Origin of the sequence: Agrobacterium larrymoorei, assembly GCF_013322225.1 — a bacterium.
In the GTDB taxonomy this organism is placed as follows: Bacteria; Pseudomonadota; Alphaproteobacteria; order Rhizobiales; family Rhizobiaceae; genus Agrobacterium; species Agrobacterium larrymoorei_A.
On record NZ_JAAMFB010000003.1, the window covers coordinates 1 to 112,882 of the forward strand.

The window sequence follows — 112,882 nt, forward strand, 5'->3', positions numbered from 1 at the left end:
TCCCAATCCTCGGACGGTCGCCTGTCGCCGGGACTGCGGGCTGTGAAGGGCCCGCAGTCCCGCACCGACAATAACCTCAGAACAACAAACAATCCTCGGCCTTGTGCCGAGGATCTGCCAACGTCAACAAAATCAATCGGTTGCAGATCCTTGGGACAAGCCCGAGGATAACGGAGGTGGTAGTTGGCATCTCTCTCATTCAAGACTAAACAGCCCAGTTGTTCGGGTCTTAGCCTACACAGTTAAACCAAGCCACGCAGGCCTGATCCGAGTTGGGTCAGATCACACCTTCGATCATTCGACCGTGTTTTACAGCCCCAATCCCTCAAACAATGCTGTCGAAAGATACCGTTCGGCAAAGGACGGGATGATTACCACGATTGTCTTGCCGGCGCTCTCTTCTCGCGCGCCGACCTTGATGGCGGCAGCGAGGGCCGCGCCGGAGGAGATACCAACCGGGACGCCTTCCAGCCGGGCTATCAGACGCGCGGTTTCGAAAGCCTCGTCATTGGTCGTCGTGACGATTTCGTCGTAGATTTTGGTGTCGAGAATGGCGGGCGCAAAACCCGCGCCGATGCCCTGAATCTTATGCGGGCCGGGATTGCCACCTGACAGAACAGGGCTGTCGGCGGGCTCCACGGCCACCACCTTAAGTTCGGGCTTGCGGCTCTTCAACACTTGGCCGACGCCGGTGATGGTTCCACCGGTGCCGATGCCGGACACGAAAATATCGACCGCGCCGTCCGTGTCGTTCCAGATTTCCTCTGCCGTCGTCTTGCGATGGATTTCCGGGTTGGCAGGATTTTCGAACTGCTGTGGGATGATTGCATCGGGCAGCGTGTCGGCCAGTTCATGCGCCTTGGCAATCGCGCCCTTCATGCCCTTGGGGCCTTCCGTCAGAACCAGTTCCGCACCGAGCAACGCCAGCATCTTGCGACGCTCCACCGACATGGTTTCCGGCATGGTTAGGATCAACTTGTAAGCCTTGGCCGCCGCTGCGAAGGCAAGCGCAATGCCCGTATTGCCCGATGTCGGCTCGACCAGCGTTGTCTTCCCCGGCGCGATCTTGCCCTGCGCTTCGAGAGACTCGATCATCGCGACGCCGATGCGGTCCTTTACCGAGGCAATCGGGTTGAAGAATTCCAGCTTGGCCAGAAGTGTCGCCTTCACTCCTTTTTCTGCCGCCAGCTTGTCGAGGCGTACCAGTGGCGTATCGCCGATGGTTTCGGTGATGGAGGAATAGATGCGTCCGCGTCCGGGTTTTCTGGCTTCAGACATGCTGTGTTCTCCTGCTAATGCCCGCAAAACTTTGGCGCAGGATAGGGCGATGCACGTCGAGAAGCCAGAGAACGAATATGCTTATATTGAGCAGTTCTTAGGACGGATTGCTCAATATAAAGTCGTATCGAGGGGATTATTTTCAGCTCGTGCGGGTGGCGATCATTGCTGCTGTTCCAGCGAGAATTCCTGCGGCGGTACGGTTGAGGATCGTCAGAGCGCTTGGTCGCTTGAGCAGCGTGCGGGCCTTCGAAGCCAACAGAATGTAGGGAAGTAGCACCGCCATCAGCACGGCAAACGTGACGCCAAGCAGAACTACATATTCGGAGGTGCCGATCATGCGGATATCGATCAATGTTGGAACCAGCGCGACATAGAAAAGCATCGTCTTGGGGTTTCCGAGCGTGATGAACAGGCCGGAAAGAAAGGACATTCCGATGCTGGTGCTTTTCTTCGCCTGCAAATCCTGCGGCAGAAGCCCAGCCGTCCAAAGCTTCCAGGCGATGTAGAGCAGATAGGCAGCGCCCGCGAATTTCAGTACCATGAAGGCTTCCTGAAAGGTCTGCGCCACGAAGGCGAGGCCGAGTACGACCGCCGTCAGGTAGACCATGTCGCCAAGCACCAGACCGAGCCCCATGAAGAAGGTTTGGCGGAAACCAGAACCCAGCGCGCGTGCAACGATGGCAGTCATGCCAGGGCCAGGAATGGCGGCGGCGATGAACAATGCAGTCGCATAGGCGAGAATGGTCGTAATCGTCATGAAGATGCCCCCGGCGTGTTTCCCTTGGCATACTCCAAAACGGCATGCGTCACAACGTTGTGATCACACGCCTGTCGATCCGAAACCGCCTGCGCCACGTTCCGTTTCGGAAAACTCTTTCGCTTCCGTAATCGTTACCTGCGTCACGGGCGCAATGACCATTTGGGCGATGCGCATACCGCGTTCTATAACGAAATCGGCATCACCGAGATTGGCGAGAATGACCTTCACCTCACCGCGATAATCGCTGTCCACCGTGCCGGGTGAGTTGAGGCAGGTGATGCCGTTTTTGATGGCGAGACCCGAGCGTGGCCGGATTTGTGCCTCGTAGCCGAAGGGCACCTCGAAGATGAAGCCGGTCGGCACCAGAGCGCGCGCGCCGGGCTTCAGCACCATCGGCTCATTTGGCGAAACGGCTGCGCGTAGGTCCATGCCCGCGGCACCTGAGGTCTCATAGGAAGGCAGTTCGATGCCCTCCCCGTGGGGAAGGCGGATGAGTTTCAGGGCGGGTGAAAGGGTGTTTTGCGTGTTCATGCGGCATTAGTTTGCCCTTGCACCGCCAAGGTCAATTGCAAATGCGGGCTCAAAACGTTAGATAGCCCGCAATTCCACAGGATTTCAGAGAATGGCCGAAACACTTGCCGAGGCGGTCTCCCGCCGCCGCACCTTTGCTATTATCGCGCACCCGGACGCGGGTAAGACGACACTGACCGAAAAGCTGCTGCTGTTCGGCGGAGCTATCCAGCTTGCCGGTGAAGTGAAGGCCAAGAAGGACCGCATCCAGACCCGTTCGGACTGGATGAAGATCGAGCGCGAGCGCGGCATCTCGGTCGTGACCTCGGTCATGACCTTCGAATATAATGATCGCGTCTTCAATATTCTCGATACGCCCGGTCACGAAGACTTCGCCGACGATACCTACCGCACGCTGACGGCGGTGGACGCGGCGATCATGGTCATCGACGCCGCCAAGGGTATCGAGCCGCGAACGCTGAAGCTGTTCGAAGTCTGCCGCATGCGCGATATTCCCATCATCACCTTCATCAACAAGATGGACCGCGAAAGCCGCGACGCTTTCGAAATTCTGGATGAGGTAGAAGAGAAGCTTGCGCTCGATACCGCGCCGATCACCTGGCCGGTCGGCCGCTCCAAGACATTCTGCGGTGCCTATAATCTGGCGGAAAACACTTTTCGCGGCAACGACACGCAGGTCGATGGTTTGCCCGTCAACGGGCCGCAGGCCGTTGCAGACCGCCTGCCGGAAAACGAGCGCGATGCCTTCATCGAAGAAACGGAACTGGCAATGGAAGCCTGCCGTCCGTTCGATCGTCAGGCTTTTCTCGAAGGCCACATGACGCCGGTCTTCTTCGGATCGGCCTTAAGAAACTTCGGTGTGCGCGATCTCATCAACGCGCTGGGTGATTTCGCGCCGCCTCCGCGCGATCAGGTAGCGGATATTCGCACCGTGCATGCGGCTGAAGAAAAGATGACGGCCTTCGTCTTCAAGATTCAGGCGAATATGGACCCGAACCACCGTGACCGCATCGCTTTCGCGCGCATCTGCTCCGGCAAGCTGGAGCGTGGCATGAAGGCGCGGCTGGCCAGAACCGGCAAGCAGATGGGCCTCACCGCTCCGCAATTCTTCTTCGCCTCCCAGCGCCAGTTGGCGGACACCGCCTATGCGGGTGACGTGGTCGGCATTCCCAACCACGGAACACTCCGTATCGGCGATACGCTGACCGAAGGCGAAAACCTCGTCTTCCAGGGCGTACCGAACTTCTCGCCGGAAATTCTGCGCCGCGTGCGCCTGGAAGATGCGATGAAGGCGAAAAAACTGAAGGAAGCTCTTCAGCAGATGGCTGAAGAAGGCGTCGTGCAGCTCTTCTCGCCGGAAGATGGCTCTCCGGCCATCGTCGGCGTCGTCGGCGCGCTCCAGCTGGATGTACTGAAGGAAAGGCTGATGGGTGAGTACGGCCTGCCGGTTTCCTTCGAAATGTCGCGCTTCTCTGTCTGCCGCTGGATTTCTTCGGATCAGCCAGTGGAGTTCGAGAAGTTCCTAAACGTCAAGCGCGGCGATATCGCCCGCGATCTGGATGGCGATCCCGTGTTTCTGGCGCAGGATGCCTTCTCGCTTCGTTACGAAGCAGAGCGTTTCCCGGCCATCAAGATGGTTGCCATCAAGGAATATCACGTCGCCAAGGCGGCGTGATAAACCGCAATACGCTGAGGCGATTGCACTTTGTATGCCAAGGGCTTGCAGCAGCGAAAACAAAGTCGCTGCCACAAGATTTCCGATGCGCGCATCTTTTCCGAAAACCGCTTCACACTTTTCGGGATGCGCTATAGTTTCCCAGCCAAACGGGAAACTGGTCCAGCATCATGGCTCTTTCAGGCAAGCATATTCTTCTCATCATTTCCGGCGGCATCGCAGCTTATAAGAGCCTCGATCTCATTCGCCGCCTGAGAGAGCGTGGCGCAAAGGTGACGCCGGTGATGACGAAGGGTGCGCAGGAATTCGTCACGCCGCTGGCTGTCGGAGCGCTTTCCGCAACCCATGTCTTCACCGAGCTTTTCTCTCGACAGGATGAGCAGGATGTCGGCCATATAAGGCTGGCGCGCGATTGCGATCTGGTGCTGGTGGCGCCCGCTACTGCGGACCTTATGGCGAAAATGGCGCATGGTCTGGCGGATGACCTCGCCTCTACTGTTTTGCTGGCCACTGATCGCAAGGTGCTGGTGGCACCGGCCATGAACCCGAAAATGTGGGAGGCCAAGGCGACGCAGCGCAACATTGCGACGTTGAAAGAAGACGGTATTGTCTTCATCGGACCCATGGCTGGCGAGATGGCTGAGAAAAACGAGGCAGGTGTTGGCCGCATGGCCGAACCATTGCAGATCGTCGAAGCTGTCGAAAGGCTGCTGGATAACACTGCAAAACCATTGAGGGGCAAAACGGCGATCGTTACGTCCGGCCCCACCCACGAGCCGATTGATCCTGTGCGATATATCGCCAACCGTTCATCCGGTCGGCAGGGCCACGCTATCGCTGACGCGCTGGCAAAACTCGGTGCGGAGGTCACCCTCGTTTCGGGGCCGGTCTCCATCCCCGATCCGGCAGGTGTCAAGACGATCCATGTCGAACGCGCTGAGGAAATGCGCGACGCCGTGCTGGCTAAGCTTCCAGCGGATATTGCAGTCTTTGTCGCTGCGGTCGCAGATTGGCGGGTCGCGAGTTCTGCCGATCAAAAGATCAAGAAGCAGGCGGGAGATGCGCCGCCTGCGCTACAATTGACGGAAAACCCGGATATTCTGAAAACCGTTGGCCATCACGAGAAGCGGCCAACGCTCGTTGTCGGTTTTGCGGCGGAAACGCAGAATATCGAACAAAACGGACGTAGCAAGCTGGAGCGCAAGGGGGCGGATTTTATCATAGCTAACGATGTATCTTCTGAGACCGGCATCATGGGCGGGGAGAACAATCAGGTGAAGGTTATATCCAGGTCTGGCGTTGAAGCCTGGCCGGAGATGTCGAAGGCGCAGGTTGCTGAACGGCTGGCGACTTTGATTGCGGAGAAGCTGGCATGAGCCTTTTTGAGCGTGAAACCTTCGACAAGATTCTCGGTGCGTGGCCCGGCGTCACTTTCGTGGACCAGTGGGATTCTCACGTCGCAAAGGTTGGCGACAAGGTTTTCGCCGTGCTGGGCGAGCGGGACAACTGGCGGCTTGTTGTCAAATGCTCGGAAGAGAGCTTTGAAATTCTAACCTCGCTGGAGGGCATCGCGCAGGCGCCTTATTTTGCCAAGCGCAAGTGGATCTCTATTGCCGATCATTCCCCGCTGGAGAGTGAGGAAGTGGAGCATTATGTCCACCGCTCCTACGAGCTTGTGGCAGCAGGGCTAACGAAGAAGCTGCGGACTGAACTGGGTATCATGCTCAATTGATTCGATGTTTAAGCCGTCTCCGTCATGGCAGGCTTGTCCAGCGTATCTGCTAACGATCAGCATAATCGACGTGATCAGGTCCTCGGGACAAACCCTAGGATAGCGGGTTACTCATGCACTTCGTGAGGAGCACGCGTTTACGGGTATTTATGCCCCTACCTGAGCGATCCAGTCGTTGAGATTGTAGTAATTCGTAACGCGCGCCACCTTGCCGTCCTTCAGTTCGAAAAACGCGCCAGCGGGCAGAACGTATGTCTGGCCATTGGCCTCCGGCAGTCCTTCATCGGTAACGAGATATTGACCGTTGACGATAAACTCGGCAGAGCCGCGCTTGCCGTCCTCGCTGCCCATGATCACCGTGTCCGTCAGGTTCTCTTTATAGCAGCGGTTCATGTGCTCCATGAACGTCGCGAAAGCCGCCTTGCCAGACTGCCTTTCACCCTGATTGATGTCATGCACAACGTCTTCACTCAAAAGCGCCAGAAAGGCGTCCATATCCTGGGCGTTGAAGGCATCGTAATAGGCGCGGATGGTTTCTGTGGCGGACATGGCATTCTCCGTTCAAGGCTTGCACAGGGTTTCCATGACGGTATAACCAACGAAAACCACCGTGAAAATGCCCATGACCGTCGAAATCCATTCCCTTTCCGGCATAGATGCCACACCCTTTTTAGATGATCTGGCGCGCCTGCGCATCACGGTCTTTCGTGCCTTCCCCTATCTCTATGACGGTTCGTCGGATTACGAACACAAGTATCTCGCGACCTACGCACAAGCGAAAGGTGCCGTCTTCGTGCTGGCGCTGGATGGCGGAAAAGTCGTGGGTATGTCCACAGGTATGCCGATGGCCGCAGAAACCGACGAGGTAAAACAGCCGTTCCTCGCAGCAGGCTACGATACCGACAAGTTATTCTACTTTGGCGAAAGCGTGCTTCTGCCGGATTATCGCGGCCACGGTATTGGTGTGCGGTTTTTCGAAGAGCGTGAGACCTACGCGGCGCGTCTTGGAGGCTTCAATTGGTGCACGTTCTGCGCAGTTGAACGCCCCGCTGACCATCCACGCCGCCCCTCGGATTATGTGCCACTCAACGACTTCCGGATGAAGCGTGGCTACAAGCATCACCCGGAACTTCACACGACGTTCACGTGGCAGGATCTGGATGAGGACAAAGAGAGCGCCAAACCATTATCCTTCTGGATGAAAGGGATTTCCGCATGACCAGATTGGCCTCCACCCAATATGCCATCGAACTCATCGAGACCTGGGAGGATTATGCCCAGCACCTCTCGGCGTTGGTCCGCAGAGCAAAGGAAAGTGGAGCCGAATTGTTGCTGTTGCCGGAGTATTCGGCTTTGGCACTCACTGGCCAGTTGCCGCAAGACGTGCGGTCGGACCTGCACGGCTCCATCGAAGCCATGCAGACCCTTATCCCCACATGGGTAGAGCTTTGCGAGGAACTCGCGCGCCAGCACCAGATCATTTTTGCCCCCGGAAGCGCGCCGGTGAAGGATGCGGACGGCAAGTTCCGCAATCGCGCCTGGCTGTTTGGCCCGGACGGACTGATCGGGTATCAGGACAAGCTTATCATGACCCGCTTCGAGCGCGAGCAGTGGTTCATCGATGCGGGCGTGGAAGGGCTGAAAGCCTTCGAAACGAGCATCGGCAAAATAGGCATTCTCATCTGCTACGACAACGAATTTCCAATGCTCTCTCGCAAGCTGGCGGAGATGGGTGTGGAACTCGTTCTCGCTCCAAGCTGCACGGATACGCTTGCCGGCGCTTATCGGGTTCGGATCGGCGCTCAGGCGCGGGCTCTGGAAAACCAGTTCGGCGTGCTGGCATCCCCCACCGCGGGCGAAGCGCCATGGTCTCCTGCAGTCGATGAAAATCGCGGACGTGCCGCACTTTATGTACCCCCTGATTATGGCATGCCAGCCTCCGGTATCGTTGCGGAAAGCGAGAGCGATAACGTCATCGAGACGACGCTTCTCATTGTGGATATCGACCTTGCCGGTGTTGCGCGGCTGCGTACGGAAGGGCAGGTGGCGACGCGACGGGACTGGCCGGAACAGTTCACCGTCTGAAAAGGCCACATCGCGGGTTTTCGCGGCAATAGAACGGCTTCCATTTACGCACGAAACGCTCTATAGCGCGGGGCATGAGCACCAATTCGACCCGCACGCCACTCGACCATATCCGTAATTTCTCCATTGTCGCGCATATCGACCATGGCAAATCGACCCTTGCCGACCGGTTGATCCAGTCGACGGGCGGGCTTGCCGAGCGCGATATGTCGGAACAGGTGCTCGACAATATGGATATCGAGCGCGAGCGCGGTATCACCATCAAGGCACAGACCGTTCGGCTGCATTACAAGGCGAATAACGGCGAAACCTACGTGCTGAACCTCATCGACACGCCCGGCCACGTCGACTTCGCCTATGAAGTGTCGCGCTCGCTGTCGGCCTGCGAAGGTTCGCTGCTGGTGGTCGACGCGTCCCAGGGCGTGGAAGCGCAGACGCTTGCGAACGTTTACCAGGCCATCGACAACAATCACGAACTGGTCACGGTTCTCAACAAGATCGACCTGCCTGCCGCAGAGCCAGACCGTATCAAGGAACAGATCGAGGAAGTCATCGGCATCGATGCAAGCCAAGCGGTGCTGATTTCTGCCAAGACCGGTCTCGGCATTCCCGATGTGCTGGAAGCTATCGTGCACCAACTGCCAGCACCCAAGAGCGAGCTTGGCGAAAAGGGTCCGCTGAAGGCGCTGCTGGTCGATAGCTGGTACGACACCTATCTCGGCGTCATGGTTCTCGTCCGCGTTCTCGATGGCGTTCTGAGCAAGGGTCAGACCATCCGCATGATGGGTACGGACGCGAAATATCAGGTGGAGCGCGTTGGTGTTCTCACACCTAAGATGGTCGCTGTCGATAGCCTCGGTCCAGGCGAGATCGGTTTCATCACCGGCTCCATCAAGGAAGTGGCCGACACCCGCGTCGGCGATACCATTACCGAAGACAAGCGCCCGACCGCAAAGGCTCTGCCAGGTTTCAAGCCAGCGCAGCCCGTGGTCTTCTGCGGTTTATTCCCGGTCGATGCTGCCGATTTCGAAGACCTGCGCGCTGCGATGGGCAAGCTGCGCCTCAACGATGCGTCGTTCTCGTTCGAAATGGAGTCCTCGGCGGCTCTCGGCTTCGGTTTCCGCTGCGGCTTCCTTGGCCTGCTGCACCTCGAAATCATTCAGGAACGTCTCGAGCGTGAGTTCGATCTCGACCTCATCGCAACCGCTCCTTCGGTGGTCTACCAGCTAACGATGACCGACGGCTCCGAGCGTGAGCTGCACAATCCGGCTGACATGCCGGATGTGGTCAAGATCGCCGAAATCCGTGAACCATGGATCAAGGCGACGATCCTTACTCCGGATGATTATCTCGGCGGTATTCTGAAGCTTTGTCAGGATCGCCGTGGCGTTCAGACCGAGCTGACCTATGTCGGCAAGCGCGCCATGATTACCTATGAGCTGCCGCTCAACGAGGTCGTCTTCGATTTCTATGACCGCCTGAAGTCTATCTCCAAGGGCTATGCCTCCTTCGATTACCATCTGGACGGTTATCGCGAAGGCAATCTCGTGAAGATGTCGATCATGGTCAATGGCGAGCCGGTCGACGCGCTGTCCATGCTCGTGCACCGCATGGCTGCCGAAAAGCGTGGCCGCGACATGTGCGAAAAGTTGAAAGACCTCATTCCGCGCCACATGTTCAAGATTCCGATCCAGGCTGCAATCGGCTCGAACGTGATCGCACGCGAAACCATCTCTGCCATGCGTAAGGACGTTACTGCCAAGTGCTACGGCGGCGATGCCAGCCGTAAGCGCAAACTGCTGGACAAGCAGAAGGAAGGCAAGAAGCGCATGCGTCAGTTCGGCAAGGTGGACATTCCACAGGAAGCGTTCATCGCCGCTCTGAAGATGAAGGACGAGTAGGCTTTGCCTTTAGCGGCAATGCGTATATATTATGCGCATTGCTTCCAGAGGTAGCCATGCCGTCGTCAGCCAGAAAAGCCGCCAATCTTTCGCTCGATGGTGCTCTCGTCGAGCAGGCCAAAGAGCTGAAGATCAATATCTCACGCGCAGTGGAAGAGGGCATCAGCCACGCCATCAAGGCTGAGGCGGAGCGCGAGCGCTTGTGGTCGCTTGAGAATGCGGAGGCCATTTGGCAGTCCAACGAGTACGTTGAAAAGCATGGTCTTCCGTTGGCCCGGTACCGCACTTTCTGATGGCGAGATTCGACGTTTATCGACTGAAATCCGGTGGCTTGGTTCTCGACCTTCAATCATCCATTATCAATGGGCTTGATACATGCGTCGTTGCACCGTTCCTAAAGGTTGAAGAGTTTCCAAAGGCGATCTCAAGGCTTAACCCGAAGTTCTAAGTCGCAGGCGAACCAGTGGTGATGGTTAGCCATATGCTTGGCACCATTTCGATTCGTGAAATAGTGGAAACAGTTGGCAATCTTAAAGCACGTGACGATGAGATCGTTGCAGCGATAGATTTTCTGTTTCAAGGCTTCTGATCAGCTGACAAATAAAAACCGCCTGCCCGATTAGGGCAAGCGATTCTATTATCAGCAATATGTTAACGATTAGGGCTGCGTCGTCGTGCCGTTGGTGTTCGGCGAAGCCGGGGCAGCGTCGTTAGCTGGCGGCGTAGCCGGAGCCGTTGGCGTCATTGGTGCCGGGGCTGGAGCCTGATCGCTCACTGCGGGCGGCGTGGTTGACGAAGTTGTCGTCGGATCAGTGGTGGATGGGCTGCTCATCTGCATCCAGATGAAGCCACCTACCAGTAATACAACGATGATTGCTGCCCAAGGAGCCCAACCTGCAGACTTTCGGGATGCCTCGGGTGTGGTGCGAAGTTCTGGGCGATCCGGGCGAAGGTTCGGGTCGCGCGGCATGTTTGGATCAAAACTCATTGCGTTTCTCCTCTTCCTAATTCCTATGCCGAGAAAATGCACATCTGCGTGAATTGTTCCAAAATCGTATTTTTGCGCTTCCGAAGCGTTAAATTTCATTCACAGCCGCACTGATCGCACTGGACAAAATGGCAGCAAAATCAGGATGATCACACTGCGAAACATTGAACCGCATGAAGCGTGAGGCGGTTTGGGAGCCGCTAAAAACATTCCCCGGCGCCAGAACCATATTTTTAGTTAGCGCATGGCGCGCAACATTCGCGGCATCGACGTTCTGGGGGAGTTTGCACCATAAAAACAGCCCTGCCTGCGGCATCAGCCATGGTGAAACATCAATCGAGTTCAACTGGTTTGCGACCCGTACCCTTGCGCCAGACAGCCTCGCTTTCAGTCCTTCCATATGACGGCGGTAACTGCCATCTTTCAGAACGTTGAGCACCAATGCTTCGGCAAGTCTGTTTCCCGCAAAATTCGCCGCTATCTTCAGGTCGGTCAGCGGTTCGATCCAGTCCCGCCGTGCGACGATGTAGCCGCATCGCGCGGAGGCGGACAGGGTTTTTGAAAAGCTGCCGATCTGAACGACGCGATCCAGCCCGTCGAATGCGGCAAGACGTGGAGACCGTTCGTATTCGAAGTCGGCAAAGATATTGTCTTCGATGATCGTCAGTCCAGCGCGCTCCGCGAGCATGAGGATGCGGTGCGCCTTGACAGCCGAAAGCGTAGCCCCTGTCGGGTTGTGAACGGCTGAATTCGTGATGTAGAGCCGGGGTTCATGCTCTTTCAGGACCTGTTCGAAAAGTGCGACGTCTGGACCATCTGCCATATAAGGGACGCTGACGATCTTGACGCGGTGCGCCCGTAATAGTGCATGGAAGTTGAAATAGCATGGATCGTCCACAAGAACCGTTTGGCCGGGCTCCAGCAGAAAGCGGCAGAGAAGATCGATGGCCAGGGTGCCCGAATCGACCAGAAGTATTTGCTCCGCGCCAGTATGGACACCCTCGTCTGCCAGCCGTCTTGCGAGTAGCTGCCGAAGTGGCAAAAGCCCCAGCGGTGTACCGTAATCGGTCAGGATATCGGGGTCGGCACGAGACAGAAGGCGAAGTGCGCGGCGCAAGGCGTCTTCCGGCATCCAGGAGGGCGGCAGCCAGCCGCAACCGGGTTTCACCATGTCGTCCTGCGCTTCGAGCGCCAGCCGCGATACCCAGAAGGGATCAACGGCACGGTCCAGCTTCGGGGCAAGTTCGGCAAGGGATAGCGGTGCCAGCACACTTGTTACGTAAAAGCCGGAGCCGGGGCGGGAGCGGATAACGCCTTCAGCCACCAGTCTCTCATAGGCTTCAACCACCGTGGAAACCGACAGGTCCATGGTTTTGGCGATGGCGCGCACAGACGGCAACTTCGCTCCGGGCATCAGGCTTCGCGCGGCGATGCGCCTTCGAATTTCCGCGACCACGCTATCGATACGTGGCGCAGCGCTTTCTATTTTCTTAGGAACATAGTTCATCTGTACTGCCTATATGACCATAACAGTTTCGTCAAACTGTATACCACCGTCACTGGCGGCGCGAGTCCATGATTGGCATAGCTCCTCAGAAAAGGAGAATTGAAATGGACAGAATTTCCGCCGGCTGGCTCAGCGGCTTTTTGGGTGTGGTTATCTTCAGCGGTTCCTTGCCCGCAACACGTCTTGCGGTCTCGGGGTTCGATCCGCTTTTTCTGACATTCGCCAGAGCCGCGATCGCCGGTCTGATCGCTGCTGCGCTACTTGCGGCCTGTCGTCAGCCGCTGCCGGGAAAAAAGGACATTGTATCGTTGCTGGTCGTCGCGCTTGGCGTAGTGGTAGGGTTTCCATTGCTGACCGCGATTGCCCTGAAGCACGTCACCTCTGCCCACTCCACCGTCTTCATCGGCCTGCTGCCACTTGCGACGGCATTCTTTGCGGTGGTCAGGGGAGGGGAGCGCCCGCAAAAATCCTTCTGGTTTTTCTCCTGCCTTGGCAGCATGATGGTCGCGGGCTTTGCCCTGAGCCTTAGCGGAGAAGTCTCCTTGACGGGCGACCTGTTGATGCTCGCCGCCATCGTTGCCTGCGGTCTGGGCTACGGGGACGGGGCGACGCTCGCCCGCAAACTCGGCGGTTGGCAGGTCATTTGTTGGGCACTCGTCCTTTCCCTGCCGATCATGTTTCCGTTGGCACTGATCAGCGCGCCCGTGTCATGGGTCGATATCGCCATGCCCGCATGGGGTGGCCTCGTTTACGTGTCCCTGTTCAGTATGTTGATCGGCTTCGTCTTCTGGTATCGGGGTCTCGCCATGGGTGGGATCGCAACAGTCGGTCAGTTGCAACTGCTCCAGCCGTTCATGGGCCTGCTGCTCGCGGCCACCCTGCTGGGTGAAACCGTCAGCATCTCGATGCTCGTCGTTACGATTGGTGTCGTCGCCTGCGTTGCCGGTGCAAAGCGCGCTGAAAAGAGGGCGTAAATCCATCATTGAAACGGGCAAAGGCAGAAAGACTTCCGTCTCTCTGCCTTAACTGGCTTCAGAGCGAATGGGACGATCAGGTGCTGCCGGTAGCGCGGCTGATCCAGCGATGCCAGGCTTCTTCGCCGCCGTTGAAGACGTTAAGGTCGATCTTCCCATCCACGCCGTGCGAGAGGCCGGAGCCGGAATACTGCCAGAACAGCCATTTACGGTCCGGGTAGACTTTTGAGGGATGTTGGGCAACGGCGCGCAGCCAGAAAGGATAGTCCTTCAATTCGCCGGCAAGGTTATCCTTGTAGAAATCCGGCGCTGTATAGATGATCGGACGCTGGCCGTAGTGACGCTCCAGCCTGTCCATGAAAACCTGCATCTTCTCGAGCACCTGCGCGCGGGAGAGACGGAATCTGCAGCTTGATTCGCCGTTGTATTCCACGTCGATAACCGGCGGCAGCGCATCCGGATCCTTCGGAACGTTGCGAATGAACCAGTCTGCCTGATGGCTGGCCGGGCGGCACCAGTAGAAGAAGTGATATGCACCGCGACGAACACCCGCCGCCTTGGCGCGCGCCCAGTTCGTCTTGAACATCGGATCCAGATGGTCGCCGCCGTCGGTCGCTTTGATGAAGGCGAAGTTCGCACCGCGCGTCCTCAACCGATCCCAGTCTATATTGGCCTGCCAGCGGGAAACGTCTACGCCATGCACTTCGAAATGGCGTGGCTGAATCTTGCCAAAATTGATCGGCTTTGCGTCGGAAAAGGCTGAGCGATAAATGCGCGAGCGCGCTGCTGAACCGGCGCTGATCGCTGCACTGCCTGCCATGGCAAGTTGAACGGGACGATCCTGCGGGAGATTGATGCGCGCTTGTGGAAGGCTTGGTGCCGCTGCTTGCGGCACGGGAACATTCGGCCCGCCAACCTGCTTGTCGACCGCGGCAAATGCCGGGGACCCCGACGGCATCGGCCCGCCCCAAGCCAGAACGTCCTGATGTGGCGCGGTGCGAAGCGGTGCGGTGCCACCGTTCTGGCCGATGCTTGCCTGTGGAACGGGCGCAGAAGGCGTAACTGAACTCGTTACTTCCTTGGAAGGCATGCCCGCCATAAGGCTTTCCGGGCCGGAACTGGAGCTACAGCCCGAAATGGATAGGCAGGCGAGAACGAAGGCTGGCACTGTCGATCGACGCATTGAAAAACCGTACGCAATACAAGACGGCAGCCGCAATACGCGCCGCCAATGAAACCTCGAAAGGTTATGACTAACGGGAGATTATCAAAAAATGCTGAATCCAATCTTTACGGCTGAGATTTTCAGCTTCGCCAGCTTTCCTCATCACGTAAATATTATCGCGGCAACCTAGGGCTTTGTACGGCAACCTCTTCAAATCTCGAAATTCCCGGCAGCATTTCTAAAATTGTTTGTAAAGAAGAGTTTACAGGTATGGTTTTCACACGGTATTAGTTGCCAAACTTACTCCACTTTGATGATGGGCGCTAAACCTATGTCCTTGCGCCTGCCGATCAGAGTGCGTCTGGCGATTTTTGGTCGTCAGGCCTCATGCGAAAACCGGGAATATCACATGGCAGCCGAAATATCCGCCCTCTCGCAAAAGCTTGAAACGCCTTCGCGTAGCCGCCGTGGCCGCACTCTGGCTGCGCTCGCAATTGTGAGCGGGCTTTATGCGGTGAGCGCATCCGCGCAGACGACCGCGCCCGCCGATAGCACGCTGCCAGCAGCGCAGACGGCCGAGCCGCAGCAGGCGCCGGCAGCGAATCCTCCACAGGTCCTGCCTCCTGCCGCACCAGCTACTCAGGCTCAATCGGAAATGCCAGTGCAGCAGCCGGTCACCCCGCAGCCTGCGGCACAGTCCACTGAAACACCATCGTCGCAGCAGCCCGGACCGTCCGCGCCTGAGGCTGCACCCGCGACACAACCCGCCGCTGCCGCGCCTGCCGCTCCGTCTTCTGCAACAGACATCGCTCCTTCGGTGGCTCTGGATTCTGGCGAGCGTACCGATATTCCCCATGATCTCTCCCCTTGGGGAATGTTTATGGCCGCTGACTGGGTCGTGAAAAGCGTGATGATCGGTCTCGCGCTCGCGTCTCTCATTACATGGACGGTCTGGCTGGCAAAATCACTGGAATTGGCTGGCGCGCGTGTTCGTGCAGGCTCGACGCTCAAGATCATTCACAAGGCGAAGACACTCTCGGAAGCGACTCAGGCTGCGGAAAAGAAAGGCGGTCCAGCGGCACTCATGCTTCGCATGGCGACCCACGAGATGCAGCTTTCCGATGCCGTGGTAGATCATACCGATGGCGGCGGCATCAAGGAGCGTGTCACGTCGATCCTTTCGCGCATCGAAACCCATGCTGGACGGCGCATGTCGCGCGGCACCGGTATTTTGGCGACCATCGGTTCCGTTTCGCCTTTCGTCGGCCTCTTCGGCACGGTCTGGGGCATCATGAATTCCTTCATCAGCATCTCCGAATCGCAGACGACGAACCTTGCCATCGTTGCGCCCGGTATCGCCGAAGCGCTTTTGGCAACGGCCATTGGACTGGTGGCCGCTATTCCTGCCGTGGTGATCTATAACGTTTTTGCACGTTCAATCACCGGCTACCGCCATCTGCTTGCCGATGTTGCAGCAGGCGTGGAGCGTCTCGTCAGCCGCGATCTGGACTTCCGCCGCATTCCGCCCGGTAGCGCCAAACCGGCCGTATCGCTGGTAGGGCGGTGAACCATGGCTGGCGGTATTCGCGAAAATTACGGAGAAGAACTCTCCGAAAATCATGAAATCAACGTAACTCCCTTCATCGACGTGATGCTTGTTCTGTTGATCATCTTCATGGTTGCCGCACCTCTGGCGACAGTGGATGTCAATGTCGACCTGCCTGCCTCCACCGCAAAGCCTGCTGAGCGGCCCGATCAGCCGCTTTATCTGACGGTGAAGGACGACCTGACGCTCAATCTCGGAAACGACACTGTGGCGCGTGAGGCGCTTGCCGCGAGCCTGGATGCCCGCACGGGTGGCAAGAAAGATACCCGTATCTTCCTGCGCGCGGACAAGGCCGTCGACTACGGTCACTTCATGGAAATCATGAACATGCTGCGTGACAGCGGCTACCTCAAGATTGCGCTGGTTGGCCTGGAAGGTACGGCAGCTGTCAGCCAACCGGGTGCGGCTACGCCCACTTCGCAGCCGCAAGCACCAGCTGAAAACGGAGCTGTTCAATGACGCAAACCGCCTATCCTCAGTCCGGACGTTCCCGTTTGGGAGAAGTCGCGCTGTGGTCTACGGCGGCCTTGCTGATGCTGTCCGTGCATGCCGGAGCCGCCTACTATCTCATGCAGGACAAGGAAGAAGCGCTTGCAGATGGCGCGCCGCCAGCTGCAATTATGATCGAGCTTGCAGCCCTTCCCGAAGCGGTCAATACGGAAGAGACCGTTGAAGCCAATGACCAGATCGAAACCGAAGAGGTAAAAAGCGCGGTAACGCAGCCGGTAGACGAACCTTTGCCGGAAGAGCCGCAACCTGAGCCGATTCCAGAACCGGTAGCCGAGGAGCCGCCGCCCGAGCCGGAACCACCACAGGAAATTACCGAGCCGGTGCCGGAGGAACTTCCGCCGGAACCCGTGCAAGAAGTCGATCCGATGGAGCAGCAGCAGATGGCTGCGCTCGAAAATGTCGAGGTGCCACTACCCGTTATCCGCCCTCCGCCTGTAGAAAAGAAGGTCGAGAAGGAAAAGGAGCCGGAAACGAAGCGTGTGCGAAAACCCACTCGCGCGCAGCAGCAATCGGAGCAGCGAGATATTGCGAAGGCGGAGGCCACGCAGTCTGATCGTACCGCTGCCGCACGCAGTAATGCCGGGTCAGCGTCTTCATCTGTGTCGCCCGCTGACTGGGCCTCAAAGGTACGTAGCGCAGTTTCTCGCAGGGTAGCACGTGGAGTTGGAACTGCTGGCACAAGCGTAACAGTTGCCTTCACGGTCGCAGGAGACGGTTCCATTGGTCGCGTGAGTGTGCGTCGGTCGACGGGTGATGCAAAGGTCGATCAGAAGATTGTAGCATCGGTCGAGCGAGTATCAATGTCTGCTCCGCCGCCCGGCGCTCAGACGGTCTTTGAAGTGCCGATAGCGTTCAGTTCTCGACGGTAAACTGAACCATATCGGCTGAAAACCGGCTGATGGCATATTGTGTGGGTACGCCATCCATGTCTACGTTTAGCGCGTCGGTGACAAGCAGGATCGCGCCCGGCGAAAGCTCCAAATCGGAAAGGTCATCAGCATCCGCATGGCGTGCGGAAATGGTGGTCGAGGCGCGCACATAGTCGGAGACGCCTACGCTTTTTAGAGCGGCAGTAATTGAGCCGCTCTTCTGATAAGCCTCGACAATGCCTTCGAACCGCTCGGCCGGAAACCATGATGTGGAGCGAGAAACCGGTTTGCGATTGACCTTTCGTAAAGCCTCCATACGGATCAGCGCAGTTCCCGTCGGCAGCTTGAGTTTCTCGGCCAGAAATTCCGTCGCGGCCTCGACGGTATGGGAAAGCAGCAAACCCTCCATATCCTGCGCCTGATGGCTCAGACCTTCGGTAAAACGCGTGCGCTTCGAAATCGGAAAACTCAAACGGTCCTTGCGGGTGATGATCGTGCCACGCCCCTGAAGCGCCTGCACGATACCCTCGTCTGCAAGCGCGGCAATCGCGCTTCTTACAGTATGACGGTTGACGCCGAATTTTTCAGCGAGCTCCATTTCTGGAGATAGCATTCCGGTCTTGTCGTATTCTCCTGCGGCAATCGCCGTTCTGATCCGGTCGGCGATCTGCCGCCATAAAGCCACGCCGTTCTTCTTTCGCATATTCGTCGTCAGTGTCATGTCATACGCTTGTCATTCTCGAAGGTTACATCTACCTTATATTGTATGGTTGTCTATATCAATAGACATTTGAGGTTTCGCGATGATCGATCTCGTAGAAGAGCAGCAAGGACGCAAACGAGCCGCTGGTCTGCTTGCCCGCGCCACGGTGGCGGAGCTGCTTTCCTGTTGGAGTAGTCTGGATACAAAGCCGAATGTCGAGAAGGTGCGCGGGCCGGAAACGGGTCTGGTCATGGTGCGCGGCAAGATCGGTGGCGGCGGCTCGCCATTTAATCTTGGCGAGGCAACGGTTACGCGGGCAACGGTGAAGCTGTCCACTGGCACAATAGGCCATGCCCATGCCCTCGGTACGAGCCGGAGGCAAGCTTTTTACGCCGCGATACTCGATGCGCTCTGGCAGGAAGAGGCGACGCGTCCCCTCGTCGAAGAGCAGGTTTTGTCGCCTGTCGCGCGGCGCATGGCAGAGCAAAAGTCGCAGAAAATCAGGGAAACGGCAGCAACGCGCGTCGATTTCTTCACCATGGTCCGGGGAGACGACTGATGTCCATGAATGCAGCCGCTGTTGCTGGCGGATTTTCTGATGCGGTCTTTCAATCTCAACATGTCTTCAAAGCAGTGATGGATGGTATGGCGCGTCCCGGTACTCTGAAAACCATCGATATTCCCATTGAGCCACCCGCTCCGCTCAACATCGCCACCGGCGGCCTGTTGCTGACGCTTTGTGACCACGATACGCCGGTCTGGTTGAGCGCGCCTATTGCCAGATCGATGGTGGCGAGCTGGATCGGTTTTCACACCGGCGCGCCGCTTGCCGTAGATAAAGCGGAGGCCCGCTTCGCCGTCATCGAACTGGGGTGCGGCTTTTCCTCATTCGATATGTTTTCTCAAGGGACGCAGGAATACCCGGACCGTTCTACGACGCTGATCATAGAGGTGGCGGATTTCGATAGCGGTCGGGAGATGGTTCTCTCAGGCCCTGGTATTCGCGACATAGCCTCAATCCGCCCAAGCGGACTGCCCGATATTTTCGAGCGGCTGTGGAGCGAAAACCGTGCCGTCTTCCCACGCGGGGTCGATGCCATTCTCACTTGCGGAAACAGTTTCATTTGCCTTCCGCGTACAACGCGCATCGATGTGCAGGGGGAATAAACATGTATGTCGCCGTCAAGGGTGGCGAAGCCGCCATCTCCAATGCCCATCGCCTGCTGGCCGACCGTCGCCGGGGAGACCGAAGCGTGCCCGCGATGACGATTGCGCAGATCGTGCAGCAGTTGGGGCTAGCCGTGGACCGGGTTATGGCCGAAGCCTCGCTTTATGACCGCGCACTGGCGGGTCTCGCCGTCAAGCAATCGCGTGGCGACATGATCGAGGCGATCTTCCTCCTGCGCGCCTATCGCACCACTCTGCCTCGTTTTGGCTACTCGGTTCCTGTCGATACCGGAGATATGATGGTCGAGCGCCGTATCTCGGCAACCTACAAGGACTTGCCCGGGGGTCAACTTCTGGGGCCTACCTTCGATTATACCCATCGCTTGCTCGACCCCTCATTGCTCGAAGAAGAGGCCGTTGAGGAGCCCGCGCTTCGAGACGGTCATGCGGAACCTGCCATGCGCGTTTCCGACATTCTGGCACAGGAAGGCCTGATCGAAAGCGATGGCGAAATGGGCTCGGACCACATTGCCGGTGATTTGACACGCGAGCCGATGGAGTTTCCGATGCCTCGGGACTTGCGCTTGCAATCTCTGGCGCGCGGTGACGAAGGTTTTCTTCTCGCGCTCGCTTACTCAACTCAACGCGGCTATGGCCGCAATCACCCCTTCGTTGGAGAAATTCGCATCGGCGAAGTGGAGGTCGAACTGGATGTGCCTGAACTGGGCTTTGCTATTTCGATCGGTGATATCCAGGTCACCGAATGCCAGATGGTCAATCAGTTCAAGGGCTCCGCCAAAGCGCCGCCCCAGTTTACGCGTGGCTATGGCTTGGTTTTCGGGCAAAGCGAGCGCAAGGCAATGGCGATGTCTCTGGTAGACCGCGCTCTGCGAGCCGACGAATTCGGAGAAGATAGAACGTCGCCTGCGCAGGACGAAGAGTTCGTCATTTCCCACGCAGATAACGTGCAGGGTACAGGCTTCGTTGAGCACCTGAAATTACCGCACTACGTGGATTTTCAGGCTGAGCTTGGGCTGGTTAGAAAAATGCGCGCCGATTTCGAAAACGCGCAAGAGAAACCTGACGAATGGATCAATGATGCAGCAGAGTAAAACCTCAGCGGCTGCCGTGTTCGTTGAACCAGTACGCACAAAATACGCTGGACGCTGCAAATACAGTAAAGAACAGCACGATGAGAATTCCGATCTCCATGATCATGTACTCCTGACATCCGTTGTGACTTGTGGAAGGACAACGCACGATGCTTGAAGAAGTTTCATTCGAAGAAGAACTGTCCCAGGAAGGACTGGCGAGCTACAACTTCGCTTATCTTGATGAGCAAACCAAGCGGATGATCCGGCGGGCTATTCTCAAGGCCATTGCAATTCCCGGCTACCAGGTGCCCTTTGCTTCCCGCGAAATGCCCATGCCCTATGGTTGGGGTACTGGCGGCGTGCAGGTCACAGCCGCGATCCTCGGGCCAGCGGATGTGCTGAAAGTCATCGATCAGGGCGCTGACGATACCACAAACGCGGTGTCGATCCGGGCGTTCTTCCAAAAGGTCGCAAGCGTCGCGGTCACCACCCACACAAAGGATGCGACGATCATCCAGACGCGCCACCGCATCCCGGAGGAAACGCTGAGAGAGGGACAGGTGCTGGTCTATCAGGTACCGATCCCCGAACCCTTGCGTTTTCTAGAACCCCGCGAGACCGAGACGCGGGTGATGCACGCGCTGGAAGAATACGGTCTGATGCACGTGCGGCTCTATGAGGATATCGCCCACAACGGGCGCATCTCGCGCACTTACGCCTATCCGGTGAAGGTCGCGGATCGTTACGTAATGGACCCGTCTCCGACTCCGAAGTTCGATAATCCGAAAATGCATATGTCGGAAGCGCTGCAGCTGTTCGGTGCCGGTCGCGAAAAGCGCATCTATGCCGTTCCGCCCTTCACGCAGGTCGTCAGCCTTGATTTCGACGATCACCCCTTCGAAATCCAGACATTCGAAAAGCCGTGCGCGCTGTGCGGCGCAGACAATGTCTATCTCGACGAGGTGGTGTTGGACGACAAGGGCGGGCGAATGTTCGTCTGCTCGGACACGGATCATTGTGAAGACCGCCGCGCCGATGGTCATCGCGGCCAGATGCTCGCGGATGTGAAGGAGGCCGCCGAATGAGCGACGCACCGCTTCTGAAAGTCCGCGACGTTTCGAAATATTACGGAGACCGTGCCGGTTGCCGCGACGTTTCCTTTGAACTGTGGCCCGGCGAGGTGCTGGCCATCGTCGGCGAGTCCGGCTCCGGCAAGACGACATTGCTCAACTGCATCTCAACCCGGCTGATGCCGACGACGGGCAGCGTCGAATACCGCATGCGAGACGGCTCGATGCGCGATCTTTATCACATGAGCGAGGCCGAGCGCCGCCTCTTGATGCGCACCGACTGGGGTTTTGTCCACCAGAACCCGGCAGACGGGCTGCGCATGACGGTCTCTGCCGGTGCCAATGTCGGTGAGCGGCTGATGGCCATAGGCAATCGTCACTACGGCAATATTCGCCGGTCGGCCAGCGAATGGCTGGAGCGGGTGGAAATCGGCACGGATCGCATAGACGACGAACCCCGTGCTTTTTCCGGCGGCATGCGCCAGCGCCTGCAGATCGCTCGCAACCTCGTCACATCGCCCCGTCTTATCTTCATGGATGAGCCGACCGGCGGTCTCGACGTCTCGGTTCAGGCTCGCCTGCTCGATCTCGTTCGCGGCCTTGTCAACGATCTCGGCCTTTCGGTCGTCGTCGTCACGCATGATCTGGCCGTGGCGAGGTTGTTGTCCCACCGGATGATGGTGATGAAGGGTGGCAACGTCATCGAGCATGGCCTGACCGACCGCGTGCTGGACGATCCCCGCGAACCCTATACGCAGCTTCTCGTTTCCTCGATCTTGCAGGTCTAGCCGCGTGATTCCGAAAAGTGGCCTCCGGTTTTCGGACAAAATCACGCGCCAAAAGAAAGAACCAACTATGCCGACGCCTCTCGTTGTTTCCGAAGTCTTCAAAAGCTTCACCATGCATCTGCGCGATGGGATCGAACTGCCTGTCGTACGCGATGTGAGTTTCTCCGTGGCAGCGGGCGAGTGCGTGGTGCTGGGCGGGCCTTCAGGCATCGGCAAAAGCTCGATCCTGAAAATGCTGTACGGCAACTATGCGATCGATAGCGGCCAGATCCTCGTCAAGCACGCAGGCCAGTTGGTCGATATCGGCAGTGCGGCACCCAGGGCCATTCTGGAGGTGCGCCATCGCACCATCGGTTATGTCAGCCAGTTCCTGCGCACAGTTCCGCGTGTCGCGGCGATAGATGTTGTCGCAGAGCCGCTGCTCTCCCGGAAGGTGCCGGTAGACGAGGCACGAGCAAAGGCAGGCGAGCTTCTCGGCAAACTCAACCTGCCGAAAGAGCTATGGACGTTGCCGCCGGCCACTTTCTCCGGCGGCGAACAGCAGCGCGTTAACATCGCCCGTGGTTTCATTACCGATCACACAATTCTGCTGCTGGACGAGCCGACCGCCTCGCTGGATGCCGCCAATCGTCGTGTCGTGGTAGAACTGATCCGCCGCAAGAAAGAGGTAGGAACGGCGCTTCTTGGCATTTTCCACGATGAGGAAGTCCGCGAGGCTGTCGCGGATCGCATTCTTGACGTATCGACATTCTCCCCACGAAAGCTTGCAGCATGAGCGTAAAAGTCGGCATCGAACCTACCATCCACGAAACGGCAGATGTGCAGAATTCCCGGATCGGGTGCTATACCGAGATATCGGAACGCTGCCGCATTCAGGAGGTGGAGATGGGCGACTATTCCTACATCATGCAGGATGGCGCAGTCTGGTGCGCCACCATCGGTAAGTTCGTCAACATTGCCGCATCCGTGCGCATCAATGCCACCAATCATCCGATGCACCGGGCGACGCTACATCATTTCACCTACCGCGCCGCAAATTACTGGGATGATGCCGAGGACGAGACGGAGTTCTTTGAAGCCCGCCGTGCCAGGCGTGTCGTCATTGGACACGATGTCTGGATCGGCCACGGAGCAACCATTCTCCCCGGCGTGACGGTCGGCAACGGCGCGGTCATCGGCGCGGGGGCGGTGGTGTCCAAGGATGTTGCGCCCTACACAATCGTCGGCGGTGTTCCGGCCAGAATCATCAAGGAACGCTTCCCTGCCGATCTCGGTGAGCGCATGGATCGGCTTTCCTGGTGGGATTGGGATCACGCCCGGCTCCGCTCGGCACTTGATGATTTCCGGGCCATGGGTGCCGAGGCCTTCGTTGAAAAATATGGCGGCTAGTATAAGCGGATAATCGCTGTAATATTTTCTTCATCAAACTGACACTCGTACTTCATGCACCGCTGATACGCCGCTCCCAACGAATAATTTGGGTCTGGCATATGAGTTTTCACCTCAAACAAGTCACACGTCGCTTCGGCAATCACACCGCCGTCGATTCCGTGACTGTCGAGATCCTGCAAGGGCAGATGGTTGGCGTGATCGGCCGTTCAGGTGCTGGAAAATCCACGCTCCTGCGGATGATCAATCGTCTCGCCGACCCATCGTCCGGCTCCATCCATTTCGGTGATCTGGAGGTATCTTCCCTGCGCGGGGCGGCGTTGCGCAACTGGCAGCGCGATTGCGCCATGATCTTCCAGCAGTTCAACCTCGTGCCGCGTCTCGATGTGCTGACCAACGTCATGCTTGGTCGCCTCAATCATCGCTCCACGGTGCTGAGCCTGCTCGGTATTTTCTCGACCGAAGAGCGCCTTATGGCGATTTCCGCTCTGGAGCGCCTCGGCATCGAGCATGTCGCCATGCAGCCCGCCGGCACTCTGTCCGGTGGGCAGCAGCAGCGTGTCGCCATCGCCCGCGCGCTGATGCAGTCTCCGCGCATGCTTCTGGCCGACGAGCCGATTGCCTCGCTCGATCCGCTAAATGCCAAGATCGTCATGGACGCGCTTCGCGACATCAACGAGCGCGAAGGCATCACCGTCGTCACCAATCTCCATACGCTCGATACGGCGCGCAATTACTGCGAACGCATCATCGGCATGGCAGCAGGTCGCGTTGTTTTCGATGGTACGCCCGCCGAGTTGACCGCAAGTGCGGTCAAGGAAATCTATGGGACCGATCAGCAGGGCGCGGGCATCGACGAGACGATGACCTCGACCAGCATCAATATCGAAGGCGCGCGGCTATCCCACCGCCCTTCGCAACAATCTGCCGGTTCTGAACCGCATGCTCCACAGCCACTCAGCATGGCCGGGCTGTAAAGACCGCACAGTATCGATCCGCCCGCGTCAAGGGGACCCGTTTCAGACAGCAAAAACTCCGGCTTGCCGGAAAAACAGGAGAGAAATCCATGTTGAAGAAAGTTCTTCTTTCGGCAGTCGCCCTTGGCGTGCTTGCAACATCCGCACTCGCTCAGGACGTCAAGGTTCTGCGTATCGGCCTCGATGGTTCTGAAAACGCTTCCGACCAGCTGCGCAACGCGCAGTGCGTTGCCGATGGTCTGAAGGCTGCGACCGGCGTATCCGAAGTGCAGATTTTCCCGTCGCCAGACTATAACGGCGTCATTCAGGGTCTGCTCGGCGGCACCATCGATATCGCTTCGATGGGCGCGTCGTCCTACGCCAAGATCGCTCTTCAGGACCCCAAGGCCGTAGACCCGATCCTGACCTATACCGGCTCCGATGGTTCGAGCGGCTACTACTCCATCATGGTTGCCCGCAAGGATTCTGGCATCAAGACGCTGGCAGACGCCAAGGGCAAGAAGATCGGCTTCGCAGACCCTGACTCGACCTCCGGCTACCTCGTTCCGAACGTTGCCCTGCCAAAGGAAATCGGCGCGCCTGTGAAGGAATACTTCTCCGAAACCGGTTTCGGCGGCGGCCACGAGAACCTCGTTCTCGCCGTTCTCGACAAGAAGTTCGATGTCGGCACCACCTTCGGCTCCGGCGTTGGCAAGTGGGAAGATGGCTATACCGGCGGCAACCTCCACCAGATGGTCGCCAAGGGCAATCTCGACATGGATGATATCGTCGAAGTCTGGAAGTCGCCACTGATCCCGAACGGTCCGCTGATGGTTGCCAACAAGGTTGGCGATGCCATGAAACAGAAGGTCGAAGACTTCTTCCTCGAACTGCCGAAGAAGGATCTGGCCTGCTTCCAGGGCTTCACCCAGGGCCAGAACAAGGATTACATCAAGGTAGACGCATCCTTCTACCAGACCATCGTCGACGCCCGTAAGTCCGTTATCGGCGGCTGATCGGCAGCACTATCGACGGGACGGCGGTGTCATGATGACGCCGCCGTTTTTATGAGCAAGGAATGAGGGCAGTATGGCCAGCACGACAACGGCACCAAAGCAAAGCGGTTTGAGCGAAGCCTCGCAAACGATGATGCGTCACTACCGGCAGCAATTGATGACCCGTCGCATCTATACGGGCATCTCCATCGTCGTTTTTCTGGCCGTTCTCTTCGCCTCGCTGAACTATGCCAACAGCGCCAATTCCGGCAAGTTCTTCGAACGCCTGCCGTATTTCTTCGATTTCATGAAGACCTTCATGCCGGACAGCCCGCTGGAAATCGTTCGCGCCATGTTCGACCTGCCGTCGCCCTATGCGGATGGCTCGCTGAAATACAATTATGTTGCTGACCGGGTCTATGTGACCGATAATGTCTATATCGCGAATTTCTTCTACCAGCTGATCATCACGCTCAACATCGCGCTGGTCTCGACGCTGATCGGCACGGCCTTTGCCTTTGCTCTCTGCTTCTTCGCCTCCACCAATCTGGTTGGCGCAGGCGCCGTGCGTTTTGTGGTGCGCCGCGCCATGGAGTTGATGCGCGCTTTTCCGGAAATCGTAGTGGCCGGGCTTCTCACCGCCATCCTCTCGCTAGGACCGATTGCGGCCATCGTTGCGATCACCATTCATACGGTGGGCGCGCTTGGAAAACTGTTCTTCGAAGTGGTGGAGAACGCAGATATGAAGCCGGACGAAGGCTTGCGCGCCTCGGGTGCCAACTGGCTGGAGCGTGTGCGCTTCGCCATCGTGCCGCAGGTTCTGCCGAACTTCGTGTCCTACGCCCTGCTGCGTGCCGAGATCAACGTTCGCGCCTCGACCATCATCGGTGCGGTGGGCGGCGGTGGCATTGGTGAGGTTTTCCGCCTGTCCATCGGGCGCGATCACGCGGCAAAGACCTATGCAATCATCATCCTGCTTCTCATCACCATCATCGCCGTGGACCAGTTTTCCGGCTGGCTGCGCCGCAGGCTGATCGGCCAGCAGTCCTTCGAATTCGGCAGAGGAGCCGCGTAATGTCCTCCAGCTTTATCGTCAATGGCGCGGATCGCGAACGTCTCCTGGCTCAATACCCGCAAGTCTTTCAGCGTAGCTTCTTCCAGCGCTACGGGTTGCTGCTTGGGATCGGTGCCGTTTTGGCCTATCTCGTCATCTGCTTCTTCGCCTTCAATGTAGGCCCGGCCTTCATGCAGGGTCGCTGGGACCGCGCCTCGAGCTATATTCAGGACTGGTATTCCTGGCGCGCCCAACCGCGTCTTCGCTTTGCCGATGGCAAGGTGGAGCCGCAATGGTCGAGCCGCGGCCAGTATCCGGCCGGTGCGAATATCGACTGGCTGCAACCTCTGCCGGATGGCGGCTATAGCGTCATTTACGGCGACACTGCCAACCGCCTCGACGTCACCCCGGCGCAGGTCGATGTTTATGTAGACGGCATTTCCTATCCGGTTACGGTCAACGACGATGCAGCGACTGCTCCCGCAGGTGCGCCCGCCGAGATTCGGCAGGACGGCAACAAGGTTATCGTCGAATACGGCTTTGCCGGTCAGGCGGAAATCCGCACCAGTCAGGTCTATGTGCAGCGCCGCTTCCTAGGCTGGGCGAACTTTCTGTTCGATACGGATTCGAAATTCTGGGGCAAAAGCTACGGCGATCTGGCAGCCCTTGCGCTGTGGGGCGAACGGCTCGATCCCGCTCAATCCAACCTGTCCGCCATGAGCCAAGACTTCCTGAACAACAAGGTCTGGCAACACGCGGATATCCTCTCCAAGCTGTTGCAGACGCTGGTCATGGCCTTCGTCGGTACGCTGCTTGGAACTCTGCTGGCATTTCCCTTGGCCTTCATCGCAGCGCGCAACATCACCCGCAGCCGGGTGGCAAACTGGGGCATGAAGCGCGCCTTCGACTTCCTGCGCTCCATCGATATGCTGATTTGGGCGCTGTTCTTCACCCGCAGCTTCGGCCCGGGACCGATCCCAGGCATCGCCGCGATCTTCTTCACGGACACTGGCGCATTGGGCAAGGTCTATGCCGAAGCGCTGGAGAACGTGGATGACAAGCAGCGCGAAGGCGTGAAATCCGTGGGTGCATCGGCAGCCAACGTCAACCGCTACGGCGTCATTCCGCAGGTGCTTCCGGTCTTCGTATCACAGTCGCTCTATTTCTGGGAAAGCAACACGCGCTCCGCCACCATCATCGGTGCGGTCGGCGCTGGCGGTATCGGTCTCAAACTGCTGGAAGCCATGGGCACCAATCAGGACTGGGACAAGGTCGCATATATGGTGCTACTCATCCTCTTCGTGGTCTTCCTGTTCGATAATATGTCGAACGCCATCCGCTCGCGCCTCATCGGCAAGACCCATCACTAAATAAGCAGGATGGCGCGGGATTTTCGCCCGTGCCATCATCATTCTGTCACGGAAAAGGGCTACCCCGCACTTCTGATCTTGCGGGACGGGAACGACTCGCCTCAAATGCCGCCCTTACGGTTTCCATGACATTCGAAAGTGCGACCAGTGCGCTACGCCATCTATTTTACGCCCGCCGAAAACGATCCCTTGACTGAAAAGGCATCGCGATGGCTGGGGCGCAACGCTTTTTACGATGCCCGCCATGATGATCATGAGAATTACGCTGAGATCACCGCTGAGCCACGCCGTTACGGCTTTCACGCCACGCTGAAGGCGCCGTTCGAATTGTCGCATCATCATAGTGAGGCGGGTCTCGTTGCAGCACTTGAGGAGTTTGCAAAGACGCGGCAGACTTTCGACATACCCAACGCGGTCGTCGGCTCCCTTGGACCGTTCTTCGCCATAGTGCCGGACAGCACTCACCAGCCGCTCCAGGATTTCGCCGCCGATATCGTCGAATATTTTGAGCCGTTCCGTGCGCCGCTGTCCGAGAGCGATATCGCCCGTCGCCAACCGCAGAACCTGACGGAGAGCCAGCGCCAGAACTTGTCGCTATGGGGCTACCCGCATGTGATGGACGATTTTCGTTTCCATATGACGCTGACCGGGCCGGTTGAAGAAACTGATCAGCCCCGTATTGCAGATGTGCTGGCAGACGAGTTTTCCGCTTTCACCCGGCGTCCGCTCACCATTTCAGGCCTCGCCCTTTTCGTTGAGAAAGCTCGAGGCGAACCCTTTACCGTTCATACATGGCTGCCGCTCGCCGCAGCATCTGACACGAAAGAAGCACACGCATGACGGACCATGTTATCTCTAACGCGCGTGTCGTTCTTGAAGACGACATCATCCACGGCTCGGTACTCATCCGTGACGGCGTGATTGCCGATATCAGCGAAGGTGCATCGCGCACCGGTGATGATTTCGACGGCGATTATCTGATCCCAGGTCTCGTTGAACTCCACACCGATCATCTGGAGCAGCATTACTCGCCACGCCCCGGAGTGACATGGGATAAAACCGCCGCCATTCAGGCCCACGATGCGCAGGTGGCGTCGTCGGGCATCACCACCGTATTCGATTGCCTCCGTCTTGGTTCCGATGAGGATGGCGGTTTTCAGAAGGGCGAGATGCGCGGCATGGCGGACGCCATTGAAAAGGCGCAAGCCGAAGGCCGTCTTCGCGCCGATCACCTTCTGCACCTGCGCTGCGAGGTCGCCTCTGCCGATGTGCTTGAGCATTTCGAGGACTTCGAAAACGACCCACAGGTGCGCCTGATTTCGCTGATGGACCACTCTCCGGGCCAGCGTCAGTTTCAGACGATGGACCAGTACATCATGTTCTATCAGAAGAAGCGGGGCTTGAGCGACGAAGCCTTTAAGGCCTTCGTGGACCGCCGCGTCGGCGCTTCGCAGAAATATTCCGCCAAGCATCGCGACTATCTTTCCGCCCGCTCGGCAGAGCGCGGCATCACGGTTGCCAGCCACGATGATGCGACGGAAGCCCATGTGGACGAGGCCATCGGCCATGGCGTCAAACTGGCGGAATTTCCGACTAGCGTCGAAGCGGCCAAAGCGTCGCATGGTGCAGGCATGAGCGTTTTGATGGGCGCGCCGAATATCGTGCGCGGCAAGTCCCACTCCGGCAATATCGCCGCGCGTGATCTTGCCGAACTCGGTGTTCTCGACGTTCTGTCTTCGGACTACGTGCCGTTCAGCCTGCTTTATGCACCCTTCCTGCTGGCGGATCAGGTGGAGGGCATTACGCTGCCCAAGGCGCTTTCGATGGTGACTGCGACACCAGCCCGTACCGTCAGCCTCGATGATCGTGGCCGCATCGAAACCGGCCTTCGCGCCGATCTCGTGCGCGTGCATCGTGAAGAGGGTGTTCCCGTTGTGCGCGGCGTCTGGCGTCAGGGCAAGCGCGTGGCATGAGCGACACTGCCCCTCAAAGCCTGCGATCCCCTTCAGCCAGCCATGGCGTAATGGTCGTGGTGGTGGGGCCGAGTGGTGTCGGAAAGGACACGCTGATGGATTTTGCCGCAGCGCGCCTTTCCCACCATGACCGTATCCACTTCGTCCGCCGCGTCATCACCCGCAGCAGCGATGCTGGTGGTGAAAGCCATGATGGCGTGACTGACGAAGAATTCGACCGCCGCCTGAAGGCCGGGGACTTCAGCGTTTCATGGGAAGCGCATGGCCTGAAATACGGCATCCCGGCCACCGTCAATCGGAACCTCGGCCGCGGCGACGTTGTGATAGCAAACGGCTCGCGTTGGGCGCTGGCCCACTTCAAGACGGCCTTTCCGTCGCTCAAGGTTATCAACATCGTCGCCCGCCCGGAAATTCTGGCCGCGCGGCTGGAAAGCCGGGGGCGTGAAAGCCGGGACGAAATTCTAAGGCGGCTCCAGCGCAGCTCGTTGGAGGTCTGCGGCGACTTCGATGTGACGACCATCGATAATAGTGGCGCGCTTGAGGTGTCCGGCAGGGCGCTGGCGGATTTGCTGGAGGCTAAGATCAGCGGCTGACAACGGTAGGCCACACATCTCCGCCCTCATTCCTGTGACAAGCACAGGGATGAGGGAGGGTGAAGTTGCCTACCGATTGAAAATCGAAACCAGTATATTGGCGCGAAAATCGCGAGATTTTCTAAAGCGCCCGTATCTGCCCCAAAATATCGTCTTCGATAACAATGCCGTTCTCAATTGCCTGCTTTCGAATACCCTGACTCCGTCTCCCCGGAAGGCGGGCGTTTTCCTGTCCTTCGATCTCGCTCGCCATCAGTGCCAGACGCTGAGCGAAGACATTGTCGCCGGTAATCGTCGGGTCAATGGCGATGATGGTGTGGCCGAGCGATGGGGCCGTGCCGGTATCATCCAGAAGGGATGACGCCTGAAAGCCGAAGTTGCTGCCAGTCAGTCCCGCCGCCATGATCTCCACCATCAGCGACAGTGCCGCGCCCTTGGCATCTCCTGCCGGAACCATGGTGCCGTTGATCGCTTCGTTAGCGTCAGTCGTCGGTCGACCGTTTACATCGAGCGCCCAATCTGCCGGGATGGCGACACCCTTCTGGCGCGCCGCCATGATCTTGCCGCGCGCGACTTTCGACAAGGCAAGATCGATCACCAGCGGATCGGCACCGTCGATGGGTGCCGCAAACGCAATCGGGTTGGTTCCGTAAAGTGGCTTGATACCGCCCCAGGGGGCCATGGAGGCCGGGGCGTTTGCGACCATGAAGGCGACGAGGCCCTGCTCGGCGAAGCGCTCCACCGTCAGCGCCATGACGCCTGCATGATGCGAGCGACCGATGGCGGCCAGCGCTATGCCCTGTTCGCGGGCAAGGGGGATAAGCGCGTCGACCGCAAGATCGATAGCCGGATAAGCATATCCATGATTGGCGTCGATGGCGAGAACGGCGGGGCGTACCTTTGTGCAGGCAGGCTTGGCCGCGCCATTGATTTTCCCCACATGAAGTTGCGCCACATAGACCGGGATGCGACGAAAGCCGTGTCCGCTCTGTCCGCAGGCTTCCGCTGCCACTAGCGCCCGCGCCACGGAGCGGGCGATTTCCGGCAGAACGCCGTTTTTCTCGAAGATGGAAGAAACGAATTCTTCCGCCTGCTCTATGCTGAATTTCATGGAAACGATCTATACCGGAGAAGGCAGCGGAGGTGCCGCAAAAGGTCAGCCTTCGAACGCGTCGTCACGTTCGAAGGCTCTTTGTCTTGATCAGTGCGCGGCGGACATGTCGCCAAGGACTTCCTTGGAGGCCACGGTCGAATCCGCGTTCAGCTTGTAAACCATGGGAACGCCGGTCGCGAGGTTGAGCTTGAGGATTTCCTCCCTGCTCAGCTTATCGAGAACCATCACCAGCGAACGCAGCGAATTTCCATGTGCGGCCACCAGAACCTTTTCACCACGCAGCACGCGCGGCAGGATTTCCGTTAGGTAGTAAGGCCAGACGCGTGCGCCTGTGTCGCGCAGGCTCTCGCCGCCCGGAGGTGGAATGTCATAGGAACGGCGCCAGATGTGAACCTGTTCTTCGCCCCATTTTTCGCGGGCGTCGTCCTTGTTGAGGCCGGAAAGATCGCCGTAATCGCGCTCGTTCAGGGCCTCGTCCCGGATGGTCTCGAGATCCGGCTGGCCGACATTGTCGAGCACCATCTGGCAGGTGCGCTGTGCGCGGATCAGTGACGAGGTATAGGCGACGTCGAACTTGATGCCATAATCGGCAAGTGCCTTGCCACCCGCATTGGCTTCCTCAACGCCGAGATCGGTAAGGTCTGGGTCGCGCCAGCCGGTGAAGAGGTTCTTGAGGTTCCAGTCACTTTGGCCGTGACGAACGAGGACGAGGGTTCCGCTCATTTCAAAATCTCTCCAGAGTTGTTACTGCGTATCTGCCAGACCGAGAACGTCCAGCATGGAATAGAAACCGGGCTTCTTGTCGAAGGCCCAGAGGGCGGCAGCAATTGCGCCGCGCCCGAAGATCGAACGGTCCGCCGCATGGTGCGAAAAGGTGATCTGTTCGCCTTCACCGGCAAAGATCACCGAATGATCGCCAACGACCGAACCGCCGCGCAGCGTTGCGAAACCGATGGTGCCAGCCTCGCGCGCGCCGGTATGTCCGTCACGGACACGAACAGACGCCTCTGCCAGCGCCACGCCACGACCCTGCGCTGCAGCTTCGCCCAGAAGCAGGGCGGTGCCGGACGGCGCATCGACCTTGTGTTTATGATGCATTTCCAGGATCTCGATATCCCAGTTCTGCGGCCCAAGCGCCTTTGCCGCCTGCTTCGTCAAGACGCTGAGAAGGTTGACGCCGAGGCTCATATTGCCGGACTTCACCACGCGTGCATGGCGGGAGGCGGCTTGGAACTTTTCCTCATCGTCAACCGAGCAACCAGTGGTGCCGATGACGTGGACGATGCGGGCCTGCGCGGCGAGACCGGCGAATTCAATACTGCCAGCGGGCGATGTGAAATCGATGACGCCCTCCGCGTTGACGAAGGCTTCCAGCGCATCGCTGGTAATCGCGACGCCGTTTGGTCCAAGCCCTGCAATTTCACCCGCGTCGCGACCGATGAAGGGAGACCCTTCGCGTTCGATTGCGGCATGAAGCTGAACGCCGGGCGTTTCATGAATGAGCCTGATCAATGTTTGACCCATGCGGCCCGCAGCGCCGACCACCACCAGTTTCATGTCATTGCTGCTCATTCATCTCACCTGCGAAATTTATAGACCGCGAACGCCGGTCGCCTGAAGATTATTGAGGCGAGCGTAAAGACCATCTTCCTGCCGTGCAAGGGTCTCATGCGTGCCTTCTTCCACCACAAGACCCTCATTCATCACGACAATCTTGTCAGCCTTGACGACGGTCGAAAGGCGGTGGGCGATGACGATGACGGTACGTCCCATCATGGCGGTGTCCAGCGCCTTCTGTACCACCGCTTCGGATTCGGTATCCAGCGCCGAGGTTGCTTCATCGAGCAGAAGGATGGGTGCGTTCCGAACCAGAGCGCGTGCAATCGAAAGGCGCTGGCGCTGGCCGCCGGAAAGCGTCATGCCGTTTTCACCGACCGGCGTTTCATAACCCTGCGGCTGCGCCAGAATGAAGTCATGCGCGAAGGCAAGCTTTGCCGCCTCTTCGATTTCGGCATCTTTCGCGTCAGGGCGTCCATAACGAATGTTGTCGCGGATGCTGCCTTCGAAAAGATACGGCTGTTGAGACACATAGGCCAGATTGTGTCGAACGGAGCGGATGGTGACATCGGCAATGTTCTGGCCATCGATCAGTATCGCGCCGGCCGTAGGGTCGTAAAAGCGTGGGATAAGATTGATGATGGTCGACTTCCCGGCACCGGAAGGGCCGACCAGGGCGGTCGTCTTGCCACCTTCCGCCACGAAACTGACGCCCTTGAGGATTTTGTCGCTTTCTGCGTAGGCAAACTCCACATTGCGCAACTCAACGGTTGCATTGGAAACATTCAGGGCAGAGGCGTCTCGCTTTTCGCGCTGCAAAGGCTTCATGTCCAGTATTTCATAGATCATGCGCGCGTTGACGACGGCGCGCTCCATGGAAACCTGCAGGCGGGCAAGGCGGCGCGCCGGGTCATAGGCGAGAAGAAGAGCGGTGACGAAGGCGAAGAAGGCGCCCGGCGGCACATTGTCGTAAATGGCGCGATAGGCGGCATAAGCCAGCACACTGGAAACCGCGACACCGGCAATGGTTTCCGTCAGCGGAGCGGTTCTTTCTGTCAGCCGGGCGATGCGGTTGGCGCGCCCTTCGGCGGAGTTGATGACTTTCTCGACGCGTTGTTCCAGTTGCTTTTCCATCGTAAAGGCTTTGACGATGGCGATGCCCTGCAAGGTCTCCTGCATTGCGCCCAGCACGCGGCTGTTGAGAATGACGGCGTCGCGGGTCGCCTGACGCAGGCGCTTGGAAATATAGCGAAGCCCCAGAACCAGCGGCGGCACGATGACCACGATGATGAGTGAAAGCAGCGGGTCCTTGACGATCATCACGCCCACCAGAGCGATGAAGGTCAACAGGTCACGGGTGACGGAGGTCACCGTCATGTTCATGACATCGCGGATGCCGCCGATGTTCTGGCTGACCTGAGCGGCAAGATGCGCGGAGCGCGACTCGCTGAGATAGCCGACAGACAGCGTCATCAGATGCGAATAGATCCGCTTCTGGTACCGAGCAACAATGTTGTTGCCAATTTTGGAAAGGGCCACCGACTGCCCGTAGGTCGCAAAACCGCGTATGACGAATGCGGCAAAAATCGATGCGCAGATCACCCAGACGATATCTGCCCGCCGGTTGACGAAGGCCTCGTTGATGACCGAATCCATGATCCAGGCGGTGAAGGCGGTCGTTCCGGCGACCATCAACAAGCAGAAAATGGCAAAGGAATAACCCTTGATGTGGTCTCGCGCGTTTTCTGCGAACACGCGCTTGAGCACTTCGATCATGGTTTCGTTATCCACGGGGTGCCGTGTCTTGGCGGTCTTCAAACGCTCATCCACCTTGTGCGGTTTTTGCGGCAAAGCCGCCTTTTCAAGCGGCGTCTATAGACATTCGGGCCGGTTTTGACCAGCCTCTAGTTCTGCTCATGCCTGCCAGCGCCGTCCATCCAGTGTCACGCCGAAGTCGGAAGGCCTTCTTGCATAGGTCGAAAGACCGGCAAGGGCCGCCTGCGGATGGGTAACGACATGGGTCGGGATGGTGCGCATCAGCGCACTGTGCGGTGCCTTGTCTTCAAATGCGGCACGGAACTCCGGCAGCTTCAGCGCAGGAATGATTTTCTGCGATATGCCGCCTGCCAGATAAACGCCGCCACGCGCCATGAAGATCAGTGCCAGATCCCCTGCCACGCGACCGAGATAGGTGCTGAACAGTGAGAGCGTTTCCTTGGCTTGAGCATTCTCTCCCGACAGGCCGGTGGCGGTGATATCTGCGGGATCGGAAAAGGCAGATGTCACGCCATCGGCTGCGCAAACGGCGCGGTAAAGGTTAACAAGTCCGCGTCCGCAAAGAATCTGCTCACCGGCAATGCGGCCCTCGATTGTTTCGAGATGCGGAAAGACCTGATAATCTCGCGCACTGCGAGGGCCGACATCGATATGCCCACCTTCACCCGGTACGGGAAACCAGGCATTGCGCGCATAAACGAGGCCTGCAACGCCCAGGCCGGTGCCGGGACCAAGAACGACGCGGGAAGCCATCATATCCGGTCTGTCCGGGCCGATAAGCTCGCGGTTATCGTCACCTAGCGACGTGATTGCCAGTGCCTGGGCCTCGAAATCGTTGATGACGACAACGTCTTTCAAGCCGAGTCTTGCAAGCATCTCTTTGGGTTTTACTACCCAGTGGCAATTGGTCAGCGGAATTTCGTCCGTTTCGATGGGACCGGCGACGGCGAGGATCGTCGAAATTGGCTGTATGCCTGTCTTCTCAAGGATGACGCTCTGGATCGCATCATCGATCGTTGGATAATCCGCCGTCTTGACGGAGGTAAGATGGACAGGCTCGGAAGCGGCATCCAGCAGAATGCAAAACCGTGCATTGGTGCCGCCGATGTCTCCAATAAGAATCGGGAAAGAAAACTGGTCGTTCTGATTGGGCATTGCTGCTCCTGAATGGCCGCTGATTTCTGGATCTCGACTGCGATTTCAGCCGATGGCTTTCTGCGTCGAATGAAAATCGGTCAATTGCTCCGCCGTCGCGCGATTGAGCGCCATGGGAATGTCGTAGACGGTTGCAAGGCGTGTCAAGGCTTTGACGTCCACATCATGCGGCAAGGCAGAGAGAGGATCGACAAAGAAGATCAACATATCGACATCGCCGGTGGCGATCATGGCGCCGATCTGCTGGTCGCCACCAAGAGGACCGCTTTTCAGGCGTATGACGTCTAGCCCCGGACAGGCTTCCTGTACACGCCCGCCGGTCGTGCCTGTAGCGACGATGCGAAATCTGGCAAGAGCGTCCTGATGCTGGCGGGCGAATTCCGCCATGTCATCCTTCTTCTGGTCATGCGCGATGAGCGCTATACAGCGTTTGCCGTCCATCTAAACCCTTGAACCCCTGAATACCGGAAAAGAGATGCCGTTTAAATCGATTTGAAGCCTTCTATATCAAATCCTTACTGTTTGAAAAGCCGGGGGTGGCCCATTCAGTTCAAAGACGGGCGAGATGAGGGGAGTGGCACATCTGCGGGAGGAAGCGGCCCGCCACCAGTGCTTGCGGGAGCCGATGTTTGCGGAGCCGCCACGAAAGGCGAGTAAGTGTTTTGTGCCGCCATGCCACGGCCCGTTGCAGCTGGTGCGGAGGCTACCGCTGCACAGGCCTTGGGCAGATCGGAGACCATCATCGGGCGCGGTGGTTTTGCCGGTTTGGCATTAGGGTCTTTTTTCGGCGGCGCCCACGGCTCCTTGGTGAACCACCAGGCAAGTGACTTGTCGCAGCCATCTCCCGCACCGACGGCTGCTTGCGGCTTGCAGTTGGGAGCGCCCGGAGGGCATTCGAGCCGAACGTGGAAGTGCTCGTCATGGCCATAGATCGGGCGAATTTTGCCGAGATTGGTCCTGTCGCCGCTCCAAGTCTGGCAAAGTTTCTGCTTGATGGCCGGGTTGACGAACACGCGCTCCACCTGCGGGTAGCTCGCAGCCATCATCACCAGGCGCGCATTGAGCGGCGACCATTTGCGATCATCGACGGTCAGGAACTTGCTCTTGTCCAGCATGGAAATGAAAGCTGTATCCTCACGCTCCTGCGCGCTCATGACGTGGTCCGGCATCTTGCGCCACCAGATATCGACATCGAGGCCGATCTGGTGCGAGGCGTGGCCGCTCAACATCGGCCCGCCACGCGCCTGGGAAATATCGCCGATCAAAAGCCCCGGCCAGCCGATGCGCTGCGCATCCTGTGCAAAATTTTCGATGAAGGATACCAGTTGCGGCTGGCCCCAGCGACGGTTGCGCGAAAGCCGCATGGCCTGAAAGCCCTGGCCTTCCGTTGGAAGAGCGACGGCTCCAGACTGGCAGCCCTTGGCATAGGAGCCGTAGGATGCGGAAGGGCCGGAAGAAGGCAGATCGATATGTCCGAAGACTTCCTTGGCGGGACGATCCTGCGCGAAAGCGGAAGCCACATCGGCCCCCATCATCGAAACCACCGAGAGCGCCAGAAGTGCTGCCCTGCGCGTTGCCGTTTTCCGTAATGTCATTCGTCCGCCGCCTGCGATCCGGGTGATTCTTCAAAGGAATATTACGCTGGAACGGGAATTTGGTGAAACCATGTTTGCAGGTGTCGAGGATAAAGCGCTTGTGAGCCCGGTTCGCGTCTCAGCCCCTATATTTTGACAATGTTTGTTTTATGCTGCACGGCAAGAACAACGAAAAAGGAATGTGAGCCCATGGCCTTGGCACGCTTGAAAACCGGTTTGATCGCTTTGGCGGCAACGTCAATGTTACTAACTCCGATCAATGCTGGAGCGCAGGATCAAGGTCAATGGCGAACCGGCATTTCTACGGTCGGTGAACTGAAGCATCCGAATGGTTTCGAGCGGTTCGATTATGTAAACCCGGATGCGCCGAAGGGCGGGACATTGCGCATGTCTTGGTTTGGGAGCTTTGACACGTTGAACCCAATCGCTGCTAAAGGCGAAGCGGCTCAGGGCATTGCGCAAATCTACGATACGTTGATGACTCCAGCCGATGATGAGCTTTCCTCTTCATACGGATTGTTGGCTGAGGGGTTGAAATATCCCGACGACTTTTCATCCGTCACGTTCAAGTTGCGGCAGCAGGCGAAATGGGCAGATGGAAAGCCCGTAACGCCGGAAGATGTGATCTTCAGCCTTGAAAAAGCAAAGACCGCTTCACCGCAGTATGAATTTTATTATCGTCACGTGGTCGCGGCAGAGAAAACCGGAGAGCGGGAAGTTACATTTCGCTTCGATGAGCCGAACAATCGCGAGTTGCCACAGACTATTGGTCAACTCGTCATCTTACCCAAGCATTGGTGGGAAGCGACCGGCCCCGACGGCAAACCTCGCGATCTTTCCAATACGACGCTTGAAATCCCGTTAGGCTCGGGACCTTACAAAGTTGCTGCCGTTACTCCAGGCTCATCGATCCGCTATGAGCGGCGAGATGATTACTGGGGTAAAGACCTGAATGTAAACATCGGGCAGCATAACTTCGGAACCATTGTTTACAATTACTACGCCGACCGGGATGTCGAGTTTCAGGCGTTCAAGTCGAACAATTCGGATTTTTGGTGGGATAACTCGGCAAGGCGATGGGCCACGGCCTATGATTTTCCCGCTGCAAAGGACGGCAGGATTGTCAGGGAAACACTTGAAAACGAGTACCGCAAAACCGGCGTTATGGTCGGCTATGTTTTCAATCTAAGGCGTGAAAAATTTGCTGATATCCGCATTCGAAAAGCACTAAATTATGCTTTTGATTTCGAGGAGCTGAAGCGCACCATTTTCTATGGCTCCTATGATCGTATCGATAGCTTTTTCTCCAGAACCGAACTGGCGTCTTCCGGTTTGCCGACTGGGAGAGAGTTAGAGATATTGAATGATGTAAAGGATTTGGTTCCTGCGAGTGTCTTCACCGAGCCTTATCAAAATCCCGTCAACGGCGATCCTGCCAAGTTGAGAGATAATTTGAGAAAGGCGATTGGGCTCTTCAAAGAGGCCGGTTACGAACTAAAAGGAAATCGGATGGTGAACACCAAAACCGGTCAGCCCTTCTCGTTCGAAATCATGCTGGGTGGCCCATCGACGGAGCCTGTCGCGCTGTCGTTTTCAAGCAATCTAAAAAAAATAGGAATTGAGGCTCCGGTTCGTACTGTTGAGGAATCACAGTTTACCAATCGGTGGCGGTCTCGTGACTTCGATGTGATGTATAATGCCTGGGTCCAAACGATTAATCCAGGCAACGAGCAGGCTGAGTTTTGGGGTTCTGATGCGGCCAAGCGAGACGGTTCAAGCAATTACAGTGGTATTTCCGATGCTGGTATCGATGCCCTGATACGTAAAGTCATATTTGCACAGGATCGTGACGAAAAAATCGCCGCCACACGCGCGCTTGATCGCGTTCTGCTCGCACATCAGATCGTTATTCCAAGTTACACCGCAAGCGGCATGAACATCGCTTACTGGAAAAACATTGCTCATCCCCAAAACCTGCCAGAGTATTCTATGGGGATGCCGTCTGTATGGTGGTCTACCAATGCCGGAAAATGAGGCGGGTCTTGCTTTATAAGCCAAGCCTTGATTCACATGGACAATTACGAATCATCGAACAGGTCGCTCTGGTGACTTGGCGGAAAGGAAACGGTTTGACGAACCGGACGACAGCTACACCCATTTCAGCGAAGCGGGCCATCTGATGGGAGCCTATATTCTGCGGCGCTTAGCGCTTATGATACCGACCATCATCGGCATCATGGGCATTTCCTTCCTCGTCATCCAATTCGCACCCGGCGGCCCGGTGGAGCAGGTCGTTGCCCAGCTTTCCGGTTCCGGGGACAGTGCTTCCGACCGTCTTTCCGGCGGTGGTGATCTTGTTGGCCAGGGTGGGGGCTTTGATGAGAGCGGTTCGAGTTATCGCGGCGCGCAGGGGTTGGACCCGGAGCTCATCGCCAAGCTTGAAAAGCAGTTCGGTTTCGACAAGCCACCGCTGACACGCTTTCTGGACATGATGTGGAATTACATTCGCTTCGACTTCGGCGACAGTTTCTTCCGCAATTCCTCCGTTATCGACCTCATTATCCACAAGCTGCCGGTATCGATCTCGCTCGGCTTCTGGATTCTCATCATCTCTTACGCCATCTCCATTCCGCTCGGCATCAAGAAGGCGACGGAAGACGGCTCGAAATTCGACGTCTGGACCTCCGGCATCATTATCATCGGCTATGCGGTGCCGAGCTTCCTGTTCGGTATTCTGCTCATTGTGCTGCTCGCTGGCGGCTCGTTTTTCGACTGGTTCCCGCTTCGCGGCCTGACCTCGGATAATTTTGCCGATCTGACATGGTGGCAGAAGATCATCGACTATTTCTGGCATCTGGCGCTGCCGCTGACGGCCCTGGTCCTGTCAGCCTTCGCCACGACGACGCTGCTCACCAAGAACTCCTTTATCGATGAGATCAAGAAACAGTATGTAGTCACCGCCCGCGCCAAGGGCCTGTCGGAGCGCAAGGTGCTTTACGGCCACGTCTTCCGAAACGCGATGCTGATCGTCATCGCTGGGTTTCCCGGCGCATTCATTTCCGCCTTCTTCACCGGTTCGTTGCTCATCGAAAACATCTTCTCGCTCGATGGACTTGGCCGCCTCGGCTATCTCTCCGTCGTCAATCGTGATTACCCGATTGTGTTTGGAACGCTGTTCATTTTCTCGCTGATGGGCCTCGTCGTCAGCCTCATATCGGACCTCATCTACACCTGGATCGATCCGCGCATCGACTTCGAGCGGAGGGATGTGTGATGAGCGTGTCCACCTCTTCCAGCGATGTGGTGCAGCCGCAAAAACGCCCGTGGTTTTCGCCGACCAGCGTTCGTCGCTGGCAAAATTTCAAAGCCAACCGTCGCGGATACTGGTCCATCTGGATTTTCCTCGTTCTCTTCGGTCTCAGTCTTGGCGCGGAGTTTCTGGCCAACGACAAACCGATAATCGCCTCCTACAAGGGCGAGATTCTGGTTCCTGTCATGGTGGATTACCCGGAGGAGAAATTCGGTGGCTTCCTTGCGCAGACGGATTACAAATCATCTTTCATTCAGGATGAAATTAACGCCAATGGCTGGATGATCTGGCCACCGATCCGCTATTCCTACCAGACGGTGAACTCCAACATTCCGCATTCCGCGCCGACCCGGCCTTTCTGGCTGATGGATGAGCAGGAGCGATGCTCGGGCTATCCGCAGGGCGCGGCAGACCCCGGCTGCACGCTCGGCAACCTCAACTGGCTCGGCACGGACAATCAGGCGCGAGATGTTGCCTCTCGCATCATCTATGGCTTTCGCATTTCGGTGCTGTTCGGGCTGGCGCTCACCGTCGCCTCCGCCGTCGTCGGCGTGACCGCGGGTGCCGTCCAAGGTTACTTCGGTGGCTGGACGGACCTTTTGATGCAGCGTTTCATCGAAATCTGGTCCTCCATGCCGGTGCTCTACATCCTGCTGATCATAGCCGCCATCATGCCGCCCGGCTTCTTCGTGCTGCTCGGCATCATGCTGCTATTCTCATGGGTCGGCTTCGTCGGGGTGGTGCGCGCGGAGTTTCTGCGGGCGCGAAACTTCGAGTATGTAAATGCTGCACGCGCCCTTGGCGTCGGCAATGCCACGATCATGTTCCGGCATCTGCTGCCCAATGCCATGGTAGCGACGCTGACCTTCCTGCCTTTCATCCTGTCCGGCTCGATCACAACGCTGACGTCGCTCGACTTCCTCGGCTTCGGCATGCCCCCGGGCTCGCCTTCACTGGGTGAGATGATTGCCCAGGGCAAGAATAATCTTCAAGCGCCATGGCTCGGGCTGACGGCCTTCTTCACCATGTCGATCATGCTTTCGCTGCTGATCTTCGTGGGTGAGGCGGTGCGCGATGCCTTCGATCCGCGAAAGACATTCCGATGAGTGCCGCAAAGGATCAAATGACCGCTCCTCTCATTTCAGTCCGCGATCTCTCCGTTGCCTTCCATCAGGGCGGCAAGGAAAGCCTTGCTGTTGACCGCGTATCCTTCGATATCATGCCCGGCGAAATCGTGGCGCTGGTCGGCGAATCCGGTTCTGGCAAGTCGGTGTCGGCCAACTCGATTCTCAAACTGTTGCCCTATCCCGCCGCAAGCCACCCTTCCGGGAAAATCCTGTTCGAAGGCAAGGATTTGCTGCATGCATCGGTGCGTGAGCTTCGCGCCGTGCGCGGCAACGATATCACCATGATCTTTCAGGAGCCGATGACCTCGCTCAACCCGCTGCACTCCATCGAGCGGCAGATCGGCGAGATTCTGGAATTGCATCAGGCGATCACCGGTGCCGAGGCGCGCAAACGTATTCTCGAACTGCTCAATCAGGTCGGCATTCGCGAGCCGGAAAAACGTCTGAAAGCCTATCCGCATGAGCTTTCCGGTGGCCAGCGCCAGCGTGTGATGATCGCGATGGCGCTCGCCAATCGCCCCAAGTTGCTGATCGCTGACGAGCCCACGACCGCGCTGGACGTGACGGTGCAGGCGCAAATCCTTGAGCTTCTGGGTGAGTTGAAGAACCAGCACGGCATGTCCATGCTGTTCATCACCCATGATCTCGGTATCGTGCGCAAATTCGCTGACCGCGTCTGTGTGATGACCAAGGGCAAAATTGTTGAGACCGGAACGGTGGAACAGGTGTTTACCGATCCGCAGCACGCCTACACCCGCCACCTTCTTGCCGCAGAACCGAAGGGCGAGCCGCCACCTGCCGATGACACCAAGCCTGTCGTCATGCAGGGAGATGACATCAAGGTCTGGTTCCCGATCAAGGCCGGGCTGATGCGCAAGGTGGTGGATCACGTTAAGGCGGTTGATGGCATCGATATCACGCTCCGCGCAGGGCAAACGGTTGGCGTCGTGGGCGAGTCCGGTTCCGGCAAAACGACGCTAGGCCTCGCGCTTTCGCGGCTCATTTTGTCCAAAGGCCGCATCAGCTTCATCGGCCAATCCATCGATAGCTACTCATATGCCATGATGAAGCCGCTCCGAAACCGGCTTCAGGTGGTGTTTCAAGACCCTTACGGCTCCCTCAGCCCACGCATGTCGGTCGGCGACATCATTGCCGAAGGTCTGCGGGTGCATGAGAAGTCCCTGTCCTTCGGGGAGCGGGACAGGCGCGTGGCGCAGGCGCTTGAGGAAGTCGGGCTCGATACCGCAACCCGCTGGCGATATCCGCACGAGTTTTCCGGCGGGCAGAGGCAGCGTATCGCCATCGCCCGCGCCATGGTGCTCAAACCTCGGTTCGTCATGCTGGATGAACCAACCTCGGCGCTGGATATGAGCGTGCAGGCGCAGGTGGTGGATTTGCTGCGGGATTTACAGGCCAGGCATGAGCTCGCCTATCTCTTCATCAGTCACGATCTGAAGGTGGTGAAAGCGCTTGCCAATGAGGTGATCGTGATGCGCCACGGCAAGATCGTCGAAAGCGGACCGGCAAAGGCGATATTCGAGGCACCAAAGGAAGATTACACCCGTGCGCTGATGGCAGCTGCATTCAATATCGAGGCGGTCCAGACGGCTGCCGTCAGCCAATAATCTGTGCCGGGGCGGTTGCTTTGAAACAGCCGTCGCGCCATGTTTCCTATCAGGAATGAAGGAGGCAGGTAGCATAGATGGCAGCGGATGTAATCGTATTGGGTGCCGGGATCATCGGTGTTTCGGTTGCTCTGCAATTGGCAAGGCGCGGCAAGACCGTCGTGCTTTTGGATCGTCGTGGTCCGGGGGAGGAGACCTCCTTCGGTAATGCCGGTCTGATCCAGCGAGAAGGAGTCGTCCCCTATAGTTTCCCTCAAAATCTAGGCCTTTTGGCCCGATACTCGCTGAACAACCGCATCGACGCCCATTATCACAAGATCGCTTTTCCCAAGATCGCTCCGTTTCTTGCGCGCTACTGGTATCATTCCACGCCGACCCGCCACGCGGCCATCACCCGCGCCTATGCACCGCTCATCGAACATTCCATTTCCGAGCACAGCGCTTTGATCGAGGAGGCAAAGGCGGGCGATCTGATTGTCAAGAACGGCTGGATGAAAGCCTTTCGCAGTTCGGAAACCCGCGACAGGGATATTGCTGAAGCCGAGCGTCTGGCGCGGGATTTCAGGATTTCCTACACCACACTCGACAGGCAACAGCTGGCGGACGCAGAACCGCATCTTTCGAAGGATTTCATCGGCGCCTTGAAGTGGAACGATCCATGGTCCGTGCTGGATCCGCATGGCCTGACCATGGCCTATGTGCGTCTGTTCGAAAGCCTCGGCGGCACTGTCGTCAAGGGCGATGCCGCAACGCTTTCGCAAACCGCATCCGGCTGGAGCGTTCGCGCGCAGGAAGGGTTGATCGAGGCGAAAAGCGCGGTGGTCGCATTAGGCCCCTGGGCGGATGTGGTGACGACGAAGCTTGGCTATCGCTTCCTTCTCGGCGTGAAACGCGGCTACCACATGCACTATGCACCAAAGGATGGCGCAAAGCTCAACAACTGGCTGATCGATGCGGATCGCGGTTACTTTCTCGCACCGATGGCAAAGGGCATCCGCCTTACCACGGGGGCGGAGTTTGCAGAGCGGGACGCACCGAAATCCCCCGTCCAGCTATTTCGTGCGGAACATGTTGCACGCGGCATATTTCCGCTCGGGGAACGGCTGGATGCCGAACCATGGATGGGTTCACGTCCCTGCACGCCGGACATGATGCCAATCATAGGAAAGGCTCCACGGCACAGGGATCTGTGGTTCGCGTTCGGCCATGCCCATCATGGGCTGACGCTGGGGCCGATCACAGGTCGCGTGCTGGCGGAAGCGATGCTCGGTGAAGCCCCGGTCATTCCTATCCACGCATATGGGCCGGATCGTTTCAATCCATGAGCGAAAAACGGCTGGCCTTCCTGAAAAAGCTTAACTAACATGGCTTGGCAGAGAATTTGCATGGGGCGATGATGGCGCGATATCTGATCTATCAGCAGCAGGATGCTTTTCGTTAGCGGCGTGTCGCCCGCAGCAGGAACGAAAACAACATTCTGGTAAATGATGGCCGATATCGAAGACGCAAAGACATTTTTTGAACAGAACCCTGACATTGAGATCCTCGAAGCCTTCGTCATCGACGTTAACGGCGTGCCGCGTGGCAAATGGATTCCGCGTGACAGAGCGCTGGACGTGCTGGAAAAAGGCATGGCTGTGCCTCGTTCCGTCTACGCGCTGGATATTTGGGGGCGAGATGTCAACGCTGCTGGTCTCGCCGAAGGAACCGGCGACCCCGACGGCCTCTGCTTCCCGGTGCCCGGAACGCTATCGCGGGTAAGCTGGCTCGGTCGTCCCACTGCGCAGGTGCTGCTTGCCATGAGGGATGCGGAAGGGGTAGGATTTTTCGCCGATCCCAGACACGTTCTCTCGCAGGTTTTGGCAGGCTTTACCAAGCGCGGCCTGACACCCGTCGTCGCTACAGAGCTGGAATTCTACCTCATCGATCCGATACGTTCCGCGCTCGATCCCGTTCGTCCGCCCAATAGTCGCGAAGGGCGTTGGCATACGGGCCAGACGCAAGTGCTATCGATCTCGGAGCTGCAGGATTTCGAAGAGGTGTTCCACGATATCGCCACCGCCTGCCGCGCGCAAAAGGTGGCTGCCGATACCACGCTGCGGGAAAACGGTCCCGGTCAATATGAGATCAATCTCAACCATGTGCCGGACGCGCTTCAGGCGGCAGATTTCGCGGTGTTCCTCAAACGCATCGTCAAGGGCGTGGCGCGCAAGCATGGCTATGACGCCACCTTCATGGCCAAGCCCTATGGCGTGCAGGCCGGAAACGGCATGCATGTGCATTTTTCGGTGCTGGATAAGGATGGCCACAATATCTATGCGGGCGAAAACGGCCCATCCGAAGCGCTGATGCATTCCGTCGGCGGGCTTCTGGAAAATATGGGGGAAAGCATGGCGGTGTTTGCCCCGCATGCCAATTCCTATCGCCGCCTGCGCCCCAGCGAACATGCGCCGACCTATGCCTCCTGGGGTGTCGACAATCGCTCCGCCGCCGTGCGTGTCATCACCGCCAGCAAGCCCGCGACCCGTATCGAGCACCGGGTTGCCGGCGCCGATACCAATCCCTATCTCGTGCTGGCCATGATCCTTAGCGCCGCATTGGCAGGCATGAAGGAAAAGCGCCACCCGGGCGGGGCGATTTCCGGCGACAGCCACGCGATTAACCATGAGCCTTTGCCCACCAATTGGGATTATGCCGTGCAGCGCTTTGCCCGCTCCAGCTTTGCCTATGCCACGTTGGGTCAGCGCTACAGGACCCTCTATTCAGCCTGCAAACAGCAGGAAATCTCCGAATTCTCCCTGCGCGTCACCGATGTGGAATACGACGCCTATATCAGGACGGTGTGAGATGGCTCATGTAACGACGCTTCCAAATCCCGGACACACATCCTCTTGGTACGCGGCATCCGCTAACGACAAGAGCGTTCGCCCGATGCTGGAAGGTGAGATGCAGGCGGACATCTGCGTTATCGGCGCAGGCTTTGCCGGCCTATCGGCAGCGCTGGAACTGACAGAGAAGGGCTTTTCCGTCATCGTGCTGGAAAGCGAGCGCATCGGCTTCGGCGCATCGGGCCGCAATGGCGGACAGATCGTCAATGGCTATAGCCGCGATCTCGAGACGATTGCCGGTCGCTATGGGCATGAGAAGGCCGTGAAGCTGGGTGAAATGTCGCTGGAAGGCGGGCAGATCATCCGCGAGCGTGTGGCGAAATACGGCATCGACTGCGACTTGGTGGACGGCGGTTTCTTCGCAGCGTTTACGCCAAAACAGATCAAGGAAATGGCGGCCAATAAGGCCAATTGGGAGAAGCACGGCCATTCCGGTCTGGAAATGGTGTCCAAGTCCGAGGTCGGAAAATATGTGAAGTCCGACCGCTATGCGGGCGGCATGATCGACCGCTTCGGTGGACATATCCATCCGCTGAATTACGTGCTTGGTGAAGCTGCTGCACTGGAAAAACTCGGTGGTCGCATTTTTGAAAACTCCCGCGTAATCGATGTGGAGCAGGACCAGAACCCGGTGGTGCGCACGCCACATGGTAAGGTATCGACAAAATATGTCCTCGTTTGCGGCAATGCATACCTCGGAAAGCTACTGCCGCAGATCGGTGATCGCATGATGCCGGTGTCCAGCCAGGTCATGGCGACGGAACCGCTCGATGCGGCGCTGATAGAAGAGTTGTTGCCTGCGAATTACTGCGTCGAGGATGCCAATTACATTCTCGATTATTACCGTCGCACCTCCGATAACCGCCTGCTTTACGGCGGCGGCATCGGTTATGGCGGCAGCGATCCGGCAGATCTCACCGGCGTCATTCGTCCCAATATGCTGAAGACATTTCCGCAATTGAAGGACGTGAAGATCGATTTTGCGTGGAGCGGCAATTTCGCGCTGACGCTCACCCGTATTCCGCATATCGGCAGGCTGTCGGACAATATCTACTTCTCCCACGGCGATAGCGGCCATGGTGTGACAACCACACAACTGCTCGGTCGTATTCTGGCAGAGGCGGTGGCCGGTCACTCTGGACGTTTCGACGTCTGGTCGTCACTGCCGAACTTTCCGTTCCCGGGCGGCAAGACGTTCCGCGTGCCGCTCACCATGCTGGGTGCGTGGTGGTACGGCCTGCGTGACAGGCTGGGACTATAGTGCTTTCAGACCCTTTAGCGCGTTGTCGACGATGTCTTCCGGTGTCGCATCGATATCAACCGTCACAACGCCCGGTTCGCCGGTCGGTACTTCCAGTGTATCGAGCTGTGTCTTCAAAAGTGAAAGCGGCATGAAGTGACCTTCGCGCGCGCCCATGCGCTGCGTTAGCAGTTCGATGCTGCCTTCAAGATATACGAAGTACAGAGGTCCGCCGGTCGCTGCGCGCAGCCGGTCACGATAGGATTTCTTCAGCGCCGAGCACGAAATCACTACGCCGCCAGCTTCAAAACCCTTGCGCAACTCCGCCCCGACGAGATCGAGCCACGGCCAACGGTCGTCATCGGTCAGGGGAGTGCCGGCGCTCATCTTCTCAACATTGGCAGGCGGATGAAGCCTATCGCCTTCCTGAAACGGAATACCCAGCTTTTCTGCAAGCTCTGCGCCGACGGTCGATTTGCCGCAGCCGCTCACGCCCATAACGATGATTGCCTGTTTCACGAAAACCTCATCTTTCAAAATTCCACATGCGCCTAGCAGCATAGCAGGGTGAAGAAAATGATTTTGTGATTTTAACGCGCCATTGATTTTTGTGCTGGCCCGATCAGGCTTGCTTATTTTCTGGAAATCGTCACGAATTTGGTGCCGCGAACGCGCACGGTCATCTCGCAAGGGGCGCTGTCGCTACGGTCGCAATAGCGCGGGGCCATTTTCAACACGAAAACCATGTTGCCGAAGCGCTTCACGAAATCATAGCCGTAGATTTTCGCGGTCGCGATCAGCAGATAGCCGCCTTCCTTGACCTGAACATAGAAATTATACGGGCAGCCTTCCTCGTCGCAGCTCGTGCTTTTATTTCCGTCACACGTCAATGCGCCGCGATCGGTCACGACATCCATCAGCCCATCATTATTGATATCGAGCCGCTTTAGAAACTCCGGACCGAACTCGGCGACGCTGCACTCCTTGCGAAAAAAGTCCTTCTCGTAGATTTCCGGATCGCTTATCAGTTGCTGCTGGGCAAGCGCTGCCGTCGGCATGGCAATAAGCACAAGTGCGTAAAGCATTGCTGAGAGAAGGCGTTTCACGGCATTTTCCTTTTATATTTCTTTTCGCTATTTATGCGAAAGCTGGTTCGGCGCAAATTATAGGATGCCGCCCTTGCGTCACACTGACCGCTTCGCTGATCTGAGGAGAGCGCTTTCATGACCCTTCTGGCTTTCCTCGACTATGCAGGGGTCGCCGTCTTTGCCGCAACGGGCGCACTTGCCGCTTCCCGCAAACAGCTGGACCTGATCGGTTTCCTGTTCTTCGCTGCAGCGACAGGTATCGGCGGCGGCACGTTGCGCGATCTGGTGCTTGGCCGCTCTCCGGTCTTTTGGGTGATCAACCCCACCTATATTCTCGTCTGCGCGGGCGTTGCCCTGCTGGTCTATTTCACCGCTCACCTGATGGAATCGCGTTACAAGCTGCTGCTCTGGCTCGATGCGATTGGTCTGTCGGCCTATTGCGTGATGGGTGCCGCGAAGGGGCTTGCCGCGACGGGTTCGCCAACGGTTGCCATCGTGACCGGCATGATGACCGCCACATTCGGCGGTGTCCTGCGTGACGTTCTCGCCGGAGAACCATCCGTGCTGCTACGACCTGAAATCTACATCAGTTGCGCGCTGGCTGGTGCCTGTGTGTTTACGGCTGCCCATTTCCTTGGGCTTTCGCTCTTCATCGCATCGACGGCGGGCGTGCTGACGGCCTTCGGCATTAGAAGCGGGGCGTTGCTGTTCGGCTGGACCTTCCCGCCATACCGCACCCGTCCCGGAAGACCACCGGAAGATGTGATGTAAGCAAACAAAAGGCGCCCCGCAGGCGCCTTGTCGACAAATGATACGATTTTCCTGATCAGCCGCGTTTGCGGCGAAGACGGATAACCACGTCGACATGTGCGATTTCCATGCCTTCCGGCGGTTCAGGAAGGTTGCCGATTTCCAGATTGTTGAGCGGGATATCGAGAACCTCGTTCTCGCCTTCCACGAAGAAGTGGTGGTGGTCGGAAACGTTGGTATCGAAATAGGTTTTTGCACCTTCGACTGCCAGTACGCGGATGAGACCAGCCTCGGTGAACTGGTGCAGCGTGTTGTAGACGGTGGCCAGCGATACCGGAACACCGGCGGTCACAGCCTCGTCGTGCAGTTCCTCGACGGTCAGGTGGCGGTCGCCCTTGGCAAACAGCAAATCACCCAGCGCAATGCGCTGGCGAGTGGGACGCAGTCCAAAACGGCGTAGCCGTGTACCAATATCCAATGTGGCGTCGAATGCCATTCAGCGCGCTTTCCAAGAACTCTTACAGAATACCCTTTTTCAAGCATATATCTTTTACAGGCAGTCCTTTCAATAGTTTCCGGCGTCGCGACTTCGTCAATTGGCGGCAAAACGGGGGTTTTTGTAAATTTTCTCTGGTTCAGCTCTTACGCTTACTGTATGCGGGCGCCATGTAAGGCAGGACTTTCGTGGCAGGTCGCGGCGGGAATTGTCATGCCGCGCTAGCGGCGCTTCAATTTGTGCCCGACTTGCTCTACAGAAGTTCGACAACGCGATTAGATGGGAAGCGGAAGCACATGGCAACGAGGCAATCGAGCTATAACTACGAGGAAATTCTGGCATGCGGCCGAGGCGAACTGTTCGGCCCAGGCAATGCGCAACTTCCTCTGCCTCCCATGCTGATGGTTCACCGCATCACAGAGATTTCCGAAACCGGCGGCGAGTTCGACAAGGGATTTATTCGTGCTGAATACGATGTGAAGCCGGATGACTGGTACTTCCCGTGCCACTTCCAAGGCAACCCCATCATGCCCGGCTGCCTTGGTCTTGACGGCATGTGGCAGTTGACGGGCTTCTTCCTTGGCTGGCTGGGTGAGCCCGGTCGCGGCATGGCTCTTTCCACCGGCGAAGTGAAGTTCAAAGGCATGGTTCGCCCGGAAACGAAGCTTTTGCAATACGGCATCGATTTCAAGCGCGTCATGCGCGGCCGCCTCGTTCTCGGCACTGCCGATGGCTGGTTGAAGGCCGATGGCGAAACCATTTATCAGGCGAGCGACCTGCGCGTCGGTCTGTCGAAGGAAAAGACCGCCTAGTATCCTTTAACGGGACGGCGACGCTACTGCGTTGCCAGGCGGCCAACGAAAGAAAAGGTCAACTTCATGAGAAGAGTTGTAGTCACCGGCCTCGGTATCGTTTCATCTATCGGCAGCGATGCCGCAGAAGTTACCGCTTCCCTTAGAGACGCCAAATCCGGCATTTCATTCTCACCGGATTTTGCCGAACACGGCTTCAAATGTCAGGTTTGGGGCAAGCCATCGCTGGATCCAGCCGATCTGGTTGATCGCCGCGCCATGCGCTTTCTCAGTCAGGGCGGAGCCTGGAACCATGTCGCCATGAAGCAGGCGATCGCCGATTCCGGTCTGGAAGAGGGGGATATCAGCGGCAATGAACGCACCGGTATCATCATGGGTTCGGGCGGCCCATCCACCCGAGCTATCGTGGAAGCCGCCGATATTACGTTAAAGAACAAAAGTCCCAAGCGCGTTGGTCCCTTTGTCGTGCCAAAGGCGATGTCGTCGACAGCGTCTGCCACGCTTGCAACATGGTTCAAGATCCATGGCGTCAACTACTCGATCTCGTCGGCCTGCTCGACTTCTGCGCACTGCATCGGCAATGCCGCTGAAATGATCCAGTGGGGCAAGCAGGACATCATGTTCGCCGGTGGCCATGAGGACCTCGACTGGTCCATGTCGAACCTGTTCGACGCCATGGGCGCCATGTCTTCCAAGTATAACGAAACGCCGTCTGTCGCCTCGCGCGCCTATGACGCCAACCGTGATGGCTTCGTCATCGCAGGCGGCGCTGGCGTCTTGGTTCTGGAAGAGCTGGAACATGCCAAGGCACGCGGCGCGAAGATCTACGCGGAAATCGTCGGTTACGGCGCAACCTCTGACGGCTACGACATGGTTGCTCCATCCGGCGAGGGCGCGATCCGCTGCATGCGTCAAGCACTCTCCACCGTGAAGGGCGATGTCGATTACATCAACACCCACGGCACTTCCACGCCGGTTGGCGACAGCAAGGAAATCGGCGCGATCCGCGAAGTTTTCGGCGCCAATAGCCCGCACGTCCAGTCTACCAAGTCGCTGACTGGCCACTCGCTCGGTGCTGCCGGTGTGCAGGAATCGATCTACGGCCTGTTGATGATGCAGGAACGCTTCATCGGCGAAAGCGCGCATATCGAAACGCTCGATCCCGAATTCGAGGGCGTGAACATTGTTCGCAAGCGCATCGATAATGCGAAGATCGACACCGTCCTTTCCAACTCCTTCGGCTTTGGCGGCACGAACGCCACGCTGGTCTTCCAGCGCTATAACGGATAATTGCCCATGAACGGCATCATGCAGGGAAAACGCGGCCTCATCATGGGCGTCGCAAACAATCACTCTATTGCCTGGGGCATCGCCAAGGCGCTGGCCGCACAAGGCGCAGAGCTGGCTTTCACCTATCAGGGTGAAGCGCTTGGCAAGCGCGTGAAGCCGCTTGCTGCCGAGCTTGGCTCGGACTTCATCGTACCCTGCGACGTGGAAGACATCGCCTCCGTCGACGCGCTGTTTGCGACCCTCGGCGAACGCTGGGGCTCCATCGACTTCGTCGTTCATGCCATCGGATTTTCCGACAAGAACGAATTGAAGGGCCTGTACGCAGATACTTCGCGTGAAAACTTCAGCCGTACCATGGTCATCTCGTGCTTCTCCTTTACAGAGATCGCCAAGCGTGCCGCTGGTCTGATGACGCAAGGCGGTTCGATGTTGACGCTGACCTATAACGGTTCCCAGCGTGTTATCCCGAACTACAACGTCATGGGCGTGGCAAAGGCAGCTCTCGAAGCATCCGTGCGCTATCTCGCAGCCGATTACGGCCCGAAGGACATCCGCGTCAACGCGATCTCCGCCGGTCCGGTCCGCACGCTTGCGGGTGCCGGTATCTCGGACGCGCGTGCGATCTATTCCTGGAACAAGAACAACTCGCCGCTTCGCCGTACGGCGGATATCGATGATATCGGCGGTTCTGCGTTGTACCTGCTTTCGGACATGTCTCGCGGCGTCACCGGCGAATGTCATTACGTCGACTGCGGCTTCAACATCACGTCGATCCCGACGCTGGAAATGCTCTATAAGAGCGACGCCGAATAAAGTCGGAAGTCTTTAAATAAAAAAGCCCGGAGCGATCCGGGCTTTTTGCTTTTTTTCCTTACTTCATCGTCGGCATGACGAATTCTGCGCCGGATTTGATGCCAGCCCGTGCGCCCGCAGCAAACGAAGTGCCGCGAGGACGCACAGACAGACGATCATCTGGCATCATTTCATCGTCGGCATGACGAATTCTGCACCGGACTTGATGCCAGATGGCCAGCGCGCCGTGACGGTCTTGGTCTTCGTCCAGAACTTGATCGAATCCGTGCCATGCTGGTTGAGGTCACCGAAGCTAGACGCTTTCCAGCCGCCGAAGGAGTGGTAGGCAAGCGGAACCGGGATCGGAACGTTGACGCCGATCATGCCGATGTTGATCCGGGAAGCAAAATCGCGGGCGGCATCACCGTCGCGAGTGAAGATGGCGACGCCGTTACCATATTCGTGCTTCATCGGCAGATCGAGTGCGTCCTCATAGTTCTTGGCGCGAACGACAGAAAGAACCGGTCCGAAGATTTCCTGCTTATAGATATCCATGTCCGGCGTCACGTGGTCGAACAGGCAGCCGCCCACGAAATAGCCGTCCTCATAACCCTGAAGCTTGAAGTCGCGACCATCGACGAGAAGTTCTGCACCCTGTTCGACGCCGCTATCGATCAGACCTTTGACTCGGGCCTGCGCTTCTTTGGTCACCAGTGGGCCCATATCGGCCTTATCGTCTGTATAAGGGCCGATCTTGAGAGCTTCGATCTGCGGAATGAGCTTTGCGACCAGACGATTGGCTGTCTCTTCGCCCACTGGCACCGCAACGGAAACCGCCATGCAACGCTCACCGGCAGAACCATATCCCGCACCCATCAGCGCGCTGACCGCCTGATCGAGATCAGCATCCGGCATGATGATCATGTGGTTCTTCGCGCCGCCGAAGCACTGGGCGCGCTTGCCGTTCATGGCAGCGGTGCCATAAACATAGCGTGCGATAGGAGTGGAGCCGACGAAAGAGACAGCGCCGATATCCGGGTTGGTCAGAATGCCGTCCACCGCGCTCTTATCGCCATTGATGACGTTAAGAATACCGGCGGGAAGTCCGGCTTCGATCAGAAGTTCTGCAAGGCGGATCGGAAGGGACGGATCACGTTCGGATGGCTTCAGAATAAACGCGTTGCCGCACGCAATCGCGGGGGCAAACATCCACATCGGGATCATGGCGGGGAAGTTGAATGGCGTAATGCCAGCGCCGATACCGACCGGCTGGCGGATTGAATACATGTCGATTGCCGGACCAGCACCTTCGGTAAACTCACCCTTCGCAAGATGAGGAATGCCACACACGAATTCGCAGACTTCGAGACCGCGGATGATGTCACCCTTGGAATCGTCTACCGTCTTGCCATGTTCGCTGGAAAGCAGGGTGGCGAGTTCGTCCATGTTCTGGTTCAGCAGTTCCACGAACTTGAAGAAGACGCGTGCGCGGCGCTGCGGGTTGGTCGCTGCCCACTTGGGCTGAGCCGCTTTGGCACTTTCAACCGCTGCCAGAATTTCAGCGTCGCTGGCAAGCGCCACCTTTGCCTGCACTTCACCCGTCGCCGGATTGAAGACGTCGGATGTGCGACCGCTCGTGCCTGCGACGCGCTTGCCGTTTATGAAATGGCCGATCTCTCTCATGGTTTTCCTCCGAGTTATTCTGTGGTGCCACATTCGTCCTTTGAGTTGCACAAAGCAATGACTCGGAATAATCATCTGTTGTGCAAAAATAAACATAGGGATCTGGCGGTGAACTGGGACGATGTGCGTGTTTTCCTCAACGTAGCGCGTAGCGGCCAGTTTCTGGCTGCTGCCAAATCACTTGGCGTCAACCACGCAACGCTCAGCCGGCGGGTTTCTGCGCTGGAAGCTGCATTGGGTAACCAACTCCTGGTGCGAACGACGACGGGATGCGTGCTGACGGAGGAAGGCAGCCGGTTTCTACTCTCAGCAGAGCGTATGGAAACCGAAATGCTGGCGGTTCAGGCAAGCCTTGGCCGTGGTGACGCGGCAATCAGTGGTACGGTCAGGGTGGGTGCGCCGGATGGTTTCGGTGTTTCTTTCCTAGCGCCTCGGCTCGGAACGCTGACGGCCCTTCATCCGGAATTGAAAATTGAACTTGTGCCCGTGCCGCGCTCGTTCTCGCTTTCCCAGCGCGAAGCGGATATCGCGATCACCATCGAACGACCGGAGCAGGGACGTCTGGTGTTTTCCAAGCTAACGGACTATTCGCTCGGCCTCTATGCTTCGAAGAACTACGTGGAGGAGCACGGTGAGCCTGAAACGGTCGAGGCTCTGAGAGCGCACCGCCGGATCGGTTATGTGGAAGACCTGATTTTTTCGCCTTCGCTGAATTTCACCGGGGAAGTGATGCGGGACTGGGATGCGAGCTTCGCCATTTCCAGCGCAATTGGTCAGACGGAGGCTGTGCGATCAGGCGCAGGTATTGGAATTCTGCACGATTATATCGCGCGTGGAGATGCCGATCTCGTAAAGCTTCTACCTGAGCTTTCGATCCGCCGATCCTATTGGACCGCTTTTCATGAAACCGCCCGGCAACTGGCACGCGTCAAGACTGTGGTGGAATTCCTGCAGGAGAGTGTCGCGAGGGAGCGACGTATCTTCCTGTAGGGCAATTCAGACAGCTTTCAGTCGAATAATATAGCTGACGATGTTTTCACAGTGAGCCTCTAACGGACCATCTATGATCACTGCATCCAGTGGCCCCAACTCAATGCCTTTGCCCTGAGAGGAAATGGAAATCGGACCTGTGGAGAGGACGAAAACGATTTCAGTCTCCATTTCTGGCAAGCCTTTAAAAGGCCCGAAAACTCTTTCCACGCTGTGGCTAAACCTTCCACGACGGGTCATAACGTTGAGATCGGTAATCGGTCCGCTGGCCAGGGTCGCATCGACTGGAACATCAGCAGCGAAACTCAGTGGATCGCTGCCCGTCGTCAGAAAGACCAGGTCCGAACCATGAATTGCGAGCGTCATACCGTTCCCGTTCAAGATCGATAGCGTTCGATCTATATCGGGAAAAGCCGAGAAAGGCCCATCGTTGGCAACGGTCGCCATGCTGATGCGCCAGTCGAAATCATCGACCGTAGCGTGAGGAGGAAAGACGGCGATTTCCACCGTCTCCCCGCCGCCGTTCTTCCAGGGCATACGTTTGTAATCGCTGGCGCGTAACACCTGCATGAGATCAGTTACCCAGAATGCCGGGAAGACGCAGGCCCTTGTCCTTGGCGCAATCCAGCGCGATGTCGTAACCGGCATCCGCATGGCGCATGACGCCCGTTGCAGGATCGTTCCAGAGCACGCGCTCCAGACGACGAGCGGCATCGTCGGTACCATCGGCACAGATGACGACGCCGGAGTGCTGGGAAAAGCCCATGCCAACACCGCCGCCGTGATGCAGCGAAACCCAAGTCGCACCAGAGGCAGTATTCAGCAGCGCATTGAGCAGCGGCCAATCGGATACGGCGTCTGAACCGTCCTTCATCGCTTCCGTTTCGCGGTTTGGAGAGGCCACGGAGCCGCTATCGAGATGGTCGCGACCAATCACGACTGGAGCCTTCAACTCGCCGTTTTTGACCATTTCGTTGAAAGCAAGCGCGAGGCGGTGGCGATCACCAAGACCGACCCAGCAGATGCGGGCGGGAAGACCCTGAAAGGCGATTCGTTCGCGCGCCATATCCAGCCAGTTGTGCAGATGCTTGTTATCGGGCAACAGTTCCTTCACCTTGGCATCGGTCTTGTAGATGTCCTCGGGGTCGCCGGAGAGTGCTGCCCAACGGAACGGACCGATGCCACGGCAAAACAGCGGGCGGATATAGGCGGGAACGAAACCGGGGAAGGCGAAGGCGTTTTCGAAGCCCTCTTCCTTGGCGACCTGACGGATGTTGTTGCCGTAATCCAGCGTCGGCACACTTGAATTCCAGAAATCCACCATAGCCTGAACCTGCACCTTCATCGAGGCGCGGGCGGCTGCTTCGACGGCTTTCGGATCACTCTCCTGCTTGGCCCGCCACTCGGCAACTGTCCAGCCAACGGGCAGATAGCCGTGAATCGGATCATGCGCCGAAGTCTGGTCGGTGACGATATCTGGGCGCACGCTACCGGCTTTCATCCGCTTGACCAGCTCGGGGAAGATTTCTGCGGCATTGCCGATCAGGCCGACAGATTTCGCCTCGCCCGCCTTGGTCCATTGGTCGATCAGCGCCAGCGCCTCATCCAGCGTGTGCGCCTTGGCGTCGAGATAACGGGTGCGCAGGCGGAAATCGACGCGGGTCTCATCGCATTCCACGGCTAGGCAGCAGGCGCCGGCCATAACGGCTGCCAGCGGCTGCGCGCCGCCCATGCCGCCAAGACCACCGGTCAGGATCCACTTACCCGTGAGGTTGCCGTCATAATGCTGGCGACCGGCTTCCACGAAGGTTTCATAAGTGCCCTGCACGATGCCCTGGGTGCCGATGTAAATCCAGGAACCGGCAGTCATCTGGCCGTACATAGCCAGACCCTTTTTATCCAGTTCGTTGAAATGCTCCCATGTTGCCCAGTGCGGTACGAGGTTGGAGTTGGCGATCAGCACGCGCGGCGCGTCCTTGTGGGTGCGGAACACGCCGACAGGCTTGCCGGACTGCACCATCAGGGTCTCGTCCTCGTTTAGATCCTTCAGCGTCGCAACGATACGGTCGAAATCTTCCCAGGTGCGGGCGGCGCGACCGATGCCGCCGTAAACGACCAGTTCATGTGGACGCTCGGCCACATCTGGGTCCAGATTGTTCATAAGCATGCGCAGCGGCGCTTCGGTCATCCAGCTTTTGGCGGTGAGTTCGGTGCCGGTGGGGCTGCGGACTTCGCGTTCATTGTGGCGCGGATTGGTCATGATGATTTCCTCTTAGTGTTTGGAGGCGAGCGCAAAATCTTCCATGCGCGTCAGAATGGTTTTGAGGTGGGTGCGAAGCTGTTCGGCCTTTTCCTCGTCGTAGGCAAAGGGTGGAGCTTCCGTTGCAAGATGGGTCGATTGCGCCAGTTCCATCTGAATGGCGTGGACTCCGTTTTTCGGTTGGCCATAGTGGCGCGTGGTCCATCCGCCCTTGAAGCGGCCATTGAGAATGGACGTGTAGCCCTCGGCCTTGGCGGCGACATCGACGGCGGCGTCTTCTAACGCTGGATCGCAGGTCTTGCCCATATCCGTGCCGATGTTGAAATCCGGCAGCTTGCCCTCGAAAAGGAAGGGGATCTGCGAGCGGATCGAGTGGCAATCATAGAGGATGGCAACGCCATGGATCGCCTTTACGCGCTCTATCTCCGCCAAGAGCGCGGCATGATACGGCGCATGGAAGTGCTGAAGGCAATGGGCAACATCCGCCTCGGTCGGCTCTTCGCCTAGCTTCCAGATGGGCTCGCCGTCAAAATCTGTTTCGGGAACGAGGCCGGTCGTGTTCTGGCCAGGGTAAAGACTGACACCAGCCGGATCGCGATTGGCATCTATGACATACCGGTGGAATGTGGCGCGGACTGTCGTGGAATCAGCAAGAAGACCGGCATAAAGCTCGTGAATATGCCAATCCGTGTCCGCCAGCAGCTTGCCATTGTCGTTCAAACGCTCCCAAATCTCTGCAGGTACGTCCGTGCCGGTATGTGGCAATCCCAAAATGACTGGAGAAGAGCCCTGATGGACTTCGAAAACCGACATCTTATGCCTCCAGCCTTGGCAGAATGCCATCCGAGATTGCCGCGATTAGTGCGCCAGATGCGATGAGATCGGATGCCGCCTTCAAATCCGGCGCCATGTAGCGATCGTCGTCCAGCGATGGAACGACGCCACGAACCACGCCCATTGCCTTTTGAAGTTCCGGGCTGGTCTTCAGCGGGCCGCGCAGTTCAACGCCCTGAACAGCAGACAGCGCCTCGATGCCAAGGATGGCGAAGAGGTTCTCTGTCATGGGCAACAGGCGTCGTGCACCATGGCAAGCCATGGACACATGGTCTTCCTGATTGGCGGAGGTCGGGGTAGAGTCCACCGACGCCGGATGCGATATCTGTTTGTTTTCACTCATCAATGCGGCTGACGTGACTTCCGCGATCATCAGACCGGAATTCAAGCCCGGTTTTTTGGAAAGGAAGGCAGGCAGGCCATAGGAGAGCGCAGGGTCAACCAGTAGCGCGATACGGCGCTGGGCGATGGCTCCGATTTCGCAGATCGCGAGCGCCGTCTGGTCGGCGGCGAAGGCCACCGGCTCCGCATGGAAATTGCCGCCGGAGACCACGGAATTGTCGGAAAGCACCAGCGGATTATCGGTTACCGCATTGGCTTCGATTTCCAGTGTTCTCGCCACCTGCCGCAACAGGTCGAGGCAAGCGCCATCCACCTGCGGCTGGCAGCGAATGCAGTAGGGGTCCTGTACGCGCTCATCGCCTTCGATATGGCTGACGCGGATTTCCGAGCCTTCCAGAAGATTGCGCAGCGCGGCACCCGCATCGATCTGCCCCTTGTGGCCGCGCAGTGTGTGGATGTCGGGATGGAACGGTGCGGAGGAACCCATGGCTGCATCGGTGGAAAGTGCGCCAGTGATCAGCGCAGCCTGAGCGGCACGGTGGGCGCGGAACAGTCCCGCCAGCGCAAGCGCCGTAGAGGTTTGCGTGCCATTGATCAGTGCAAGGCCTTCCTTCGCGGCCAGCACGACCGGCTTCAAGCCAGCCTTCGCCAGCGCCTCACTTGCCGCAAGCTGCTGCCCGCCGAAAAACGCTTCGCCTTCGCCCATCATCACCGCTGCCATATGGGCAAGCGGCGCGAGATCGCCCGACGCACCGACCGAACCCTTCTCGGGAATTAGCGGAATGACGCCATTCTCCAACATGCCTTCGATCAGCCGCACCAGTTCCAAGCGGACGCCGGACGCGCCTCGACCAAGCGAAATCAGCTTGAGCGCCATGATGAGGCGAACGACGTTTTCCGGCAGTGGCGCGCCAATGCCGCAGCAGTGCGAGAGAATAAGATTGCGCTGAAGCGTCGCCACATCCGCGGCATCGATCTTGATCGATGCCAGTTTACCAAAACCGGTATTGATACCGTAAACGGGCGCATTGCCCGCAGCGATTTCCGCAATGCGGTTTGCGGCTTTTTCAATGCCCGCATCGAAAGAACGGTCGAGTTTCGCAGCACCGTTGTTCCAGTAGATGTCTGCCAGCAGATCAAGCGAAACAGTGCCGGGATAAAGAGTAATCGTCATTATAGGGTCCGTCCCTTGTAGATGCGGGCAAAAAGCGGATTGAAGCCGATGCGGTAGACGAGCTCGGCGGGGCGCTCGATATCCCAGATAGTGAAATCAGCCGACTTGCCAGCCTCCAGCGTGCCGGTCTCAGCGAGGAGCCCAAGAGCTTTAGCCGCATTGCGTGTCGTTGCCGTCAGGCATTCTTCGACTGTCAGGCGGAAAAGCGTGGCGCCCATGTTCATGGTCAAGAGCAGCGAGGTCAGCGGCGACGTGCCGGGGTTGCAGTCCGTCGCAAGCGCGATGTGCGCGCCTTCATTGCGCAATGCCTGAACCGGGGGAAGTTGCTTTTCCCGCAGTGCATAGAACGCGCCCGGCAATAACACGGCAACGGTTCCCGTCTTTGCCAGGATCGCTGCGCCATCCCCGTCCAGATATTCGAGATGATCGGCAGAAAGCGCGCCGTAGGACGCTGCAAGTGCCGAACCGCCAAGATTGGAAAGCTGCTCCGCATGCAGTTTTACCGGAAGACCAAGCGCTTTCGCCTTTTCGAAGACAGCACGAATTTCGTCAGTGGAGAAAGCGATACCTTCACAAAAGCCATCGACTGCATCGATCAGCCCCTCTGCATGGCCTCGTTCCAGTCCGGGCAGTACAACGTCTGCTATGTAATCAGCGTTGCGGCCCTTGTACTCGACGGGCGTTGCGTGGGCGGCGAGATAGCTGGTAACGACCCGCACGGGCCGCAGGGTTTCAAGCCTGCGGGCGACCCGCAGCATTTTCAGTTCCGTCTCGATATCGAGCCCATAGCCCGATTTGATTTCGACCGTCGAAACGCCCTCTGCCAATAGCGTATCCAGACGCGGCAGGGCCTGTGCGGACAGCTCATCCTCGGACAAGGCGCGGGTATCGCTTACAGATGATACGATGCCGCCGCCAGCTTTAGCGATGTCCTCATAGCTTGCGCCATTGAGGCGCATTTCGAATTCCATGGCGCGGTTGCCGCCGAAAACGAGATGGGTGTGGCAGTCGATCAGAGACGGTGTGATCCAGCGACCGTCGCAATCGAACGTATCGGCAGCGTTTTTATATTGCTCCGGCATGCCTTGCTCAGCGCCGACGAAAGCGATGCGGCCATTTAGGGTGGCGATAGCACCATATTCGATCTCGCCCAGCCCGGACTTCGCCGGATCAAGGGTTGCAATACGGGCATTCCGCCACAGCGAAACGCTGTTATTTTCTGAAATACCGCTGCCTGTCATGCCGAAATTTCCCTTCCCTTGTGTTTAATATGTATATACATAATAGAGGGAGAGGCAAGAGCCGCAGATGAATTTTGGAGGCCCGGAATGATCGTTCACGCTGAAACTGCTTTTTTGTCAGAGGGCTGGGCAAAGAACGTCCGTATGGAAATCGCGGAGGGAAAGATCATTTCGCTGCAGGTTGGCGCTGCAGCAGCGGTAGGGGATGAGCAGTATAAGGTCATTGTTCCTGCCATGCCGAACCTTCACAGCCACGCTTTTCAGCGGGCAATGGCTGGCATGGTCGAAACGCGCGGCACGACGGAAGACAGCTTCTGGAGCTGGCGCACACTGATGTACAAATTCGCGCTCACGATGACACCGGATCAGATGGAAGCGGTTGCTGCTCAGCTTTATGTGGAAATGCTGGAAGCGGGCTTCGGTCGCGTTGGCGAGTTCCACTATATGCATCACGATAGGGACGGCGGGCATTATGCCAATATTGCCGAACTGGCAGAACGCATCGCATCGGCAGCATCGGAAACGGGTATCGCGCTGACGCTGCTGCCGGTGCTCTACGCCCACTCCGGCTTTGGCGGAATGGAGCCCGTGGAAGGCCAGCGGCGTTTCATCAATTCCACGGACAGCTTCGCGCGCCTGTTCGAAGGATGCCAGAGGGCGGCCTCCGCTCTGCCTCAGAGCATCGTCGGCGTGGCACCGCACAGCTTGCGCGCGGTGACGCCGGAGGAATTGGCGTTCGCCGCCGGTTTTGCACCCGATGCGCCTGTCCACATTCATATTGCCGAACAGGTTAAAGAGGTCGAAGACTGCATGGCTTGGTCCGGCAAACGTCCGGTGGAGTGGCTGATGGAGAATGCCGATCTGACGGATCGCTGGTGCCTGATCCACGCCACCCATATGACCGATGCCGAGACGACGGGTGTTGCAAAAAGCGGTGCTGTCGCAGGGCTATGCCCCATTACCGAAGCCAATCTTGGCGATGGGACATTCCCGGCAGCCACCTTTATGGGAGCAGGGGGGGCTGTCGGCATTGGCTCGGATAGCAATGTGCTGATCGGCGTCGGCGACGAATTACGGCAACTGGAATATTCTCAACGCTTGGCTCACCGTGCCCGCAATGTCATTTCTCCCGCGAACGGTTCTACCGGCCGCACGCTATTCGATGCAGCGCTGACGGGTGGCGGGCAGGCCTTGGGCGCTAGGGCCGGGATTTCAGAGGGTCGGGCTGCGGATTTCGTTTCCCTCAACATCCAGAACGCACCTTATCTCGAAGGCGATCATCTGCTGGATGGCTGGGTTTTTGGCAATCTGGTAAAACCGAACACGGTGTGGATCAATGGCAAGGCAATGGTGCGGGACGGCCGCCATGTGAGGCGTGAGGAAATTTCGCGTCGCTTCCAGCAAACCATGCGGCAGCTTCTGACAGTCTAAATTTCTTGGCGATTGCTAATATGGGCTTTGCGCGACCTTGACTTCGCCCGTTCGCTCGTCAAGTCATGTTTTGGATCAAGGAGTTGGAGCGAGCGTGTCGTAACGGATGCGAACCGCTCTCGTGGAGTTCAAAGACCAGATGCCAAATTTTCTTCGCCAGCTTTCGCCGACGGGTCTCGGCGTTGCGGTCATGCTCGTTGGCATGCTGCTGTTTGCGCTCAACGACGCGCTGGGAAAATGGATGGTGGCGACCTACAGCCTCGGTCAGGTCGTACTGGTCAGAAGTGCCGCTGCCATCGTCATTCTCGGACCGATCCTGTGGAAGGCCGGTCTGTCCAGGTTGGTGAATGTCGAGCGTCCCGGCTTGCAGGTGGCCCGTGTGTTTTTCTCCACGGCAGAACTGTTCTGCTTTTACTTTGCCGTCACGGCCCTGCCGCTGGCGGATGTCATGACCTACTGGCTGGCGGCACCGATATATGTGGCGGCGCTCTCGCCCTTTCTGTTGGGTGAAAAGGTTGGCTGGCGGCGCTGGACCGCAATCGGCATCGGCTTTATCGGCGTCCTGATCGCCCTCAAACCGAGTTCGGCTTCTCTCACAAGTGCTGCGCTGTTTTCCATTCTCGGCAGTGCTGCCTTCGCCTTCATGATGCTATCGGGTCGTCAGCTTCGCAATACGCCGGATACGGTTCTCGCCTTCTGGCAGATCATCGGGGCGGCGGTGGCTGGCGTATTTGCCGTTATGTTTACACCATCGGGCTGGGTGCCGCTTCATTCCGGCTTCGATTTCGGGCTTTTAAGCCTGCTCGGTATCGTTGCCATGACGGCGCATGTGCTGGTCAATCGGGCGCTGAAACTCGCCGATGCGGCAACGGTCGCGCCGCTGCAATATACTTTGCTGTTGTGGGCTGTGGTGTTCGGCTGGCTGATGTTCGGGGATGTCCCGCAGCCAAGTATCGTCATCGGTGCCGGGCTGATCGTGGTGTCGGGCCTTTACATCTTCTTCCGCGAAAACGCTCTGAAGCGAAAGCAGGCGAAGCCTGTCGATCAACCCTTCGGCGACGTGGTCTAAAACCACGTCGCTATCTGCTATTAAGATTTAGCGCGCCAGCCAGCCGCCATCCACCGGCAGTACGATGCCGTGGACATAATCCGATGCCTTGGAGGCGAGGAACACAGCGGCACCACCCAGCTCTTCCGGCTTGCCCCAGTGACCAGCGGGAATACGCGAGAGAATGGCCGAATTACGGTCAGGATCGTTACGAAGCGCCTCGGTATTGTTGGTATCGAAGTAGCCGGGCGCAATCGCGTTGACATTGATGCCCTTGGCTGCCCACTCGCATGCCAGAAGACGGGTCAAACCGGCAAGCCCGCTTTTCGATGCCGTATAGGACGGAATACGAATGCCGCCCTGGAACGACAGAAGCGAAGCGATGTTGATGATCTTGCCGGGCTTGCCCTTTTCCACAAGATGACGCGCAAAGGCCTGAGACAAAAAGAACACCGTCTTCAGGTTCACGTCCATCACCGCATCCCAGTCCGCCTCACTGAAATCCAGCGCGTCGGCGCGTTTGATGATGCCAGCATTGTTGACGAGAATATCTGCGCCGCCAGACCAGCGCACGGTCTCTTCCACGACGTCGTTAACAGGACCGATAGAGGAGAGATCGGCCTTGATGCTGTGGGACTTTCCGCCGATGGCCGCAATCGCGTCTTCCGTCTCGCTCATCGAAGAGCGACCGACCAGCGCAACGGAAGCACCTGCACCCGCGAGCGCCGTGGCAATGCCTTGTCCAAGGCCTGTGTTCGCTCCGGTCACGATTGCAGTCTTGCCGGTCAGATCGAAGGAAATGGTCATGTAGGTCTCCCAAAGAGATGGCAAAAGTTCTTTGAACTCTGTCTAAAGCAAGGTCTGCCCGCAGGCAAGAAACAAATATTATCTCTTTTTCGGAATGATATGATGAGCTGTTTTACAATCTATGGGTCGTAAAAGTGGTGCATTTTTGAGGTGGGGCGCTTCTGCGACACTAAAAAACAACTTTCACCTTGACGAAATCACGAGTTTGAGAGACTACAGTTATATTCCACGCCCCTGACATCGGGCGTCAGGAAATAACTTTGGTGCCGGGCCCCTCTGGCGAGAGTTTTACGGCGCTCTCGCGATGTCGGTACCGCCTGCTTGTTACGCCGGCGGATTTAAACCCATGAAGAATCTGACCATGCATTCCATGCGTGCGCTTTCTGCCACGCCTGCTCCCCGATTCCCCGTTCGTATTTCGAGTGGGAGGGCATTGTAATGTCTACTGCAACGAAATCCACGCTCACCTATTTCAAGTGGGCCTTCATCGTCACCGTTGTCGGCCTCATTTTAGGCGGCTGGCTTGGCTGGGAAATGACCGGCACCGTCTCTGGTACGGCCACGATCTTCTTCATTTGTGCGGTTCTGGCTGTGCTGGAAATTTCGCTGTCATTCGATAACGCCATCGTCAATGCAAACAAGCTGAAAGACATGACGCCGGAGTGGCAGCATCGCTTTTTGACCTGGGGTATTCTGATCGCTGTTTTCGGCATGCGTATCGTTTTCCCGCTGCTTATCGTCGTCGTTGCCGCCAATGTCGGCCCCTGGACGGCCATGGTCATGGCTGCGACCGAGCCGGATCGTTATGCGCAGATCATGAAAGACGCGCATCTGCCGATCGCTGCTTTCGGTGGCACATTCCTCATGATGGTCGGCCTCAGCTTCTTCTTTGATCACGAGAAAGACGTTCACTGGGTGCGTTGGTTCGAGGAAAAGATCGCGACCTATTCGTCCATTAAGGGCATCGAGATCGCTTTCGTCCTGATCATCATGCTGATCTTCACGCGCATCATCAGCAACAGTGCAAATCCGGACCTCGGTCCTGAAGCCGCAAACGTGTTCTTCACCTCGGCGATCTGGGGTCTTCTGACGTTCCTTCTGGTTGAAGTTCTCGGTGGTGTTCTGGATCGCAGCCAGCAGATGCTGGAAGGTGCCGCAAAAGGCGGCTTCGGAGCGTTCCTCTATCTCGAAGTGCTCGATGCCAGCTTTTCCTTCGACGGCGTTATCGGCGCTTTCGCGTTGACTTCGAACCTCTTCATCATCGCCATCGGTCTTGGCATCGGCGCGATGTATGTTCGTTCGATGACGATTATGCTGGTCGAGAAGGGCACGCTGGCCGAATACCGCTACCTCGAGCACGGCGCGTTCTACGCCATCCTCATTCTTTCCGTCATCATGTACATGCAGAGCCTTGTCCACATTCCGGAAGTCATCACCGGTCTCGGCGGCGCTGCTCTCATCGGTCTCTCGTTGTGGTCTTCCATCAGCTACAACAGAAAAGAGCGGGCACGGGAAGTCGGGGCAGGACAGACCGCCAAGATATAAACGGGCATTGTCCTGAAGTGATAAGGCGGAGGACAACCTCCGCCTCATTTTTGAGCGAAGCTGAAATTCTGCCCAATGACGGTGTGTCTTTTTGAACCCAATCGCAGATAACAGCTGAAAAAACACTGGCATTATAGCCGTTTTCCCAGTTGGCACCCTTCCTGCTTCTCCTTTGGCAAGTCCAGAGGGGACTTCAAGAAAGCTCAAAATGAGCAAAATGAGCCGCCGCCGCTGTCGCGCTCCATCGCTGACGGTAGCGGCGGTTTTGTTTTATTCACCAGTCTGCGTCACTATGCGAGAATGTGTGAAAGCGGCTAAGGAGCGAGGACATGCCTGTCGAACTGTCGCCCAGCCAGGCGCTCGGGCTTTGGCATCGCGTGGCATTGCATCAGGTTGAGGACAATGCGCCGGATTTGACCTTGCGGCAGATGGCGATCCTGCTGCACATTTATCTCGTTCCACCACCCCACACCGTTCGCGGACTTGCGGCAACCCTTTGCGTCACCAAACCAGTCATCACGCGGGCGCTGGACAGTATGGGAGCAATGGGTCTGGTGGATCGCGAGCGCGATGACAAAGATCGCCGCAATTTAGTGATAAAGCGCACGGTGAGCGGCGCACTTTATTTGGAAAAATTCGGCGACCTGATTATTGATGAGGCGCGCAACGCCTGAGCCTGAAGAGCAAGAGACATGAACGAAGCAACCACGATATCTGCCAATGCCGCCCTCGACCGCAGGCTGAATGTCTTTCGTCCTGATCTGGCGGATGAGCGGCTAAAGGGACAGGTCGAAGCCACGCGGTTCATCAAAGGGGCGGCGGCACAGGTTGTTGGCCCAGTCGCAGCACTTCGTCCAAGGCCAGACATGGCGGTGGGGATCGATACCGAACTTTTGCTCGGTGAAGGCGTACAGGTCTTCGACCGTGTGGATGGCTGGGCCTGGGTGCAGGCGGATGCTGATGGCTATGCCGGTTATCTGCCGGAAGCGGCAATTGGTGACGTTTCGCCCGCAACGCATATCGTTACCGCACCCCGGACCTTTCTTTATCCGACGGCCGAGTTGCGCAAGCCACCTTCCGCGGCTCTGTCGATGGGGAGCCGTATCGCCTTCGTCGGTGAGGAGGAGACCCGCGGCACTCGCTATCTGATGACGGCGAAAGGGGAGGGCGTGATTGCCAATCATTGCCTTCCGCTCGATCAGTCCATCGCGCAGGACTATGTTTCGGTCGCCCTTCGCTTTCTGGAAACGCCTTATCTTTGGGGCGGACGTTCGGGTTTTGGTATCGATTGCTCTGGCCTCGTACAGCTTTCCATGGCGATGGTTGGGAAGTCCGTTCTGCGCGATACGGACATGCAGGCAAAATCGGTAGGCGCCGAAATTACGCGTGAAGAGTTGCGTCGTGGTGATCTCGTTTTCTGGAAAGGCCATGTCGGCATCATGGAAGATGCCGAGACCCTTCTTCACGCCAACGGCCACACCATGAATGTCGCACGGGAAAACCTGGACGATGCCATCCGCCGCATCGGTTGGCTTTACGATATGCCGACAGGCTATCGACGGCCTTGATCCTTTCACGAAAACGTTTTGCGCAGGTCGCTGCACAAAGTATCGGCGCTGTCCTATAGGAATGACATCGCAGTACCGCGCAGGACGATTTGAAATGGCAAAATTCGCCAATATGATTGTGGCAGCATCTATCATAACGCTTTCGGCAGCATCCTTTGCCAGCGCCCAAACCGTATACGAAAACGGCTACATGCCCGCACCCGATGCCTACGCCAATCTTCCCGGCGTCAAGGACCCTCGCACGCTTCGCCCGAGGGAGAGGTACAATTGCCACTCCACCACCGTCACGTCCAGCTATCCCGACGGCGAATATCGGGACACATTCGGTAGTCGGGGTCTCCCGGTGCAGGGATATCGCTGCACGGGCTCTGCTGGCTCCAGCGTTACGGGGACGGGTGATCTTATCTCGAAAGACTGGTATCCTGGGATAAACCCGCGCACCTTCTGACTGCGCCGCTTATGATCTATTGAGGCGAACCGTCTTTCGGTAAAGCGGTATGGACTTGTGAAACGCTTTTCGTTTAAGTCTTTGGACGAAAAGGCTGTTGCCTTTTAAAATGCGCGGCGACGCTGGCTGAGCCAGCGCGGGGATGGCAGCAGCAATGACGAAGACAGACATAGCGACCCGTGTTCATAACCATGCATGGAAGCTGGACCCGATCATCCGCAGCCTGATCGATACGGATTTCTACAAGCTGTTGATGTTGCAGATGATCTGGAAGCTTTATCCGGAAGTCGATGCGACGTTTTCGCTGATCAACCGCACGAAGACGGTGAAACTTGCCGAGGAGATCGACGAGGTCGAGCTTCGCGAACAACTCGATCACGCCCGCAGCCTGCGTCTGACGAAGAAGGAAAGCATCTGGCTGGCCGGTAACACCTTCTATGGTCGCTCGCAAATCTTCGAGCCGGAATTTCTATCCTGGCTTTCCAGCTACCAACTGCCCGAATACGAACTGTTCAAGCGTGATGGTCAGTACGAGCTGAACTTCCATGGCCGATGGATGGATACCACGCTATGGGAAATCCCGGCCCTTGCCATCATCAATGAATTGCGCTCACGCAGCGCCATGCGCTCACTCGGTTACTTCACGTTGGATGTGCTTTACGCCCGCGCCAAGGCCAAGATGTGGGAAAAGGTGGAGCGCCTGCGCGAACTGCCGGGCTTACGCATTTCCGATTTCGGCACCCGCCGCCGCCATAGTTTCCTCTGGCAGCGCTGGTGCGTGGAAGCCCTGAAGGAAGGCATCGGCCCCGCCTTTACCGGCACAAGCAATGTATTGCTGGCTATGGATTCCGATCTCGAAGCCGTCGGCACCAACGCGCATGAGCTTCCCATGGTCGTCGCGGCGCTTGCCAATAACGATGAGGAGTTGGCCGCTGCTCCCTATCAGGTCATGAAAGACTGGAACCGGCTTTATGGCGGCAACCTGCTGATCGTCCTTCCGGATGCTTTCGGGACCGCAGCCTTCCTTCGCAATGCGCCGGAGTGGGTGGCGGACTGGACCGGTTTCCGCCCTGACAGCGCCCCGCCGATCGAGGGCGGCGAGAAGATCATCGACTGGTGGCAGAAAATGGGTCGTGACCCGAAGAAGAAACTGCTGATCTTCTCGGATGGTCTGGATGTCGATGCGATTATCGACACCTACAAGCACTTCGAAGGCCGGGCCCGCATGAGCTTCGGCTGGGGTACGAACCTCACCAACGATTTCGCCGGATGCGCGCCGCAGACGATTGCCGGTCTGAAGCCGATATCTGTTGTCTGCAAGGTCAGCGACGCTAACGGCCGCCCGGCGGTCAAGCTCTCCGACAATCCCCAGAAGGCAACGGGAGAGGCGGAAGAGGTGCAGCGTTATCTAAAGTTCTTCGGTCAGGAAGACCGGAAGGATCAGAAGGTGCTGGTTTAAAAGGTCGGCTTACTGTTTGAGAGCGGTTTGCGAGGCTTGAAATCCCTCAATCGTCATGCCCGAGCATGACGATTGAGCGTGGGTTTGTTAGGGTCTATTTCTTCGCAAAACTGCGCGAAATATAATGGAAAAGCGCCCGGATCGCCTGCGCTTCGCCACCTATCGAGGAATGTGGACGCTCGCTCAAAGACCAACCGTAAATATCGAAATGCGCCCATTTCTTCGTCTGCGTCACAAACCGCTTGAGGAAAAGCGCGGCAGTGATAGAGCCCGCCATGCCACCGGCGGGCGCGTTGGTGATGTCGGCAGCGCGCGAGCGAATGTCCTTGTCGTAACCCATGTAGAGCGGAAGGCGCCATAGGGGGTCATCCACATCCATGCTGGCGTCGGAAATGCTGTGGGCGAGGTCCTCGTCATCGGTGAAGAAAGGCGGAACGTCCGGGCCGAGTGCCACGCGAGCTGCCCCCGTCAGCGTCGCCATGTCGATCATCAGGTCCGGCGCGTCCTCATCCGCATAGGCCAGCGCATCCGCGAGGACCAGCCTGCCTTCGGCATCCGTGTTATCGATCTGCACCGTCAGGCCCTTGCGGCTCTGATAGATATCGCCGGGGCGGAATGCGTTGGATGAAATGGAGTTTTCGACCGCTGGAACGAGAACGCGCAGATCGATCGACAGTCGCGCATCCATGATCATGAGGGCAAGGCCGAGCACGTTCGCCGCGCCGCCCATGTCCTTCTTCATCAGCGCCATGGAGGAGGAGGGCTTGATATCCAGACCGCCGGTATCGAAGCATACGCCCTTGCCGACAAGGGTAAGGCTGGGGTTGCCCTTTTTGCCCCATGTCATTTCCAAGAGACGCGGCGCGCTTTCGCTGGCGCGACCAACAGCATGAATCAGCGGGAAGTTCTCTTTCAGCAGATCTTCGCCGGTGACGACGGATACGCTTGCCTTGTAGTGAGCAGCGAGGCTGCGGAAGGCGATTTCCAGTTGATCCGGCCCCATGTCGTTGGCCGGAACGTTGATGAGATCACGCGCGAGATAAACGCCGGCCAGAATGCGCTTGATTTCCGCATCCTCCGCATCACGGGGAATGAGCAGTTTTGCGCCACTGCTTTTGACCGTGCGATATTTGTCGAATCGATATGCGCCAAGGCCGAAGCCCAGCGCAAGCCGGTTGACGGTCAGCGGTGCTGTTTCGATATGCCAATCGCCTTCGGGAAGTTCACGCGCCAGCTTGCCGGTGATGAAGGGCAGTTCCGAAGGGTTGGTGCCGAGGCCCAGCAACGCACCGCCAAGGGCACCTTCTGCAGAGGGAATGAGAAGGATCGCGCCCGCATCCGCCTTGAAGCCCGCTTTTTTCGCCCAGTCGAGCGCAACCGGATCAATGGCTCCCTGTTCGATGTGCGCTGGCGTGACAGCAAAAACCGGCAGCGTCTTGCCCGCCTTGGTGCTGAAAGATGTAGGGCGTTCGATAAACTGATAGGGGGCCATGCTCTGCCTTCGTAAACGTCTGAAACAGCGAAATTAACTCTCTGTTAGGGTTAACAGATTATTGCTGGAGCGAGGGTTGCGTCGTAGGGAATGCGCCGTAACTGCAATTTCGACCGAAAAAGAGCCGGGGCGCGATACCATGATTGCCGTTTCCTCATTTCATGCCCGCAAGAATAGCATGATGCGCGGCATTTGCGCCGCCGCAATGGCTCTTGCTCTGGCAAGCTGTTCTACCAGCAAGCCGGACCGCATGTCGACAGGCTCCATTCCCGCCGTTTCGCGTTCCTATGACCAGATGAATATGGAGCAGCTGCGTCAGGCCGAGGTTTCGGTGGGTGGCGCTTACGAGCGCAATCCGAAGGACCGTAATGCCGGGCTGAACTATGCCAACGTTTTGATGATGACGGGGAAAAACAGCCAGGCACTCGCAGTTATGCAGCAGGTGGCAATCGCATATCCCGCCGACCGTGAAGTGCTTGCAGCCTATGGGAAATCCCAGGCAGCTGCTGGCCAGCTTGAGCAGGCCTTAAACACCATCAATCGAGCCCAGACGCCGGATCGGCCGGATTGGCGGCTTTATTCTGCGGAAGGTGCCGTGTTGGATCAGCTTGGCCGGGCTGGTGAAGCACGTGCGAAATATCGCCAGGCGCTCGACCTCAAGCCCAACGACCCCAGCATCCTCTCCAATCTCGGCATGTCTTATATGCTGCAAAGCGATCCACGCACCGCGGAAACCTATATGCGCTCCGCAGCATCGCAGCCGGGAGCAGACAGTCGCATCCGTCAGAACCTCGCCCTCGTCGTCGGCCTTCAGGGGCGTTTCGAGGAGGCAGAGCGCATCGCCATGCAGGAACTGACGGCACAGCAGGCGCAGGCAAATCTGACCTATCTCCGTGGCATGCTGTCCCAGCAGAATGCCTGGTCGCAGTTGGCGGATAAGAACAAGAAGACGGCGACCAACTGACCTACACTTCCAGCATTTAAGGCAGATGCAGTGCCGCTTGCGCTGTTACCCCTACCCTTGTGGGAGAGGAAGAAAAATCATGATCTTTAGCTTCAGCTAAGTCATAGATTTTTCAGATTGGGGGAGTATTTGCACAGATTTCGCTGTAGGAGCGGACGGGCTTCATTCAAAACGTATCCGCCACGCGTATCCCCGCTGGCCCAAGGATAACCGCTACCAGCACTGGTAGGAAGAACAGGATCATCGGCACCGTCAGCTTTGGGGGCAGGGCCGCCGCCTTCTTCTCGGCCTCGTTCATACGCTCGTCGCGCCCTTCCTGCGCCAGCACGCGCAGCGCCTGCGCCAATGGCGTTCCGTAACGCTCCGCCTGAATGAGTGCCTGCACCACGCTCTTGACGCCCTCCAGCTGCGTGCGCAGCCCGAGATTCTCAAGCGCGGTGCGACGGTCCTGAAGGAACGAAAGCTCGGCGGTCGTCAGCACCATTTCCTCGGCAAGCTCGGGAGACTGCTCGCCCATTTCGTCGGCAACGCGTCGCATGGCAGCTTCCATCGAGGTGCCGGATTCGACGCAGATCAGCATCAGGTCCAGCGCATCCGGCCAAGCCCGCTTGATGGATTTCTGCCGCTTGGTGATGCGGTTGGAGATATAGATATTAGGCGAATAAAAGCCGAGATAGCCAAATAGCAGCACGGCCATCACGCGCATCATGAAGCTATATTCATCCAGTTTGCCAAGGCCGAAGACCCAAAGTGCCGCGACGATGATAAAGACGAAAGGCAGGATGAAGCGTGCGGCCAGAAAAGTGTTGAGCGCATTCTGCGAACGAAAGCCCGCGGCCCGCAGCTTGTTCATCGTGTTGGCATCGGCCAGCGCTTCACGCAGGTTGAAACGCTCCACAATACGGGTGGCCGATTTGTTGTTGCTGGCGCGTAGCGTGGCTTTGCTGCCCTTCGCGACGGCATTGAGACGCTCCCGTTCCCGGCTGCGGATCTGGTCGCGCTCCGTGGAAACGGCCCGCATGCGCTTATTCAGGTCGCTTTTGTCGAAATAGGGAATCGCCAGCGTGTAAAAGGTCGCAAACGCCGCCAGAGCGACAAGAACGGCGATGATCAGCTGCGGATTGATGAGGCTCGATGCGAATTGCTCAGACATTGCACGCCCCGTCTAGATATCGAAATTGATCATGTTGCGCATGATGATGATCCCAATCGACATCCATATGCCGGACGCGCCCAGAATGAGGTGTCCACGCGGATCGGTGAAAAGTATCATGATGTAATCTGGCGAAGTGAAGTAGACGAGAAGCGCGACGACGAAAGGCAGCGCCCCGATGATGACGGCGGAAGCTTTCGCTTCCATGGAAAGCGCACTCACCTTCGCCTTCATCTTGCGCCGTTCACGCAACACTTTCGAAAGGTTGGACAGGGCCTCAGAAAGATTGCCCCCGGCCTGCGCCTGTATGGTGATGACGGTACCGAAGAAGTTGACTTCCGGCAGCGGCATGGTCAGCATCATCCGGTCCACACCCTCGGGTATCGACATGCCGACCTGCTGTGCTTCCACAACCCGCTGAAATTCGGTTCTCACCGGCTCCTGCCCGTCCGAGGCAATCAGCCGTACCGCATCGTTTAGCGGCAGGCCGGATTTGATCGAGCGGCACATCACGTCCAGCGCGTTTGGAAACTCTTCAAGGAAACGGTTCTGGCGGCGCCTGATGAGAAAACTGAGCGCCCAGCGTGGCAACCCGAGCAACGCGACGAAGCCGATGCCCAGCGAAAGCAAAAGCGGAGCGCCGTAAAGCAGCGCGATCAATGCCGCGGTAGATCCAAAGCAGGCACTGAAAACATAGAAGCGGCGCGTGGAAAGCGAAAGACCGGCCTGCACCAGACGCGCGCGAATACTGGTATCCTTGCGGTCCTTTGCTTTTTCGCTCTGCTTCTTTTCCAGCTCCTTCAGCTGATCCTGCATCGACTTGCGCCGCTTGCTCATTTCCTGGACGCGGTCGTGCGCAGCCTTGATCTTGGCGTGGTCGGTTTCCGCTGCTTTCACGCGGTTGACGCGGCTTGCGGTCTTCTTTTCGACCTCGATCTGGGGAAACAGAAAGACACAGGCGAGCGCGCCTGCGGAAATGGCGACCAGAACGACAAGCAGCAGCATCGTCATGTTCATTGCGAGGCACGCTCCATCTCATCAAGAGCGGCAGCAAGCCGCCGCTCTTCATTGAAGTAGCGCGCGCGATCCCAGAAGTGCGGCTTGGCTATGCCGGTCGACACATGGCGGCCGATCAGCCGTCCAGAAGCATCCTCACCGTCGATTTCATATCGCATCAGATCCTGCGTGATGATCACGTCGCCTTCCATGCCCAGCACTTCGGTCACCTGGGTAATGCGGCGCGATCCATCGCGCAGGCGGGCAGCCTGAATGATGACGTCGACCGATGTCGAGATGATTTCCCGCACTGTCTTGGCAGGCAGACTGAAACCGCCCATGGCGATCATCGATTCCATACGGCTCAGGCATTCGCGCGGCGTATTGGCGTGGATCGTGCCCATCGAACCATCATGACCGGTGTTCATGGCCTGCAACAGGTCAAACACTTCCGGTCCGCGCACTTCACCGACGACGATGCGTTCGGGGCGCATACGCAGGCAGTTCTTGACGAGATCTCGCATGGTGATCTCGCCTTCGCCTTCTATGTTCGGCGGGCGTGTTTCCAGACGCACCACATGCGGCTGCTGCAGCTGGAGTTCTGCCGTATCCTCGCAGGTTATGACGCGCTCCGTTTTATCGATATAGCTCGTCAGGCAGTTGAGGAGCGTCGTTTTGCCTGAACCCGTACCGCCGGAAATCACCACATTGCAGCGAACGCGCCCGATGATCTGTAAAAGCGTCGCACCTTCAGGCGAGATCGCGCCGAACCGCACCAACTGATCCAGCGTCAGCTTGTCCTTCTTGAATTTGCGGATCGTCAGCACCGGGCCATCGATGGAGAGCGGCGGCGCAATAACGTTGACACGGGAGCCATCCGGCAGGCGCGCATCGCAGATGGGGCTCGATTCATCGACACGGCGACCGACCTGACTGACGATGCGTTGGCAGATGGACAGAAGCTGCGCATTGTCGCGGAAACGGATATCCGACTCGATCGTCTTGCCACCCACTTCGATGAAGGTCTGGCCAGCGCCATTGACCATGATGTCGGCGATGTCGTCCCGCGCCAGCAGCGGCTCCAGCGGTCCGTAGCCGAGCACGTCATTGCAGATGTCCTCGAGCAGCTCTTCCTGCTCGGAAATCGACATCGCGAAATTCTTGATGGTGATGATATCGTTGACGATATCGCGGATTTCTTCGCGCGCGCTTTCCGCATCCAGCTTGGCAAGCTGGGAGAGATCAATGGTGTCGATCAGTGCGGAGAAAACCTGCGCCTTCGTCTGATAATAATCATCCGTGCGCACGCGTTTGCGCGGCTGGCCCTGGGCAGAAGAAGCATGAGATACCGGCGAAAGCGGTGGCGCGGAAGATTGCAACACCAGCGTGTCCGTTGCTGCGGGTTGCTCCATTCGTAGCGTGACGGCAGCAGGTGACGACGTATGCGACGGGGCGGGCGTCGGTGTCGCCTGTCCCGTATTTGCGCCCCTTGCGAAGCCGTCGTTGCCACGTTTTCCAAACATAAGTGTCTTCCGGTGTGTCTTCGCGTAAAAACTTCAGAGGCTATTTGCGCTTCAGTATGTCCATGAACTTGGCCACTCCGGCCTTCTTGATCTTGCGTGACGAGGAACGTCCCGTAACGATGTGGGAAAGCTGCGAAATGGTTTCCGCAATCGGTGATTTGGCATCGATTTCGCTGATCATCCGACCGCTATTCGCAGCATTTCCAAACAGCTGCACTTCGAAAGGAATGATCGCGACCGGCTCGATTTCCAGCGGCTCGAAGAAATCGGATGGCGTGATTTCCGGGCGTTTGGGGATGCCGACCTGGTTGAGAACCAGATGCGGCACCTTGTCATTGGGCCGAAGCTTCTTCAGTGCATCCAGAAGGTTCTTGGTGTTTCTGAGGTTGGCGAGATCCGGCACGGCGGTAATCACAACCTCATCGGCTTCCGCCAGGACGGTCTGCGTCCAGTCAGACCAGATATGCGGAACGTCCAGAACGGCAACGGGCGCGCTGCGTTGCAGAAGTTCCAGAATCGGCTGAAAAGCATTGCGCTCGAAGTCGTAAGCGCGGTCCAGAAGCGATGGCGCTGCCAAAAGCGACAGATGCTCCGAACATTTGGTCAGCAGACGGTCGAGGAAAACTTCATCCAGCCGTTCAGGCGCGAAAACCGCTTCGGCAATGCCTTGTGCTGGGTCTTGGTCGAAGTCGATATTGGCCGTGCCGAAGGGCAGGTCCAGATCGGCCAGAATGGTTTCCGTCGAAAACAGCGTGGAGATGCCGAAGGCGCAGTTATGCGCAATGGTGGAGGAGCCGACGCCGCCCTTTGCGCCGATGAAGGCGATGTTGCGACCGAGCGGCTCTGCTTCAGGGTCAACGAATATCGCCGATATCGAGCCAAGGAGATCAGTCATCCCGACCGGTGCCACGAGATATTCGGAGATGCCGTTGCGAATCAAATCCCGGTAAAGCGCGATGTCGTTGTATCGGCCAATGATGATGACGCGAGTGGACGGGTCGCAGACCTCCGCAAGCGGGGTCAGGTCATTAAGCAGCGTCGATGGTTCTCGGTCCGTCTCCAGAACGATGAGATTGGGCGTGGCGCTCGAAGAAAACATGCTGGCCGCCGCGTCGATCTCGCCATTGGTCACGCGTAGGCTGACCTTGTTCATGCGGCGGTCGCTGGCAAGCCTCTCCATCACCCTCTGCATGTTCTCGCTCTGGCAGAAAGCATGAATGGAGATACGCGGCAAAGGTCTCAGGCTGTCCAGATCGCCCGGACGCAACACGTCCTCGGCCGGGGAGAAGGCCGTATCCTGACGCCTGATCTCATATTCCACAGGGCTCATATCACTTCCCGTTACCGTGAGCGTAAATCATGTTCAGTCTTCCTTGGTCGCCGTGTTCTCGCCAGCGCGGTAGTTGCCGATGACGACGGAGCGGCGCTCGGCATCGATCGGGCTCATGCCACGCGGCCCGGTCAGGTCCATCGGATTGGCGATCTGGGCTGCAAGATTGTTCTGAGAGGCGCAGCCGAAATTGTACCAGTTTTTGTTGGAGTAGGTGTTGTTGGACAGGTCTTCCGGCCATTGACCGCACTGGCCGGTCATCGCCGTCACCGCCACATAGGCGAGCCGGATCGGTGCTGCATCGCCATAGGGTGCCGCCGCATAATGGGTCTCGACGATCTTGCCCGCAGGTACGCCGGACGAGGCGAGAACAGAGCGGATCTGGCGCTTGAGGATGGAGGCAGAGGCGGAATTGGCGGAGCCGTTCGGAACCTGAATCTGCACGACGCTGGAGGAGGTTGCCGCATAGCTCTGGGCAAAGCCCTTGATGTTGTCGGCCATGGCAACCGTCAGCCGGTTGTCACCGGCAGATACCGGCACGTCTAGCGAATGCTGCGCCTCCGAAAGTGTGATCGGGTGACGGGTGCGATAATCGTCGGGAATCGCGCCCGTGGTGCGCGGATCTTTCGCGCAGCCCTGCAATGCCGCTAGTGCCAGCACAGCGCAGGCGAGTGTGGAAGCGCGCATGGTCAAAGCGAAAGGTTTCATCTGGCGTGTCTTCATCATTTGTAGATAAACCCTACGGAACCCTGATAAGGCTGTGTTTGAACCTGCTGCCGGTTGCTGTTTCCGTACACCTTGTTCACGCGGTTCATGAAATACATGGCCGCATCGGCCTCCGGGTTGAAGTTGTCATCCGGCCGGGCGATCTGGTTGCGGGCAACGGGGCGTACGAGATAGGGCGTGGCGATGATCACCAGTTCCGTCTCGTTGCGCATGAAATCCTTGCTTCGGAAAAGGGTGCCGAGAACCGGGATCTTGGAAGCACCTGGCAGACCTGATACCGCTTGGCGCACATTATCCTGCACCAGACCTGCAATGACGATGGAGCCACCGGAAGGCAGTTCGACGCTGGTCGATGCTTCGCGCTTACGGATCGCCAGATAGGTGCTGCCCGGCACGGCGCGCGTATTGCCGTTGCCGGAAACCACGCTGCCTTCATAGGTCGGCTCGGAAACATTCGTTTCGATCTTGAGGCTGATGCGACCGGGAGAAAGCACGACCGGCCTGAAATTCAGCTCGATACCGTATTCCACGGTATCCGTCTGGCGCGTGACTGTCGGCTGTCCGGCATTGTCGAATGTAACGTTCTGCACACCGGCAAGACGGAAATCGCCACCGACATAGAATTTGGCCTGCTCGCCGGAGATCGCCGTCAGGCTGGGTTCAGCCAGCGTGCGCATCACGCCCGCCTGCTCCATGGCATTGAAAAAGCTCGACAAGGCCACTTTGCCTATTGTCCCTGCGACGTTGCCTGTTCCAGCGATGCCGATAGCGTTGCCCAGATTGGCGGGGTTAGAGAAGGATACGGTGCCGCCAAAATCGCTGCCACTGCCGCTGATCGAGCCATTGAACCCAAGCTGCTTCAGCACCTGCCTGCTGACCTCGGCCACGGTGACCTTCAGCGTGACCTGGTCTTCGCCTTCGATGGTCAGCATGTTGACGATGGAGGAGCGCTGCCGGTCTTCGGCAAAGATCGCCACGGCACCATCGCCATTACTCTGACTGGTCTCGGTGATGTTGCGGGTGGTTGCTTCACCGCCGCGCAGGAAGGCGGTGGCAAGCTGCACGGCGCGCGCCGAATCCTGCGGCGTGCGAACACTGCCCGATAGCACGATGTTGTCCGATACGATTTCGACGCGAATGTCCGATTCCGGAATGAAGCGACGCAGGTTCGCCTCAAGCCCGGAAATATCGCGCTCCACTTCCAGATCGAGGCTGACGATTTCTTCGCCCTGCGCGCCGAAAATGAAGATATTCGTCTGGCCGACGGACTTGCCGAACAGATAGATGCGGCGCGATGTGCGCGTCACGGCATCCGCCATGCTGGGGTCTGCGACCAGAATGTCATGGGCATCGGTCGGCAGGTCCACGACCAGCGCCTTGTTGAGACCAAGCTTTACGCGCTTGCGAATACCGGTTCCGCTTTGGCTGATCCGGACGATGCTCGCGCTTTGTGCAAGCGCTTCCGAGGTGCCGAGAGCGGCGGGCATGTAACCGCCGGGCAGACCGGAGAATGCGATGCAAAAGGCAATGCCCCCGGTGATCGAGGAACGTGCGCCATTTCTGAAACGCTTCAATGTCGTGGTCTTTCTCATCGCGATGCCCCCTGTCCTTCACGCACGATGGAGCCGGACTTGATGACCTGGATTTCCGGCTGGCCGGAGCCGCCATTCAGGAGATATTCGGCTGCCGGAAGGTCACTGTCTCCCGCATCGGCAACGGAACGAAGTGCCAACGTCAGCCGGTCTGCCATCTGCTGCGCCACGGTAATGACCTTGGCCTGTTCGGGCGTCAGTTCCAGCGTGGCGGTTGCGCCGACGACGGAGGCGACACCATCCTCGCCTTCCTTGATCTGCTGATCGATAGCCAGAACGCGGACATTGTTCAGCACGTTCTCGGTCAGGAACGCGCCGCTTTCGCCCTTGCGCACCATGATGACATCCACCCGATCGTTCGGCAGCACGAAGCCGCCTGCACCGGTCGCTACGGAAATTTCCGTCGCAACCGCGCGTTTTCCGGCAGGCAGAAGCGCCGACATGATGCGCGTGCTGGAATCCACGACCTTTTCAGGACGCAGTGGCTCGCCTTCGAAAAGCGGCAGGCGGACGACCGCGCCGTTGAGCTCCGTGATGGCGTCGGGGCGTTTCGTCTCAGTCACGAAACTTTCCGTCACGCTGCCCTGAGGCCAGGGTGCCCAGTGAACGGAGCTTGCGTTCAGGCGGCTGCCGACGGGAAGGTTAATGGACGAGACGAGAACATTGACCGTCGGTTCTTTCTGAATGATCGCTTCTGCCTGCTCCATCACCTGTTGCGGTGAGGAAATCTGCATGGCCAGAAGCCCCGCCAGCCCAGCGGCCACGATGGCAACAGAAAGAATGATAACACGCGACGGTTTCATGCCAGGCCCTTGAACGAGTCAGAATCTCTGCCCGCAAGATGGCCCGCTATTGGTGTAATTATGGTTAATAAAATCTCTTCGTTACTGGTTAATCAGAAATAAACGAGATTTTCCTTGTGGGTCTACTTGGACCTCAAAGAAGGGATTGCATCGCAGCCTGAACGATAGGTGCTTCAGGGTAGGTCAAAAGCCCGGCGATGGCGATGGCGATGCCGTAAGGGACTTTCTTCGCGACGAGTAACGAGTCCGGAATGGGAAGACCGCTGGCCATGATCTCCTGCGAACGAGAGCGTAGCAAGAGGATCGCGATGGTGAGTAGACCGCCGATGACGGCGACCGAAACCATGAAGCCCGCAAGCGATATATTGAAACCGAACCAGACTGCCGATGCCGTCAAAAGCTTCGCGTCGCCGCCACCCATCACATTCAGGGCAAACAGCGCGAAGCATGCGGTGAAAACGACGAGACCGGCAACGAGGCTCATGCCGATTGTCTGCCATTCCATGCCCGTGAGAGGTGCGATTACAAGATACGATCCAATTAACGCTACAGATACCCTGTTTGGTATCGTCATTGTTAGAAGATCATTTATTGCTGCGAAAGTGAGGCACAGTGGGAGGATCAATAAAATAAAAAATGTCATTTATCCTCCCAGTAATTTGTTTCTTGAGCGCGTTAAGGCAGCACTCGGTAAAACTTTACTTTGGTGCGGCGCTGATATTCAGGTAAGTTGAAATATTATTAAACTGGGTGCTCAACGAAGTTCCAAGAGTCTGCGCGCCAGTAATAATAGCAACAGAAATGAGGGCTGCGATAAGGCCGTATTCGATTGCCGTCGCGCCGGACTCATCTTTCATGAAACGAGCGAAAATCTTGGTCATGCGGGTATCTCCTAAACTCTGTGATTGTTGTTCAGCACTCCGACAACTGTTTTTCGTTGTTCGGTTGTCCCCAAATTACAGAGTCGCAATTTCCAAGCGCTTAATAAATGCTCTTAATTTTGTGTTAAAGGCAGCATCCCAGATGCATGGTAAACGAATTTAATCAGTATTAATTCCATTTTTATTAATCTGCTGAAAGTCCTGATAATAAAGGCATCGCTATATATTATTGTTCTGTTGCCTGTCTCACAGTGCGGCACAGGAGCTGTCCTAATTTGGTTCGGTACGCCGCGGCGTAAGCATTGGTGAATTGTGCCGTTTACCCTTCCGCGCAAGTGTCGCGGGATTAAATCTTCATTCACCAATAACGGGCATTGTGGCGGGGACGTTACGCGCTTGCGCATATCCACAAAGGTTCACGGAACGCATGTCTTTCTCCCTGGCAAAAATAGCGGGCGTATTGGCGATTGTTGCAGCAATGCCGGTCACCGGCCTGGCTGCGGAGGAGGATATGTTACGGGTTTCCATGAACCATGCACGTGTGCTGAAGCTGGATCGCCCTGTCAGCAAAGTCATCATCGGCAACGCCAAGGTGGCAGATGCTACGGTTGCAGATGCCACGACCATCGTGCTGACTGGTCGCAGTTTCGGAACCACCAACCTCGTTCTGCTCGATGCGCAGGGAAACGCTATCGTGGATGAGCGTGTGCTCGTCTCCATCGACGAGGGCAACACGGTACGCGTGTTCCGCCAGACTGCTCGAACAGTCCTGTCCTGTACGCCAAACTGCGAAGAGCATTCCCAAAACGAAGGCGCCGCTGGCGCCGCCCTTGCGGGCCAGTAAATTTCTCGCCCAGCAATTTCGCTTCCCTTGAAGAAAGCCTTCAGACCCCGTGAGTGAAACAAGCTCAACGAAGAGCCCAACTTTTTTCCGTCGCACACAGATTTTCGTTTCGGAAAACGTCGGACAAGAAACACTGGATTACGGGAGAAAGCCGGACGGTGACAGACACGCGTTCAGACGCAAACATATCCAGCGAATGAGTGCCAAGCAGACAGATGAAACAAAGTTTGAGCCAAGCAAAACAGCCTGAAGGCGTGCAACAATCTCCGCCCCGAAGGGGAAGTTTATGCATCTATTTTTCTGTAAGTTATTGATCTGGCAAGGATCAAATAAGGAATGGTGCCCAGAAGAGGACTCGAACCTCCACACCCTTTCGAGTACCAGCACCTGAAGCTGGCGCGTCTACCAATTCCGCCATCTGGGCGACGAGGAGCCATGTACGGGGGGAGGCGTTCGGTGTCAACAGCCATTTTGAAGTTTTGTGACGATTGTTGTTTTTAAAAGGAAAAAACTTCTAGCGCTCGCGTAGGGCGAGATGGTGATGATGAATCAGAACTGGTTCATGGGCGGCATGTCGTCGATTCGAAGCCGGACAAAGCACTGGTCGCGAGTCCGCTTTAAAAAGGCTGGGGTGACGCACGTCAGAAGCCGCGCGCTTTCAACCGGTTCTCCCGCTTACGAAAGCGATGCCGATTTCAAAACGATAGCTGTCGTTTCAGCTATCGAGCCCTTCATTTGTCGTCCGGTCGAGATGGCCTAGATCCCGTTCAGGGTCGATTGCGTTGCGCAGGCGTTGTTTGAGTTCCTTCGGTCCTGGAAAGCCGCCGTCGCGCTTGCGTTCCCACAAAGTCTCACCGTCTAGCAGGATTTCGAAACGTCCTCCCGTTGCCGGAACGAGGGAGACCTCGGCCAGATCGGTCGAGAAGGTGCTCAACAGTTCCTGCGCCATCCAAGCAGAGCGTAGGAGCCAGTTGCACTGCGTGCAGTAGATGATCGCCACGCGGGGCTTGGTGCTGGTTTCGGTCATGATGCCTCCATCTCTCACAAAAATATTACTCGAATTCTCATCTTTTCGGCAAATGTCCGCTTGTGTTCAAAATGCGATTTTCGCAGAAGTTTTGCATTGCAATCTTCGGAGTTTTCTATGGCCAATACTGAAATTTCCCGCGCGCGCCTGATTGTACCGGCTGTCGCGCCTATTTATACCAGCACTCATGAATTGGTGGAAACGATCCTGCGTGTCGTCGCTGGCGTTCTTCTTGTGACGCATGGTTTCGGCAAAATCACCAATCCCTTCGGTGCTGTTGGCATGGTGGAAAGCCTTGGCTTCTATCCTGGCGTCTTCTGGTCGCCACTTCTGGCTGCAACGGAATTCTTTGGCGGTATCCTGGTCGCTATCGGTCTTATGACCCGTCCGGCCTCCATAGCGGCATTCATTGTCCTGCTGGTTACGGTCTATTTCCATTGGATCGTCAAGGCTGAAGGTCTTGCAGGTGCCGAGAAGTCCATTCTCTGGGCTGCAATCTTCCTGTTCTTCGCAATCCGTGGCGGTAACTCTCATTCCGTCGACGCAAAGCTGCGCAGAGTATTTTAATTTATTGTCATTTCGACCTCTCCCTTTGCGGGGAGAGGTCACCCCTGTGATGTGGTGGGCAAAAATTGTGCGACGAGTTCGTGACGTTCACCGGGATACGTTACGGTGACGTGCGTAATATAGGTCTGGCCGTTCCAGGTTCTTCGCTCTATCACAAGGCAGGCAGTGCCTATCGGGATAGCAAGTGCTCCCGCCACGCGCCGGTCTGCCGAAATCGCACGGATGCGGTGTTCAGCGGCACTCCACGGCACCTTCTGCAAAAGCCATGTGCCCGGGCCTATGAGCAGGAAATCAGCGTCTTCCGCTTCCGGCACGGAAGACACATTGATCACACGCTCTTCCAGGCAGAAGGGAACATTGCCCGTGAAGTGGCGACATGTCACTGCCAGTATCTTTGCGCCTTGCTTGACGTTGAGCCTCGCCCGGTCCTCGGAGGTTGCCTTGCGTAGTTCTCGATGATCCAGCCTGTAGCCATAGGCAAGACCCATATCCTGCACTTCTCGCTGGATGTCGTGAATTTCAAGAACGGCGGATTGTCCATGCGGCTGCGTGACAAAGCTGCCGGAGCGGCGACGGCGCTCGATCAGACCTTTTTTGACCAGCTCCGTCAGGGCCTTGTTCACGGTCATGCGTGAGCAGTCGTATTCCTGAGTCAGTTCGTGCTCGAAAGGAATGCGATAACCCGGCGGCCATTTGCCCGAGAGAATACGGCCCTCGACATCGCTCATGATGCGTTCATGCAAGGACTTTTCCGGCATAACCCCAGCTTCAGTCATTCAGTTCGCCCTGTTTAAGGATCGCGTGATATCACCGCGATCCAAACTTATCCATGGCATGACGCGCTACTGCACGGCAATCGGCCACCGCATCGTCACGTGCTTTGCGAAAAGACGGGTAGAGACGTGCCGTTAGAGAGAAAATCGATCGCTTAAAAGTCTAGCGATACTGTTCAGCAAATCTTTGCCATGCGGATTCCTGAAAAATTAATGAATGAAAACTACAAATAATAACAGGGTATTATTGTTATGTGCGAAAATGGTGCTGTGGCGAATGCGTTATGAACAGAAGTGGCCGATATCGAAACGGCGTCTACAGATCCAGCACTGCCGTGGTGGGAATTTTGGAATGCTGGCGGCGTTGATGATGCCCGTTCTGCTGGTCGCGGCGGGTGGTGCCGTTGACGTTTCGAATGCCTTTTCTGAGAAGGCCCATCTGCAGGAGAAGCTCGACGCCGGTGTTATCGCAGCGGCAGCGAAGGGAACGGCTGAGGCCCAGCGCTCCGAAATCGAGAATTTTTTTGGTGATTTGGTCGATGACGATGGCAACAAGATCGATTTGAGACAGGCGGTCTCGGTCTCGTCCAATACCGATGGCAGCGTCACGGGCGGCTTTCAATCGCAATTCAAACCGACATTTCTTCCGCTGATCGGGATGGATACGATGCCGATTTCGGTCTCTTCCACTGCGATCGCGCCAAAGGCCAAGGCATCTGGTGCGTGCATCTACGTTTTGGGCAACAAAAGCCAGGCGGTACTGATCAATTCCGGTGCGAATGTGAAGGCGGAAAATTGCGGCGTGGACGTGCAGTCCGTCAGCAATCCGGCCTTCATCATGAACAGCGGCTCAACCATCGACACGTCGCGCTTTTGCGTGAAGGGCAAACAGTACATCAAGAACGGAGGCACGCTGACAAATCTACAGGTCGGTTGCGACGCCGCGCCGGATCCGTTCGCGGGCAAATTTACGGAGCCGAAGCTCCCGGCAACCTGCACAAACAGCGGCACGAAGGATGGCCAGACCGTTTCCATGAAGCCGGGCATGCATTGCGACGTGACCTTCAACGGCAGCCCCACCATCACCTTCGAACCCGGCCTGCACATCATCAAGGGCCGCATGATCATCAACAGCAATGCCAAGGTGACCGCGGAAGGCGTGACCTTCTACTTCCCGGATGTCGATAGCGAAATCCGCGCCAATGGCGGCCTCTCCTTCAAGGCGACCGCGCCGACCAGCGGTGCTTACAAGGGTATTCTGATGTTCGAAAAGACCAGCGGCTCTGCCGTCGGCTCGAATACGCGGCAGTATATTTTCAACGGCTCGAAGGGTGAGACGCTGGAAGGCGTGATTTACCTGCCCAACCGCGATGTCACCTACAACTCCACCACCAATCAGGCGAACAGGATTGCGCTCGTGGTCAACACCATGATCGTCAACTCTGCCAACTGGTTATTGAGACCATATGACGGGCTGGAAAGTAGCGCTAAGGGCGTCGCAAGGCTGGTGAAGTAACAATCAGCGGCCTGTTCGCCGGGCCGCTTTCCTTTCAAGCATCGACAGCCAGCTATGGATCAGAACAGCAAGTGCGGCAACGATCAGTCCCCCTTGAAGGATGAAGGCAAGGTTGTTGGATTGCAGCCCGGCGATGATCACTTCGCCCAGGGTCCGCGCCGCAACCGTTGAGCCTATGGTAGCGGTGGAAAGGCTGATAACTGCAGAGAGACGAATGCCGGCAAGAATGGCGGGCAGGGCGAGCGGCAGCTCCACCCGCATTAGTCGTTGAAAACCGGTCATGCCAACACCTCTCGCCGCCTCCATGATCGAAGGCGGAAGTGTTGTCAGGCCTGTCAGCGTGTTTTCGAAAATCGGCAGAAGTGCATAAAGAAACAGCGCAATCAGCGTCGGTTTCTGACCAAATCCCATGATCGGTACGGCAAGCGCCAGCACGGCGACGGGTGGAAAGGTCTGACCGATATTGACGATGCTACGGGATAGCGGCAGGAATTCGCGGCCGAATGGACGGCTGACCAGAATGGCAAGCGTCCCGGCAATCAGGATCGCGGCACCCGTGGCAATGGCAACGATCGAAAGGTGCGATATCGTCAGCGAGAGCAGGTTCGCCTGGGTATAGATCGCAGGCGCATTGGTCTGGGCGAGAGGCCTGAACAGTGGCGCGAAAAACTCCGGCTGGATCACGAAAGCAATCAGCAAGACGGTAAGAGCTAGGAGAAGCGTGGGAGCTATCAGCCTTTTCATGAAGCGCCAGCGGCCCGTTGAAGCAAGGTTTCCCGGCGGATGCGGCCACGCCGCTGCCCATCGTGTCCGATAACCGGCAGCAGGTCCCGCCCCGTCCACAGCATGGCCGAAAGCGCATCGCGTTGGCTCATACCTTCCGTCAAGGGCTCACCTTCCGCCTCTCCCGGCTCGATGATGTCCACAACGGTTCCGACTGAAAGCAGCCGCAACGGACGCTCCCGTTCACCGATCATCGTGCGCACGAAATCTGTGGCCGGTTTCAGCACCAGATCGGCCGGAGGGCCGTATTGCACGATTTTGCCTTTGTCCATCACGGCGATCCGGTCAGCCAGATGAAACGCTTCATCCATGTCGTGCGTGACGAGAACTATGGTGACGCCAAGCTGTTTCTGGATGACAAGAAGGTCGTCCTGGGCCTTGGCACGGATGATCGGGTCCAGCGCACCGAAAGGTTCATCCATCAGCAGAATGTTCGGTTCAGCCGCCAGCGCCCGCGCAACGCCCACGCGCTGCTGCTGCCCGCCGGAAAGTTCACTTGGAAAACGGGTTGCGTAAAGCGAGGGGTCCAGCTGGAACAGAGTAAGGAGCTCAGAAACCTTCGCATCGATACGAGCGCGCTGCCATCCAAGCAGTTCCGGCACGGTGGCGATATTCTGCGCAATGGTCCGGTGCGGAAAAAGCCCGTGTCCCTGAATGGCGTAGCCGATGCTGCGGCGAAGCTGGAATCCGGGAATGTCGAGAACATCCTTCCCGTCGATGCGGATGGTGCCGGAGGTTGGGTCGACCAGACGATTGATCATTCTCAATAGCGTCGTCTTGCCGGAGCCGGAGGTGCCGACGATGATGGTGATGCTGCGTGGCTCCACCCTCAACGATACATCGTCGACCACAGCCGCGTTGCCGTACCGCTTGGTCAGTTTTTCGATTTCGATCATGCGGCGGTTCCTCCACGCGAAAGCCTGCTGTCGATCAGCGCGTCCAGCAATATGGCGGCGGTAAAGCCAAGGATGACGGTGGGCATGGTGCCGAGCAGCACGAGATCCATTGCGGTCTGGCCTATGCCCTGAAAAACAAAGACGCCGAAGCCTCCGCCACCGATCAGTGCGGCGATCGTGGCAAGCCCGATATTCTGTACCAGCACGATGCGTATGCCGGTCAGAATGATGGGTAGGGCCAGCGGAAAATCTATCTTCACAAGGCGCTGCCAGCCTGTCATGCCAATACCCCGCGCCGCTTCCCGTACCGAGCGGGAGACACCGTCGAGCCCAACCACGGTGTTGGAGACGACCGGCAGCAACGAATAGAGAAACAGCGCCACGAAAGCAGGTGCCATGCCAATGCCGCGAATGCCCATTTCCGATGCGCCTGGAATATTGGCTGCAACCCAGCCGAGCGGTGCGATCAGCAGGCCGAACAGCGCGATGGAGGGTATTGTTTGCACGATGTTGAGCGTGTTGAGCACTCCGGAACGCAGCTTTTCAACGTTGTAACACAAGACGCCTAGAGGGATGCCTATCAGAGTGGCGGCAACCAGCGAACCAATGGCAAGCTGGACATGCCGTCCTGCCTCCGTCCAGAAAATATCTGCACGGCTTCGATACTCCTTCATGACTGAAAGATCATTCCACTGCCCGGACATGAGGACGATACCGACAACGGCCAACGCTGCGATTAACAGCAGGATGCGAACCGCTGGCCGAGGACTGAGCCTCGCTATGGCATCCGTGGCCATGGCCACCAGACCGGCAAGTAAAAGCCAGAAGCCGCTGGCGGGCGATACCCGGGCGTAGGTGTTTGCAGGCGGCGTCAGATAGGTGGCTGAGTGCCCGATAAAAAAGGCGAGAATTGCAAGCGCCGCGAAGGCGGCAATCAGTCGAAGTTTCGTATCCGTGCGAAACAGGGCGACAAGACCCGCAACAATGATCACGCACACCAACATGTAGCTTGCCGGAGAAGGCAATGCGTCGATCAGCCCGCGTGTTTCACCCTGGATAATACGGTTGGCACGAAAGCTGACGAAGGGGCTAAAAAATGCCGCGTATGTCAGAAGTGCAAAGACAAGAGCCCCGACTTTGTCGGGGCGTAATTCGAAGACTTGCCGGTTCCGCAAGGCGAGCTCCAACGTCACCGCCTCTTATTTTACGAAACCGTTTTTCGTCAGGAAGTCCAGTGCCACGGCCTTCGCCTGTTCTCCACCAACCTGCACTCGTCCGTTCAGTTCCTGCAGCGTTGCAAGATCAAGCTTTTCGAATACGGGCTTCAGGACTTTCTCGATATCGGGATGTTCCTTCAAAACGGCCTCGCGAATGATTGGCGCTGGCTGATACACCGGCTGGACGCTTTTGTCGTCCGCCAGAACCACGAGGCCTGAAGGCGCTATGCCGCCATCGGTGCCATAAACCATAGCCGCATTGGCGTTGTTGGTCTGGTTGGCTGCTGCCGCGATCGTGGCTGCCGTATCGCCGCCTGAAAGCGTGATGAGCTGGTCCGGCTTGAGCGTAAAGCCATAGGCCTTCTGAAACGCTGGCAGGGCCGCTGCCGAATTGACGAATTCCGAAGAGGCTGCAAGTACGGCCTGACCGCCGCCAGCTACATATTTGCCGAAGTCACTCAATGTCTTGAGGTTGTTCTTTTCCGCTACATCCTTGCGGACGGCGATACCCCAAGTGTTGTTGGCTGGGGATGGCGTCAGCCAGACGATTTTGTTGGCATCGTAATCGAGGGTCTTTGCTTCTTCATAAGCCTTCGTTGCATCTTTCCAGACTGGATCATCAGCCTTCTCGAAGAAGAAAGCGGCGTTTCCTGTGTATTCCGGGTAGATATCTATCTCGCCTGCCGTGATGGCCTTGCGCACGACCGGCGTCGCGCCGAGCTGGATGCGGTCCGTGGTGGCGATGTTGTTGACGTTGAGAACAGACTGAATGATGTTGCCCAGCACACTGCCTTCTGTGTCGATCTTCGATGACACGACGACCTGCGCCTGCGCGATCGAAGCGTAAAGAGCAATTGCCAGCCCGGCTCCGGCCAGCTTCATCAAACGGTTCATGGGCGTCCTCCACTCGAAAAGGTGCAATGGGCTGGGCAATCCCGCGTCTGTCGATGCCAACAATGTAAGCGAATTGTCCCCGGTTCAGTGCGAAATAACGAAAACGAGAGCGAAATGGTTGCATTTGCTTTGGTAAATATGCGTCACGTTCAGGGGCGGGTGTTGCGGGCATCCTTGCCCAGCACGAAGGGCATCAACACCGCAAGAAACAGTAGACGCAGCACATGATGGGCGCCGACGTAGGCCGTGTCTGCGTGCATTATCACCGCCATCGCCGCCATGGTTTCCAGCCCGCCGGGAGAAAAAGCGATCATGACTGCATTCAGAGGAACGCCTGTTATCCGTGAAACGAGGGCGGCAATCAGAGATGCAACCAGCATAACCGCCACCGTCACCACGCCACCTGCGAGAAAAGCTTTCTTCATGTCCCGCAAGGAGGCGCGAGAAAAGCGCGTTCCTATCATGCTTCCAAGCACAACATAGGTCGGGATGCTCAGCCAGTTCGGCACGCCACCCGTCGTCAGACCGGTTATGTGCGTGGAGATGGAGACGGCAACGCCACCCAGCAAAAGGGCGGCGGGGAAGCGCCAGCGCAGAAAAAGCGCACCGAGGCCAAGCGAGGCGAGGATGGTTGCGCCCAGAACCGTCAGCGGCATAGGCGGCGGCAGGATCGAAGGCTCTGCACTGATGAGGTCGAAATATTCGACGATGAAGGGAACAGCGAGCGTCAGGATAAGGACGCGTACGCTTTGGATGACGCTGACGGTTGCCAGATCGCTTTTGGTTTCCGCTGTCAGGCTGATGATATAGCTCAGATGTCCCGGCGATGCGCCAAGCATGGCGGTCGTGTGGTCATAACCGAAGGCGAATCTCAAAATCCAGTACGCGACATAAAGCAGGACGACGATGGCGCCGATCACGGCAATGAAGCTGAAGGGCCATGTCTTCGCGGCATCGATGACCTGCGGAGTGATGTTGGTGCCCATGGAAACGCCGACGACCACGAAGGCTGCGTTACGGATCAATACCGGCACTGCAAGCTTCAGGCCCAGTAGGCCCGCAAATGTAACGGCAAGTGCGGGGCCGCACAGAAAGGGGGCGGGCAGGCCAAGCGCCGAACCCGCTAGAGCCCCCAGCCCGCCGATGATGGCGGTGAGGACGAAGTTACGGAGTTCCGGCTTGATGATCATGGCATGGGCATAGAAGAATCGTCATGCCTCATCACTGCGCCTTTTTCCGCCGGACGGTCAACCGTCCGCTTAAAAAGAAAAACCCGCGAGCGATTGCGCGCGGGCTCATAGAATAAAGGTGCCGGTGGGTATCAGGCTGCAGCGACTGGCGCCGGACGCATCTTCGGCATTTCGGTTTCGAGGCCGAGCAGGAAACCAATCTGAGGACGCGCTTTGACCAGATCGTCGATGGAATATTCCGCGAGCACATCGAAGAACGCATTCAATGCCTTGCGCAGCGCAGAATTGAGGCCGCAGCTATCGACCAGCGGACACTCCACCGCGCCGTCTTCGAAACATTCCGCCATGGCGAAGCTCTCTTCCGTGACTTTCACGACATCGAAAAGGCTGATTTTTTCAGCCGGCCTGCCAAGCTTGACGCCGCCATTGCGACCACGAACCGTTTCAACCAGACCGGCTTTGGTCAAAGGCTGGAGGATTTTGAAAAGAAAAAGTTCGGAAACGCCATAAGCTTTCGCGATTTCAGGAATTCGGCTCAAATGGCCGTCATTGGCGGCACAGTACATCAACATGCGGACGGCGTAGTTGGTCTGTTTGGTCAAGCGCATGCTGATCTCCTAACTCCTGTATTGTGGAGTTATATAGTCGGTTTTTTAGTTTAGAACAATTCCAGAAATGAAAAATCTTTAAGACTTTTCTTAATCGTAAAATTGCCCCGTTGACCGGCCATTGAAATTCATGAACAAACAGGTCAAGTATCCAATCTATCCGAGGTTCGCCCCATGGCAAGCGTGAAATGTGCAATTCTTGCGATTGTGACGACCGCACCCTTTATCTTTGGTGGAACCGCATGGGCGGATGGCGAGGTCAACGTCTATTCCTATCGCCAGCCGGAACTCCTCCAGCCGCTGCTGGACGCGTTTACCAAGGAGACCGGGATCGAGACCAATGTTCTCTTTCTCGACAAGGGTCTGGTCGAGCGAATTCAGGCAGAGGGCGTAAACTCGCCAGCCGACATTCTCTTGACGGTGGATATTGCCCGCCTTGTGGAGGCCAAGGAAGGCAAGGTCACGCAGCCTGTGCTGAACGATCCGGTGATTGAGAAGGATATTCCTGCGAACCTGCGCGATCCTGAAGGTGAGTGGTTCGGGCTGACGACGCGCGGGCGTGTCGTTTACGCCTCAAAGGAGCGCGTAGCGCAGAATGATATCACCTATGAAGAACTGGCCGAACCGAAGTGGAAGGGTAAGATCTGCATCCGTGACGGCCAGCATTCCTATAATATCGCGCTCTTCGCCTCGATGATCGCTCACTATGGGGTTGACTATACCCGTACCTGGCTGACCGGGCTCAAGAACAATCTGGCCCGCAAGCCGGACGGTACGGACCGAAGCCAGACGAAGTCAATCTATTCAGGCGAATGTGATATCGCGCTCGGCAACACCTATTATGTGGGCCTGATGCTGACCAACGAGCAGGAACCGGAGGAGCAGGTCTGGGCAAATTCCGTCAAGGTCATCTTCCCAAACGCGCAGGATCGCGGCACGCACGTCAATATATCCGGCGTGGCAATGACCAAATACGCGCCCAACAAGGAAAACGCTCTCAAGCTGATGGAATTCCTGGCTTCCGGTGAAGCGCAGGAAATCTACGCCAAGCAGGTCTTCGAGTATCCGGTTCTACCCGGCGCACAGCCATCAGACGTGGTGAAGGGCTTTGGGCCGATCAAGCCCGATACGCTGTCCCTCACCGAAATCGCCGCCTATCGGAAAAGAGCCTCCGAACTGGTGGACGAGGTCGGTTTCAACGATGGCTCGTCAAACTGATTATGTTGTCAAAAAAAGAAAGCCGACACCGTTACTTGGCTATCTGGAGTCTTTTGAGCCGAACAAATATCCGAGGGCCAACCCAACTGGCCCGAGCATCGTGGTTAGGATTTTATAGAACAACTCAAACTGTGTATCAAAATCGAACTTGAAAAACGCAATCATTACCAAGAGAAACGAGGCAAGAATGGACAGGGTTGCAACGTTGCCTGCTTTTTCTGGCCCGGTACCGACTAGCCATCCCATGAGGCCGCGCTGCATCTTGTGCATGCCTGCTTCATGATTGTTTTTTAATTCTGCAAGAGCCATCGCGTCCGGTTGTGGAACGGTTGGTACGACAGCTCTTGCGGTCTCTGGATCAATTAACGGCTGCTGCGGTGGTAGCTGATCTGACAAAGTAATCTCTAATCATAGAGTCGGGAATCTTGGAGAGGCCTTTGCGCTTAGCCAGATCCCAAGGTCCGCCAGTTTCGTGAGTCATCGTTGACAGATTCACTGCCGGTATACCAATGTATTTTTCCCAGGCAATATCGAGAGCCTGATATAGCGCTTTGTCCGAAGGGCTAACTACAAGCGGTCCTGTATCGCCGGGCTCAATAAGGTACGTTGTAACTGGACCAGAACCATACATTTTCAAGTCATGATACAAGTCTTCGACAACCGGTCCATAAGGCCAAACTTCGAAGTGCTTGTCGATGGCAGGGGTGCCATTAATAGCAAGATGCCAACCATGCGTATAAAAAAGCAACTTCTGGGCTTTCATGGGCGAGAAGTCTGTGCGGCCCTCTTTAAAGGCGCGCTGCAACAAGGTGTTTAACACATATCGTGTTTTATTCATCCAAGCGCCTCCTTTCTCCAGAACAGAAAGCGCAGCGACTCATGTCACCACGCTAAGGCTTCTTGTACATAGTGTACGTTCCTGTGAAAATCCACAAGCGGTATTGACATAATAATTTCCAAGCGAATCGGGATGATGCAAAATATTGAAAATACTATTTTATTTCAATTCCTTGGTAGGGTGATATTTCTGACGTTCAAAGCCGGAAAGTGTTTAAGCGTTGCCGCCTGACGTCATTAGATGCCTCACACCGGATCGAAGCCGAAAAGCTCTTCGGGGTTGGTGACGAGCGCCTTCTTCCGTGCCTCCTCGGACGGCAGCCACAACAGCACCGTGTCCGCAAGTGCCGCATCGTTCGGATATTCTTCCGTCGTCTTGGTGTTGTTGTGCGGCCAGTTGGTGCCCCAGATGATCCGCTCCGGCGCATAGTCTGCAATCACGCGGGCGATTGCCGCGATGTCTTCGAAATCGGGTCCACCAGAGCGACTGGATTCATAGCAGCCCGCGAACTTGAACCAGCAATTGCCCTTGTCGATCAGGCGCTTCAACACGGCGATTTGCGGGCTTTCCGGTGTAACGCCCGCAAAGAACTTGCCGTGATGGTCGAAAATCCAACGGCTCTTGATGGCTGAAAGACGGGCCTCATGGTCGAGAACATTGGAGCCATCGAATTGCACCGCAATGCTCCAGCCCAGTTCCTGCGCCAGACTGTCCACCTCTTCAAGATGGCTCAGATCGACGGCACCGCCGGGCAAATCCATGATGCGTGCGCCGACGACACCGACATCGATCAGTTGCTGGATTTCATCGAGCGGCGTTTCCCGCGTCACCACCGCAACGCCCTTGGCAATCTTACCCATCTCTTTCAGGCAAGCGATGAGGTTGCCATTGTCGCGCTGGTGAGCATTGCCCTGCGTGATGACGACGCGGTCAATGCCGATCCATTTCATCAGTCGGCGATACTCTTCCGGACCGGGTGTACCCTCAGGAACCGGCGGGCCACCATCTCGGCCAGGGAAATCAGGCAGATACATATGCATCTGCGTGTCGATGGCACCCTTGGGCAGCGCGATCTTCGGGCGCTCGCCCTCGAATGTTCTGACGATGGTCATGAAACTCCTCCGGGCGGGTCGCCCCCTCGTTTTTTACTGTTAGCCCCGACGAAGCATGGCGCGGTAGCGCTGCTGGCTGCCCTTCAGATGTTGCCGCATCGCCTCGCGGGCTCCTGCCGCATCGCCATCGGAAATGGCACGGACAATGGCGTCGTGCTCGCCCTGAAGCTGCTGGAGATAAGGTGCCGCGGTGCGCTCCGACTGCGATGCGCGAAGGGCCGCACGTGGAATGACGTTTTGTCCCATCACTTCGAGGAATTCGCGGAAGCGCGGGTTGTTGGTGGCATCGGCAATAGAAAGATGCAGCTGGAAATCGGCTTCCGCGGTCGGCCTGCCATTATCAACGCAGTCCTGAACCCCTGCCAGTTTGCGGATGATCGCTTCTTCCTGCGCGGGGGAACGGCGGATTGCGGCAAGCTCTGCGGCTTCCGTTTCCACGGCTGCGCGCAATTCCAGCAGTTCGATGATCGAGGAAATGCGGTCGTGATCGACATCCTGAAACGGCTGTGTCTGTTGTGCGGGCAGGGCGAGCACGAAGATGCCCGCGCCATGGCGGGCCTCCACCAGCTTGTCTGCGCGCAGGGCGGCAATGGCCTCGCGCACCACGGTTCGGCTGACCTTGTAAAGTTCCGTTAGGCCCGCTTCGCTCGGCAGCTTGTCACCAGGCTTGTAGCCGCCGGACAGGATGGATTGGCGCAGGGCGTCTGCGGTCTGAGTGACCAGAGAGACACCCGAACGTGGACCGATAGCGGGGTCTTTGACGGCGGCTTCGGCAGCTTCGTTGTGATTGGCCAAAATTCACTCCAGGAATGAAAACCTGCCGTCGATGCAGGCTCGTGTTCGCGTTGTTCAATGACTGAATATTCCGCACTCGGGCGAATTAAGCAATATTTATATTATTTCCGCCGCATATTCATATGATCTCCAGCGCATATTCTAGCCCGGTAAAATCGTATGATTACGGGAAATGCAAGGATTTTACGCAAGGAAATATAAAGAAAGCCAACATAATGATTTGCCGCATAGATTGCTTGTGGGCACAAGTTGCTTCCCGTCATGACGATAGAAAAGCTAAATGCGGATATTGAAAGAAGCAAGGCCCGGCAAGTTTATCCGCTCTCGCGACGGTGCGGCAGCGATCGAGTTCGCCATTCTCGCCATTCCCTATTTCCTCGTCGTCTTCGCGATCCTTGAAACCTTTATCGCCATGCTTGGCGAACAGCTCGTGGTCAATGCGACCGATACCATGGCGCGCAAGCTGCGCACTGGCCAGATCAGCAGTACCATCAGCCGCGAAGAATTTCGCAAGCAGTTTTGCGCGGAAATTTCGGTTTTGATCACCTGTTCCGCGACCGAGATCAAGGTTCCGTCGAGGCTCTATATCGATCTCCGGCGCTTCAACACTTTCGCCGACATCCCCAAGACCGTCCCGCTGACGCCGATCGGACAGACCTTCGATCTCAATACGACGAGCTTCGGATTCACGCCGGGTGGACCAAGCACCATCAACATGCTGCGTGTCTATTACCGCTGGCAGGTCATCACAGATCTGGTGCGGCCTTTCCTGACCAAAATCCGTCCGGCCGATGGCTCCATGCCCTCGCACTTCCTGATCGTTGCCACCGATGCCTACCGTAATGAGGCCTATCAATGACGGGCCGTGAAAATCCTTTTTCCGGGTTTTGGAAGCAGTCAGGAAGACTGGTTCGCCGCTTTTCGAAAGATCGCAAGGGCGTCGGTGCCATCGAGTTTGCGATTATCTTTCCGTTGCTGGTGTCGCTCTACATCACCTCTTTCGAGTTGACTGTCGGTTTCAGCGTTTACAAACGCGCGACGAGAGCTGCGGGTTCGGTCGCCGATCTGGTGTCCCAGCAGGCGACGGTCGACAAGGCCTATCTCGGTACCATGAGGGATGTCGCTTCAGCCATTTTCGTGCCTTACAACACCAATGGCATAAGCCTCAAGATCACCGGAATTCAGGTGGATGCCAATCGTCAGGCGACCGTAAAGTGGTCGTGGGATCAGTCGGAGGGCCGACCATATGCGCCAAATACGCCGGTAAGAGTGCCCGACAATCTGTTGCAGCCGAACGCTTTTCTCATTCATTCGGAACTCAGCGTTCCACATAATCTCCTGATGTTCATGTCGTCGCTGTCATCCAGCATCACGCCGATCAGGATCGGGCGGGACTATTATTTCGCCAAGCGCGAAACAGACGCCATCACCTGCAGCAACTGCTGAGCGAGATTGTCTTTTGAAAGGAAAGAGGCCGCGCATTGCGCAGCCTCTTCTTATTCACTCTGATGGCATGTCCAGCGTGCGGCTGAACCAGAGCGCGATTATGGTGCATACGGCGCCCGACAACAGATAGAGACCGACCGCGAAAAGGCCGAACTCCGCCGAAAAACCGAGTGCCACCAGCGGCGCGAAACCTGCACCGATTACCCAGGAAATATCCGAGGTGATGGACGCTCCAGTATAGCGGTATTCCCTGCTGAAGCGGGACGCGAGCGCACCGCCTGCCTGACCGAAGGACAGGCCGAGAAGCGAGAAGCCGATCAACACGAAGAGATAACGCCCGATATCCCCGGATGACAGGAGGATCGGCGCCACGAAGCTAAAGATGCCGATCATTATGGCGGCGATGGCGAGCAGCTTGCGGCGACCGATCCTGTCTGCCAGCACGCCGGACAACACGATCATGCCGCCGCCGATAATGGCGCTGACGAACTGGACGAACAGAAAGTCGGACAGACGTTGGTCGGTTTTCAGGACGACCCAGCTGATCGGGAAAACCGTGACCAGATGGAACAGTGCGAAGCTCGCCAGCGGCACGAATGCACCGGTGACGACCACGCGCGACTGGCTGCGCAGCATCTCGAACATTGGCTTCGGTTCCAACTCATGCTGCGAGAGCATGGCCTGAAACTCCGGCGTCACGATCATGCGAAGACGGGCAAACAGCGCCAAAACATTGAGCGCAAGTGCCACGAAGAACGGGAAGCGCCAGCCCCAGGCCAGAAATTCCGGGTTGGAAAGCTGGGTGACGAAGATGATGAAGAAGGCGCTTGCAAGGCCAAAGCCCATAGCGGCACCCACTTGCGGCATCATCGCGTACCAGCCGCGCTGTTTTTCAGGTGCGTTCATGGCCAGCAGCGAGACCAGCCCGTCCCATGCGCCGCCAAGGCCCACGCCCTGACCGATGCGGAACAGCGCAAGCAGGAGGGGAGCGATCATGCCCGCATCGTCGTAAGACGGAAGGAAGCTGATCGCCATGGTGGAGCCACAGAGCGTAAAGAGTGCCATGGTCAGTTTCACGGCGCGGCCGAAACGTCGGTCGATCTGCAGGAAAAGGAGAGAGCCGAAGGGACGCGCAATGAAGGCAAGGGAAAATACGGCAAAGGAATAAAGAGTGGCTGTCAGCGGGTCGGCATAGGAAAAGAAGACGTAGGGGAAGACGAGAGCCGATGCGATGGCATAAACGAAGAAGTCGAAGAATTCCGTCATTCTGGCAAGGATGACCGCAATGGTGATGCGGTCGGGGTCGACTGCGACCGTTTTTCTGTCTTTGTCTGCACTGCTCGGCCCGTCAAATCTGGCCGTATCCGTAAAGCTCATGATATTCCCTCCTGCGTATGGCGAACCATTTTCGTAACGCGTCGGCTCCTCTTCCGTTGCGTTACATGCGGCGGATTGTCACACAGGGTACGAACGTGGTCAAACAGAATTACCCGGAACGGACTTGCACAAATGCGGTTCGATGAGATAATCCGACCACTTACCGTCCAGGCGAAACGCCAAAGTCTTTGTTGCACCGCAAAATCACGCTGCACCGCGACAAAATTACGCATTTATTAAATGACGTTTGGCAATTAACCCGCCGAGACATATCGAAATAATCGAGTTCAAGAACGTGCGCACGATCAAGAAAATTTCCGCGGCCTTAGTGGGCCTGTCGTCGTTGCTGTTGCTTAGCGGCTGTAACCTCGTCGTCATGAACCCATCGGGTGATATCGCCCGCCAGCAGGCGGACCTGATTATCACATCCACCGTTCTGATGCTGCTGATCATCGTTCCGGTCCTGGCGCTGACGCTGTTCTTCGCATGGAAGTACCGCGAATCCGCCAAGGCGGAAGATTATGATCCCGAGTGGCACCACTCCACACGTCTGGAGATGGTCATCTGGTCCGCGCCGGTTGCCATCATTCTGATGCTCGGCACCGTCACTTGGATCGCCACGCACCGCCTCGATCCTTACCGCCCGCTCGATCGCATCGACGAAGACCGTCAGGTCACGGCAGATATCAAGCCGATCACCGTCGAAGTCGTTTCGATGGACTGGAAATGGCTGTTCATCTATCCTGAACTCGGCATCGGCAGCGTCAACGAGTTCGCAGCGCCGGTGGATGTTCCGATCAACTTCAAGATCACCGGCACCACCGCCATGAATTCCTTCTATGTTCCGGCGCTGGCAGGCCAGATTTATTCGATGGGCGGTATGCAGACCAAGCTGCACGCGGTCATCAACCATGAAGGCGTTTATGACGGCTTCTCGGCCAACTTCTCCGGCCCCGGCTTCTCGCATATGCGCTTCAAGTTCCACGGTCTGAGCAAGGAAGGCTTCGACCAGTGGGTTGCCAAGGTCAAGGATGGCGGCAAGCCGTTCGGTCGCATGGAATATCTGGATCTCGCAAAGCCTTCCGAGCGTGATCCGGTTCAGCACTTCGCCAATGTCGATCCTGAGCTTTACGATGCCATCCTCAACCGCTGCGTAGAGCCCAACAAGCTCTGCATGCGCGACATGATGCACATCGACGCCAATGGCGGCGGCGGCAAGGAAGGCATCGATATCGCCAAGGCGCTGAACTCCGTGGTCTGCACCCCGCTTTCGCCTTACGGCATGGCATCCGGTCCGCAGTCCATGCCAGCCGCCATCGAAGGCCAGACATTCGAGCCCGCAGCGCTGCCGCAGATCAAGGCGGAAACCGCGCCGCCCGCCGGAAATGCTGGCTAAGACATAAACCGATTATCTGCGGCGCGCTTTCGCGCCGCTTCGTGATTTGAAATCAAGAGGCTAAAATGGTCGCCACCACCGATCAAACGTCTTCCTTCCTGTTCGGGAAGCTGACGTGGGAATCCATCCCTCTGCATGAGCCCATCCTTATCGTCACCTTCATCGCGGTGGCACTGGGCGGCATCGCCCTTCTTGGGCTGCTCACCTATTTCAAGCTCTGGGGTTATCTCTGGAAGGAATGGTTTACATCCATCGATCACAAGAAGATCGGTATCATGTACATCATCCTGGCACTCGTCATGCTGTTGCGCGGCTTTGCCGATGCCGTCATGATGCGTCTCCAGCAGGCCATCGCGTCCGGTGGCTCCGAAGGCTATCTCAACCCGCACCACTACGACCAGATCTTTACCGCCCACGGCGTGATCATGATCCTGTTCGTGGCCATGCCGATGATCACGGGTCTGATGAACTTCGTCATTCCGTTGCAGATCGGCGCGCGTGACGTTTCCTTCCCGTTCCTCAACAACTTCTCCTTCTGGATGACCACGGCTGGCGCCGTCATCACCATGATCTCGCTGTTCATCGGTGAATATGCGCAGACGGGCTGGCTGGCCTATCCTCCGCTGTCAGGCATTCAGGGAAGTCCGACTGTCGGTGTCGACTATTACATCTGGGGTCTACAGATCGCCGGTGTGGGAACGACGCTGTCGGGCATCAACCTGATCGTGACGATCATCAAGATGCGCGCACCGGGCATGACCATGATGCGCCTGCCGATCTTCGTCTGGACCTCGCTGTGTTCGAACATCCTGATCGTGGCATCCTTCCCGATCCTGACCGGCACGCTCGCACTTCTGACGCTTGACCGTTACGTTGGTACGAACTTCTTCACCAACGATCTCGGCGGCAACCCGATGATGTATGTCAACCTCATCTGGATCTGGGGCCACCCGGAAGTTTACATCCTCATTCTGCCCGCTTTCGGTATCTTCTCCGAAATCGTCTCGACCTTCGCACGCAAGCGCCTGTTCGGTTACACCTCGATGGTTTACGCCACCGTGGTCATCACCATCCTCGCTTACATCGTGTGGCTGCACCACTTCTTCACCATGGGTTCGGGTGCCAGCGTCAATGCCTTCTTCGGCATCACGACCATGATCATCTCGATCCCGACGGGTGCGAAGATCTTCAACTGGCTGTTCACCATGTATAAGGGCCGCATCAATTTCGATGTCCCCATGCTGTGGACCGTCGGCTTCATGATCACCTTCGTCATCGGCGGCATGACGGGCGTTCTGCTCGCCGTTCCTCCGGCTGACTTCGTGCTGCACAACTCGCTGTTCCTGGTTGCCCACTTCCATAACGTGATCATCGGCGGCGTGCTGTTCGGCGTTCTCGCCGGCATCGTCTACTGGTTCCCGAAGGCTTTCGGTTACCGTCTCGATCCGTTCTGGGGCAAGCTGTCCTTCTGGTTCTGGTTCACCGGCTTCTACTTCGCCTTCATGCCGCTCTACGTGCTCGGACTGATGGGTGTTACCCGCCGTCTCAGCCAGTTCGAAGACACCTCGTTGCAGGTCTGGTTCATTGTCGCTGCCTTCGGTGCCTTCCTGATCGCACTCGGCATCGCCTGCTTCCTCATCCAGCTTCTCGTCAGCTTCCTGAAGCGCGAGCAGCTGCGTGACCTGTCGGGCGACCCCTTCGACGGTCGCACGCTGGAGTGGTCCACGTCTTCGCCGCCGCCTGCCTATAACTTCGCGTTCACGCCTGTCATCCATGATGTCGATGCCTGGGCTGACATGAAGAAGCGCGGTGCGGAACGTCCGGTGGAAGGGTTCATTCCCATCCATATGCCGAAGAACACCGGAACGGGCGTCATTCTCAGCGCCATCAGCGTGGCGCTCGGTTTCGCACTGGTCTGGCACATCTGGTGGCTGGTGATCGCAACCTTCGTTGCCATCATCGCGGTCTCCATCGCTCACACCTTCAACTACAATCGCGACTATTACATTCCGGCATCGGATGTGACGGAAGTCGAAGCAGAACGTACGAAGCTGCTGGCAAATCAGGCGTAACAGAATGTCTCAAGCACCTGCACAGACCGCGGATAGCGCGGAAAAGCCGGTCTTCTACCTGAAGGAAGACCACCACCCGGAAAACGGCACGTCGCTGGGTTTCTGGCTGTATCTGATGAGCGACTGCCTGATCTTCGCAACGCTCTTCGCAACCTATGCCGTGGTCGGTCGCAGCTATGCGGCCGGTCCTTCCGGCGCGGATCTGTTCGATCTCAAGCTGGTCGCCATCAACACCGGTTTCCTGCTGTTTTCTTCCATCACCTATGGCTTTGCCATGCTGGAAGCGCAGAAGAAGAAGGTCAACTCGACCCTGATCTGGCTCGCCATCACCGGCCTGTTCGGTCTCGCCTTCCTCGGGCTGGAACTTTACGAGTTTCATCACCTGATTGAAGAGGGAGCTGGTCCGCAGCGTTCGGCGTTCCTGTCGGCCTTCTTCGCGCTCGTCGGCACCCACGGTCTGCACGTCACCTTCGGCGTGATCTGGCTCGTGACGCTGATGGTTCAGGTGAAGAAGTACGGTCTTCATGCAGCCAACATGCGCCGCCTGACGTGCCTGTCCATGTTCTGGCACTTCCTCGACGTCATCTGGATCGGCGTCTTTTCCTTCGTCTATCTGGTTGGAGTTCTGTAATGGCTTCGAACGCACACTCTCACGATCATGGTCATGACCACGGTCACGACGATCACCACCACGAAAGTGGCGAAGATCACGGCTCGTTCAAGAGCTATATGATCGGCTTCATCCTGTCCGTTATCCTCACGGCCATTCCTTTCTGGCTGGTGATGGCAGACGTGCTGGAAAACCGCACCGCGACCGTCATGGTCATCATGCTCTTTGGCGTGGTTCAGGTTTTCGTGCACATGATCTACTTCCTGCACATGAACACAAAGTCGCAGGGCGGCTGGATATTCATGTCGCTGCTGTTCACCCTGGTCGTCGTTATGATCACGCTCGTCGGCTCGCTTTGGGTCATGTACAACATGAACAAGAACATGATGCCGCCCATGACCATGGAGCAGATGCAGAATCTGCCCTGACCATCCAAGGGTCATCGATACCGAAGTCCGCGCCGGACAGGCGCGGACCGTTTCTCCGAGAAGACAGATAACCCCATGAATCGGAGAGCGGATTCATGGGGTTATTTGTTGAGCAGGAAGCTCTTGATGAACACCCCGACACAATCCCGTTCCGCCAGAGGCATTCGCCCCGCCGCAATCGTCGTCATCCTTTTGACGGTGGTGCTGACCGGCCTTTTTCTGATGCTCGGCACATGGCAGGTGAAGCGCCTGTCGTGGAAACTCGACCTCATCGCGCAGGTCGAAGAGCGCGCCCATGCGGAGCCGGTCGATGCGCCACCTGCCAGCGAATGGGCAACGCTCAACGACCCCACGTCCTATGAATATCGCCGCGTGCGCCTCTCCGGCACATTCCGTCATCAGGACGAAGTGCAGGTCTATACCGTCTCCGGTCTGGGCCCCGGTTACTGGGTGCTGACGCCCTTGCAGCGGCCCGATGGCTCCATCGTCATCGTCAATCGCGGCTTCGTGCCGAGCGAAAAACGGGAGCCTTCCAGCCGTCCTGAAGGCGAGGTTCCGGGTGAGGTCAACGTCGTCGGCCTGATGCGTGCGCCGGAAACCGGCGGGCTGTTCCTGCGCACCAATGCGCCTGCGGAAAACCGCTGGTATTCACGCAACATCGCCCAGATCGCAGAGGTCAAGGGCTTACAAAACGCGGCACCCTTCTACGTGGATGCAGACGCCACCCCCAATCCCGGCGGCCTGCCAATCGGCGGCAAGACCGTGCTGAGCTTTCCCAACAACCATCTCTCCTACGCCATCACATGGTATGTTCTGGCAGCGATGATGGTGGGGGCTGGATGGTTCGTGACGCGCAACCTCAATGCGCCGAAGCGCCCTTCGGAAGATGAGTGAGCTGCGGGACAAGGCAGCGCAATAAAGCGTTTCACCTTTTCGTGTCCGTTGTCTTATAAAGCCACTTTACACTGCGGCGCTTCCGCCGCTTCTTTTGTGGTGAGCTATGGCGCGCGCATTTCTAATGGTTCTGGATTCCTTCGGTGTCGGCGGTGCGCCGGATGCGGAGCATTATGGCGACCTCGGCTCCAACACGCTTGGTCACATCGCCGAATTCTGCGCAGCAGGTGCGGCGGATCGTGCCGGGCTTCGCTCAGGTCCTTTGAAGCTGCCGAATATGTCGGCGCTGGGCCTTCTCAAAATCGCCGAACAGGCAAGCGGCTATGTGCCTGCGGGCATGGAGCAGCCGGAACGCATCTACGGTCTTCATGGCTGCGCCAATGAAGTCTCCAAGGGCAAGGACACGCCTTCCGGCCACTGGGAAATTGCAGGCACGCCCGTCAGCTTCGACTGGGGCTATTTCCCGATGGAGGGCGATGCCTTTTCGCCGGAACTGGTGGAGCTTATCTGTGAAGAGGGCGGTATACCCGGCATTCTCGGCAACTGCCACGCATCCGGTACGGATATCATCGCACGGCTGGGTGAGGAGCATATCCGCACCGGCAAGCCGATCTGCTACACCTCCTCCGATTCCGTCTTTCAGATAGCGGCCCACGAGACGCATTTCGGGCTGGATCGCCTGATCGCCCTTTGCGAGGTGGTTCGCAAGGAGCTTGACCCGTTGAATATTGGCCGCGTCATTGCCCGTCCTTTTGTGGGCGAAACCGCGGCGACGTTTGCCCGCACCGGTAACCGCCGCGATTTCTCCGTGCTTCCGCCTGAGCCGACGCTGCTTGATCGGCTGGTGGAGATGGATCGCAAGGTACTGGCCATCGGCAAGATAGGCGATATCTATGCGCATCAGGGCGTTTCCCGCGTCATCAAGGCAAACGGCAACGAGGCGTTGATGGATGCGACGCTGGAGGCCATGGACGAAGCTTTGAACGGCGATCTGGTCTTCACCAATTTCGTGGATTTCGACATGAACTACGGCCACCGCCGCGATGTGGCTGGCTATGCGGCAGCGCTGGAAGCCTTCGACGCTCGCCTGCCGGAAATCCATCGCAAGATGCAGCCCGGCGATATCGCCATTCTGACAGCCGACCACGGCTGCGATCCGACCTGGCGCGGCACCGACCATACCCGGGAGCGCGTGCCGATCATGGCCTTCGGCCCCGGTATTCGAGAACGCAATATCGGCATTCGTTCATCCTTTGCCGATATTGGCGAAACGATTGCAAAATATCTCAGCATACCGGCTGGAAGGCACGGCAGGAGTTTTATGTGACATCCCATCTTTTGAAAGCCGAAATCCACTGCCACCTGGAAGGGGCAGCGCCGCCAGCCCTCGTCGTCGAGCAGGCCCGCAAATACAATGTCGATACCAGCGCATTCCTGCGGGACGGCACCTATGTCTGGAGCGATTTTGCCGAGTTCATCCAGTGCTATGACGCGGTGGCACAGGTGTTCAAAACGGAAGAAGATTATGCGCTTCTGACCGAAACCTATCTCACCGAGCTTGCCAGCGAAAACACGATCTATAGTGAGCTGATCATCTCGCCGGATCACGGCGACCGCATCGGTCTGGGTGCCGACGCCTATCTCTCCGGCATTGCCGAGGGCATTCGGCTGGCAAAGGAAAAGACCGGTATCGAAGCCCGTATCATCGTTACCGGAGAACGGCATTTCGGCCCGGAAAGCGTCATCGCCGCTGCGGAATATGCGGCGCGCGTGAAGCACCCGTTGATCACCGGCTTCAACATGGCGGGTGAGGAACGCATGGGCCGCGTGGCGGATTATGCCCGCGCCTTCGATATCGCCCGCGACGCGGGGCTTGGCCTCACCATCCACGCAGGCGAAGTGTGTGGTGCGTTCAGCGTTGCTGATGCTCTCGATCTGGTTAAACCGCAGCGTATCGGCCATGGCGTGCGGGCTATCGAGGACGATGCGCTGGTAACGCGTCTGGGGGAGCTCGGCACCGTGCTGGAGGTCTGCCCCGGCTCGAATATCGCGCTCAGCGTCTATCCGGATTTTGCCAGCCATCCGCTGAAGCGCCTGCGTGATGCGGGCGTGCGGGTCTGCATCAGCTCCGACGATCCGCCGTTCTTCGCCACTTCGCTGGCGCAGGAATACGAGATCGCCCGCCATGCCTTCGGTTTCAGCGATGCCGAGATCAATTCCTTGACGCGAACGGCCCTGGAGGCCGCGTTCGTTGATGAGGCGACACGCGGCACGCTGCTTGCGAAACTCGATGCCTCAATGTCCGCTGCGATGTAAGGGCGGCTACGCAACATAGCGGCGTAAAATGCCTCTGCGGTCTTGCGAAGCCCCGCCATTCGGTGAAATAGAAAAACGATACAAAATAAAAAGGAAAGGCCAGCTTCCATGGACGGCGTCACAGTCATCAAACATCCGCTTGTGCAACACAAACTCACCATCATGCGCAAGAAGGAAACCTCCACGGCCAGCTTTAGGCGGTTGCTGCGGGAAATTTCCACGCTGCTCTGCTATGAAGTGACGCGCGATCTGGAAATGACGATGCAGACCATCGAAACGCCGATGGAAGCCATCGAGGCACCTGTTCTCGAGGGCAAGAAGCTGGTCTTCGCCTCTATCCTGCGCGCCGGTAACGGCCTGCTGGAAGGCATGCTGGAACTCGTCCCCTCCGCTCGCGTCTCACATATCGGTGTCTACCGCGACCACGATACGCTGGAGGCCGTCGAATATTACTTCAAAGCCCCGGAAAGCCTCGATGCCCGCCTCATCATCGTGGTGGACCCGATGCTTGCCACCGGCAATTCCTCGATTGCTGCCGTTGAGAAGCTGAAAGAGCGTGGCGCGAAGAACATCCGTTTCCTCTGCCTGCTGGCCGCGCCCGAAGGTATCAAGAACTTCCACGAAGCCCACCCGGACGTCCCGATCTATACAGCCTCCATTGACAGCCATCTGAACGAACAGGGCTACATCATGCCCGGTCTCGGCGACGCTGGCGACCGTATGTACGGCACGAAATGAGTTTGTTGTGGGCGCTCTATAGGCGCCCATACCGACGCGTTACTTGCGACTTCTATTCCATAAGATACGGAGATAAAGCCGCCAGGCTGTCTCCATCCTTATACCGCGCCGACGGGCCTCGCAGAAGCGCGGCGCATTCTCCTCTCACTCCTACATTCTAAGCCTGTAAGTCATCGATTTTTCAGGCGTGGAGCTGCGGCGAGCAGTCGTGAGAGAATGAGCGCCTTAACTCAACTCACGGCAAAGGCGATATAGATCAGCGTTGCCGCGATCACCCACAGAGCCAAGCGACCGGAGCGGGTGTGGCGGGCTTCCGATTTGCCGATGGCGTCTGCGGTGCGCTCGTCGAAGCGCAGGCCATGTTCGCTCATATACATCAGGTCGGAATGCAGCTTTTCCGTCTTGGCCGCAATCTCCGGGGCGGCTTCCGCGAGCTTGACGGCAGCCTTCAGGCCGTCCTTCAGATCGGTGACGATACGCTTTGGGCCGAGATTGTCCCTGATCCAGTCGCTGACTACCGGGTCTGCGGCCTTCCACATGTTGAAGCGCGGGTTGAGGATACGCGACACGCCTTCGACGACGACCATTGTCTTTTGCAGCATGACAAGTTCGGGGCGCGTTTCCATGTCGAAGAGCTCGGTGACTTCGAACAGAAGCGTGAGCAGCTTGCCCATTGAAATGGTCTCGGCGGGCTGACCGTGGATCGGCTCGCCAATGGCGCGGATGGCCTGCGCAAAACTTGCCATATCATGGTGCCCTGGAACGTAACCGGCCTCGAAATGCACTTCCGCCACGCGCATGTAATCGCGCGTGATGAAGCCATAGAGAATTTCCGCCAGGAAGCGGCGCTCTTTCTTTCCAAGACGACCGGCAATGCCCATGTCGACGGCGACGATCATGCCATTGGGGTCGACGAAAAGATTACCCGGATGCATGTCGGCATGGAAAAAGCCATCCCGCAGCGTGTGGCGCAGGAAGGACTGGATGAGAGTATCGGCCAGTTTGTTCAGATCGTGCCCGGCCGCCTTCAGCGCTTCCGTGTCCGACATCTTGATGCCGTCAATCCACTCCATGGTGACGACATCGCGGCCCGTGCGTTCCCAATCCACCTCCGGTACGCGAAAGCCGGGATCGTCCTTTGTATTTTCGGCAATTTCCGAGAGCGCTGCCGCTTCCAGCCGCAGGTCCATCTCGATCTTGGTGGTCTGTTCCAGCGCACGCGTGACTTCGACCGGGCGCAGGCGGCGGGCGGAGCGGACGAAACGCTGCTGGAGATCGGCAATCAGATACATCGCTTCCAGATCGTTCTGGAAACGCTGACGAACGCCGGGGCGAATGACCTTAACCGCCATTTTTTTCGCACCCGATGGCGTATCCACGATGGCCGGATGAACCTGCGCAATGGAGGCGGCTGCAATGGGATCGTTGAATTCGCGGTAGAGATCGGAAATGGGCCGACCGAGCGAGCCTTCGATATTGGCTTTGGCGGCTGCAACAGGGAAGAAGGCCATGCGATCCTGCAAGCCTGCAAGATCGTCGGCAAACTCCGCGCCCACCACATCCGGGCGGGTCGCAAGGAACTGGCCCATCTTTACATATGATGGTCCAAGACGGCTGACGGCCTTGGCAAGACGGTCGCTTCGACCAGTGCTGAGCGCCTTTTTGCGGGCAAAGGGTTTCAGTATGGCCTTGGCGAACTGCGCTGACGCTGGCAGGCCCTCGGATGGAATGGCGAGAACCACACCCTCGCGCACGAGAACCCAGCCGACTTTCGCCAGACGAAAATATGCGCCGAGAGTACTCATGCGGATGCCCTGCTATCAGCCGAAAATGCCATCGATTACAGTTTCCAGCCGGAATGCAGCGCAGCGATGCCGCCGGTGTAGTTGGTGTAGCTGACGCGAGAGAAGCCAGCGCTGCGGATCATGGCCGCGAAATCATCCTGCTTTGGAAATTTGCGAATGGATTCCACCAGATACTGATAGGGTTCCGCCTCACCCGTAATCATCTTGCCGAACTGCGGAATGGCGTTGAAGGACCAGGCATCGTAAACCTTGTCCAGAAGCGGCATTTCCACTTCGGAAAACTCCAGCACCAGCAGGCGCCCGCCGCGCTTGAGCACGCGGTACGCTTCCGACAGCGCCACATCGATGCGCGGCACATTGCGAATGCCAAAAGCAATCGTATAGGCGTCGAAGCTGTTTGCCTCGAACGGCAATTCTTCGGCGTTGGCTTCCACGAAGGTCAGGTTTTCTGTCAGCTTTTTCTTGGCTGCGCGCTCCTCACCCACGCCCAGCATGGAGCCGTTGATATCCAGAACGGTGGCGTGGGCCAGCCTGTTGGAGGCTTCGACGATGCGAAACGCGATATCGCCGGTGCCGCCCGCGACGTCCAGTACCTTATAGGACGGATCCTTGCGCGGCGAAAGCGAAGCGATCATCGCGTCCTTCCAGAGCCGGTGCAGACCCGCCGACATGACATCGTTCATGATGTCGTAGCGCTTGGCGACCTTGTGGAACACCTCGTTGACCATGCCCTGCTTCTGGCCTTCATTGACCTGTTGGAAGCCATAGGAGGTTTCCATGCCGCCATCGGCTGTGGTGCGGGCTTCGGTCATGATCGGTCTCCATCATTAATTGCGGTGCGGACCATAGCGGAAAGGCGGATGCAACGCTATCTGTTGCCGCAGCAAGTGCATGCGACATGTATGCCTGCACACTTTAGATCACAAGTGCGACGCATTGAAAGTGCACCGCAATAAACATGTGGGATAAACGCCATGCCTGAACTGCCCGAAGTGGAAACCGTGCGACGTGGCCTTGCGCCGACCATGGAGGGCTCCCGCGTCATGAAGCTGGAACTGACGCGACCGGACCTGCGCTTTCCCTTTCCAGAAGGATTTGCCGAGCTGGTGGAAGGGCAGGAGATTGTTTCGCTGGGGCGGCGTGCGAAATATCTGCTGATCGAGCTGGACAATGGCCTGACCATCGTTTCGCATCTGGGCATGTCCGGTTCCTTCCGCATCGAAAGCTCAGGTGAGGGCGCTGAGACGCCCGGTGAGTTTCATTACGCGCGCTCCAAGGATGGCAAGCATGTCCATGTCGTCTTTCATCTAGAGAAGGCGGGGCAGGTGATGCGCATCATCTATAATGACCCGCGCCGCTTCGGCTTCATGCATCTGGTGCGGCGTGCCGATATCGATCTCTACCCGGCTTTCTCAGAGCTTGGACCGGAGCCGACAGGAAACGAACTGAGTGCGGACTATCTGGCGCGCCGGTTCGAAGGCAAGACGCAGCCTCTGAAATCTACGCTGCTGGACCAGAAGGTGATTGCAGGGCTTGGCAATATCTATGTATGCGAGGCGATGTGGCGCGCGCATCTCTCACCCCTGCGCGCCGCTGGAACGTTGGTGACGAATACGGGCAAGCCGAAGGCCGTATTGACCGAACTGACACAGAAAATACGTGAAGTGATCGCGGATGCGATCGCCGCTGGCGGGTCGTCGCTGCGCGATCATATCCAGACGGACGGCTCGCTCGGCTATTTTCAGCACTCCTTTTCCGTCTACGATCGCGAAGGTCATGCTTGCCCCACGCCGGACTGTAGCGGTACGGTCGAGCGCATCACGCAAGCCGGTCGCTCGACATTCTATTGCGCGGCCTGTCAGAAATAAGGGGAGGTAGCCGCGCCATGGATTATGAAACGCTGATCGTTGAGAAACGCGACGAGGTTGGCATTATCACGCTAAACCGGCCAAAGGCGCTGAATGCGCTTAATTCCATGCTGCTGAAGGAGCTTCAGCATATACTGGCGTCATTCTCGACAGATGACTCCATCGGCGCCATCGTCATCACCGGTTCGGAAAAGGCTTTTGCTGCGGGCGCCGATATCAAGGAAATGAGCACGCTCGATTTCGTCGATGCCTATCTGGGCGATTTTCTCGGCGGCTGGGACGATGTGGCGAAAACCCGCAAGCCGGTTATCGCAGCGGTTTCCGGCTTTGCTCTCGGCGGCGGCTGCGAACTTGCCATGATGTGCGACTTTATCATCGCATCGGAGACGGCAAAGTTCGGCCAGCCGGAGATTACCCTCGGCGTCATTCCCGGCATGGGCGGCTCCCAGCGGCTGACGCGGGCCGTCGGCAAGGCGAAGGCGATGGATCTGGTGCTGACAGGCCGCAAGATGGACGCGGCAGAGGCAGAGAGGGCTGGGCTCGTTTCGCGCATCGTGCCGGTGGAGCGCCTGATGGACGAAGCCGTTGAAGCGGCGACCGTGATTGCCTCGCTCTCGCGTGCCTCCGTGCTGACGGCCAAGGAGAGCGTCGAGCGTTCCTTCGAGGTGCCGCTGTCAGAGGGGCTGCGTTTCGAGCGTCGCCTGTTTCAGGCGCTGTTTGCGACGCAAGACCAGAAAGAAGGCATGGCGGCCTTTATCGAGAAGCGGAAGCCGGTTTTTCAGAATCGCTGAAGACTCGGAATCTCAGCGCTTTTTGCTGAAAACGCGTTGACGGGCAGCGGCTTTAGGGTTATATGCCCGCCCACGGTTAGGGAAAGTCATCCGGCTTGTCCCAATTGCTCCCGCACTCTTTGGAACCTGAGGTCTTCGAAAGACCCGATCCTGTGGTTGCGGATTTTGGTTTGAATTCGAAGAGAGGCATACATGGCCAATACAACTTCGGCGAAAAAGGCGACTCGAAAGATCGCTCGCCGCACCGCAGTCAACAAGGCTCGCCGTTCGCGCGTTCGCGGTTTTATTCGCAAGGTCGAAGAGGCCATCGCAACGGGTGATCTGGCAGTCGCAACGGAAGCTCTCAAGGCTGCACAGCCGGAGATCCAGCGCGCAGCAACCCGCGGCGTTCTGCACGGCAACACGGCTGACCGCAAGGTATCCCGTCTTGCACAGCGCGTACGGGCCCTGTCTGCCTAATCCGGCTAATCCAAATTTATTATGAAAAAGCCTGGTCTTTAGTCCGGGCTTTTTCTGATTCTAACGCCCTGTTAACATCTTGTTGCTTAGCATGACATTTAGACGTCAATGTTGTGACGAGAAAAATTATTATAAATCAATGAGTTGCAAGAGGTGTTTCAAAAAGACATTTCCTTCCGGTACGGAAGGGCAGCGTAGTTTCGAGTCAAGCGATTTTTTATTTTTCGCTCAAATAGCGCCACAAAAATACCCCGAAATTGAATCCTATTGATTCATAAGAGATTCTCCATTCGCGTGAGTCCGAGATGCAAAACGACCCTGACGAGTCAATGGCCGTTCTTCGTTTTTGCAGAAAAAACGCCATTGATCTCCTCATCCGTTCCTGCCTAAATGCATCTCGACAAGGGGCGCGGATTTCTATCCACAAGCTATATCGATCTAAAGTTCGAAAGGCGTAAGCTCCTTGCGGACGGGTTCTTCTCGGACTCGTTTTTTCAGGTAACGGAGTGTGTTTGGCTGCAACTTTGGCTGGTTGCGGGAGCGCTGTTCCGTGTCTTAGAAGGTTGAGTGTTCAGGTTGTGGCGTGAGAGTAATGGCGTATGAGTAGCAGGCCTCTCCATGATGGAGAGGGAAGTGGGATAACCGGCTCGCGGTAGAAGCTATGCTTCAGGATGGTTTTTCGAGGAAGCCATCCAATAAGGGGAATAACGAGGGGTATCTCTGGCGGAGCCTTTTGGTTCTGTCAGGCTATGATTGGCAATTT

112 protein-coding genes, 1 tRNA gene and 1 pseudogene are annotated in these 112,882 nt (G+C 57.4%); 63 read left to right on the plus strand and 51 right to left on the minus strand.

Going from position 1 to position 112,882, the window contains the following annotated elements; translation table 11 throughout:
• Positions 1–309 precede the first annotated feature (309 nt).
• The 3 genes from cysK to dut form a co-directional block, all read right to left on the minus strand.
• Entirely contained in the window at positions 310–1,278 is a 969-nt protein-coding gene (cysK, locus tag G6L28_RS00390; protein ID WP_174061804.1) for a cysteine synthase A, read from the minus strand.
• Positions 1,279–1,420: 142 nt separating this feature from the next.
• On the minus strand, positions 1,421–2,038 hold the full coding sequence (locus G6L28_RS00395; protein WP_174061805.1) for a LysE family translocator: 618 nt from the start codon (positions 2,036–2,038) through the stop codon (positions 1,421–1,423).
• A gap of 63 nt (positions 2,039–2,101) precedes the next feature.
• A complete protein-coding gene (dut, locus tag G6L28_RS00400; RefSeq protein WP_174061806.1) occupies positions 2,102–2,572 on the minus strand; it encodes a dUTP diphosphatase in 471 nt (156 codons plus the stop codon).
• Between the two features lie 91 nt (positions 2,573–2,663).
• On the opposite strand from dut, the gene G6L28_RS00405 reads away from it, so the two are divergent.
• From G6L28_RS00405 to G6L28_RS00415, 3 genes are all read left to right on the plus strand, one after another.
• The gene (locus tag G6L28_RS00405) at positions 2,664–4,247 is read left to right on the plus strand and encodes a peptide chain release factor 3 (RefSeq protein ID WP_174061807.1); all 1,584 of its coding nucleotides are present in this window, start codon (positions 2,664–2,666) and stop codon (positions 4,245–4,247) included.
• A 170-nt stretch (positions 4,248–4,417) separates the two neighbouring features.
• Positions 4,418–5,623: a bifunctional phosphopantothenoylcysteine decarboxylase/phosphopantothenate--cysteine ligase CoaBC gene (gene coaBC / locus G6L28_RS00410; protein WP_174061808.1), complete on the plus strand. Its 1,206-nt coding sequence runs from the start codon at positions 4,418–4,420 to the stop codon at positions 5,621–5,623.
• Positions 5,620–5,979, plus strand: a complete 360-nt coding sequence (locus G6L28_RS00415; RefSeq protein WP_174061809.1) for an MmcQ/YjbR family DNA-binding protein — start codon at positions 5,620–5,622, stop codon at positions 5,977–5,979. Before coaBC ends, G6L28_RS00415 begins: the two co-directional genes overlap by 4 nt.
• Before the next feature lie 147 nt (positions 5,980–6,126).
• On the opposite strand, the gene G6L28_RS00420 is transcribed toward G6L28_RS00415, so the two are convergent.
• Complete coding sequence (locus tag G6L28_RS00420; RefSeq protein ID WP_174061810.1) at positions 6,127–6,528, minus strand: nuclear transport factor 2 family protein; 402 nt, start codon at positions 6,526–6,528, stop codon at positions 6,127–6,129.
• Between the two features lie 73 nt (positions 6,529–6,601).
• On the opposite strand from G6L28_RS00420, the gene G6L28_RS00425 reads away from it, so the two are divergent.
• From G6L28_RS00425 to G6L28_RS23180, 5 genes and pseudogenes are all read left to right on the plus strand, one after another.
• The gene (locus G6L28_RS00425) at positions 6,602–7,198 is read left to right on the plus strand and encodes a GNAT family N-acetyltransferase (protein ID WP_174061811.1); all 597 of its coding nucleotides are present in this window, start codon (positions 6,602–6,604) and stop codon (positions 7,196–7,198) included.
• Complete coding sequence (locus G6L28_RS00430; protein ID WP_174061812.1) at positions 7,195–8,064, plus strand: carbon-nitrogen hydrolase family protein; 870 nt, start codon at positions 7,195–7,197, stop codon at positions 8,062–8,064. Before G6L28_RS00425 ends, G6L28_RS00430 begins: the two co-directional genes overlap by 4 nt.
• 62 nt (positions 8,065–8,126) lie before the next feature.
• Entirely contained in the window at positions 8,127–9,965 is a 1,839-nt protein-coding gene (lepA, locus tag G6L28_RS00435; protein WP_174062016.1) for a translation elongation factor 4, read from the plus strand.
• Between the two features lie 56 nt (positions 9,966–10,021).
• Positions 10,022–10,258 (plus strand): type II toxin-antitoxin system CcdA family antitoxin, encoded by a 237-nt coding sequence (locus G6L28_RS00440; protein ID WP_174061813.1) that lies wholly within the window; start codon positions 10,022–10,024, stop codon positions 10,256–10,258.
• A pseudogene (locus G6L28_RS23180) lies at positions 10,258–10,554 on the plus strand (CcdB family protein). The gene G6L28_RS00440 and the pseudogene G6L28_RS23180 overlap by 1 nt, the downstream one beginning before the upstream one ends.
• Before the next feature lie 69 nt (positions 10,555–10,623).
• Here G6L28_RS23180 and G6L28_RS00455 read toward each other — a convergent pair.
• Together G6L28_RS00455 and G6L28_RS00460 are read right to left on the minus strand one after the other, a co-directional pair.
• On the minus strand, positions 10,624–10,953 hold the full coding sequence (locus tag G6L28_RS00455; protein WP_174061816.1) for a hypothetical protein: 330 nt from the start codon (positions 10,951–10,953) through the stop codon (positions 10,624–10,626).
• Positions 10,954–11,041: 88 nt separating this feature from the next.
• Entirely contained in the window at positions 11,042–12,460 is a 1,419-nt protein-coding gene (locus tag G6L28_RS00460) for a PLP-dependent aminotransferase family protein (protein WP_174061817.1), read from the minus strand.
• A 104-nt stretch (positions 12,461–12,564) separates the two neighbouring features.
• Between G6L28_RS00460 and G6L28_RS00465 the strand changes: the two genes are divergently transcribed.
• Positions 12,565–13,434: a DMT family transporter gene (locus G6L28_RS00465; protein WP_174061818.1), complete on the plus strand. Its 870-nt coding sequence runs from the start codon at positions 12,565–12,567 to the stop codon at positions 13,432–13,434.
• A 76-nt stretch (positions 13,435–13,510) separates the two neighbouring features.
• Here G6L28_RS00465 and G6L28_RS00470 read toward each other — a convergent pair whose 3' ends face one another.
• Positions 13,511–14,617: a glycoside hydrolase family 25 protein gene (locus tag G6L28_RS00470; protein WP_174061819.1), complete on the minus strand. Its 1,107-nt coding sequence runs from the start codon at positions 14,615–14,617 to the stop codon at positions 13,511–13,513.
• A gap of 391 nt (positions 14,618–15,008) precedes the next feature.
• Here G6L28_RS00470 and exbB point away from each other — a divergent pair, with 391 nt between their 5' ends.
• Genes exbB through G6L28_RS00485 form a run of 3 tightly spaced genes read left to right on the plus strand, consistent with a single transcriptional unit; the run spans position 15,009 to position 17,584 of the window.
• On the plus strand, positions 15,009–16,166 hold the full coding sequence (gene exbB / locus G6L28_RS00475) for a tonB-system energizer ExbB (RefSeq protein WP_174061820.1): 1,158 nt from the start codon (positions 15,009–15,011) through the stop codon (positions 16,164–16,166).
• A 3-nt stretch (positions 16,167–16,169) separates the two neighbouring features.
• Positions 16,170–16,664, plus strand: coding sequence for a TonB system transport protein ExbD (gene exbD / locus G6L28_RS00480; RefSeq protein WP_174061821.1), 495 nt, complete (start codon positions 16,170–16,172; stop codon positions 16,662–16,664).
• Positions 16,661–17,584 (plus strand): energy transducer TonB family protein, encoded by a 924-nt coding sequence (locus G6L28_RS00485; protein WP_174061822.1) that lies wholly within the window; start codon positions 16,661–16,663, stop codon positions 17,582–17,584. Before exbD ends, G6L28_RS00485 begins: the two co-directional genes overlap by 4 nt.
• On the opposite strand, the gene phnF is transcribed toward G6L28_RS00485, so the two are convergent.
• Positions 17,568–18,305 carry a phosphonate metabolism transcriptional regulator PhnF gene (phnF, locus tag G6L28_RS00490; protein ID WP_234902418.1) on the minus strand — a complete coding sequence of 246 codons (738 nt, stop codon included), beginning with the start codon at positions 18,303–18,305 and terminating at the stop codon, positions 17,568–17,570. The two genes, G6L28_RS00485 and phnF, sit on opposite strands and share 17 nt — an antisense overlap.
• Positions 18,306–18,387: 82 nt before the next feature.
• Between phnF and phnG the strand changes: the two genes are divergently transcribed.
• From phnG to phnN, 14 genes are all read left to right on the plus strand, one after another.
• Positions 18,388–18,846, plus strand: coding sequence for a phosphonate C-P lyase system protein PhnG (phnG, locus tag G6L28_RS00495; protein ID WP_174061823.1), 459 nt, complete (start codon positions 18,388–18,390; stop codon positions 18,844–18,846).
• Positions 18,846–19,454 carry a phosphonate C-P lyase system protein PhnH gene (gene phnH, locus G6L28_RS00500; protein ID WP_174061824.1) on the plus strand — a complete coding sequence of 203 codons (609 nt, stop codon included), beginning with the start codon at positions 18,846–18,848 and terminating at the stop codon, positions 19,452–19,454. The genes phnG and phnH overlap by 1 nt, the downstream gene beginning before the upstream one ends.
• A 2-nt stretch (positions 19,455–19,456) precedes the next feature.
• Positions 19,457–20,566 carry a carbon-phosphorus lyase complex subunit PhnI gene (locus tag G6L28_RS00505; protein ID WP_174061825.1) on the plus strand — a complete coding sequence of 370 codons (1,110 nt, stop codon included), beginning with the start codon at positions 19,457–19,459 and terminating at the stop codon, positions 20,564–20,566.
• A gap of 149 nt (positions 20,567–20,715) precedes the next feature.
• Complete coding sequence (locus G6L28_RS00510; protein WP_174061826.1) at positions 20,716–21,633, plus strand: alpha-D-ribose 1-methylphosphonate 5-phosphate C-P-lyase PhnJ; 918 nt, start codon at positions 20,716–20,718, stop codon at positions 21,631–21,633.
• The gene (gene phnK / locus G6L28_RS00515) at positions 21,630–22,406 is read left to right on the plus strand and encodes a phosphonate C-P lyase system protein PhnK (RefSeq protein WP_174061827.1); all 777 of its coding nucleotides are present in this window, start codon (positions 21,630–21,632) and stop codon (positions 22,404–22,406) included. The genes G6L28_RS00510 and phnK overlap by 4 nt, the downstream gene beginning before the upstream one ends.
• 67 nt (positions 22,407–22,473) lie before the next feature.
• Entirely contained in the window at positions 22,474–23,181 is a 708-nt protein-coding gene (gene phnL / locus G6L28_RS00520; protein ID WP_174061828.1) for a phosphonate C-P lyase system protein PhnL, read from the plus strand.
• Positions 23,178–23,795: a DapH/DapD/GlmU-related protein gene (locus G6L28_RS00525; RefSeq protein WP_174061829.1), complete on the plus strand. Its 618-nt coding sequence runs from the start codon at positions 23,178–23,180 to the stop codon at positions 23,793–23,795. Before phnL ends, G6L28_RS00525 begins: the two co-directional genes overlap by 4 nt.
• 101 nt (positions 23,796–23,896) lie before the next feature.
• A complete protein-coding gene (gene phnC / locus G6L28_RS00530) occupies positions 23,897–24,772 on the plus strand; it encodes a phosphonate ABC transporter ATP-binding protein (protein WP_174061830.1) in 876 nt (291 codons plus the stop codon).
• 89 nt (positions 24,773–24,861) lie between these two features.
• The gene (phnD, locus tag G6L28_RS00535) at positions 24,862–25,767 is read left to right on the plus strand and encodes a phosphonate ABC transporter substrate-binding protein (protein ID WP_174061831.1); all 906 of its coding nucleotides are present in this window, start codon (positions 24,862–24,864) and stop codon (positions 25,765–25,767) included.
• Between the two features lie 133 nt (positions 25,768–25,900).
• Entirely contained in the window at positions 25,901–26,821 is a 921-nt protein-coding gene (gene phnE, locus G6L28_RS00540; RefSeq protein WP_425292642.1) for a phosphonate ABC transporter, permease protein PhnE, read from the plus strand.
• Positions 26,821–28,170: a phosphonate ABC transporter, permease protein PhnE gene (gene phnE, locus G6L28_RS00545; RefSeq protein WP_174061833.1), complete on the plus strand. Its 1,350-nt coding sequence runs from the start codon at positions 26,821–26,823 to the stop codon at positions 28,168–28,170. The genes phnE (G6L28_RS00540) and phnE (G6L28_RS00545) overlap by 1 nt, the downstream gene beginning before the upstream one ends.
• A gap of 138 nt (positions 28,171–28,308) precedes the next feature.
• On the plus strand, positions 28,309–29,010 hold the full coding sequence (locus G6L28_RS00550) for a DUF1045 domain-containing protein (RefSeq protein WP_174061834.1): 702 nt from the start codon (positions 28,309–28,311) through the stop codon (positions 29,008–29,010).
• Positions 29,007–30,143: an alpha-D-ribose 1-methylphosphonate 5-triphosphate diphosphatase gene (locus tag G6L28_RS00555; protein ID WP_174061835.1), complete on the plus strand. Its 1,137-nt coding sequence runs from the start codon at positions 29,007–29,009 to the stop codon at positions 30,141–30,143. The genes G6L28_RS00550 and G6L28_RS00555 overlap by 4 nt, the downstream gene beginning before the upstream one ends.
• Positions 30,140–30,736 (plus strand): phosphonate metabolism protein/1,5-bisphosphokinase (PRPP-forming) PhnN, encoded by a 597-nt coding sequence (gene phnN / locus G6L28_RS00560; protein WP_174061836.1) that lies wholly within the window; start codon positions 30,140–30,142, stop codon positions 30,734–30,736. The genes G6L28_RS00555 and phnN overlap by 4 nt, the downstream gene beginning before the upstream one ends.
• A 121-nt stretch (positions 30,737–30,857) precedes the next feature.
• Here phnN and G6L28_RS00565 read toward each other — a convergent pair whose 3' ends face one another.
• The 7 genes from G6L28_RS00565 to mepA form a co-directional block, all read right to left on the minus strand.
• Positions 30,858–31,847 (minus strand): Ldh family oxidoreductase, encoded by a 990-nt coding sequence (locus tag G6L28_RS00565; RefSeq protein ID WP_174061837.1) that lies wholly within the window; start codon positions 31,845–31,847, stop codon positions 30,858–30,860.
• A 90-nt stretch (positions 31,848–31,937) separates the two neighbouring features.
• On the minus strand, positions 31,938–32,573 hold the full coding sequence (locus tag G6L28_RS00570) for a 2,3-bisphosphoglycerate-dependent phosphoglycerate mutase (RefSeq protein ID WP_174061838.1): 636 nt from the start codon (positions 32,571–32,573) through the stop codon (positions 31,938–31,940).
• Positions 32,574–32,594: 21 nt separating this feature from the next.
• Complete coding sequence (gene dapB, locus G6L28_RS00575) at positions 32,595–33,422, minus strand: 4-hydroxy-tetrahydrodipicolinate reductase (protein WP_174061839.1); 828 nt, start codon at positions 33,420–33,422, stop codon at positions 32,595–32,597.
• Between the two features lie 18 nt (positions 33,423–33,440).
• Complete coding sequence (locus G6L28_RS00580) at positions 33,441–35,183, minus strand: ABC transporter ATP-binding protein (protein ID WP_174062018.1); 1,743 nt, start codon at positions 35,181–35,183, stop codon at positions 33,441–33,443.
• A 138-nt stretch (positions 35,184–35,321) separates the two neighbouring features.
• Positions 35,322–36,338, minus strand: coding sequence for a glucokinase (locus G6L28_RS00585; RefSeq protein WP_174061840.1), 1,017 nt, complete (start codon positions 36,336–36,338; stop codon positions 35,322–35,324).
• 45 nt (positions 36,339–36,383) lie between these two features.
• Positions 36,384–36,779 (minus strand): methylglyoxal synthase, encoded by a 396-nt coding sequence (locus G6L28_RS00590; protein WP_174061841.1) that lies wholly within the window; start codon positions 36,777–36,779, stop codon positions 36,384–36,386.
• 104 nt (positions 36,780–36,883) lie between these two features.
• Positions 36,884–37,933, minus strand: a complete 1,050-nt coding sequence (mepA, locus tag G6L28_RS00595; RefSeq protein ID WP_174061842.1) for a penicillin-insensitive murein endopeptidase — start codon at positions 37,931–37,933, stop codon at positions 36,884–36,886.
• 189 nt (positions 37,934–38,122) lie between these two features.
• Between mepA and G6L28_RS00600 the strand changes: the two genes are divergently transcribed.
• From G6L28_RS00600 to G6L28_RS00630, 7 genes are all read left to right on the plus strand, one after another.
• Entirely contained in the window at positions 38,123–39,967 is a 1,845-nt protein-coding gene (locus tag G6L28_RS00600) for an extracellular solute-binding protein (RefSeq protein WP_174061843.1), read from the plus strand.
• A gap of 145 nt (positions 39,968–40,112) precedes the next feature.
• Positions 40,113–41,207, plus strand: a complete 1,095-nt coding sequence (locus G6L28_RS00605; protein WP_174062020.1) for a microcin C ABC transporter permease YejB — start codon at positions 40,113–40,115, stop codon at positions 41,205–41,207.
• Positions 41,207–42,349, plus strand: a complete 1,143-nt coding sequence (locus G6L28_RS00610; protein WP_174061844.1) for an ABC transporter permease — start codon at positions 41,207–41,209, stop codon at positions 42,347–42,349. The genes G6L28_RS00605 and G6L28_RS00610 overlap by 1 nt, the downstream gene beginning before the upstream one ends.
• Positions 42,350–42,366: 17 nt before the next feature.
• Complete coding sequence (locus G6L28_RS00615; protein ID WP_174062019.1) at positions 42,367–43,995, plus strand: ABC transporter ATP-binding protein; 1,629 nt, start codon at positions 42,367–42,369, stop codon at positions 43,993–43,995.
• Between the two features lie 77 nt (positions 43,996–44,072).
• A complete protein-coding gene (locus G6L28_RS00620) occupies positions 44,073–45,320 on the plus strand; it encodes an NAD(P)/FAD-dependent oxidoreductase (RefSeq protein WP_174061845.1) in 1,248 nt (415 codons plus the stop codon).
• A gap of 159 nt (positions 45,321–45,479) precedes the next feature.
• Positions 45,480–46,841: a glutamine synthetase family protein gene (locus G6L28_RS00625; protein WP_174061846.1), complete on the plus strand. Its 1,362-nt coding sequence runs from the start codon at positions 45,480–45,482 to the stop codon at positions 46,839–46,841.
• 1 nt (position 46,842) lies between these two features.
• Positions 46,843–48,144 (plus strand): NAD(P)/FAD-dependent oxidoreductase, encoded by a 1,302-nt coding sequence (locus tag G6L28_RS00630; protein WP_174061847.1) that lies wholly within the window; start codon positions 46,843–46,845, stop codon positions 48,142–48,144.
• Here G6L28_RS00630 and G6L28_RS00635 read toward each other — a convergent pair.
• Entirely contained in the window at positions 48,139–48,621 is a 483-nt protein-coding gene (locus tag G6L28_RS00635; RefSeq protein WP_174062021.1) for a gluconokinase, read from the minus strand. The two genes, G6L28_RS00630 and G6L28_RS00635, sit on opposite strands and share 6 nt — an antisense overlap.
• Positions 48,622–48,755: 134 nt before the next feature.
• A complete protein-coding gene (locus G6L28_RS00640; protein ID WP_174061848.1) occupies positions 48,756–49,229 on the minus strand; it encodes a hypothetical protein in 474 nt (157 codons plus the stop codon).
• 117 nt (positions 49,230–49,346) lie between these two features.
• On the opposite strand from G6L28_RS00640, the gene G6L28_RS00645 reads away from it, so the two are divergent.
• Positions 49,347–49,982, plus strand: coding sequence for a trimeric intracellular cation channel family protein (locus tag G6L28_RS00645; RefSeq protein ID WP_174061849.1), 636 nt, complete (start codon positions 49,347–49,349; stop codon positions 49,980–49,982).
• Between the two features lie 55 nt (positions 49,983–50,037).
• Here the strand turns inward: G6L28_RS00645 and irrA are convergent, their stop codons facing one another.
• Positions 50,038–50,457: an iron response transcriptional regulator IrrA gene (gene irrA / locus G6L28_RS00650; RefSeq protein ID WP_174061850.1), complete on the minus strand. Its 420-nt coding sequence runs from the start codon at positions 50,455–50,457 to the stop codon at positions 50,038–50,040.
• A 296-nt stretch (positions 50,458–50,753) separates the two neighbouring features.
• On the opposite strand from irrA, the gene fabA reads away from it, so the two are divergent.
• The 3 genes from fabA (at position 50,754) to fabI (ending at position 53,372) form a co-directional block, all read left to right on the plus strand.
• On the plus strand, positions 50,754–51,269 hold the full coding sequence (gene fabA, locus G6L28_RS00655) for a 3-hydroxyacyl-[acyl-carrier-protein] dehydratase FabA (protein WP_062451528.1): 516 nt from the start codon (positions 50,754–50,756) through the stop codon (positions 51,267–51,269).
• Positions 51,270–51,335: 66 nt separating this feature from the next.
• Positions 51,336–52,559 carry a beta-ketoacyl-ACP synthase I gene (fabB, locus tag G6L28_RS00660; RefSeq protein WP_174061851.1) on the plus strand — a complete coding sequence of 408 codons (1,224 nt, stop codon included), beginning with the start codon at positions 51,336–51,338 and terminating at the stop codon, positions 52,557–52,559.
• Positions 52,560–52,565: 6 nt separating this feature from the next.
• The gene (gene fabI / locus G6L28_RS00665; RefSeq protein ID WP_174061852.1) at positions 52,566–53,372 is read left to right on the plus strand and encodes an enoyl-ACP reductase FabI; all 807 of its coding nucleotides are present in this window, start codon (positions 52,566–52,568) and stop codon (positions 53,370–53,372) included.
• A gap of 165 nt (positions 53,373–53,537) precedes the next feature.
• Here the strand turns inward: fabI and G6L28_RS00670 are convergent, their stop codons facing one another.
• Complete coding sequence (locus tag G6L28_RS00670) at positions 53,538–55,034, minus strand: CoA-acylating methylmalonate-semialdehyde dehydrogenase (protein WP_174061853.1); 1,497 nt, start codon at positions 55,032–55,034, stop codon at positions 53,538–53,540.
• Positions 55,035–55,142: 108 nt separating this feature from the next.
• On the opposite strand from G6L28_RS00670, the gene G6L28_RS00675 reads away from it, so the two are divergent.
• The gene (locus G6L28_RS00675) at positions 55,143–56,024 is read left to right on the plus strand and encodes a LysR substrate-binding domain-containing protein (RefSeq protein ID WP_174061854.1); all 882 of its coding nucleotides are present in this window, start codon (positions 55,143–55,145) and stop codon (positions 56,022–56,024) included.
• A 6-nt stretch (positions 56,025–56,030) separates the two neighbouring features.
• Here the strand turns inward: G6L28_RS00675 and G6L28_RS00680 are convergent, their stop codons facing one another.
• Genes G6L28_RS00680 through hutI form a run of 5 tightly spaced genes read right to left on the minus strand, consistent with a single transcriptional unit; the run spans position 56,031 to position 61,875 of the window.
• Entirely contained in the window at positions 56,031–56,594 is a 564-nt protein-coding gene (locus G6L28_RS00680; protein ID WP_174061855.1) for a HutD/Ves family protein, read from the minus strand.
• A 4-nt stretch (positions 56,595–56,598) separates the two neighbouring features.
• Positions 56,599–58,284: a urocanate hydratase gene (gene hutU / locus G6L28_RS00685; RefSeq protein ID WP_174061856.1), complete on the minus strand. Its 1,686-nt coding sequence runs from the start codon at positions 58,282–58,284 to the stop codon at positions 56,599–56,601.
• A 12-nt stretch (positions 58,285–58,296) separates the two neighbouring features.
• Positions 58,297–59,097 (minus strand): N-formylglutamate deformylase, encoded by an 801-nt coding sequence (gene hutG, locus G6L28_RS00690; protein WP_174061857.1) that lies wholly within the window; start codon positions 59,095–59,097, stop codon positions 58,297–58,299.
• 1 nt (position 59,098) lies between these two features.
• The gene (gene hutH, locus G6L28_RS00695) at positions 59,099–60,634 is read right to left on the minus strand and encodes a histidine ammonia-lyase (RefSeq protein WP_174061858.1); all 1,536 of its coding nucleotides are present in this window, start codon (positions 60,632–60,634) and stop codon (positions 59,099–59,101) included.
• Complete coding sequence (gene hutI, locus G6L28_RS00700; RefSeq protein ID WP_174061859.1) at positions 60,634–61,875, minus strand: imidazolonepropionase; 1,242 nt, start codon at positions 61,873–61,875, stop codon at positions 60,634–60,636. The genes hutH and hutI overlap by 1 nt, the downstream gene beginning before the upstream one ends.
• Before the next feature lie 87 nt (positions 61,876–61,962).
• Here hutI and G6L28_RS00705 point away from each other — a divergent pair, with 87 nt between their 5' ends.
• Both G6L28_RS00705 and G6L28_RS00710 read left to right on the plus strand, forming a co-directional pair.
• Positions 61,963–63,306, plus strand: coding sequence for a formimidoylglutamate deiminase (locus G6L28_RS00705; protein ID WP_174061860.1), 1,344 nt, complete (start codon positions 61,963–61,965; stop codon positions 63,304–63,306).
• A 139-nt stretch (positions 63,307–63,445) separates the two neighbouring features.
• The gene (locus G6L28_RS00710) at positions 63,446–64,375 is read left to right on the plus strand and encodes a DMT family transporter (protein WP_174061861.1); all 930 of its coding nucleotides are present in this window, start codon (positions 63,446–63,448) and stop codon (positions 64,373–64,375) included.
• A 27-nt stretch (positions 64,376–64,402) separates the two neighbouring features.
• Here G6L28_RS00710 and kduD read toward each other — a convergent pair whose 3' ends face one another.
• Positions 64,403–65,161 carry a 2-dehydro-3-deoxy-D-gluconate 5-dehydrogenase KduD gene (gene kduD / locus G6L28_RS00715; RefSeq protein ID WP_174061862.1) on the minus strand — a complete coding sequence of 253 codons (759 nt, stop codon included), beginning with the start codon at positions 65,159–65,161 and terminating at the stop codon, positions 64,403–64,405.
• 438 nt (positions 65,162–65,599) lie between these two features.
• On the opposite strand from kduD, the gene G6L28_RS00720 reads away from it, so the two are divergent.
• The 5 genes from G6L28_RS00720 (at position 65,600) to pncB (ending at position 70,181) form a co-directional block, all read left to right on the plus strand.
• Positions 65,600–66,706 carry a DUF475 domain-containing protein gene (locus G6L28_RS00720; protein WP_174061863.1) on the plus strand — a complete coding sequence of 369 codons (1,107 nt, stop codon included), beginning with the start codon at positions 65,600–65,602 and terminating at the stop codon, positions 66,704–66,706.
• A 329-nt stretch (positions 66,707–67,035) separates the two neighbouring features.
• The gene (locus tag G6L28_RS00725; protein WP_174061864.1) at positions 67,036–67,380 is read left to right on the plus strand and encodes a MarR family transcriptional regulator; all 345 of its coding nucleotides are present in this window, start codon (positions 67,036–67,038) and stop codon (positions 67,378–67,380) included.
• 18 nt (positions 67,381–67,398) lie between these two features.
• Positions 67,399–68,274: a C40 family peptidase gene (locus G6L28_RS00730; RefSeq protein ID WP_174061865.1), complete on the plus strand. Its 876-nt coding sequence runs from the start codon at positions 67,399–67,401 to the stop codon at positions 68,272–68,274.
• Positions 68,275–68,368: 94 nt separating this feature from the next.
• The gene (locus G6L28_RS00735; protein WP_234902419.1) at positions 68,369–68,722 is read left to right on the plus strand and encodes a hypothetical protein; all 354 of its coding nucleotides are present in this window, start codon (positions 68,369–68,371) and stop codon (positions 68,720–68,722) included.
• 154 nt (positions 68,723–68,876) lie between these two features.
• On the plus strand, positions 68,877–70,181 hold the full coding sequence (gene pncB, locus G6L28_RS00740) for a nicotinate phosphoribosyltransferase (protein WP_174061866.1): 1,305 nt from the start codon (positions 68,877–68,879) through the stop codon (positions 70,179–70,181).
• Between the two features lie 94 nt (positions 70,182–70,275).
• On the opposite strand, the gene G6L28_RS00745 is transcribed toward pncB, so the two are convergent.
• Positions 70,276–71,673, minus strand: coding sequence for a leucyl aminopeptidase family protein (locus tag G6L28_RS00745; protein ID WP_174061867.1), 1,398 nt, complete (start codon positions 71,671–71,673; stop codon positions 70,276–70,278).
• Positions 71,674–71,878: 205 nt separating this feature from the next.
• On the opposite strand from G6L28_RS00745, the gene G6L28_RS00750 reads away from it, so the two are divergent.
• The gene (locus G6L28_RS00750; protein ID WP_234902423.1) at positions 71,879–72,637 is read left to right on the plus strand and encodes a tetratricopeptide repeat protein; all 759 of its coding nucleotides are present in this window, start codon (positions 71,879–71,881) and stop codon (positions 72,635–72,637) included.
• Positions 72,638–72,803: 166 nt separating this feature from the next.
• Here G6L28_RS00750 and G6L28_RS00755 read toward each other — a convergent pair whose 3' ends face one another.
• The 9 genes from G6L28_RS00755 to G6L28_RS00795 form a co-directional block, all read right to left on the minus strand.
• Positions 72,804–73,790 (minus strand): type II secretion system F family protein, encoded by a 987-nt coding sequence (locus G6L28_RS00755; RefSeq protein WP_174061868.1) that lies wholly within the window; start codon positions 73,788–73,790, stop codon positions 72,804–72,806.
• Between the two features lie 12 nt (positions 73,791–73,802).
• On the minus strand, positions 73,803–74,807 hold the full coding sequence (locus G6L28_RS00760; protein ID WP_174061869.1) for a type II secretion system F family protein: 1,005 nt from the start codon (positions 74,805–74,807) through the stop codon (positions 73,803–73,805).
• Positions 74,804–76,309 (minus strand): CpaF family protein, encoded by a 1,506-nt coding sequence (locus G6L28_RS00765; protein WP_174061870.1) that lies wholly within the window; start codon positions 76,307–76,309, stop codon positions 74,804–74,806. The genes G6L28_RS00760 and G6L28_RS00765 overlap by 4 nt, the downstream gene beginning before the upstream one ends.
• Positions 76,310–76,349: 40 nt before the next feature.
• The gene (locus G6L28_RS00770) at positions 76,350–77,639 is read right to left on the minus strand and encodes an AAA family ATPase (RefSeq protein ID WP_174061871.1); all 1,290 of its coding nucleotides are present in this window, start codon (positions 77,637–77,639) and stop codon (positions 76,350–76,352) included.
• 33 nt (positions 77,640–77,672) lie between these two features.
• Positions 77,673–78,347 carry a CpaD family pilus assembly protein gene (locus G6L28_RS00775; protein WP_174061872.1) on the minus strand — a complete coding sequence of 225 codons (675 nt, stop codon included), beginning with the start codon at positions 78,345–78,347 and terminating at the stop codon, positions 77,673–77,675.
• A 14-nt stretch (positions 78,348–78,361) separates the two neighbouring features.
• Positions 78,362–79,957, minus strand: coding sequence for a type II and III secretion system protein family protein (locus G6L28_RS00780; protein WP_174061873.1), 1,596 nt, complete (start codon positions 79,955–79,957; stop codon positions 78,362–78,364).
• Positions 79,954–80,760, minus strand: coding sequence for a Flp pilus assembly protein CpaB (cpaB, locus tag G6L28_RS00785; protein ID WP_174061874.1), 807 nt, complete (start codon positions 80,758–80,760; stop codon positions 79,954–79,956). The genes G6L28_RS00780 and cpaB overlap by 4 nt, the downstream gene beginning before the upstream one ends.
• A gap of 133 nt (positions 80,761–80,893) precedes the next feature.
• A complete protein-coding gene (locus tag G6L28_RS00790; RefSeq protein ID WP_174061875.1) occupies positions 80,894–81,403 on the minus strand; it encodes an A24 family peptidase in 510 nt (169 codons plus the stop codon).
• 55 nt (positions 81,404–81,458) lie between these two features.
• Positions 81,459–81,641, minus strand: a complete 183-nt coding sequence (locus G6L28_RS00795; protein ID WP_174061876.1) for a Flp family type IVb pilin — start codon at positions 81,639–81,641, stop codon at positions 81,459–81,461.
• 427 nt (positions 81,642–82,068) lie between these two features.
• Here G6L28_RS00795 and G6L28_RS00800 point away from each other — a divergent pair, with 427 nt between their 5' ends.
• Positions 82,069–82,485 carry a pilus assembly protein N-terminal domain-containing protein gene (locus tag G6L28_RS00800; RefSeq protein WP_174061877.1) on the plus strand — a complete coding sequence of 139 codons (417 nt, stop codon included), beginning with the start codon at positions 82,069–82,071 and terminating at the stop codon, positions 82,483–82,485.
• A gap of 337 nt (positions 82,486–82,822) precedes the next feature.
• Here the strand turns inward: G6L28_RS00800 and G6L28_RS00805 are convergent.
• Positions 82,823–82,909 (minus strand) — tRNA-Leu (locus G6L28_RS00805).
• A gap of 291 nt (positions 82,910–83,200) precedes the next feature.
• Entirely contained in the window at positions 83,201–83,512 is a 312-nt protein-coding gene (locus G6L28_RS00810) for a SelT/SelW/SelH family protein (RefSeq protein WP_174061878.1), read from the minus strand.
• Positions 83,513–83,629: 117 nt separating this feature from the next.
• On the opposite strand from G6L28_RS00810, the gene G6L28_RS00815 reads away from it, so the two are divergent.
• On the plus strand, positions 83,630–84,079 hold the full coding sequence (locus G6L28_RS00815; protein WP_174061879.1) for a DoxX family protein: 450 nt from the start codon (positions 83,630–83,632) through the stop codon (positions 84,077–84,079).
• Positions 84,080–84,117: 38 nt separating this feature from the next.
• Here the strand turns inward: G6L28_RS00815 and hutC are convergent, their stop codons facing one another.
• A complete protein-coding gene (hutC, locus tag G6L28_RS00820) occupies positions 84,118–84,855 on the minus strand; it encodes a histidine utilization repressor (protein ID WP_174061880.1) in 738 nt (245 codons plus the stop codon).
• Between the two features lie 274 nt (positions 84,856–85,129).
• Here hutC and G6L28_RS00825 point away from each other — a divergent pair, with 274 nt between their 5' ends.
• Entirely contained in the window at positions 85,130–86,368 is a 1,239-nt protein-coding gene (locus G6L28_RS00825; RefSeq protein WP_174061881.1) for a TadE/TadG family type IV pilus assembly protein, read from the plus strand.
• Between the two features lie 3 nt (positions 86,369–86,371).
• Here the strand turns inward: G6L28_RS00825 and G6L28_RS00830 are convergent, their stop codons facing one another.
• The 6 genes from G6L28_RS00830 to rirA form a co-directional block, all read right to left on the minus strand.
• Positions 86,372–87,112, minus strand: a complete 741-nt coding sequence (locus G6L28_RS00830; RefSeq protein WP_174061882.1) for an ABC transporter permease — start codon at positions 87,110–87,112, stop codon at positions 86,372–86,374.
• Complete coding sequence (locus G6L28_RS00835; protein ID WP_174061883.1) at positions 87,109–88,047, minus strand: ABC transporter ATP-binding protein; 939 nt, start codon at positions 88,045–88,047, stop codon at positions 87,109–87,111. Before G6L28_RS00835 ends, G6L28_RS00830 begins: the two co-directional genes overlap by 4 nt.
• Positions 88,044–89,222, minus strand: a complete 1,179-nt coding sequence (locus G6L28_RS00840) for an ABC transporter permease (RefSeq protein ID WP_174061884.1) — start codon at positions 89,220–89,222, stop codon at positions 88,044–88,046. Before G6L28_RS00840 ends, G6L28_RS00835 begins: the two co-directional genes overlap by 4 nt.
• 24 nt (positions 89,223–89,246) lie before the next feature.
• The gene (gene osmF, locus G6L28_RS00845; RefSeq protein WP_174061885.1) at positions 89,247–90,158 is read right to left on the minus strand and encodes a glycine betaine ABC transporter substrate-binding protein OsmF; all 912 of its coding nucleotides are present in this window, start codon (positions 90,156–90,158) and stop codon (positions 89,247–89,249) included.
• A gap of 149 nt (positions 90,159–90,307) precedes the next feature.
• Positions 90,308–91,348, minus strand: a complete 1,041-nt coding sequence (locus G6L28_RS00850) for an AbrB family transcriptional regulator (protein ID WP_174061886.1) — start codon at positions 91,346–91,348, stop codon at positions 90,308–90,310.
• Between the two features lie 131 nt (positions 91,349–91,479).
• Positions 91,480–91,956, minus strand: coding sequence for an iron-responsive transcriptional regulator RirA (rirA, locus tag G6L28_RS00855; RefSeq protein WP_174061887.1), 477 nt, complete (start codon positions 91,954–91,956; stop codon positions 91,480–91,482).
• Between the two features lie 174 nt (positions 91,957–92,130).
• Here rirA and G6L28_RS00860 point away from each other — a divergent pair, with 174 nt between their 5' ends.
• Positions 92,131–93,174 carry an extracellular solute-binding protein gene (locus G6L28_RS00860; RefSeq protein WP_174061888.1) on the plus strand — a complete coding sequence of 348 codons (1,044 nt, stop codon included), beginning with the start codon at positions 92,131–92,133 and terminating at the stop codon, positions 93,172–93,174.
• Between the two features lie 39 nt (positions 93,175–93,213).
• Here G6L28_RS00860 and G6L28_RS00865 read toward each other — a convergent pair whose 3' ends face one another.
• The 4 genes from G6L28_RS00865 to G6L28_RS00880 all read right to left on the minus strand — a co-directional run bounded on the left by G6L28_RS00865 (position 93,214) and on the right by G6L28_RS00880 (position 95,919).
• Positions 93,214–93,570, minus strand: coding sequence for a hypothetical protein (locus G6L28_RS00865; protein ID WP_174061889.1), 357 nt, complete (start codon positions 93,568–93,570; stop codon positions 93,214–93,216).
• Positions 93,533–94,012, minus strand: a complete 480-nt coding sequence (locus G6L28_RS00870; protein WP_174061890.1) for a Panacea domain-containing protein — start codon at positions 94,010–94,012, stop codon at positions 93,533–93,535. Before G6L28_RS00870 ends, G6L28_RS00865 begins: the two co-directional genes overlap by 38 nt.
• A 245-nt stretch (positions 94,013–94,257) precedes the next feature.
• Positions 94,258–95,124 carry an amidohydrolase family protein gene (locus G6L28_RS00875; protein ID WP_174061891.1) on the minus strand — a complete coding sequence of 289 codons (867 nt, stop codon included), beginning with the start codon at positions 95,122–95,124 and terminating at the stop codon, positions 94,258–94,260.
• Positions 95,125–95,163: 39 nt separating this feature from the next.
• Positions 95,164–95,919 (minus strand): FadR/GntR family transcriptional regulator, encoded by a 756-nt coding sequence (locus G6L28_RS00880; protein ID WP_202033479.1) that lies wholly within the window; start codon positions 95,917–95,919, stop codon positions 95,164–95,166.
• 280 nt (positions 95,920–96,199) lie between these two features.
• On the opposite strand from G6L28_RS00880, the gene G6L28_RS00885 reads away from it, so the two are divergent.
• A complete protein-coding gene (locus tag G6L28_RS00885) occupies positions 96,200–96,778 on the plus strand; it encodes a TadE/TadG family type IV pilus assembly protein (RefSeq protein ID WP_174061892.1) in 579 nt (192 codons plus the stop codon).
• Complete coding sequence (locus tag G6L28_RS00890; RefSeq protein ID WP_174061893.1) at positions 96,775–97,365, plus strand: TadE/TadG family type IV pilus assembly protein; 591 nt, start codon at positions 96,775–96,777, stop codon at positions 97,363–97,365. Before G6L28_RS00885 ends, G6L28_RS00890 begins: the two co-directional genes overlap by 4 nt.
• Positions 97,366–97,419: 54 nt before the next feature.
• Here G6L28_RS00890 and G6L28_RS00895 read toward each other — a convergent pair whose 3' ends face one another.
• Positions 97,420–98,742: an MFS transporter gene (locus G6L28_RS00895; RefSeq protein ID WP_174061894.1), complete on the minus strand. Its 1,323-nt coding sequence runs from the start codon at positions 98,740–98,742 to the stop codon at positions 97,420–97,422.
• Positions 98,743–99,118: 376 nt separating this feature from the next.
• On the opposite strand from G6L28_RS00895, the gene cyoA reads away from it, so the two are divergent.
• The 8 genes from cyoA to upp all read left to right on the plus strand — a co-directional run bounded on the left by cyoA (position 99,119) and on the right by upp (position 107,196).
• Complete coding sequence (gene cyoA / locus G6L28_RS00900) at positions 99,119–100,138, plus strand: ubiquinol oxidase subunit II (RefSeq protein ID WP_234902425.1); 1,020 nt, start codon at positions 99,119–99,121, stop codon at positions 100,136–100,138.
• Positions 100,139–100,203: 65 nt separating this feature from the next.
• Positions 100,204–102,210 (plus strand): cytochrome o ubiquinol oxidase subunit I, encoded by a 2,007-nt coding sequence (cyoB, locus tag G6L28_RS00905; RefSeq protein WP_174061895.1) that lies wholly within the window; start codon positions 100,204–100,206, stop codon positions 102,208–102,210.
• Positions 102,211–102,214: 4 nt separating this feature from the next.
• Positions 102,215–102,841 (plus strand): cytochrome o ubiquinol oxidase subunit III, encoded by a 627-nt coding sequence (gene cyoC, locus G6L28_RS00910; protein WP_174061896.1) that lies wholly within the window; start codon positions 102,215–102,217, stop codon positions 102,839–102,841.
• Complete coding sequence (cyoD, locus tag G6L28_RS00915; RefSeq protein WP_174061897.1) at positions 102,841–103,248, plus strand: cytochrome o ubiquinol oxidase subunit IV; 408 nt, start codon at positions 102,841–102,843, stop codon at positions 103,246–103,248. The genes cyoC and cyoD overlap by 1 nt, the downstream gene beginning before the upstream one ends.
• A 126-nt stretch (positions 103,249–103,374) precedes the next feature.
• Complete coding sequence (locus tag G6L28_RS00920) at positions 103,375–104,142, plus strand: SURF1 family protein (RefSeq protein WP_174061898.1); 768 nt, start codon at positions 103,375–103,377, stop codon at positions 104,140–104,142.
• A gap of 106 nt (positions 104,143–104,248) precedes the next feature.
• A complete protein-coding gene (locus G6L28_RS00925; RefSeq protein WP_174061899.1) occupies positions 104,249–105,469 on the plus strand; it encodes a phosphopentomutase in 1,221 nt (406 codons plus the stop codon).
• Positions 105,466–106,458, plus strand: coding sequence for an adenosine deaminase (locus G6L28_RS00930; protein ID WP_174061900.1), 993 nt, complete (start codon positions 105,466–105,468; stop codon positions 106,456–106,458). Before G6L28_RS00925 ends, G6L28_RS00930 begins: the two co-directional genes overlap by 4 nt.
• 108 nt (positions 106,459–106,566) lie before the next feature.
• Complete coding sequence (gene upp / locus G6L28_RS00935; protein WP_174061901.1) at positions 106,567–107,196, plus strand: uracil phosphoribosyltransferase; 630 nt, start codon at positions 106,567–106,569, stop codon at positions 107,194–107,196.
• A gap of 230 nt (positions 107,197–107,426) precedes the next feature.
• On the opposite strand, the gene ubiB is transcribed toward upp, so the two are convergent.
• Together ubiB and ubiE are read right to left on the minus strand one after the other, a co-directional pair.
• Positions 107,427–109,001 (minus strand): 2-polyprenylphenol 6-hydroxylase, encoded by a 1,575-nt coding sequence (gene ubiB / locus G6L28_RS00940; protein WP_174061902.1) that lies wholly within the window; start codon positions 108,999–109,001, stop codon positions 107,427–107,429.
• A 35-nt stretch (positions 109,002–109,036) separates the two neighbouring features.
• Positions 109,037–109,813, minus strand: coding sequence for a bifunctional demethylmenaquinone methyltransferase/2-methoxy-6-polyprenyl-1,4-benzoquinol methylase UbiE (gene ubiE / locus G6L28_RS00945; protein ID WP_174061903.1), 777 nt, complete (start codon positions 109,811–109,813; stop codon positions 109,037–109,039).
• Positions 109,814–109,975: 162 nt separating this feature from the next.
• On the opposite strand from ubiE, the gene mutM reads away from it, so the two are divergent.
• The 3 genes from mutM (at position 109,976) to rpsT (ending at position 112,119) form a co-directional block, all read left to right on the plus strand.
• Complete coding sequence (gene mutM, locus G6L28_RS00950) at positions 109,976–110,869, plus strand: bifunctional DNA-formamidopyrimidine glycosylase/DNA-(apurinic or apyrimidinic site) lyase (RefSeq protein ID WP_174061904.1); 894 nt, start codon at positions 109,976–109,978, stop codon at positions 110,867–110,869.
• Between the two features lie 17 nt (positions 110,870–110,886).
• The gene (locus G6L28_RS00955; RefSeq protein ID WP_174061905.1) at positions 110,887–111,660 is read left to right on the plus strand and encodes an enoyl-CoA hydratase; all 774 of its coding nucleotides are present in this window, start codon (positions 110,887–110,889) and stop codon (positions 111,658–111,660) included.
• 192 nt (positions 111,661–111,852) lie between these two features.
• Positions 111,853–112,119: a 30S ribosomal protein S20 gene (gene rpsT, locus G6L28_RS00960; RefSeq protein ID WP_174061906.1), complete on the plus strand. Its 267-nt coding sequence runs from the start codon at positions 111,853–111,855 to the stop codon at positions 112,117–112,119.
• Positions 112,120–112,882: the final 763 nt, after the last annotated feature.

Coding starts and splice junctions, on each gene's coding strand:
- cysK (WP_174061804.1), bottom strand. CDS start 1,278: ATGTCTGAAGCCAGAAAACCCGGACGCGGACGCATCTATTCCTCCATC.
- G6L28_RS00395 (WP_174061805.1), bottom strand. CDS start 2,038: ATGACGATTACGACCATTCTCGCCTATGCGACTGCATTGTTCATCGCC.
- dut (WP_174061806.1), bottom strand. CDS start 2,572: ATGAACACGCAAAACACCCTTTCACCCGCCCTGAAACTCATCCGCCTT.
- G6L28_RS00405 (WP_174061807.1), top strand. CDS start 2,664: ATGGCCGAAACACTTGCCGAGGCGGTCTCCCGCCGCCGCACCTTTGCT.
- coaBC (WP_174061808.1), top strand. CDS start 4,418: ATGGCTCTTTCAGGCAAGCATATTCTTCTCATCATTTCCGGCGGCATC.
- G6L28_RS00415 (WP_174061809.1), top strand. CDS start 5,620: ATGAGCCTTTTTGAGCGTGAAACCTTCGACAAGATTCTCGGTGCGTGG.
- G6L28_RS00420 (WP_174061810.1), bottom strand. CDS start 6,528: ATGTCCGCCACAGAAACCATCCGCGCCTATTACGATGCCTTCAACGCC.
- G6L28_RS00425 (WP_174061811.1), top strand. CDS start 6,602: ATGACCGTCGAAATCCATTCCCTTTCCGGCATAGATGCCACACCCTTT.
- G6L28_RS00430 (WP_174061812.1), top strand. CDS start 7,195: ATGACCAGATTGGCCTCCACCCAATATGCCATCGAACTCATCGAGACC.
- G6L28_RS00440 (WP_174061813.1), top strand. CDS start 10,022: ATGCCGTCGTCAGCCAGAAAAGCCGCCAATCTTTCGCTCGATGGTGCT.
- G6L28_RS00455 (WP_174061816.1), bottom strand. CDS start 10,953: ATGAGTTTTGATCCAAACATGCCGCGCGACCCGAACCTTCGCCCGGAT.
- G6L28_RS00460 (WP_174061817.1), bottom strand. CDS start 12,460: ATGAACTATGTTCCTAAGAAAATAGAAAGCGCTGCGCCACGTATCGAT.
- G6L28_RS00465 (WP_174061818.1), top strand. CDS start 12,565: ATGGACAGAATTTCCGCCGGCTGGCTCAGCGGCTTTTTGGGTGTGGTT.
- G6L28_RS00470 (WP_174061819.1), bottom strand. CDS start 14,617: ATGCGTCGATCGACAGTGCCAGCCTTCGTTCTCGCCTGCCTATCCATT.
- exbB (WP_174061820.1), top strand. CDS start 15,009: ATGGCAGCCGAAATATCCGCCCTCTCGCAAAAGCTTGAAACGCCTTCG.
- exbD (WP_174061821.1), top strand. CDS start 16,170: ATGGCTGGCGGTATTCGCGAAAATTACGGAGAAGAACTCTCCGAAAAT.
- G6L28_RS00485 (WP_174061822.1), top strand. CDS start 16,661: ATGACGCAAACCGCCTATCCTCAGTCCGGACGTTCCCGTTTGGGAGAA.
- phnF (WP_234902418.1), bottom strand. CDS start 18,305: ATGACACTGACGACGAATATGCGAAAGAAGAACGGCGTGGCTTTATGG.
- phnG (WP_174061823.1), top strand. CDS start 18,388: ATGATCGATCTCGTAGAAGAGCAGCAAGGACGCAAACGAGCCGCTGGT.
- phnH (WP_174061824.1), top strand. CDS start 18,846: ATGTCCATGAATGCAGCCGCTGTTGCTGGCGGATTTTCTGATGCGGTC.
- G6L28_RS00505 (WP_174061825.1), top strand. CDS start 19,457: ATGTATGTCGCCGTCAAGGGTGGCGAAGCCGCCATCTCCAATGCCCAT.
- G6L28_RS00510 (WP_174061826.1), top strand. CDS start 20,716: ATGCTTGAAGAAGTTTCATTCGAAGAAGAACTGTCCCAGGAAGGACTG.
- phnK (WP_174061827.1), top strand. CDS start 21,630: ATGAGCGACGCACCGCTTCTGAAAGTCCGCGACGTTTCGAAATATTAC.
- phnL (WP_174061828.1), top strand. CDS start 22,474: ATGCCGACGCCTCTCGTTGTTTCCGAAGTCTTCAAAAGCTTCACCATG.
- G6L28_RS00525 (WP_174061829.1), top strand. CDS start 23,178: ATGAGCGTAAAAGTCGGCATCGAACCTACCATCCACGAAACGGCAGAT.
- phnC (WP_174061830.1), top strand. CDS start 23,897: ATGAGTTTTCACCTCAAACAAGTCACACGTCGCTTCGGCAATCACACC.
- phnD (WP_174061831.1), top strand. CDS start 24,862: ATGTTGAAGAAAGTTCTTCTTTCGGCAGTCGCCCTTGGCGTGCTTGCA.
- phnE (WP_425292642.1), top strand. CDS start 25,901: ATGCGTCACTACCGGCAGCAATTGATGACCCGTCGCATCTATACGGGC.
- phnE (WP_174061833.1), top strand. CDS start 26,821: ATGTCCTCCAGCTTTATCGTCAATGGCGCGGATCGCGAACGTCTCCTG.
- G6L28_RS00555 (WP_174061835.1), top strand. CDS start 29,007: ATGACGGACCATGTTATCTCTAACGCGCGTGTCGTTCTTGAAGACGAC.
- phnN (WP_174061836.1), top strand. CDS start 30,140: ATGAGCGACACTGCCCCTCAAAGCCTGCGATCCCCTTCAGCCAGCCAT.
- G6L28_RS00565 (WP_174061837.1), bottom strand. CDS start 31,847: ATGAAATTCAGCATAGAGCAGGCGGAAGAATTCGTTTCTTCCATCTTC.
- G6L28_RS00570 (WP_174061838.1), bottom strand. CDS start 32,573: ATGAGCGGAACCCTCGTCCTCGTTCGTCACGGCCAAAGTGACTGGAAC.
- dapB (WP_174061839.1), bottom strand. CDS start 33,422: ATGAGCAGCAATGACATGAAACTGGTGGTGGTCGGCGCTGCGGGCCGC.
- G6L28_RS00580 (WP_174062018.1), bottom strand. CDS start 35,183: ATGATCGAAGTGCTCAAGCGCGTGTTCGCAGAAAACGCGCGAGACCAC.
- G6L28_RS00585 (WP_174061840.1), bottom strand. CDS start 36,338: ATGCCCAATCAGAACGACCAGTTTTCTTTCCCGATTCTTATTGGAGAC.
- G6L28_RS00590 (WP_174061841.1), bottom strand. CDS start 36,779: ATGGACGGCAAACGCTGTATAGCGCTCATCGCGCATGACCAGAAGAAG.
- mepA (WP_174061842.1), bottom strand. CDS start 37,933: ATGACATTACGGAAAACGGCAACGCGCAGGGCAGCACTTCTGGCGCTC.
- G6L28_RS00600 (WP_174061843.1), top strand. CDS start 38,123: ATGGCCTTGGCACGCTTGAAAACCGGTTTGATCGCTTTGGCGGCAACG.
- G6L28_RS00605 (WP_174062020.1), top strand. CDS start 40,113: ATGGGAGCCTATATTCTGCGGCGCTTAGCGCTTATGATACCGACCATC.
- G6L28_RS00610 (WP_174061844.1), top strand. CDS start 41,207: ATGAGCGTGTCCACCTCTTCCAGCGATGTGGTGCAGCCGCAAAAACGC.
- G6L28_RS00615 (WP_174062019.1), top strand. CDS start 42,367: ATGACCGCTCCTCTCATTTCAGTCCGCGATCTCTCCGTTGCCTTCCAT.
- G6L28_RS00620 (WP_174061845.1), top strand. CDS start 44,073: ATGGCAGCGGATGTAATCGTATTGGGTGCCGGGATCATCGGTGTTTCG.
- G6L28_RS00625 (WP_174061846.1), top strand. CDS start 45,480: ATGATGGCCGATATCGAAGACGCAAAGACATTTTTTGAACAGAACCCT.
- G6L28_RS00630 (WP_174061847.1), top strand. CDS start 46,843: ATGGCTCATGTAACGACGCTTCCAAATCCCGGACACACATCCTCTTGG.
- G6L28_RS00635 (WP_174062021.1), bottom strand. CDS start 48,621: ATGGGCGTGAGCGGCTGCGGCAAATCGACCGTCGGCGCAGAGCTTGCA.
- G6L28_RS00645 (WP_174061849.1), top strand. CDS start 49,347: ATGACCCTTCTGGCTTTCCTCGACTATGCAGGGGTCGCCGTCTTTGCC.
- irrA (WP_174061850.1), bottom strand. CDS start 50,457: ATGGCATTCGACGCCACATTGGATATTGGTACACGGCTACGCCGTTTT.
- fabA (WP_062451528.1), top strand. CDS start 50,754: ATGGCAACGAGGCAATCGAGCTATAACTACGAGGAAATTCTGGCATGC.
- fabB (WP_174061851.1), top strand. CDS start 51,336: ATGAGAAGAGTTGTAGTCACCGGCCTCGGTATCGTTTCATCTATCGGC.
- fabI (WP_174061852.1), top strand. CDS start 52,566: ATGAACGGCATCATGCAGGGAAAACGCGGCCTCATCATGGGCGTCGCA.
- G6L28_RS00670 (WP_174061853.1), bottom strand. CDS start 55,034: ATGAGAGAGATCGGCCATTTCATAAACGGCAAGCGCGTCGCAGGCACG.
- G6L28_RS00680 (WP_174061855.1), bottom strand. CDS start 56,594: ATGCAGGTGTTACGCGCCAGCGATTACAAACGTATGCCCTGGAAGAAC.
- hutU (WP_174061856.1), bottom strand. CDS start 58,284: ATGACCAATCCGCGCCACAATGAACGCGAAGTCCGCAGCCCCACCGGC.
- hutG (WP_174061857.1), bottom strand. CDS start 59,097: ATGTCGGTTTTCGAAGTCCATCAGGGCTCTTCTCCAGTCATTTTGGGA.
- hutH (WP_174061858.1), bottom strand. CDS start 60,634: ATGACGATTACTCTTTATCCCGGCACTGTTTCGCTTGATCTGCTGGCA.
- hutI (WP_174061859.1), bottom strand. CDS start 61,875: ATGACAGGCAGCGGTATTTCAGAAAATAACAGCGTTTCGCTGTGGCGG.
- G6L28_RS00705 (WP_174061860.1), top strand. CDS start 61,963: ATGATCGTTCACGCTGAAACTGCTTTTTTGTCAGAGGGCTGGGCAAAG.
- G6L28_RS00710 (WP_174061861.1), top strand. CDS start 63,446: ATGCCAAATTTTCTTCGCCAGCTTTCGCCGACGGGTCTCGGCGTTGCG.
- kduD (WP_174061862.1), bottom strand. CDS start 65,161: ATGACCATTTCCTTCGATCTGACCGGCAAGACTGCAATCGTGACCGGA.
- G6L28_RS00720 (WP_174061863.1), top strand. CDS start 65,600: ATGTCTACTGCAACGAAATCCACGCTCACCTATTTCAAGTGGGCCTTC.
- G6L28_RS00725 (WP_174061864.1), top strand. CDS start 67,036: ATGCCTGTCGAACTGTCGCCCAGCCAGGCGCTCGGGCTTTGGCATCGC.
- G6L28_RS00730 (WP_174061865.1), top strand. CDS start 67,399: ATGAACGAAGCAACCACGATATCTGCCAATGCCGCCCTCGACCGCAGG.
- G6L28_RS00735 (WP_234902419.1), top strand. CDS start 68,369: ATGGCAAAATTCGCCAATATGATTGTGGCAGCATCTATCATAACGCTT.
- pncB (WP_174061866.1), top strand. CDS start 68,877: ATGACGAAGACAGACATAGCGACCCGTGTTCATAACCATGCATGGAAG.
- G6L28_RS00745 (WP_174061867.1), bottom strand. CDS start 71,673: ATGGCCCCCTATCAGTTTATCGAACGCCCTACATCTTTCAGCACCAAG.
- G6L28_RS00750 (WP_234902423.1), top strand. CDS start 71,879: ATGGCTCTTGCTCTGGCAAGCTGTTCTACCAGCAAGCCGGACCGCATG.
- G6L28_RS00755 (WP_174061868.1), bottom strand. CDS start 73,790: ATGTCTGAGCAATTCGCATCGAGCCTCATCAATCCGCAGCTGATCATC.
- G6L28_RS00760 (WP_174061869.1), bottom strand. CDS start 74,807: ATGAACATGACGATGCTGCTGCTTGTCGTTCTGGTCGCCATTTCCGCA.
- G6L28_RS00765 (WP_174061870.1), bottom strand. CDS start 76,309: ATGTTTGGAAAACGTGGCAACGACGGCTTCGCAAGGGGCGCAAATACG.
- G6L28_RS00770 (WP_174061871.1), bottom strand. CDS start 77,639: ATGAGCCCTGTGGAATATGAGATCAGGCGTCAGGATACGGCCTTCTCC.
- G6L28_RS00775 (WP_174061872.1), bottom strand. CDS start 78,347: ATGAAACCTTTCGCTTTGACCATGCGCGCTTCCACACTCGCCTGCGCT.
- G6L28_RS00780 (WP_174061873.1), bottom strand. CDS start 79,957: ATGAGAAAGACCACGACATTGAAGCGTTTCAGAAATGGCGCACGTTCC.
- cpaB (WP_174061874.1), bottom strand. CDS start 80,760: ATGAAACCGTCGCGTGTTATCATTCTTTCTGTTGCCATCGTGGCCGCT.
- G6L28_RS00790 (WP_174061875.1), bottom strand. CDS start 81,403: ATGACATTTTTTATTTTATTGATCCTCCCACTGTGCCTCACTTTCGCA.
- G6L28_RS00795 (WP_174061876.1), bottom strand. CDS start 81,641: ATGACCAAGATTTTCGCTCGTTTCATGAAAGATGAGTCCGGCGCGACG.
- G6L28_RS00800 (WP_174061877.1), top strand. CDS start 82,069: ATGTCTTTCTCCCTGGCAAAAATAGCGGGCGTATTGGCGATTGTTGCA.
- G6L28_RS00810 (WP_174061878.1), bottom strand. CDS start 83,512: ATGACCGAAACCAGCACCAAGCCCCGCGTGGCGATCATCTACTGCACG.
- G6L28_RS00815 (WP_174061879.1), top strand. CDS start 83,630: ATGGCCAATACTGAAATTTCCCGCGCGCGCCTGATTGTACCGGCTGTC.
- hutC (WP_174061880.1), bottom strand. CDS start 84,855: ATGACTGAAGCTGGGGTTATGCCGGAAAAGTCCTTGCATGAACGCATC.
- G6L28_RS00825 (WP_174061881.1), top strand. CDS start 85,130: ATGCGTTATGAACAGAAGTGGCCGATATCGAAACGGCGTCTACAGATC.
- G6L28_RS00830 (WP_174061882.1), bottom strand. CDS start 87,112: ATGAAAAGGCTGATAGCTCCCACGCTTCTCCTAGCTCTTACCGTCTTG.
- G6L28_RS00835 (WP_174061883.1), bottom strand. CDS start 88,047: ATGATCGAAATCGAAAAACTGACCAAGCGGTACGGCAACGCGGCTGTG.
- osmF (WP_174061885.1), bottom strand. CDS start 90,158: ATGAACCGTTTGATGAAGCTGGCCGGAGCCGGGCTGGCAATTGCTCTT.
- G6L28_RS00850 (WP_174061886.1), bottom strand. CDS start 91,348: ATGATCATCAAGCCGGAACTCCGTAACTTCGTCCTCACCGCCATCATC.
- rirA (WP_174061887.1), bottom strand. CDS start 91,956: ATGCGCTTGACCAAACAGACCAACTACGCCGTCCGCATGTTGATGTAC.
- G6L28_RS00860 (WP_174061888.1), top strand. CDS start 92,131: ATGGCAAGCGTGAAATGTGCAATTCTTGCGATTGTGACGACCGCACCC.
- G6L28_RS00870 (WP_174061890.1), bottom strand. CDS start 94,012: ATGAATAAAACACGATATGTGTTAAACACCTTGTTGCAGCGCGCCTTT.
- G6L28_RS00875 (WP_174061891.1), bottom strand. CDS start 95,124: ATGACCATCGTCAGAACATTCGAGGGCGAGCGCCCGAAGATCGCGCTG.
- G6L28_RS00885 (WP_174061892.1), top strand. CDS start 96,200: ATGCGGATATTGAAAGAAGCAAGGCCCGGCAAGTTTATCCGCTCTCGC.
- G6L28_RS00890 (WP_174061893.1), top strand. CDS start 96,775: ATGACGGGCCGTGAAAATCCTTTTTCCGGGTTTTGGAAGCAGTCAGGA.
- G6L28_RS00895 (WP_174061894.1), bottom strand. CDS start 98,742: ATGAGCTTTACGGATACGGCCAGATTTGACGGGCCGAGCAGTGCAGAC.
- cyoA (WP_234902425.1), top strand. CDS start 99,119: ATGAACCCATCGGGTGATATCGCCCGCCAGCAGGCGGACCTGATTATC.
- cyoB (WP_174061895.1), top strand. CDS start 100,204: ATGGTCGCCACCACCGATCAAACGTCTTCCTTCCTGTTCGGGAAGCTG.
- cyoC (WP_174061896.1), top strand. CDS start 102,215: ATGTCTCAAGCACCTGCACAGACCGCGGATAGCGCGGAAAAGCCGGTC.
- cyoD (WP_174061897.1), top strand. CDS start 102,841: ATGGCTTCGAACGCACACTCTCACGATCATGGTCATGACCACGGTCAC.
- G6L28_RS00920 (WP_174061898.1), top strand. CDS start 103,375: ATGAACACCCCGACACAATCCCGTTCCGCCAGAGGCATTCGCCCCGCC.
- G6L28_RS00925 (WP_174061899.1), top strand. CDS start 104,249: ATGGCGCGCGCATTTCTAATGGTTCTGGATTCCTTCGGTGTCGGCGGT.
- upp (WP_174061901.1), top strand. CDS start 106,567: ATGGACGGCGTCACAGTCATCAAACATCCGCTTGTGCAACACAAACTC.
- ubiB (WP_174061902.1), bottom strand. CDS start 109,001: ATGAGTACTCTCGGCGCATATTTTCGTCTGGCGAAAGTCGGCTGGGTT.
- ubiE (WP_174061903.1), bottom strand. CDS start 109,813: ATGACCGAAGCCCGCACCACAGCCGATGGCGGCATGGAAACCTCCTAT.
- mutM (WP_174061904.1), top strand. CDS start 109,976: ATGCCTGAACTGCCCGAAGTGGAAACCGTGCGACGTGGCCTTGCGCCG.
- G6L28_RS00955 (WP_174061905.1), top strand. CDS start 110,887: ATGGATTATGAAACGCTGATCGTTGAGAAACGCGACGAGGTTGGCATT.
- rpsT (WP_174061906.1), top strand. CDS start 111,853: ATGGCCAATACAACTTCGGCGAAAAAGGCGACTCGAAAGATCGCTCGC.